We start from the raw sequence: 114,392 nt of genomic DNA on the forward strand, positions 1-114,392 counted from the left end.
GATTTGCTGGAAAAAATTCCGGAAGGTTTATCAAAGTATGGCGAAAAAGATGACGTTTGTTCCAATATTGAAGAATTATTGAGCATGCTTAAGAAAAATACGGATTTGTATGATTTGCCCCAAACTTACAAAGATTCAGCAGAAATTGCAACTAAATTGGCGGATGCTATTAGAAAAACAAATCAGGACAGTCATTCTGAATGGATAAAATGGCTTATCGATTTGGCGGAAACTTTGAATACGGCTGTTTCTGCGATTCAACAGTTTATCAACCGATACATGACGTTGATTGAACGTATCGATGCACTTTCAAAGGCAATGGATTTTTTACCCTTGTATGACAAGAAGAAAGAATTATTCAGCATCGGTTTTAATCTGGAAGAAAAAAAGCTGACCAATTCATTCTATGATCTCCTGGCATCTGAGTCACGTCAGACCAGTTATGTTTGCATCGCAAAAGGAAAAATACCAGCTTCCCACTGGTTTAAATTGGGTCGGGCCTTAACTAATGTTGATCATTACAAAGGTCTGATTTCCTGGACAGGAACCATGTTTGAATATCTGATGCCGCTTTTGATTATGAAAAGTTATAAAAATACGTTGCTGGATGAAACCTATTCATTTGTGATTAAGAGTCAGAAAAAATATGGAAATGAGAGAGCAATGCCCTGGGGAACCTCGGAATCCGGCTACAATGTTATGGATAAGGATCATGACTATCGATACAAGGCCATTGGTGTCCCATGGTTAGGCTTAAAAAGAGGATTGATTGAGGATGCGGTTACCGCTCCGTATGCCACTTTTCTGGCCCTGATGGTTGAGCCTGAGGATGCCATCAAAAATATCAAACGGCTGAAGGCGGAAGGTCTTGAAGGACCTTACGGTTTTTATGAAGCAGCAGACTATACCCCGGAACGGTTGGGTTTTGAAACAAAACGTGCCGTTATAAAAAGTTTCATGGCACATCATCAGGGGATGAGTTTAATGGCGCTGAATAACTGTATGAATAAAAACATTATGCAGACCCGTTTTCATGAGGACCCGGAAATCAATGCGGCCCGGTTATTGCTTCAGGAAAAGGTCTCATCAGACCTTATCTTTACAAAAGGAACTAAAGAAAAAGTGGTGCCTTACAAAGGCAAGATTTACAAAAAAGAAAGCTCAGTACGACGGTTCACGCGACCAGATCCAATTTTGCCAAAAACACATATCTTATCAAATGGAAATTATTCCATTATGATTACAGATAGAGGCACCGGATACAGCAAAAGTAAAATGGCAGCAGTAACACGCTGGAGAGAAGACAGCACGCTGGATCAATATGGGATGTTTTTCTATCTGCGCAATATCGATACGAATGCGGTTTGGTCGGCGGCTTATTCGCCAATAAATGTTATGCCGGATAAATATGAAGTTGTCTTCACAGCAGACAAAGCAACTTTTAAGCGAACGGATGGGGAAATTGAAACAAAAACCGAGGTTATTGTTGCATCCAGCGATAATGTCGAAATCCGCAGAGTCACCCTAAAGAATACCGGTGAAAAAGCATATGCTCTGGAATTGACCAGTTATTTTGAAGTGGTCATGGCACCTCAGGCAGGGGACATTGCCCATATGGCGTTTAGCAATCTTTTTGTAGAAACTGAATTTAACCCGAATAAAAAATGTATCATTGCCAACAGACGGCCACGATCAGACAGCGATAAAAGTATGTGGTTGGGCAATGCGGTTGTACTTAAAGGTACTATTCTGGGTGACATTCAGTATGAAACCGATCGGATGCAAATGATCGGCAGAGGAAATAATGTTAAGAATCCGGTTGTTATGAATCAGGAAAAACCGCTTTCCAATACAACTGGACCGGTGCTTGATCCGGTCATGAGTTTCCGGCTTAAAGTAAAAATCGAACCAGGGAAAACCGCTCAATTCTCATTTATAACTGCTTTTAGTGAAAGTGAAGAATCCCTGCTTAATCTCATCGACCAGTATGGAAATTTCGGTGCGGTAGAAGGTGCTTTCAAGCTGGCATTGACGCGTAGTCAGGTCGAAACAAAATATCTCAATCTGGATGCAGAAGAAATAGAACTCTATCAGGATATGATTTCTCATATTGTCTTTATCAGTCCTGCAAAAAGAATGAGTCAGGAGTTGATCCTTAAAAATACCCAGGGACAATCGGCCTTATGGAAATATGGAATTTCCGGAGATAATCCAATTGTTGTTGTGGATTTAAGCAAAATCGATCAGGTTAAAATACTTTATGAGGTTTTAAAAGCCCATGAATATTGGCGCTTAATGGATTTAAAAGTGGATTTGGTCATATTGAGCGACGAGGAATACAGTTATTCTTTACCATTATATGCCCTCATATCCGACATTGTATTGTCAACCCAGACCCATGACATATTAAAAACCAGTGAAGATGTTTTTATCCTGGAAAAAAATAAATTGGATGAAGAAGATGTCTTTCTGATTTATGCTGTCGCCAGAGTGATATTAAAAGGCGGGGCTGGTATTATGAGAGATCAGATAACCGATCATTCAGTCAATCAGTCAAAGATGCTGGAGCGTCAGACGTTTCCGCAAAAGAAGAAATTTTTGAGTAAACCCATCAATTTCCCAATGCCTCAGACTGAAGAGCAAAATCTGTTATACAACAATGGTATTGGCGGGTTTGGTTCAGATGGAAGTGACTATGTTGTTCAATTGGGAAAGGGTCAGAATACACCGGCGCCCTGGGTGAATGTGATCACAAATCCTGAATTTGGATTTATGGTTTCAGAGTCGGGTTCAGGCTATACCTGGTATAAAAACAGCCATGAAAACAAGCTCACACCCTGGTCAAACGATGTCGTATCGGACAGTCCGGGAGAAGTGATCTATATCGGAGATGATGATACCGGAGAACTATGGACAGTAACGCCTTTACCGATCCGGGAAGATGAGCCGTATATTATCCGGCACGGCTTTGGATATTCCTTATTTGAACATAACAGTCACGGAATCAAGCAACGAATGACCCAGCATGTGCCAGTGAGTGAATCCGTGAAAATAAGTCTGGTCAATTTAAAAAATGACTCAGATCTGGAGAGACATTTAACCCTGACTTATTACATCCGACCGGTTTTGGGTGTAAGTGATCAATTTACGGCCATGCATATCAAAACCAGATTGGATGAATCTGGTGCTTTATTAATTGAAAATCCCTATAATGAGGATTATCCAGAGCAAATCTGCTTTATGGATGTCTCAATAAGAGCGCGTTCGGTTACCAGTGATCGAAAAGAATTTTTCGGAAGCGGTGACATGAGCAGTCCGGAGAGCTTATCATATGAGCGTTTGACTGGTGCCTTAGGCACTGGTTTTGACCCTTGTGGGGTCATTCAGGTGAAGGTCACGCTTGAACCGAATGAAAGAAAAGACATTGTTTTCTTATTGGGAGTTGGGAATAATAGCGAAGCGGTTAATACGATAGCTAAAAAGTATTTAGATGTCAAGAATACAAAGGATTCACTGAATGAGGTTATCGGATTTTGGAAAAGTAAGCTGGAAATTATACAGGTGGATACACCAACGGTTTCCATGAATCTTATGCTGGACGGATGGCTTGAGTATCAGGTCATTTCCTGCAGATTATGGGGGCGATCAGGATTTTATCAATCCGGAGGTGCCTTTGGTTTTAGAGATCAGCTTCAGGATGCTTTAGCTGTTGCCAATTTTTGGCCGGAAATATCCCGGTCTCAAATACTCCTCCATGCAAGTCATCAGTATGTTCAGGGAGACGTTCAGCATTGGTGGCATGATCCGAAAGGATTGGGGACCCGAACGCATTTTTCAGACGATCGTTTGTGGCTGCCCTATGTGACCGCTGAATATATCCGGATTACTGGGGATGGTGATATATTAAATGAAGAAATTCCATTTATAGAAGAATCGGAGTTAATAGAATTTGAAGATGAAAGATGTGGAATTCCAAAGCAGGTCAACGTTCAGTCATCCTTGTATGACCACTGTTTAAGAGCCATTGAGATTTCCCTGAAATTCGGGGAACACGGGCTTCCCCTGATGGGAACCGGAGATTGGAATGATGGGATGAACACAGTGGGAAACAAAGGCCGTGGAGAAAGCGTCTGGCTGGGCTGGTTTTTAGTTGCTGTCATTGACGGATTTATACCGCTATGTAAAAAAATAGGGGATCAGGAAATCGCTGAAAAGTACGCCGAAGTAAGAATAAAAACAATCGAAGCAATTGAAAAGAGCGCATGGGATGGAAACTGGTACAGACGGGCCTATTTTGATAACGGACAACCATTGGGTTCGGTGCAGAACAGTGAGTGCAAGATTGATTCCATTGCGCAGAGCTGGTCGGTTATCTCAGGAGCGGGAAATACTGAGCGGTCACTTCAGGCGATGAGGTCTTTGGAAGACTATCTTGTCAGCAGAGAAGATGGGTTGATCAAACTGCTGACCCCGCCATTTGACAAATCAGATCTTGAACCCGGGTATATCAAGGGATATATCCCAGGGGTCAGAGAAAACGGGGGACAATATACCCATGCAGCAGCCTGGGCTATTATTGCCTTTGCAAAACTGGGTGACGGTGACAAAGCCTGGGAACTGTTTGAACTGATTAATCCGATTAACCATACCTCAAACTTGAGAGACTATTCTAGATACAAGGTAGAACCTTATGTATTAGCCGCTGATGTTTATTCGACTTATCCTCATACCGGAAGGGGTGGCTGGACATGGTATACCGGAGCTGCCGGCTGGTTGTACAGAGCCGGGTTGGAGTACATTCTGGGATTCCAGAAAAACGGAGAAACCATTATCATGGATCCTTGTATTCCCGGGAAGTGGAAAGAATATAATCTGAAATACAACTATCTGGGCACAACTTATGATATTAAAGTGAAAAACCCGGAGGGGGTTAACAAAGGCGTTAAAAAAATATCAGTTGACGGAATAATATCCACCAGAAATGTGATTAATCTGGTGGATGATAAAGAAAATCATGAGATTGAAGTTCACATGGGATGATAGAAAAAGGGGCCAATATTGCAGATGCTCATGCAATATCGGCCCCTTTTGTCTACTATTTGTGTTTATCGATGGTGTCATTTATATTTCCTGCGACGTTTTCTTTTAGTTTATCTGCATTATCGCCGATTTCCGCTGTTCTTTTCTCTAGTTCGCCTTTTTTAGACTGAATTTTACCTTTTAATTCCAACTCGTCATTGTTGGTAACTTTTCCAACTGTCTCCTTCACTCCGCCCACGAGCTTATCTTTGGTTGATTCGATTTTAACTTTTGTATTTGACATAATTAAAGCCTACTTTCAATAATTTATTTTGTTTAGAACTCATTCTATCTACTACGTCGAACAAGATTGACTACAATTAGAATAACAGCGATCACGAGAAGAATATGAATTAATCCGCCAAACGTATAAGAAGTAATCAACCCTAAAATCCATAATACACAGAGAACAATTGCTATAGTCCATAGCATTTTTATCACCCTTTCTTAGTTATTGCGTCTATTTTAATATTATACCCAATATAATGCTACTTAAACATATGCTATAGTCCATAGCATTTTTATCACCCTTTCTTAGTTATTGCGTTTACTTTAATATTATACCCAATATAATGCTACTTAAACATAAATCAATATATTGAGATAGTTTAAACTGGATTTCCCTGGCGGCGATTTTGTTTATGTTTTCAAAATGCCTGGCACAAATCGTTTTGCTATTGGGACTTTTCATTTATGGTTATAGGAGGCCCACTTTCAAAATAAAGTCATATAAAAAAAGGTGATAAAAGGTGATACTAGTGTTTTTTATAAGTTGTTTAGGATAGAATGGAACAGTTAGAAAAATATTACGTTGAAATCGGGAATTTGCTTGTGAAGATAGTTATTCATTATAAATTCAGCAAGAATGGAAGGTGTTCTAAATGGGAAAAAATGGAGTCATGATTCAATATTTCGAATGGAATTTACCGGATGATGGTAAGCATTGGCAAAAATTAAAAGATGATGCCCAGCATTTAAAAGAAATAGGAATTAGTTTAGTTTGGATGCCCCCAGCAACAAAAGCAACGGGTACCAATGATGTTGGTTATGGGGTTTATGACTTATATGATTTAGGTGAATTTGATCAAAAGGGTGCGGTTCGTACAAAATATGGTACAAAAGAAGAATATTTAGCAGCGATCAAAGCTTTGCATGATAATGGCATTTTAGCAATTGCCGATATTGTATTAAACCATAAAGCAGGAGCAGATGAATCTGAACATTTTCCGGTCTATGAAGTTGATCCGAATAATCGTCAAAAAAAAGTTTCAGATGCCTATGAAATTGAAGGTTGGACAAAATTTATATTTCCCGGGAGAAAAGGAAAATATTCGGTATTTCAATGGAATTGGACACATTTTTCAGGAACTGATTTTAATCAGGAAAATGGAAAAAAAGCCATCTATATGATTAAGGGAATTAATAAAGGTTGGGCGGACAATGATGAAGTCGATAATGAAAATGGTAACTATGATTATTTGATGTATGCCGACGTTGATTATGACAATCCGGATGTAAAAGAAGAGGTAAAACGTTGGAGTGAATGGTATATCAATGAAACCGGTGTCGATGGTTTTCGCCTGGATGCGGTTAAACATATTGATGATGAATTTATCGATGAGTTTATTAAAAACATACATAAAAAAAAGGGTGATGATTTTTATACCGTCGGAGAATATTGGAAGAAAAATTATGAAACATTAGAAGATTATATCGAGGATACCGATTGGAATGTGGATTTATTCGATGTTTCTTTGCATATGAATTTTTCAAAGGCAAGTAAATCCGGAAATAGTTTCGACATGAGTACAATGTTCCATAATACATTAATGGAAAAAAACCCAGCCCAAACAGTAACATTTGTTGACAATCATGATTCTCAACCTTCACAAGCTCTGGAATCGTGGGTAGATGACTGGTTCAAACCCTTAGCTTATGGGATGATTTTATTACGAGAAAATGGATTGCCCTGTGTTTTTTGGGGGGACTACTATGGTATTGCTGGAGAAAATCCGATTCAAGGTAAACAGGAATTAATCGATAAATTGTTATCTTTACGGATAAACTATGCATATGGAAAACAAAACGATTATTTGGACCATCCCAATTGCATTGGTTGGACCCGAGAGGGTGATGAAAAACATTCTGCGGGCATGGCAGTTTTGATAACAAATGGCGATGAAGGTTTAAAAGATATGTATATTGGTAAGCAACATGCTGGAAAAGTTTATGCGGATTATTTAGAAAATCGCGAAGAAACAGTAGTAATTAATAATAAAGGGTTGGGCACTTTCCTATGTGCGCCAGGTTCTATTTCGGTCTGGGCAGAACGGGTGACTAAACCATAATTATCGAAAAAAGCGACGGAATTTCCAGCCCCCTAATATGTCCGAGATCATCAAGGGACTAATAGTAGGATGGTTTTATGCAAATGAAAAAATGAAATAAAATAGTGCATAAACCGGATAAAAGCTAAAAATAGGGTATATATTTATAATGATGAAGAATAATTTATTAATAGGAGGATTTAATTATGACAGATACAAAAGGTAAAATTGAGTCAACCAAAGATAAGCTCGTGGGCGGAGTCAAGGAGGCAGTTGGGAAAGTTACGAACAATGAAGAGTTGGAATTAAAAGGTAAAATACAGTCCTTAAAAGGGGAGCTAGAGGGAAAAGCAGTGGATGTCGGTGATAAGCTAGGCGAAATAAAAGAAGATGTCGCAGAAAAGATCAATGATTTCATCGATAAAAAGAAAGAAGAAAAGTAAAAGTACTATATAGTAAGATGCTTTTACTGAAAGAACTAGGTTGAAATTAGAGGTGTAAAAAATGAATTCAGGTGCGAGAAGGATTATTGGATTAGTTGTCGGATTAGTTCAAGCGGTATTGTTGATTCGTTTGATTTTAAAACTGCTGGGCGCAAACCCGGAAAATGTTTTTGTTAATGGTGTTTATATGATCACTCAGCCGGTAGTGGTTATTTTCGAAGGGATTTTTGCCCAAATTTCTGTTACAAATATTAGCGCCACCGGAGTCTTTGAGCCGGCAACTCTAATTGCGATGCTGGTTGTGGCCTTGATTGGTTGGGTTTTACAGAAGATTTTTTCGGCGCATTAAACCATTATTCGAAAGTGAATATTGAAATCAAGAAAACAAATTTCGTTTTAGGTGATAGTCACAAGAACAAGTTCATTGATTTGGTCTAACAATTCAATATCTATAAGTTCACCAATTTGTTTGCTGTCTACGGTAATGCTGATGTCTTTACTGGCAGGATCGGGATCTAAGGGATGCGTGCGAAAGACGATGATAAGACCGTTTCAAAATTTGTGTACACCGTCAAGCTGATGTAGAATAAAATCAGCTTGACGGTGTTTTTATTTTTCCTTTGAATTTTTTGTTTGGCTCGTGTGCCTTCCAAAGATCTTGAGTTGCTCACATCAGATTCTTGTAAAAAAAGATGGCCAGCTGGGTTCGATCTCGCAGCGCTAGTTTTTCCAGGATGACGCTGATGCGATTTCTTACCGTTCCTTCACTTAAATACAGGCTGTTTGCAATCTCACGGTTACTGAGTCCCTGGGCGACCAGGTCAATGATTTCCCTTTCCTTATCGCTTAAATCAAAGGTCTGATGATCCTGATGATCCCCACTATTTATCAACCCCGGTATTTTTGTTACAATATCCTGGCCAAAGACACTTTGTCCAATCTGTACGGCTCGCAGCGATGGAACAATGCTTTCAAAATTCTGTTTGATAATGTAGCCCTTTGCGCCCAGCTTAAGGGCTTTGATAATATAGTCGTCATCCAGAAAAGTGGTTAAAAATAATATCTTTGCATCTTTATCGTCGTTCAGAATGGTCCCGGCTGCTTCCAGTCCGGTCATTACATCCATGCGGATATCCATCAGCAGGACATCCGGTTTTAACTGACTATACAATAAAATGGCTTCCTGGCCATTATAGCCCAGCCCCACCACTTCAATATTATCTTCGGATTCAATAATGGTTTTCAATGACGTGCATACCAGCCTGTCATCATCAACAACAACGATTTTCATGGTTCCCCTTTCGTTTCTATTCATTTTTCGGCACCGAAATAAAAATTCTAAAACCCCGGTCAGCGGTGATATTCACATTGCCGTTGAGGGCGGAGACCCGATCAATAATATTCTTGAGCCCAATGCCTTCGCCGTCAGGCGTCTTTGTCCCAGCCCCGTTATCCTCGACAACCAGCTGGATCAGCCCCGGATGTTCCCGGACAATTACCGAGACTTGGGTGGCACAGGAATGCTTAATGATATTTGAAAAGGCTTCCTTCACCACTGTAATAAAACAGTATTTGACGTCTTTATCCAGACCGGATTCCACATCATAGTCCAATTTTACGGGACAGAAATCAAAATTTTTAATCAGCGTCTGCAGCTCCACCTGTAAATCCAGCGATTCATCATGAAGATCGTGGACACTGTTTCTGATGCTGTCCATGGCTTCGGAGAGGGTTTCCTTAATCTGCACCAGGCCCTCTTTTGTCTGTTCATCGGTGCTGATGGCAAGTAGGGCTCCGGTTTGCAGAATACTCCGGGAAAGCATATGCCCGACATTGTCATGAATATCCCTGGCAATTCGGTTCCGTTCCGTTAAGGTGGCCAGGTTCAGTTCATAGTCCTGCTTTTCCATCAGTATTTTATTCTTTTTTTCAAGCTGCAGAGCGGTTTCCCTCGTTGCATCCCGAAGCGAGTTATAGTCTTTCTTTAATGTTTCCAGGGAAAGGGTATGCTTTTTCAGGAAATAGGCAACCACCATAAAAACCGGAATCAGAACAACTGAAGTGCCGTCAAGTTGATTGAAGCCAATGATGATGGGCAGAAGCGACAGGGTCCACAGCCACTTGTATTGACAAACGAGAATGTCGTAGCACATCAGCGGCACAAACATGAGATAAACCGGTTCAAAAAAGCAGATCACCACATAGCCCACAAACAGAACGGCTGTTACAACTCCTTCTTTTAAATAGCTTGAAGCGGCGCCAAAAATGATTGCCACCAGAACCGGGGCGATCAGAAGCGCATTGTCAACGGTGGTCAGATACAAGGCCAGACAGAACACAAAAATAATCAGTTTATCAATCAGCTTATTCATCATTACCAGACCTTCATGAGAATTTTATCCAGATACCATCATATCCAGCACTTTTTTATTATTCATACTTTAACATAAATGGTGACATTTGTCATACTTATTAAGGAGGCAGGTCACTTACAAAGTGCCACAATCTTTATTAAAATAGACACATCAACAAATATAATTCATGCAATACTGATAGTCAACGAACAATAATTGCTTTACGATCGGTTTCCCCAAACAATTGTGTAACGTGTAGGCGAACAGGCGATAGCCTGTCCGACGTACCGTGTAACAATTGTTTCGTGCGAAACGGATCGTAAAGCTCACAGCAGTATCGCGATTAAACTCATAAAGGAGAAATTAATATGGTAATCAATGTGAAAAATCTGGTCAAACGATACGGGAATCTGATCGCCCTGGATCATTTCAATCTGGAGGTACAGGAAGGCGAAATCCTCGGACTCCTGGGTCCCAACGGTTCGGGAAAAACAACCGCCATCAACTGCATTTTATCGCTGCTTAAATATGATAAGGGCACGATTGAAATTTACGATCAGCCGATGTCCCCGGAGGCCTACGCCATCAAACGCAACATCGGTGTTGTGATGCAAAACGTGGCCGTATTCAATGAGCTGACCGTATATGAAAATATCGACTACTTCTGCGGTCTCTATGTTTCCGATAAACAAACCCGAAAAAAACTGGTGGCAGAGGCCATCGATTTTGTGGGGCTCAATGATTTTAAAAAATTCTACCCGAAGAAACTCAGCGGTGGTTTGCTTCGTCGTCTGAACATCGCCTGCGGCATTGCCCATAAGCCAAAGCTCATCATTCTGGATGAACCGACCGTGGCTGTCGATCCGCAGAGTCGAAACAATATTCTGGAAGGGATCATGGAGTTGAACCGACAGGGTGCCACCATCATCTATACTTCTCATTATATGGAAGAGATTGAGCAGATCTGCAGCCGTATTGCCATCATGGATAAGGGTAAGATCATTGCCATGGGAACCAATGAAGATCTAAAGAAGATGATCAAATCCGGCGAGCATATCAACCTTGAACTGCTGAATCCCGAGGAGCTGGAGCTATCCGAAATCAAATCACTGCCACATGTTATTTCTGCTGAACTAACGGACCATCAGCTGGTGGTGAAATCAAGCCGGGGGAAAAACAATCTGATTATGATTCTCGATCACTTGAAGGATCAGAATATTGGCATCGGTAAAATTTATTCGGAACCGCCAACCCTTAACGATGTGTTTCTGGAAATAACCGGCAAAGAACTCAGAGATTAGGAGGAAAACCATGTTTTTATTTAATTATCGCTATCGTCTCAAGTGCATCTTTAAAGACCGGCAATTAATATTCTGGACTTTTATGTTTCCGATTCTTCTGGCAACCCTGTTCAATTTGGCCTTTGCCAACCTTTCAAGCTCAGATAATTTCAAGAAGGTGAATGTCGCGGTGGTTCAAAACGGGGAGCTGGATCAAAACCCGGCTTTCATCCAGGCTCTGGATGGGGCTGATAATCTATTTGTTGTCAAGTACACAACTCAGGATGAAGCGGCCGTGCTCCTTTCTGATCATGACATTGATGGCTATATCACTTTCGATCCTGATCTTAACCTGGTGGTGAACCAGTCCGGTCTCAATCAGACCATCATCCGGGGATTTTTGGATGATTTCAAGCAATCTTCAGCTACCATCATAACCATTATCACCCAGAATCCCTCGGCTCTGGATAACGGCATCCTTGAAGGAATTTCCAGTCGGACCGAATATCTGAAAGCGGTATCTGCCAACCAGTCCAACCCGGATCCGGTTGTTAATTATTTCTACACGCTGATTGCGATGACTTGTTTATATGGCGGGTTTCTCGGGGTAAAAGAGGTGGTGGCCATTCAGGCGGATCTCTCTGATGTGGGTGCCCGCATCAATCTGGCGCCCACCAATAAACTGACAGTCTTTCTTGCCTCGATCATGGCCGCCACGACGGTTCAGCTGTTGGAACTACTAATTCTGCTGGCCTTTATCATCGGGGTTTTGGGCATCAGTTTCGGCGACCAGCTTGGTTATATCGCCCTGACCTGTGCGGTGGGAAGCTTGACCGGCGTGACCTTCGGAACTTGCATTGCGGCCATTATAAAAAAGGGCGAGGGCCTCAAAATTGGGATCCTGATTGGTTCTACTATGATTATGTGCTTTCTGGCCGGGATGATGTCTGCCGACATTAAGTATACGGTGATGACCAAAGCTCCCATCTTGGGCTACCTCAATCCGGCCAACTTGATCACTGACAGTTTTTATGCCCTGTACTACTACAATACCCATACCCAGTTTTTTACTGATATCCTACTGCTGTGCGGCTTTACGCTTCTCTTCAGTTCAGTTACCTATTTTGTTTTAAGGAGACAGAAATATGCAAGTTTATAAAGCTTTTTTCAAAGTAATTCTGAAAAATCGAACTCAGATTTTGATTTACCTGGTGGTTTTCATGGCCCTGGCGCTGATCCTCAGTGGTGCCTATAACCCGCCACAAGATACCGATTTTACCAAAGTCAAGGTCAATATTGCCTTCATTAATGACGATGGTGATTCTCAGCTAGTGGCTGGACTCAAAACCTATCTGGGTGAAAATGCCAACCTGGTGGCTATTCCCGACGATACCAAAAAACTCCAGGATGCATTGTTTTTCAGACAGGTGGAATACATCCTCAGAGTTCCGGCCGGATTTACCGAGGATATGCTAAACGGTAAAGAAGTTCAGCTGGAAAAAACAACCGTCCCTGATTCCACCAGCAATATCTATATGGATCTGCTGATCAATAAATATTTGAACACGGTTAAAACCTACACAACCTATCTACCCGGTCTCAGTCAGGATGAGCTGTCCCAGAATCTGGAAAAGGATCTGGCAGAACAAAGCGAAGTGACCATGATCAGCAATGGAACGCACTCAATCTATGCCGAAAAATCGGGATACTATTTCAATTATCTGTCCTATTCCCTGTTTGCCATTCTGATTCTGGGGGTTTGCTCAGTGATGCTGGTTTTCAATGATACGGATTTGAAACGGCGGAATCTCTGTTCCCCGATTCGATCAGCCAACATGAATATGCAGATGGTTCTCGGAAATATCAGTTTTGCCATTCTGACCTGGCTGGTTCTGATCTCGGCAAGTTTTATCATGTATGGCAGCTTCATGTTTACCGCCACCGGCCTACTGCTGCTGTTAAACTCATTTGTGTTCACCCTGGCGGTCTTAAGCATCAGCTATTTAATCGGCAATCTCGTCAAAAGCCGGGGCGCTATGTCAGCCATAGCCAATGTTTTTGCACTGGGTACCAGCTTTATTAGCGGGGTATTTGTCCCTCAGGAACTGCTGGGAGCCAATGTGCTGACCATTGCCAGCTTTACTCCCACCTATTGGTATGTCAAAGCCAATAACGAAATCACCGCCGCCGTCAGCTTTAATACAGACAATCTGAGTTCCATTTTCACCAGTATGGTTCTGGTGCTTGCTTTCGGGGTTGCTGTCCTCGGGGTAACACTGGTGCTGATCAAACAAAGACGGGTGGAATCTTAATCGAGAGTCTCCCACTGCTACTGAACAAACACGATGGGCAGTCAAATACTGCCCGTACTTTGAAATCATGCAAATTAAAAAGTGATGATCGATGAAGCGGATCATCAGCCAAGTGAAAAGGGCAATCCAGAGAAGTTGTAAAATTAAAATAGCGGGAGCTGCTTCTTTAAAACGGATAGTAATGGCAGAATCGATATAAACTCGACGGAGCGTTGATTGAATAGTCAAAGGTAGTTGGTTAAGATAAAGATCATGGAGGTAAGAAAATGGATTGCAATAAGGTAGGCGCATTACTGAAAGCGTTACGAAAAGAAAAAGAAATGACCCAAAAACAGGTTGCCGATCAGATGAACATCAGTGATAAAACAATTTCCAAATGGGAGCGTGGTCTGGGTTGCCCAGATGTATCCCTTCTTGGAGAGCTTTCGGAACTATTTGAAGTGAATATTGAAAAAATACTTTTGGGAGATTTGAAATCGAATGATATGGAAACGGGAAATCTGAAACGAATGAAATTTTATGTGTGTCCAAACTGTGGAAATGTAATCAGCAATATCGGAGCCGCAGATATTTCCTGCTGTGGACGAAAATTGGCTCCACTGGTTGCCAAACCGGCAGATAAAAAACATGCGGCCAAAGTGGAAGATGCTGATGGGCAATATTATATTACCTTTGATCATGAAATGAGCAAGACACATTTTCTTTCTTTTGTGGCCTATGTTACAAGTGACAGAAGCTTGTTCATAAAACTGTATCCCGAACAGACCGCTTCGGTACATCTGTCAAAAATAGTTGGTGGAAACCTAATGAAAAAGAGCAGTGGAAAGCTGTATTATTATTGCAGTCAGCATGGGCTGTGGGTATTATAATAGGTGATGAAATGAAAATGGAGAAAAAACTTGATGTTAAACAATTTCTTGATGAGTCAGGAAAAATAGTGCAATTATCGGAAAATAAGAAGAAGCGTCGGGCGTTACTGGAATATCTGGCCGAAAAATTTGAGCCGGATTGCGATTATAGTGAGCGAGCAGTCAATGAAATCTGTAGCAAATGGCATACATTTGGGGATTATTTTCTATTGAGACGTGAACTCGTCGATTACGGTTTGTTGTGCCGTGAGCAAGACGGATCCCGTTACTGGAAACCGGAAACTAATCGAAATGGCAAATAGAAAAAATCGACATCTTAATGAATGAGAAAAAGGAGTTAACAATGAATATGAAATTTCATCCCATCGACTTTGAAACTTGGGATCGAAGACAATACTTTTATTATTTTACAGAAATGCTGCCCACTGGGTTTAACCTGAGTGTGGAGATTGATATTACAGAGACGTATAATAAGATGAAAGAGTTAGGCAAGAAGTTTTTTCCTGCTTATCTGTATCTTTCAGCAAAACTGATATCTGAACAACAGGAATTCCGAATTGTAAAAACAGATGACCAATTCGGGTATTATGAGGTTTTACATCCTTCCTATGCATGCTTTCACGATGACGACAAAACGTTGTCGAACATGTGGACGGATTATAGCCCTGATTTTGAAACTTTTTATCAACACTATATGGATGATAAAGCCCAATATTCTGGAAATCATGGAATTTTGGCAAAACCCGAAATGCCGCCCCCAAATAGCTTTATGGTTGGCATGTTGCCATGGACACAGTTTACCAGTTATTCACCAGTACCCTACGGCAAGGGTGATTATTATTTTCCTATTTTGCAGGCTGGCAGGTTTTTTGGAAAAGAAGGCAGAAAAAAGATGCCTTTTTCCATCACTGTTCATCACGCAGTAGTTGATGGATACCATGTGAACTTATTTTTGGAAAAGTTTCAAAATAGCATGAACCAACCAGAATTATGGATGAAGAGAGGCAGTTCTTAATTTGTGCTTCGGTTCCCTGCCTCAATGGCAAATGGTAATAATCAGAGAGATCTGAAAAGATTGCGAAATTCATAATGAGAAAAATGAGAAGTAAAGATTTCAAGAATTTCTTTTCACATAATTTTCTTTTCATTCACATTGATAGATATCGTTCATTGATGTTCCTTGCTCATTCACGGCAGAAGAATTTTATTGATAGCAGTATTCCTAAAAACTGAGAGCTAAACAAAAAAGATATAAAATCAAACAGGTTAAAACAGTTATTATAGAGTATAATTAATGCAAAGATGTAACTTGGATTTGAGCTCGGGTAGAAAATGCGATAATCTGCGACGTAGGTCATCAACTAATTGAAAAGTAGTAAAATTTGCAGATAGAAATATTATTAGTCTAGGTGAAGGGAAAGTATGATAAAAAATTTATTGTTTGTGAATGCGTGTGTGCGCGGAAGTGAATCCAGAACAAAAAAGTTGTGTGATGAATTTATTAAGTGGTTAAATAACAAGGAAGAATATCAGATTGATGAGTGTAACTTGGAATGTGAAGAAATAAAACCAATGAAGTCGGAATCATTGATCAGACGAAATCAATTGTTGGAAGACGAAAAATATACTGATGAAATGTTTATTTATGCAAAAAAGTTTGCGGAGGCAGATAGTATTGTTATTGGGGCACCCTATTGGGATTTGTCTTTTCCAGCATTAATAAAAGTATATTTTGAGGCAGTGAGTGTATGTGGTATCACATTTCAATATGGCGCAGATGGCATTCCGATGGGAATGTGCCATGCAGAGAAACTGTATTATGTGACTTCTTGCGGCGGATTCATTGGAAATTTTAATTTTGGTTATGATTATATCAAAGGGTTATCGATGCTTTATGGCATCAAAAATACAGAAATGATCGCTGCGGAAGGATTGGATATTATTGGTATGGATGTGGATGCGCAAATGAGAAAAGCATTGAAGAGAACAAAGAAGTTGTAAAATTAGTTGGGCGTTTTCCGTATTGAGGCAAAGGCCATAGAGCCTGAACAAAGTGAGGGCCAGCGTCTTGAGACACCGTTCAGCAATACCCAATATTTTTTACCTTGAAGATATGATTAGATCAACTGTCTGGTTGAATGATTTCGATATTTGTGTTTTGTGGTCTTTGTACCATATTTATTTGTTCATGAATAATATCTTTTTCCGGCCAATTGAACCATGTTTTTTATAATTTTACCAAATGCTTTTTTTACTGGATTAAGCTTTATAACATAGAAATAATCACTTTCTATCGATCTCATTCATCTGACTTTTAATTTGTTTACAAACTGTATAACTGTCCTGTTTTCTTGGACTTCCAAGTAGCACTGCTATTTTCATAATAATCTCCTTGCATATCCAATGCTGGATAGTAATTTTATTTTTTTCCGCATCATATAAAAGATGCGGATATTATTATTAGACTTTAGTCTGTTTCATTCGCATAGCGATGAAACAATAAACCACCTGCTATGCGCAACATCATAAACTTAAGGAGATCCAGAAATATTAACTGGATTTCCTTATTTTTGTTTATGTATTAGAATATAAGTAGAGGTGGTTATATGAATGGTAATCATGCCAGAAGATTCAGAAAAATGTATGAATCGATTAATTCAGAACAAAACAAGCCACCTGTTCATCTTGAAAATCCAAATAGTTTTTCAAGGAAACGCAAGATGCTACTTGAAGACATTATTCTGTGTACGCTTTCAAATAAAGGAATGACAACAGAAATGGAACTTCATCAATATTTTTCTCAAAAGGGAGTTGCCGTATGCGTATTTCTAAGCAGGGATATTTATAACAGCGAAAAAAATTGAATGATGAGGTATTTACTTTTTTAAACAACGAATATCTGGAGGATTTCTATCAGTCTAGGGAGCCTGTTTTATGGAAAAATCATCTGATATTTGCAGTAGATGGAACAAAAGCTGAAGTTCCAAATTCAGATGAAAACCGTGCCGCTTTTGGTGAAAGCGGTAATGGTCAGCGACAAAGTGAGGTAAGAGCACTGGTAAGTTGTTTCTTTGATGTGTTCATTCAATTCATCCTGGATTTGCAGATAGGCTCGATCAGAACAAGTGAAAGTGAATTGGCAAAAAAGAATATCGCAGCTGCAAAAGATATCATTTCAGAAACTCCAATCATTATTATATTTGACCGAGGATATCCATCAATAGAATTTGTTCGTTTTCTGGAAAATAACAAAGTTAAATATCTGTTCAGATTATCATCCAATGATTATAAAAAAGAAGAAATAGAAAAACGATACTTTAAAAGATGGGAAATTGAGAAGAAATATCATACACTGAAAAACAAAATGAAATTTGAAAGTATCACTGGGAAAGCTACTCTTTATGTGTACCAGGATTTTTGGGCGCAAATCATTATTTTTAATATGATACAGGATGTTTTACATTCATCAAATCAGAACGTGAAAAAAGAGTCGATAGAAAAGGGTCACAAATATCCGGCTCAAATCAACGAAAATATGGCGATCGGATTATTTAAAGAGTAGTTTATAAAGCTACTGATTGAGAAAGATGATAAACTTCGAAATAAAAAATTGGTTCAGCTGCAACGAGACATTGAGAATTACGTTGTTCCAATAAGAAATCTTAAAAGTCAGGATAGAAAACATACGTTTTCAAATGAATATAAAAATAATCAGAAGAATAGTTTTTGAAAAGCGCATAAAGGTCAATTTTATAAGCTGTGATTTTTATGCGCTTTTTAATGTGTTAATTAAGAATAAATGTGGATATTCTTGATAAATCTAAACATATATAAAACGAAAACTCTTAAGTTTATGATGTTGCGTTAGATGGGTGGTGCTGATTCGCGCGACATGTTGCCAAGCTAATGATGGAAAGAAGATCCGACACGTCGTAAGCTACTTATTATTGCTATAAGTAAACTTATCTGATTTTTTATTTGTATCATAATGGTTAGTACTATACTAAATATCCGCATCCAACTTTTTTCCTAAATAAGCCGTATAAGTGGATCGTTTGATTAACCAGTTCACAATGACTGTTTATGTGTGAATAGTTGATAAAAAATTGATAAATAACTGTTATAATAAAAAGTAGAAATGGAAATGAGAGGTTGATCATATGCAAAGCAAAATTTTAATCGTTGATGATGAACCCGATATTGTGGGATTGCTTCAGGACTATTTTGAAATAAATGACTATCAGGTTATGACAGCAGGAAATGGAGAAGAAGCCATGAATAAAGCTGAAAAACAACCGGATTTGATCATATTGGATATTAATATGCCGGATATGGATGGACTGGAAGTTTGTAAAAAAATCAGGGATTTTGTTCCCTGCCCTATTTTGTTTTTAACGGCAAAGGTGGAAGAATCGGATAAGATCAATGGCTTTCAGGTGGGAGGAGATGACTACATCGAAAAGCCATTCAGTATCGATGAATTGGGGGCTCGGGTAGAAGCACATTTGCGGCGAGAAAACAGGAACCAGGTTAAAACGAAAACGAAATTTGACGGAAATTTGGTTATTGATTATATGGAACGCGGAGTTTATTATTGTGACGAGTTTATTTTTTTTGCAAAAAAAGAGTTTGATATCATTGAGCTTTTATCAATGAATCGAGGTCAGGTTTTTGACAAAGAACGCATTTACGAGGGGCTTTGGGGATGGGAGAGTGAAGGTGACAGCTCTGTTGTGGTGGAACATATTCGACGAATCCGAGGAAAATTCATTGCCGCCGGAAGTCGGCAATATATTGAAACGGTATGGGGTGTGGGATACAAATGGGTGAAATAAGATCCGGCATATGGCGAAAATTCAGGTTCAAAAACATGACTATTTCCCAGGCATTCATGTTTTTAACCGTGCTGACGCTGCTGGCAGCGACCATTGCATTGATGCTTGAATTGGCAGTTTTCGAACACATTCGAAATAACATTATGGCACCCTATCTTGAAGAGTATGAAATCGCTCCAGGCTACAATACCCAAGTTTTAAAAACAGAGCTTGTTGGAATGGATGCCGTTTGGATCGATTGGATGTCAAATGTTCAAATGGTCACTGTTATAATAACAATCGGCGGGCTTATCGGGGGAGAAGCTCTGATTTTCTATCGATTGAAATTAAAAAAGCCACTCCGTATTTTAGATGAGGCTTCCCAAAAAATTGCCAAAAATGATCTCGATTTTCAAGTAATCTATAACAGTGAAGATGAAATGGGCAAACTTTGCCGGTCCTTTGAAATAATGCGGGCATCACTGGAGGAAAACAATCGTCAAATGTGGCGAACGATGGATGAACGGAAACGTCTCAATGCCGCTTTTGCCCATGATTTGAGAACACCATTGACGGTGCTGCGGGGCTATACCGATTTCCTGGTGAAATATCTGCCCCAGAATAAAATTAGCAGGGACAAACAGATGCTTACGGTTCAGACAATGAGTGAACATATCGATCGACTTGAAAACTATGTCACAAGTATGAATACACTGCAGAAACTGGAGGATGTTATGGTATATCCCCAGAAAGTGACAATGGAAGTCTTCATTGTCCAGTTACAGGAATCGGCACAGATATTGGGTCGGGCGAAGGGGTTGAAGGTTTCTTTCCTAAATAATGCCAAAGAAGCATATACTGATATCGATCCTGAAATTGTGATGCAGGTCTATGAAAACCTCGTTTCGAATGGTGTTCGTTTTGCTGAAAATAAATTGACAATTGGCTTTGAAGCAAAACAGAATTTTTTTACGATCAGGGTAATGGATGATGGATCGGGGTTTGAAAAGCATGAATTAAAAAAGGTATCCGATCCATTCTATATTGGAAAAACCGAAAAATTAGCAAAAGCAGAAAACCATTTTGGACTAGGTTTGCATATCTGCAAAATACTGTGTGAAAAACATGGTGGTTTACTGATCATCAAGAATGACATCAGCGGTGGCGGATCGGTCACGGCAAAATTCTCCGGAAATATTAATCATTCCGTTTGTTTATAAAAAGTAGATAAATGTAACATATACTCGACTTAAAGAAATCGGAAAATATTCCGATCTGAAAGGAGAACTTTTATTGGCGTTAGATATAAAACCTAAAGAAAAACAAATCAAGGATCGTTCAGATCGACAGAAAAAGGTCATCAGCTTCGGGGCGATTTTAGTTTTTATTGTGCTTTCAATTGTAATTCTCGCCTTGGTTGGCAAACCGATGATCGCTTTTGTGTCCGAGCTGCCGCAATACAGGGAATGGGTGGATGACAATGGACTCATAAGCCGGTTAGTCTTTGTTGGGATGATGACGCTTCAGATTGTTGTTGCCTTTATTCCGGGGGAACCTCTTGAGATTGCTGCCGGATATGCATTTGGATTCTGGGAAGGGAGTCTATTATGCTTAATTGGGGCTGTGATTGGAAGTGCCATCGTTTTTTTGTTTGTTCGCCATATCGGTATGAAAGCGGTAGAAGTCTTTGTTTCCAGGGAAAAGATACAATCCCTCAAATTTCTGAAGAATACAAGAAAACTAAACAGCATCGTTTTTCTTCTTTTTCTTATTCCTGGAACACCAAAAGATATTATGACCTATTTCATTGGGATGACGAAGATGAAATTCTCCACATGGTTACTCATTACCGGAATAGCCCGGATTCCCTCGGTCATCACCTCAACGATGTGTGGCGATGCATTGGGTATAGAAAACTATACCATGGCCATTTGGGTCTTTGGACTAACCGCCATAATCAGCTTGATGGGGTTGCTTTTCTACAGAAAAATAAGCCGTATTGATGGTGAGAAAAATGAGGAGTAAAGATTCCAAGAATTCTTTCCCATATTATTTGAAGAACGGAGTCCATTGACAGTTCTTGATTTTCGCAATATACTTAAAAAAATAAGTAATACAAATCAGGAGGAAGCAATGGCAATACGACAACTTCGACAGGATGAGGATGCAATACTCAGAAAAAAATGCAAAGAAGTAACAAAAATTGATGAAAAAATAGAAATGATTTTAAATGATATGCTCGAAACGTTGCATAGTATTCCCAACAGTGCTGCAATTGCCGCCAATCAGGTAGGCATACTAAAAAGACTGGTGGTCATTGATATGGAAGAAGTTGTGATGAAGCTGGTTAATCCGGAAATAATCGACTCCAGTGGAGAACAGGAATGTACCGAGGGATGTTTGAGCTTTCCCGGAAAGTTTGGGACAACCCTCCGGCCTCAAAAAGTGACGGTCAAAGCACTCAATGAAAAAGGGGAAGAAATTATCATTGTCGGAGAAGATGATCTGGCCAAGTGCTTTTGCCATGAACTGGATCATCTGGATGGGGAAGTGTTTATTGATAAAGTGATTGCATTTCTGGAATAGAATGGATGAAAAATGAGGAGGAAAAGAAATGAAGTTTGAAGCACCCATGCTGGTGGTGGATGATATCAATCGTTCACGGGCTTTTTATTGTGATGTTTTTGGTTTGGAGGTGGTGATGGATTTTGGAGAGAATATTACCTTTAATGCAGGATTTTCCCTGCAGGATAAGGCACTTTGGGCGAAATTTATCGATGCGAAAGAAAAGGATATCATCTATCGTGGAAACGATATGGAATTGTATTTTGAAGAAGAGAATCTTGATGATTTTCTAGAGCATTTAAAAAAATTTGAAGAGATTGAGTATTTACACGGGGTAAAGGAAGCCACTTGGGGACAGCGGGCCATCCGGTTTTATGACCTGGATTATCATATCATCGAAGTTGGCGAAAGCTTGGCGATGGTCTGTCGGCGTTTTCATGACCAGGGGATGACCATGGAAGAGATAGTCGAGCAAACCATGCTGCCTGTTGAAGCTGTTAAAAGCTTTCTATAAAATAAGCTGGAGTTAATTGCCAGAAAGCAGCCCTTTAACCAGAAATTTGAAGGGCTGCTTTCTCTCAAATAGGCACCGGGCTCAGCTTAACTTAACAGGATTTATGGAAACAACTCATTCCGTATAATACAATACGGTAACGATTTAAAATTATCCTTAGAGATTAATTTTCCAAATTGCTGATTTTGAGTCTTTGAACGATCAACTACATTTGCCAGATTATTTGGAATCATTTTCATTTTTTCGATATTTGTGTTTTGTGATCTTTTTACCATTACAAGATAGCAGACAAAATGTGTTAATCCAATTTTAGATACCTTCTTCCTGCCAAGGAAACCATATTTTTTATAATTTGACCAAATGCTTTTTTTAATGGATTAAGCTTTATAGCATAGAAATAATCACTTTCTATCCATCCTTTTTTGATCCAATAATCTCTATCGACCTTTGAAGTGTATGTTTTGCTTCGTAGACAGTTGAACATAAAAATATCGTAAAAAGTTGGAACTCTTTTATCCGTGGCATTTAGTCTTTTAAAAAGATTTAAAGAAACCGTTTTTATTTTTTTGCTGCATTGTTGAAAATAATATAGATCATAACCAAAAACACTTTTAGGGGTACGATTTTCAAAATACATGGGAGCAGTAACTTGAATATTTCCGACAATATCCATACTCCAGCCTGAAAGAGTCATTTTTAAATATTTGTACACCTGCTTACTTCCACCGCCATCTGTTGTGATAACAATAATTGCAGGTTTTCCCACCATCTCCTGCCGATGAAACAGATAGGACATCCTATCAATAAACCGCTTCAATTGCCCTGTTACTTGATATGCATATACGGGACTGGCAACAATCAATCCATCTGCTGAAAACAGACGGGCCTTAATTTCAGTCAAATCATCATCACGACAAGGACAGCAATTTTCACTTTTTTGAAAGCATAGGCAACAGCCTTTACAGTCCTGAATATTATATTTGCTTAAATAAATGTAGTCAAATTCAATGTCGTTATCCATCTCTTTTATCTGATTTTCAATTTGTTTGCAAACGGTATAACTGTCCTGTTTTCTTGGACTTCCAAGTAGCACGGCTATTTTCATAATAATCTCCTTCATATATCCAATGTTGGATAGTGACTTTATTTTTTTCCGCATCTTTTAAAAGATGCGGATATTATTCCATTATATTCTCTTAGTTTTGGGAATAATCTGTGGTTTTAATCATTTGATGTATTGTATCGACCACTGAAATTGTTTCATCTATATTATCAAGTAGAGCCATATGCCATTTTATTTGCAAATTTACCGTTTCTTTCATCATACTAAGGGTTGCTTTTTCAACACTTTTTGATGTATCCTGTTTTTCCTGTTCCCATTTTATAATCTTTGCCTTTTCAGTTTCTAACTGGCGTAAATGCTCTGTAACAGATTCTATAATTTCATTCTTATTAAGATTAGCAACTATCGGATAAATCAAGAATTTTTCTGCAGTTATACTACCCAACGGCTTTTTCATTTCTTGCAAGGCTATTTTATGCAATTCTAATCTACCTTTTTCCGTAATTGCATATATACATTTTGCTTTTTCACCGGCGTTGGATTTATCAACGATCGAAATAAAACCTGAACGTTCAAGTTTATTAATTGCATAGTATATAGAACCTGATTTAATATTATTCCATTCGTTCATTTGATTCATTTGTATAAATTTTTGTATTTCATATCCATGGGTTTGCTTTATGCTTAGATAGTATAAAATAAATAATTGAACCATAATGATTAACCATTCTTAAAAAGTATTTAAATACAAAATCAATTATATATCCAACGTTGGATAGTGTCAAGGCGCTTTTACAAATTTACGTAATAATAGATTGTTTCTACAGAACAAGGTGAGTGAAGAAATAAATGAGATAAAAGCCCCTGGAATCAGAGCGTTGTGGTAAAATAAATAAAAATGGAAAGTGAGAAATGATTTTTGGCAAACTATAAAACAGGCATTGAGACAAAAGAAAAGATATATAAAACCGCAAAAAGATTATTTTATGAAAATGGTTATGTCAAAACAACTCTTTCAGAAATTGCAAAAGAGTCTGAAACCAATAAGGCCATGGTGGCTTACTATTTTGATAATAAAAATAAACTGGCATTAGAGGTTTATAATGAATATATGGTAGTCAATAAAGTGAGAATTCAAAATGCAATTAAGGAACAGTTTCCTGGTTGTAATCATGTGCTGAAAACGGCCATAGAATACCGAATTCAAAACCGAAATTGTCGATTGAATCGGCAGTTGAACCGATTTTATCATGAACTTTGTGAGTCAAATATTTTTATGAAAACCGAAAGTGCTTCCATTGGATTTGTGGAAAATATTAATCGGGCCTATAAGCTGGGGCTTGATCGTTTAACCGTTAAAGCGTTGGCATTGGCCAATCTTGCTACGGTTCATGGACTTCATGTGGCTCGAAATGAAGGATATTTGGACTGCTCCAGCCAATATTTAGCAGAAATGGAAATCCGATTATTGTTTCAGAGTTTGCGTTTTGATAATGATTTTATCGATGAATGCATTGAGGAATCTCTTCAGATGGTTGAAAAAATAGATCTTCAGGTTGGAAAAGACTTTACTGTTAAATAGAAAAGTAAAGCCCAGGGACAAGTGTAACAGCAGATATGATTTACTATTGTCCCCAGAAAGATTTTGTTAATAAACTCAAACGGCTCAGTTCTCTGAGTCTTTTTTTAGTTGGAGATTAGCACAGCATCATCAGCATACCGAAAAGCAATTCTTCGTATTGCTGCATTTTTTCACCGACAACCCCATCAAGATCGGGTCTTGGTGCAGGATTTGTTTTTTTGAATTCAGCATAGGGGGTATAATATTTGCTTTTAAATTCAGGTATGTTTTTAAGAACAGGGTCAATGGAATCTTCCCGAGGATTAGTCCATACCTTTTCACCGGAATTATCATATTTTCCATTGTCACGAACATATTCAAGAACGGCAAGATAATTTTCAGGATCAATGGTACTGAGAGAGCAGGGACTTTTATCAAAATTAAACCAATAATTGCCTCCAGGGGCAAGAATATCAATAAGCTCCTTGGCTTTGTCAACACATTGTTCTTTGGTGGCAGTTTTAAGATAGGAAATAGGATAGAAGCCAGAAATAATATGCTTTTTACCCAGTTTTTCCTTAACAAGTTTCGGGTCTCCATATTCAAAATAGAACCGGGTACCCTGGGGCAATTCGTATAAATAATCCAAGTAACGCATCCAATTATCCTCACAGAAAATAACACAGGTCTGACCCTTTTCTGCTAAGGCATGCACCAGTTTATAGAAAGTTGGCCAATAGAATTTTTCAAAATCCTTGGTTCTTAAATAGGTTGCCATATGAAGAGCAATAAAGTTTGCACCTAAAGGTGATGGATTCATGGGTGTTCCTTTTTTAATGGATAATGGCAAAATGGCTTCGCAAGCCTCAATGATTTTTTCAGGACATCGTTTGATATCCATAGAAATACCTTTAAACCCACGTGGAAAATCGGATAGGAAGTCAAAAGGTGTGGTAACACCGGTACTTGAGCCTGGGGGAGCCACAAAGAAACCATGTTTGTCAATGAGCTCACGATCCATGGCACCATAGAATTCAATATAGTCGTAATAGGCTTTCATGGCCTTTGCAAGAACCATGGAACGGTGAATAGGATCCGTATTAAGGGCGGGATACAGTCGGGGGAAGATTCTTTCCATCAGACAGTCGTAGGGATTATTAATAAAATCATCGTAATCCTCAGGAAACATTCCTGAAACCTCGGGATGCTGAATAATCCCACTGGATCCCATCACAAAAGATTTGGATTCAAGCAAGTGGAAATGAGCAGGATATCGTGAAAAACTTGCTGGATAAGCATCGGAACAGGTGATTTCGAATGATTTTTCATAGATTTCTTTCATTCCTTCACGATTCCATTGCGTTTTACCTAAATCTTTTCCAGAATAAGCAATCATTAATTCAATGGGAAGGGATGCACTAATGGGTATACGTTTTGGAATGGTTCCAGTATATAAATCAGTAAACAGCTGGGTACGTTCTTCTTTTAAATTTTTAATGTTATCTGTCATATTTCTCCTTAACTTTTAAATCAGTTTTCTATAGCATTGCTTCTGTTCATGAAAAAGTTAACCACGATTAATTTAAATCCAGTATAAAACTTTAAAAATAAAATGTCAACGTTTTCTATTATAATATTTAAAATTTACGAATAAAAGAAATAGTAAACATCTATATGCTTTTAAAAAGGCGCTTTATAATAGATACTTGTTTAAAAACCATGTTTATTAATATAAAACTAAAAATAAATAGTGACAGATCAAAGTATGGATGCTATGATTAATTAAAGTTAACCGCGGATATAATTAAACAAGACTAAATTAAATGAAAAAAATGAGAAACTTTTCGGGAAGATAACCTAAAAATATTATATTAAAGGAGTAAAATTTATGAGTGAAAAAAAGAACGGTAATTTATGGGTTCAAGTAGCGTCTTTGTCGGTGGCGCTACTCATGTATACAACCAGTATGACAACCCCGGCATTGGCAGAAATTGCAAAAGCTTTTCCAACTGCGGCACCGGAAACAATTAAACTATTATCCACCATTCCTTCTCTTATGATGGTATTCTTTTCTTTAATTGCTGGTAAAATGACTCAATATATGAGCATTAAAAAAGTCATTTCCATTTCTATGATTCTTATCTTTGTTGGTGGTATTCCATCCGCATTTGTAGGTGATTTGAATTTTATGATCTTCACCCGAGTAATCTTTGGTGCCGGTTACGGCATGATCTTCCCAATGGCATCGGCCATTATTGCTACTTTATTTACAGGGCCGGAATGCAATAAAATGATGGGAATAAAAGGTGCCGTTGGCGCTGCTGCGGGTATGGTATTCCAAATGATGGGTGGGTTATTGGCTGGCTATAATTGGAGATTCTCATTCTTGGGATTTTTACTGGTGATTCCAATTGCCATTATTATTTGGATTAAACTACCAGATGCCGGTGTTGTAAAACATGAAAAAGATGAAACTTCAGGAATCAAAGAAAAGAAATTAACAATAATGACCTTTGTTTTAGCCATTGCCTGTGCCCTACTCAATGTTGTTCAATTTAGCTTTATGACCAACATCGCCATGGTAATGAATGCTGACAAAATCGGAAACGCAGCCCAATCAGCAACGGTACTCACTATTTTCACCGCCGGCGCATTTGCTTTTGGCCTTCTATATGGAAATACCGCAAAGCTTCTTAAACAATACAGTGCTTCATTCGGAGCATTATTTGTGGGGTTATCTTTTATCCTATTTATATTTGCAAACAGCATGACAATGCTCATTGTAGGGGCGGTTATTTTTGGTATTGGTTATGGAACCTTCAATCCCGCCATTACAATTGCGGTGGCAGCCAGTGCGGCTCAGCCCAAATACACGGCACTTGCCATTTCAGTCTATGTTTGTGGAACCGGGCTTGGGCAATTCTTTTCCCCCTATATTCTGAAATTTCTTAGAGGAGCATTGAACTTAACCTCAACCCGTGCAGATTGGCAAATTGCCGCAGTGTTCCTTATCGCCGGAAGTGTTATCTCAATGATTTTCATAGCACTTAACGGCAGAAAAAATACGTTAATCGAAGAGATATAAAAAACCCGATTTATTACAGAAAGTCCGTTTATAATTGAGAAATAGAGTGTTCATCCGTTTGCCCATAATGAGGATCAACAAAAACCAAACTGTTGCATGGATTCTGCAACTTAACCAAAAGTACTATAAAAATATTTTAATATGGAGGTAAACTATGTCATACAGATATCAGAAACTTTTTGAGCCAATGCAAATTGGTAACGTCACAATCAAGAATCGGTTCGCGATGGCGCCAATGGGACCCATTGGCCTGGGGGATACCGTTGGTGGATTCAACCAGAGGGGGATTGATTATTATGTTGAACGTGCAAAGGGCGGCACCGGACTGATAATAACGGGAGTCTGCTTTGTCGACAATGAAGTGGAACCTCACGAAATGCCCAGCACACCTAGCCCTACTGTTAACCCCGTGCATTTCACACGTACGGCCAGAGAGATGACGGAACGCATCCATGCCTATGATGCCAAGGTGTTCCTTCAGTTAAGTGCTGGCTTTGGTCGCGTCGCGCCACCAGTTAACCCCGACGTACAGCCGGTTTCGGCCTCCGCAATAATGAACCGCTGGGCCGATATTCCGTGCCGGGCATTGACTAAAGAAGAAATTCGTCACATTGTTAAAAAATTTGGAGAAGGCGCCGCAACCGCGAAGAACGCCGGCTTTGACGGTATCCAAATTCATGCCGTGCATGAAGGATATCTTCTTGATCAGTTTGCTATCTCTTTTTTCAACAACAGAACCGATGAGTACGGCGGCAGCCTTGAAAACCGTCTGCGTTTCGCACGAGAGGTGCTAGATGAAATTAAAAAGACCTGTGGCAAAGATTTTGTCGTCACCCTTCGTTACAGCCCAAAATCGTTTATTAAGGACTGGCGTGTCGGTGGGCTTCCGGATGAAGAATTTGAAGAAAAAGGTCGGGATCTGCCAGAAGGTATTGAAACGGCAAAGCTTCTCGTGCAGTATGGCTATGATTCCCTCGATGTCGATGTAGGTTGTTACGACGCGTGGTTTTGGAATCATCCGCCAATGTATCAGAAAAAGGGACTGTATATTCCCTACGCCAAAGCGATCAAAGAAGCGGTAAATGTTCCAGTGATCTGCGCCGGACGGATGGATAATCCGGATCTTGCCCTTTCCGCTCTGGATGACGGCGCCTGCGATATGATCGGACTTGGTCGTCCTCTACTTGCCGATGCGGATTATGTCAACAAGCTGCGTTCAGGACAAATAGAACTAATTCGTCCCTGTCTTTCCTGCCACGAAGGTTGCCTCGGACGGATGGTGCATTATGGTTGGCTGAACTGCGCGGTCAACCCAACCTGCGCGCGAGAACGCATTACTGAATTGAAACCGGCTTTAAAAGCGAAAAAGATTATGATCATCGGCGGCGGTGTTGCTGGTTGTGAAGCAGCCCGGGTACTCAGTCTACGCGGTCATTTTCCGGAAGTTTACGAGAAAGGCGACCGTCTGGGTGGCAATCTGATTCCTGGCGGAATGCCGGATTTCAAAGAAGATGATCACGCTCTTGCCACATGGTATGAAAACACGTTGAAAGATTTACAAGTACCGGTTTACTTCAATGTGCAGATTACTCCCGAAATGGTAAAAGCGGCTAAACCGGACACGGTGATTGTAGCTACCGGTTCCACACCGAATATTTGTAGCCTCGGGAACAATGACAAAGTCTTTACTGCAGAAGATGTGCTTCTCGGCAGGAAAAATCCGGGGGAACAGGTTGTTGTTCTGGGCGGCGGACTTGTCGGCTGCGAGCTTGCGCTGTGGCTTAGAAATAACGGTAAGGATGTTTCTATCGTCGAGGCCGAGGACAGTCTGCTCAAGCTAAATGCACCGCTTTGCTTTGCAAATTCCGATATGCTTTTGTCTCTGATTAATTACAAAAAAATCAAAGTATATACCGATTCCAAAGCATCCCGTACAACGGATCAAGGTGTTGTCATTACAACCAACGACGGCGAGAAAGAACTAAAAGCCGATTCTGTTATCCTGGCAGTGGGGTATAGTCCGGAAAACGATCTTTACAACGCTCTAAAGTTCGAAATTGAGGACATCCATTTGCTTGGCGATGCGCGTAAGGTTTCCAATATTATGTATGCTATTTGGGATGCTTTCGAAGTAGCGTCAAATATTTAACGGGAGTACTACCCTGTCAGATTAGTCATTGTAACAACTTAAAAACATCGCAACATAGTTCAAAAATGCAGATGGATGCTATAATTAATAAGGTATCCGGTTATCAATTACACATAAAAAAGAACGGCAATTTGCCGTTCTTTTTTATGTGTGTTCAGCATATACACAATGGTATTACATTAAAAAAGATGAATGTTCTAATTACATATGGTATTATAAAAAAGTGCTAAACTATACTAAAGAGCTAAGTGACCGAAATAAGGACTTAACCGTGGGAAAAATAGCTTGATTATTTAGATAAAAAATCAAAATTAGAGGAGAAATCTGAAAATTGGAATGGAATATGATTCAAACGATGTTATTTACTGTATTATTTATGTGCTTTGTTTTCTATCTTTCAATGGGTATTTTCAGTTTCAAAAAAGATCATCACTTAAAAACCAACATTGTCTTTTTTTGTTTTTGTATTTGTACGAGTATCTGGGCCATTGGCTATGCATTCATGCTGATGTCGCCCACCATAGAAATTGCGAATAATTGGAGAATCTTTGCTGCATTTGGATGGTGTTTTTTTTATGGATTGTGGTTTTCTTTTGTCCAGTCGTTTGATAATAAAGATAAAAAAAACATTGTTTCAAAAATTGAATACCTATTTTTTCTTGTTTCTGCCATCTGTTTTAGTAGTAATTTCTTTTTTGCCCCCTCCCAAATTGTTAGCAGCGAACCCTATGGATTTGTGGATAACTTATATACGATTACTCCCATTGGCACGGCTTTTACCATTTACAATGCCGTGATCCTATTAACAAGTATGGTCATCATCTTTTATAAAATTAGAAACACTCAAAAGTATCGCATAAAAAAACAGTTAAGGATTATTTTAATTACCTGTCTTATCAGTGTAAGTTTGGCTCTGTTGGCAGAGTTGGTTTTACCTCATATGGGAATTATGCTTTTCCCCTCAGCAATTATAACCATCTCGATTGGAATGGCGGGAATATGGTACGCCATTGGTCACTACAAAATGATGTCAATTTCACAGGAATTAGTATCTAAATATATTTTTGACGCTGTTAATGAACCCACCTTTATCATAGGGGAAGATTTTCTTGTGAAAAATTGTAATAAATCGTCAATCAGTGCAACGGGGTATGAACATCAGGAGCTGATTCAAAAACCACTCGAGACTATCATCGATTTTAGGGAATATGATTTTGACTCCATCATACATACGGAAAATGCGAATAAGGTAGAAGTTGAATTACTCAGGAAAAACAAAGAAACTCTTGTGTGCGAACTTACTGCAACAGTTATATTGGACAAATACAAAGACATATTAGGCATTCTCATTTTATTGTATGATGTTTCTGAAAAAAATAAGATTGCTGAACTACAAAAGCAATATACTAACGAATTACAAGAGAAAAATGTAAAACTTAGAAATGAGATCCGAGAAAGACAGCAAGCTGAAGATCAAATTCGTCATTTTATCTATTATGACACACTTACTGAGCTATATAACCGAAAAAAAATGTTGGAGATGCTTAATGAATTATTGAATGATGGGCATGAAAAGTTTGCGATCCTATTTATCGATTTAGACCATTTTAAGCAAGCTAACGATAATTACGGGCATGAAGCCGGAGACTTTATTCTTAAAATGGTGGCAGATCGATTAAAAAATATATTCCGATCGTCGGATATCATTTGTCGAATTGGCGGGGATGAATTCATTATCATACTCAGAAACATGAAAGAAAAAAGCGAAGCCGAGAAAAAAGCGGAATCTGTATTGATGGCATTGAGTGAAGCGTTTCTGTATAAGAAAAACAAACTGATGATTAGTGCAAGTATGGGAATCAGTCTATTTCCTGAACATGGGACTGATGCAGATCTATTAATAAAAAAAGCAGACTTTGCTATGTATGAAGCCAAGAGAGAAGGTAAGAATAATTATAAGATAAGCTCATCATAGATAATGACGCCATGGCTTGTATTAAAACAATTGCATGCCATACTTGTTTGGGCGGTTGGTTTTGAAATTTCAACTCATCATTTCAGTTGTGTGAACGTTGGACATCATCCGTATTTAAAGAAAATATCGCTTAGGTAAGATCCATTATAAATTGGTTTACAATTTGAAAGATTTGTAGTATCATCAAAAAAAGAAGCTCTTGAAGAAATCAGAAAAAATGCGGGAATTCAATTTGATCCGAATTTAGTCACCGCGTTTGTTGAAACAATTATTTTCGTGGGATCGGTAAAATAAACTGTTAACAATCGCTAATCACCTGTTTAATCCATTTATTGCAGGGTGAATTATAAAAAAATTAAGTGAAATGAGGTGAAAGAGATGCAGTTGTTTTCCATGTTCGTGATTATTCTGTTAATATTAATCGGCATTGTTCTTTTCTTATGGCTGATCGGATTGCGGATCGTTTCAAACAATAAAATTGCCGTCATCGAAAAATGGTGGTCACGGAAAGGTTCTCTGGAAATGCAGATCATTGCGCTGAATGGCGAAGCGGGTTATCAGCCCCAGGTCATTCGAGGGGGAATTCATTTTTTGACACCGTTGATGTATAAGGTACATATTTCTCCCCTGGTTACCGTTCCCCAGGGACAGATTGCATATGTATTTGCCCGAGACGGGCAGCCGCTGGAGCCGATCCAGACATTGGCTAAAATCATTCCTGAATGCAACAATTTTCAGGATGCCCGAGGTTTTTTGCTTAACGGCGGGCAAAGGGGCCCCCAGCGAGGAATCATCAGAGAAGGAACATATGCCTTTAATCTGGCCCAGTTTATTATCATTACAGAGGACAAGATTTATTATCAACCCATGGGTACAAAGGCTGAAGAAGCGACTATTATGAATATGGCAACTTTGTTAAAAGACCGAAATGGTTTTACCCCCGTTGTTATAAAAGGTACGGATGACAAGGTAGGGATTGTGACGATCCATGATGGACTTTCATTAACAATGGATGACATCATCGCTCCGGCGGTTGGCAATGATCCTTCCTATCCGGAAAACTATCATAACAATTTTCAGGATCCGGAAAAATTCCTTAAAGCTGGAGGCTTTAGAGGACGGCAGTATCAGGTTTTGGTGGAAGGCACCTACTTTATCAATCGATTTTTCGCAACCGTAGAATTAATCGATAAAACGATTATCGATGTTGGTTATGTCGGCGTGGTGGTATCCTATATTGGACCAAAAGGTGTGGACTCAACCGGTGAAGACTATAAACATGGCGAGTTGGTTGAAAAAGGGTTCAGAGGTGTTTGGAGAGAACCGTTGATGCCTGGTAAATATGCGTTCAATACCTATGCTGGAAAAATCAAGTGGATTCCCACAACGAATATTATTCTGAAATGGATCAGCAACCAGACGGGCTTTCATAAATTTGATGAAAATTTGAAAGAAGTCAGTCTGATTACCAAGGATGCTTTTGAACCTTCGTTACCTTTATCCGTGGTCATGCACATTGATTATCGGAAAGCACCGCTTGTGATTCAGCGCTTTGGTGATGTAAAAATGCTGGTGGATCAGACATTGGACCCGATGGTATCCGCTTATTTCAAAAATATCGGTCAGACTAAAACTTTAATTCAGCTCATTCAGGATAGAAATGAAATTCAGCGAATTTCATCCAGTGAGATGAAGGCAAAATTTGAACATTATAATCTGGAACTGGAGGAGGTTCTCATTGGGACGCCGGCGGCATCTGCCACTGACGATAAGATCGAGATCATTTTAACGCAGCTCCGGTCAAGACAGATTGCCATCGAAGAAATTGAGACTTATACCCAGCAGGAAAAAGCCGCTGGCAAAGAAAAGGAATTAAGAGAAGCTGAATCCAAGGCCATGCAGCAGAAACTGCTCACCGAGTCGGATATCAACATTCAGATTCAGAGCAATGTGGGTAAAGCGGATTATCAGCGTTCGCTCCAGGAAGCAGCTAAGATAAAAGCGCTGGCTGAGGCGGAAGCCGAGAAAGAAGCAAGGGTTGGAATTGGTAAAGCTATTGCCGTTGAAGAACAGGTCAAAGCTTATGGCGGTCCAGAATATCAGGTTGTCCAGGATGTGATGACTAAGTTCACATCGGCAATCGAAAAGGCGAAAATCGATATTGTTCCCAAAACCGTTATGAGTATGGGCGGGAAAGAAGGCCAGAACAGCTCATTTAACGCTTTTGAAATGCTGATCGATCTTCTGATCAGCGAAAAGCTGGGTGTTAAACTGAATCCGGAAGGTAAAGTGGATGACCCCCGGGCTAAAAAGATAAAAGAATCGATCATAAGGGGAATGGAACGGGAATTAGAAAAGGAAAAGGAACCTGTTGTTCCGATGGCAAGTACTGAACCGCCAAAAGATGCGCCCTAATTAGAAATGAAATAAACAGCTGTTGTGACATTAAACGACAACAGCTGTTTTTTATGCAGGTTAATGATTTTAAAAAATAATTGATATGATTTGATTTATCCTAATACCAGATCGCCAATCAGTACCCCTGCTATTTGATTTGATGCATTTTTGATCGGAACGGCAACGGCGATGCAATAACTGTTTGTATCGGCAGAAACATACGGCTCTGATTGATATTCATTCCCAATAATGGCTTCTTTAAAATATGGTCGGTGGGCAAAATTGATATAAACTTCTTCCTCTTTGTAATCAAGGGTGATGGCTTTTCGCAGACCGTCTTTTTGCACCAATCCGAAAAGTTCAAAAGAAGGATATTTTTTGACCGCTTCAAGTAGTATCGGAGTACAATCCCGATAAGACATTGACGGCAATACTTTATTTTTGGCTAATTCGCGAAGGGTAATAAATGCTTCATCAATATATTTCTGTATTTCCGGTGTGATCTCGTAGTTTTTGGCAAATTGAGCGATCTGTTTTTTTAGGTTTTTATTCATTATGATAAGTCCTTTTATAGATTTCATCATCAGGTTCTGCGCGATTAATTGATCGTCTGAAGAGGCCGCCAGTTCTTGAGTTGTAGCGGTTGTTTTTTGTGAAGAAACTGAGATTTCTGCGATTATATTTTGGATATTAAGTATTTCCCGGTTTTGATTATCGATTGTTTTATTAATATCTTTAACATAATTCAAAGTATCGGTATTCTGGTTATGTATTCTATGCAGGTTCTCTCCCGTGAGATGAGCAGATTCAATGTTCTTGTTAATTATTTCAACTTCTAAGTTCATTTGCGAAGAAATTCCTGATATTTTATCAATAATATTATTGATAATCGTCTGTATTTTTTCGGACTGCTTTGAGGTTTCGGCCGCCAGTCTGCGCATTTCATTGGCTATGACCGAAAAGCCCAACCCGTTAGAATTTGCTCTTTCAGCCTCAATTGAGGCGTTAAATGAAAGCAGATGCGTCGTTCTGCTGATAGAATAAACGCCGTCGGCGATACTCTGGATTTTCTTGATATTTTCCTTCAATTCGCTGATTTCCAATGCTAAATTTTTATTTGAATCAGCGGATTCATTTAATTTATTGATCAATTCTTCATACATTTCAAGACTTTGCTCAACGGTATTCATCATTGAATCAGCGGAGCTTTCGATTTGATTACCGCTATTGACCACTTCTTTGAATTCAGCCACGATCTCATGAATGATGTTTTGTGTTCCAACCGTACCTTTCATTTGCTCAGACATATCGAAAGATATCTCATTGATTGCCGAATTTGCGGCGGTGATGGTATTTTTTACGCGTTCGGAATTTAACAGCAGTTCTTCATAACTGATGATCACTTTATCCGATGTTGTTGTAGATTCATTAATAAATCCTCTGATTTTTAATATAAACTGATTGATACTGATGCAGAGATCTTTAAAACTATCGGTTTCATCAATATCAAATTTTTTTGTCAAATCCCCCTGAGTCATCCGATTGACATTTCGGGTGATCTCATATAATCGTTGCCTGTTATCAACATTTTTTTGTAAAATTTCTGTCTCACGTATATTATTGGTCATTGGGTATCGTCCCTTCTCAAATTATCTTGTTGGCAGAGTGATAATAATTCATATATATTATATATGCTTAGTATACTATCAACATAATACATTTGATTCCATCATTTTTCAAGCTATTTTTATAATATTTAGAAAAAAGATAAAGTAAAAATTTCCGGAAATAGAAAGATGTAAATTTTAGAAAATGAGATAAGTTTTAGATATGAGACACATGAGCGGAAAATGGCTGGACTTGGATTGCAAAAGCAATCAGAAGAAATATCGATGGCTTTTGCTTGCCGGAGGTTTAATTGTCTATTGTTTATTTTTTTTGTATTTATATTTAATCCCTTTATTTATTTACCACGGTCATTCTATCGGCGGTTTATCTGATTTTTGAAGGAGTGGCTCTTTTGCTTGAATCCATTTCAACCGATAGTTAGTTGTTGAAATGAAAGAATACAAGGACTAAAATTTAAAATTTTCATTGGAAAAGAGTCTGGTACAGGTATCAACAACCACATTGTCATAATAGTTGCCGCTGTTTTTATTTATCTCAGCCAAGGCACAGTTTAAGCCGAGCGCAGGTCGATACGGTCGATATGAAACCATCGCTTCCACGACATCGGCTACGGAAAGTATTCTAGTATCTATTGATATGGCATCACCCTTTAATCCATTTGGATATCCACTTCCATCCAGTCTTTCATGGTGTCCCAGAACGATATCGGCAATAGGTCTATTAAAGTCAATTTCTTTTAACACTTCGTAACTTACTTTTGGATGAATTTTAATCAAACGAAACTCATCTTCACTGAGTTGTCCGGGTTTACATAAAATTTCTATTGGTATGGCAATCTTCCCAATATCATGCAATAAGCCTGCTATTCGAATACCTTCCACAAATGAGGTGTCATATCCCATTTTCACTGCAATTGCACAGGCGAGTTTACTCACTCTTTCTTGGTGCCCAGCCGTATAAGGATCTCTTTTTTCAACAATTAATGAGATTGCATTAATTACTGCTTCAGTTAATTGTTGAAAACTTGCCAAACTATTTTTAAGATAGACATTTGTATTAATTAGCTCCATTGTCATTTTTTCATTCTGCTCATTTTCTTTTGATTCTTTTAAAGCTCTTTCTATCGAATGCGCTAATCTACCCAGTTTATCTTTCGAGACATAATCTGTGGCACCTTGCTTTAGTAGTTCTACAGCTGTTTCCTCGCCAATAAATCCGGAGATACATATAAATGGTGTATTCGGACATATCCTTTTCACATGGGTTAATGCAGCGAATCCATTAATATCAGGCAACATAAAGTCAGATAAAATCACATCATATTTGCTTGAAGATAGTGCCAAAACAAAAGCTTCTTCTTTCGCAACAATATCCATTTTAACTTTTGTTTTAAAATTTTCATTTAAACACGCAACGATCAGTTCAGCGTCCATTGGCGAATCTTCTAATGTAAGTATTTTCAAACAGTCTTTCTTATTCATACTATCTCCTTATTCTGGCGGCAACTCATTAATAAGTGTCCAAAATATTATAATCTGTTTTATGATGTTAATTAATGCAAGAAAATTAAGTGGTTTTACAACATAAGCGTTTATTCCAAGATTATAGCTTTTAATTAAATCATTTTTTTCTTGAGAGGAAGTAAGCATAATGATCGGGATGCGTTTAAAATTTTCATCCTTTTTAACAATAGCTAAAAATTCCAGTCCATCCATTCTTGGCATTTTCAAATCAAGCAAAACCATACTGGGATTTCCAGGCTTTCTGTTTTTATATACCCCATTTGACGCTAAATACTCTAATGCTTCTAACCCATCATTAGCTACAATTATTGGATTTAAAATGTGGTTCTCTTTTATCGCTTCCAGGGTCAGTTCAATATCTAAGGGGTTATCGTCAACATAAAGGATCGTTTTCAGTTCCATGTCTTTTCGCTTTCCTTTCTATTAATCAGTGAGAAATAGAAGGTCGCACCTTCTCCGACTTTACTTTCAGCCCAGATTTTTCCACCATGTCTTGTGATAACTCTTTGAACGGTTGCTAATCCTATTCCGGTACCTTCATAGTCCTTACGTAAATGCAATCTTTGAAAAACAGTAAATAATTTCGATGCATAATTCATATCAAAACCAACCCCGTTGTCTTTGATATAGTAAATAATCTCATTTTCATTTTCAGTTGCTCCAATAACTATTTTTGTCAAATCTTTTTTTCTTGTGAATTTAACTGCGTTTTCGATAAGATTAGCCCACACGGACCTCATCATCTCAAGATCTCCAAAAGCTAAAGGCATCGGTTCTATCTTAAATTCTATTTTACGGTCAATTTCCTGTTCTTTTACAGGTTGAATCAAAGTGTCTACTATTTCATTCATATTGAGAAATCTTTTATTCATATCGATTCTGCTACTTCTTGATAAATGGAGTAGTCCCTCAATTAATTCTCCCATGTTTTCGACAGAAAAAGAAATCATATCCAGATAATGTTCGCCTTCTTTAGGAAATAAGTTGCCATATTTTTTTAACAAAAGCGAAACATATCCTGCTATATGTCTTAGCGGTGCTTTTAAGTCATGCGATATGGAATATGAAAATGCTTCTAACTCTTTATTCAGAGATTCAAGTTCTGCCGTTCTTTCCATTACCCGAAATTCTAATTGATTATTGAATTCTTCTATTTTATCTTTTTGAAAGGCAAGCTTTTTATTAGCATTCACTAATTCAGCTGCTCGTTTATCTTTTTCTTTATTTTGAAAGGCAAGCTCCTTATTGGCAATGATTAACTCAGCAGCTCGGTCCGCTTTTTCTTCACTTTGAAAGGCAAGCTCTTTATTGGCAATGATTAACTCGGCAGCCCGATCAGCTTTTTCTTCACTTTGAAAGGCAAGCTCTCTATCAGCAATAATTAGCTCGGCGGCCCGATCGGCTTTCTCTTCACTTTGAAAGGCAAGTTCCTTATCAGCAATAATCAACTCGGCTGCTCGTTTATCTTTTTCTTCATTTTGAAAAGCAAGCTCTTCGTTTACAATGATTAGCTCTTCTGCTCGTTGTTTAACTAATTGTGTAAAATTATTTTTCAGGTGGATTAGATCATCTTCAGCTTTTCGTGTAGTGGTGATATCGCTTCCGGCAGCAAATACACCGATTATTTTTCCTTCATTGTCTTTGTATAAGGATGCATTAAACAAAAAGGGAGTAGTGGTTCCATTGATATGTTTGAGATTAAGTTCATGATCAACAATTGCACCTTCTCTTATTATTTGTTGATGTCCAGCTTGGGCTTTATGAGACTCGATAACATAAGTTGAAAATTCCTTTCCGATTAGCTTTTTTCTCGGCAAACCCAAGGCATTTTCTGTAGCTGTATTAACATCAGCAATGATTCCATCCAGTCCTATGGTTACAAAAAGATCCAGACTAATTTCGAAAAAATTACGATAGTAGTTTAATTCTTTAATTATTTCGGTGTTTTTTTCTTCTGCAAGTTCTTTAGCGATGATTAACGCTGCTGTCCATTTTTCTTTTTCTTCATTCCCTTTTATTTCCGGGTCAATTGATTTTTGAGTTATTTCATTATTTGTTGGATTGCAGAATTTGTTATTCATATGAAGTCTCCTCGTCGAATCGTTTTAGTTAGTTGAAAATTTATTCGCAGCCTGTTTTTACCCATTAATCTTATGATCCATATAAATTCTTAAAAATACTTTATTTTAATACAGTATTTATGCGTTTCTTGTTTTAATAATGGAATTATTTTTTGCACAATGATGTTTTCGGAAAATGATGATTATAAAAATAAAAAAGAGCTCCGCTTTCATAAAAAGATGAATCGTAAATCAACAAAAAACAAAAGATAAACCCTATCTTTATAGTCTAATTGATCAGAATGAAATATACAATAGCAAGTTAAATAAAGATCACAAAATAGGACTCAATATCGTTTTTAGAATAGGTTTTAAGATTATTTTTATTTATAATATACACGCTTGTCTAGACACGCAATCAGAATTTTCTAGATGAATTTCTGTTAGTTCCTTTATATTTAGGGGCGAACTTTTGGATTGCTGCATTTATCTTTGAATATAAAAATATGGTTAGGGTGTAAAAGTATTTTTCACTCCATATAATAATTCTCTCCAACTGAGGTCCGACTAGACACAGAATTAAATGCAGTGGAGGAGACAGAATGATGTCATTTAAAATCAACAAAGAACAACAACTAACATTTGGATGATCGTTTTTTACAGGTGGACGAACGGACAAAGAAATTTGTTTTGAGTTCCTGGGCAAAAGGTTTTTTAGAAATCATTTTCCCGGCGATTAGCGAGGAACGGTTTTCGGTATTGTACAGTGAAACCAAAGGTTCCCGGCCCAATAATCCGGTCAATGCAGTGGTTGGTTCACTGATTTTAAAAGAACTGTTGCGTCTGACCGATGATGAGCTGTTGGCCAGTATTCTGTGTGATATGCGGTTCCAGTATGCGCTCCATACCACGAGTTTCAAAGAGCAGCCCTTTAGCGACCGAACCTTCAGCCGCTTCCGGGAGCGACTCTATCTGTATACACTGGAAACCGGAATCGATCTGCTTCAGGAAGAAATGGAATCCATGGCGGAAGCATTTCTGGATTACCTGAATATTGAACCATCCATGAAACGCATGGATAGTGTGATGGCGGCTTCAAACTGTAAAACGATGACCCGTCTGGAAATTCTATACATCTGTACCACAAATATGATAAAAGTCATTTGCCAAGCCGATAAAAAGCATAAAGGTTATGCGGGTAATATCGTTGAAACCTTTGATGATCAGAGTGCCATCATTACTGGCTATGATTATGACATCAACGGCCACAGCGACAGTCAATTCTGCAAAGAAACAATCAACAAGTTGGGACATCAGGATGAAGCGACCACCTTGTTGGTCGATGGCGCCTATGCAAGCACTGACAATCACGAACAGGCCACCCAAAACAATATCGAATTAGTCGCCACTGCATTAATCGGAAAAACACCCAATCCCGTACAGGGTGATTTTATGCAGCCATACATTACATTATTTTCTTCCGAGACATCATTGGGGTGGAAATAATTTGAGTCTGGCTGCATAAAATGGGTGCTTTTGACACGCTAACCAAATATTAATTAAAATGAATTTAACCTAATTAAACATAGTTAGATATAACCAATTGAAATTAATCATAGTGAAACGTAATTAATGGATATTAAAATGATTAAAATGAAACAATAATTGAAAAAAAATACGGATAATCAGAACGGTTATTGAATTTTAAACAATAGAAGAAATCAATTAAATAGCTTTAAAAAGCCATTTAATTGATAATAGAGATAGATATTAAAAGAAAAAAGAAGAAAAACTTAAGAGATTGTTAAGTTTAATATGTTTCAATATAAACAATAAAAGATAATCTAAAAGATTGTCTTAATAAATTTAAATCAGGAGGCTATTATGAAACTAAGTGCAAGAAATCAGCTAAAAGGAAAAATTATCAGTATTGAAGAAGGCGCTGTGAATGGTATTGTAAAAATCGACATTGGAAATGGAAACATTATTTCATCAACTATTTCATTGGCATCAATTAAAGAATTAGATTTAACCGTAGGTTCTAGTGCAACAGCAGTAATCAAAGCAACCTCTGTAATGTTGATGGTTGATTAATTTTTAAATTTAGGATTTTTGAAAAGAAAAAAGGGCTAAGATAACCGGATAAAAAAGCGCACCCCGAATGTTGGATTTTCATCTAACATTCGGGGTGCGCTTTTTTTTGTTGTTGAATTATACGATTATAAAGTATGGTTTGAATTCAAGGCCAATTTTATCAATAACAAGTAACAATCTCTCGATTGCTTTATTTGCAGTTCTGATAGAAATGGAAATGGTTTTATTCGAGGGATAGTATTGAAAACAATTTGCTTTTATGTTAAAGTGATCATGTTATACTTGATGTAATGTGGTAAATGTTTTTAACAATTTAGTTTCATAAAAATATTGGCGTGAATAGTGAGGGTATCGCACTTTTTCCGATACCAAGAATTACGCATCAAATATGATGTAAGATCGACCTGTTACGAGAGTAGCAGGTTCTTTTGATTTTACAATAAAATTTACTGATGAGGTTAACGAATAGATGATTACAAAAGAAGAAATTGAAAAGAAAATTACGGAATATCCGATCTTTGAGTATGCATTTTTTGATCCCGCTGAACTCAATTTTCATCAGGCGGTGAGAACTATCTGTAAAAATGAATGTCCGCAATATGGCAAATCATGGTCTTGTCCTCCGGCGGTTGGAACACTAGATGAATGTAAAGGTCGGTGTACAAGTTACGATCACGCCTTTATTTTCAGCACCATATCTGAAGTCAGCGACATTCTCAATATGGACGAAATGCTTTCAACCAGAGAAGAACATATTCAGATTGTAAACCAAATAAAGAAAAATGTTTTTAGTGAAAATGACGATATCCTTATCCTCACGGCAGAATCGTGTGCCATATGTGACAAATGTGCATATCCGGATGAAGCCTGTCGGCATTTAGATAAAATGTATCCCTGTATTGAAAGCCAGACAATCAGTGTGACAGACATATGTGAAAAGCATAACCTGTCATTTTTCAATGGTTATAACGTCGTTACCTGGTTTGGCATGATCCTATTTTAGGCCATTAGATAGTGTGGCATTATTAGATTTTCATTATGCAGGAAGATACTCATACTTGTTTGTCAACAGTAATAATAGATCATTGAGATATGTTTTATCGTAAGGTATAATTTAAACATAAAATACAATTAAGAGGTGACCTGTAGTGGCGGGAAATGTTGTAGAGCTGGCGGACAATCTGATGCGGATTTTGGCAATCATTACTTTTCTTGGTATTGCTTTAACGCAAGTGAGCAAGCGGATACATATACCCGATGTCGTGCTGTACATTGCGGCGGGTATCATTGTGGGACCAACGGTTTTGAACATCATCGATTTTAGTGAATACGCGGTAATCAATCAGCTGATTTTATCATTTGGTGCGGCATACATACTGTTTGACGGCGGAAGAGAAATTGAGCTCAAAGTATTAAATGAAGTAAAGGTAACCATCGGGCTGTTGGCGACTGTCGGTGTGCTTATTTCTGCAGTTGTTACCGGCTTCTTTGCCTGGAAGATACTCAATATTGATTTTATCTATGCATTGCTGCTGGGTGCGGTCATTGCATCAACAGATCCTTCGGTGCTGGTGCCTTTGTTTAAAAACATGAACATCAGCCCTAAATTGAAGCAGACCATCATATCGGAATCTGCATTCAATGATGCCGCGGGAGCAATCATTACTTTTGCCATCGTTGGAATAGCGGCGGGTGGCGGCTTTTCCGTTGGAGGAAGCCTTCTGGATCTGCTGAAGACGGCCGGCGGCGGCGTATTAGTTGGGGCAATCATCGGTTATGTTGGAAACATGCTTGTCTGTGAAGGCAAATTCGGACGGTTCCGGGGATTTACGGCTGAGATGGCGATAGCTTCTGTTTTGGCGGCTTATGTCTTGTCAGAGTCGATTGGAGTCAGCGGCTTTATGGCAGCCTTCACCGTCGGTATGATCTGCGGAAACAAGCACATGTTCAACCTTAAGGCGCATGAAGAGGGTCATGAGAAGCATGAAAAATTCAAGGATGTGACGATATCCCTATTAAGGATGCTGATCTTCATGCTGCTGGGAATTCAAATGAATTTCGTGATCATTTCACAGTATTGGGGGCAAGCTTTACTAGTAATTCTGGCATTTGTATTCCTGGCAAGACCAATCTCAGTTCTCCTCACAGTGCCGTTAGACCGAAAAGCAAAGTGGAATATCAGGGAAATCGCCTATTTGTGTTGGACAAGAGAAACGGGCGTTATTCCCGCCGCATTGGCAGGCATGCTGATCACTATGAATATTCCAAATGCCCAGCTGATATCCGCGGTTACTTCGATCGCTATTATTATCACTTTAACATTTCAGGCGAGCACGGCAAAATATTTTGCCAGGGTGCTGAAACTTGAGGTTGAATCGAAAAAATAAAATAAAGTCATATTATCAATATCAGTTCATCATAAGCAATCAATAGCCAAAACTGTGGCATGAAAAAAGCGCAGTTCTGGCTATCTTTTTTTGTTGAGATATACATGAAAAATTAACAAATAAACAATAGACAAAGTTACCAAAATAGAATAAAATGAAAAAAATAAATTAATTATGTCTTTAAAGGGAGCACTAAAAACAAAGAATACAATTGGGAGGCAAATATTGAAAACGATTAATCTGAAGCTGATGCTTATTCATAGAGGAACGCGAACCCATTCAATCACTCAAATTGAGCCCATTGGCCATATGTCATTAGCTGAAATGATGGCCAGCAAAGGTATTGAAGTTGCCGTGTTTTCTGGAGAACTGTTAAGAGGACTGGAATTTCTCAAAACTGCTGGTTGTGATGTAAATACAGTAGTGGCTTTGTATTGCGATTATGAAAACCAGTCAGCAGTTGAGAGCTTTTCACAGGAAATAAAAAAGAAATATGGTGCCTATGTTTTTGTTGGCGGTCCCCAGACAGTTGGCTTAGGTGAAGGCTTTTTAAGAACCAGCCAGGCAGACGGCATTGCCAGAGGGGAAGGCGAGTATTCCCTCTACGAGATTATCAGAAATATTGAAAACGAAGACGAAGAAAATTGGGAAAAGATTCCAGGAATGTGTTCATTCAGAAAAGACGGAACCTATTATGATAATGGTATTTATCCGGCTATCGAGAATTTAGACGAACTACCGATTATTACAGGCAAAATTAAATCCTCCCAGCATCAGGGAATTAATCATATGGCAGTCATGTCAGGACGAGGGTGTCCTTTCCACTGCTCTTTTTGTTATGAGGGTGCAAACAGTAAAAATGTCAGGCGTCGCAGTGTGGAAAGCGTGATGAAGGAAATACGCTGTCGGCTTTCACAGAATCCCAACGTGAAATACATCTTTTTCGGAGATGATACGTTTACTTTGGATAAAAAAAGGGTAAAGGATTTCTGTGAGCAACTCAGAGACTTAAGAAAAGAACATGATTTTGTTTGGTTTGCCGATGCCCATGTGAATATCGTCTATAAATATCCGGAAATTGTAAAAATGATGGTTGACGCTGGCCTGGTCCGGATGCAAATAGGCATTGAGAGCTGTAATCAACATATCATCGATATTTATAATAAAAAAATAAAACGAGAGGATCTTTTCAAGGTCATTGAAATCTGCAAAGAGGCTGGGTTGCCCCAGCTGGTGGGCAATATCATCATTGGAGGGGCTCTGGAGACAAGGGAAACCCTGGATTATACTTTCAATACAGTCAATGAAATGATCAGAGCCGGCCGGGGAATGGTGGAGGTGGTCAGCACCTTTTATATGCCTTTTCCAGAAACCGCTATGTCAAAGAATCCAGAGGCTTTTGGAATTTTCGTGAAAGATGAAAAAGCCTTGACGTCAGTAGGTGATTTTCCTGTGATTGAAACTGAAACGCTTAGTATCGAGGAAATCTGTGCTGCCAGAAATGAATTTTTCGAAGAAAATATCAAGCTCATGCGAAAAATGCTCAGTGATGGAGAAATTCCCGACGAGGTGATTCTTGAGAGCTATGCACTCAGTGAAAAATATAGCCTTAGCGGTATGTGGCAGGGACTGGCATATTCCCGTTATCCTTATTTCGATGCCCAATATAAGGCCCGAATCCGGGGCGATAAACTCATCAAAGACTATGACTCAGAATCAGTTTTTGAGACCCATCCCCAGCGCATTGCGCTGCTGTCCCTGACACCAGAGCTGGCAGCTGAAATTCCGGTTCTAAACGGATTTGTTTACTCACCCTTTGAATTCGAGGTGCTAACATATACTTCAGGCAAGCTGACCATGAACGAAATGGCAAAACTACTCTTTAAAAAACATGAACAGAACTTTGAAAATTTACAGGAATTTAAACTCTATCTCCTGGAGACCATCAAAAAACTGGAATCCGTGGGAATGTGTGTATTGTCAGGATCCCTAAAAGCGAAAGACGAAGATAAAGAATGGGTGAAACAGGAGAAAATAGTGGAAAGTACAGTGAAAAACAAGGTCATCCTTTTTAAATTATCAACCATTGGTATGGAAATTGCCGGCTTCAGCAGAAATGGCGCTTTCCTGGGGATCTATGGACTGGCGAGCTATCTTGATTCAAAAGGGTATGATGCCACGGTATGCGAATGCCGTCCGGACCAGACCATCGATTTTCTGAAAAAATTTAATCGGGAGGAAGTCTGCGGGATTGGTTTTTCGGTTGACTTTGAAAACAAACATGTGGCCAAAAAAGTAAGTGCCACCGTTACCGAAACGTTTAACATTCCCGTGCTCATTGGCGGGCCTGAAGCTATTTCTCTGGATGAAGATTATCTCAGACAGTCAAAGGCATGTGCCATTGTTCGTGGCGAGGGCGAACTGGCGATGGTGGCGGTTCTGGATGCTTTAAAAGAAAACAAGAATCTGGATGAGATTCCTGGAATTTTCTATATCAATGAGAAAAATGAATGCATCGACCGGGGGGAAGGTCCGGTTATTGAGAACCTCGACGATCTGCCCTTCCCAGCCTATGATAAAAGCATGACTCCCATCGATTACTCCAGTCTTTATCTGATGAGCAGCCGGGGATGCCCATACCACTGCGTTTTTTGCCATGAAGGTGCCTTGAAACGGCCCATGCGTCAGCGCAGTGTGGCAAACGTCATAGCAGAAATGCGTCATTTTCTGCTTAAATATCCGGAACTCAATTATTTTAACTTCTGTGATGACACGCTGGTCACCAATCCCAAGTGGCTGGATGATTTCTGCCGAGAGGCAAAGGCCCTTCAAGCAATTAAACCCTTTCAGTTCTATTGTGAAGCCGATGTAGCATCTTTAAGCAGACGGCCGGAAGTGTTAAAAGTTATGGTAGACGCTGGCCTCAACCGTCTTCAAATTGGTATTGAGTCGGCGGATAAGGACATGCTGAAGATATACCGGAAAAATATATCCCCAGAAATGGTGGAAACGGTTGTTAAAGCAGCCTATGATGCCGGAGTTCAGCAGGTTTTTGGAGCCCTGTTGGTTGGGGGACCCTTTGAAAACCGTGAACACATTGAAAAAAACAAGGCTTTTGGTGCTAAACTGCTGCGTCTGGGTCCGGGAATGATGGAAATTGCTCCCAGTATTGTGATGCCCTATCCCATGACCGATATCGGTCTGCATCCTGAAAAATATGGGTTAACTATCTACGATGAACAGGGTCTTGGCTCCATTTCTGATTATCCGATTATGGATAGTGAAACAATGGACCGCCGGGAAATTATGGGAGCCTATCAGGAATACCTCCAAAGCTTTGTAGATGAGGTTAAAATCATGCTCAATAACGGGGAGTTAAGTCATGAGGTTATTTTAAGATGTTATAAAAAATCAATGGGATCCAGAGGTCCCAAATACTGGATTAATATAATTTCCCATCACAAACCAACTTTAACCGCCTATTACACGATGCTGGCAAGAGAATCAGCCAGCCGAATTATCGATGTGGATCCGGCGGAGCTGTCCAACTGGCGACCACAGCGGATGATAGAAATGTGGCGGGATGTTGATTTTTCCGAGGGCTACCCGGTTTTGTGGGGAGAAGCACTATCTCCGTTTGAATATGAAGTGATGAAATACTGTACCGGCAAAAGTACCATTAAAACCGTTGCTGAAATACTCTTTGACCGATTTGGAAAACCCTTTGGAGAAAATTTTGATGAATTTATGGAACGACTGATTGAAACGTTGAAAGTTTTTGATAAAAAATATTGGCTTCTTGTTGTTCCGTTTTAGAAAATGGGTAAGAAAATGAAGATACTCCTTTGTAATGTATCAAAAAAATACGAAACAAATGCTCATGATTATGTTGGGTTGTTTTATTTGGCTGGGGTTCTTGAAAGAGAAGGATTTGAACCACTGGTTTTTCATGGAGACCCTGAAAAACTCATCGGTGAGATTGAAAAAAATGAGCCCGATGCAGTGGGCTTCTCCTGTGACTTTGACAATGTTCAACTGATTGCCGACCTGGCAAAAAAGATAAAAGATAAGTGGAACATCCCCATCATTGTTGGCGGTCCCCAAAGTATTGGGCTAAAAAAAGATTTTTTGGAAAAAAGTAACGTGGACTATATTTTAAGAGGTGAAGGTGAAGTATCATTGCCTAAACTTTTGGATGCTATTTTAAAGCCCCAGGGTGATTTAAGCGGTATCAAAGGATTGGCCACGATCAAAGATGACATTTTTGTTGAAACAGAGTCGCCTGAAATTATTGAAGATCTGGATAGTCTGCCGTTACCGGCCTATCATTGTTCCCTCCATAAAAATCATCCCTACGGCAAGTTGATTTTTACCGGCAGAGGCTGTCCCTATCAATGCGCCTACTGTGCTCCCAGTCCCGGAAAACAGAAAGTTCGGCTCAGAAGCATGCCATTGGTGCTGGAAGAAATCCGACTTAATTTAAATAACAATCCCGGTTTAAACTATATTATTATCATGGATGATACCTTTACGATTAACCGACAGCGGATTGAAGAATTCTGCGAAGGTATGAAGGAAATCAGAAAAAAACGTGATGTTGTCTGGTATTGTGAATGCCATGTGGGTCGAATAAAAGATTGGATGGATATCCTCCCAACCATGATCGAGGCTGGACTCATCCGTCTTCAAATTGGGATTGAGTCCGGGGATCAAAAAGTCATCGACCAATATAACAAGCATGTGAACATAGCGGACATCATTGAATTTGTTACTTATGCTGCAGATACTGGTCTCACCCAGATTGCCACCAACTTTATTGTGGGAGGACCTGAAGAGAAAGCCGGATCCACGGCAAAACTTATCGAAACGCTGATGAATCAGGCCCCGGGTGTGATTGACATCATCACCGGATTTTTAAGAGCTTATCCGGGAACACAGATACTTGAAAATCCGGAAAAATTCAATTTACAACTGCATGATGAAGAGGGCTGCCTTTGTGGTGATGACTACCCCTTTGTAACACCAAAGGGAAAAAATCAGGATCAGGTTATGAAAGACCGACAGGAATTAAATAAGGTCATTAGACAAAGTATGCAAAAGAAAATAAAAAACCATGACCTAAAAGAAGCGGTAGTGATGAAACAGTTTAAAGCCGCGTTGAACTATGGAATCAGAAGCCGATGGTTTGAGGAAATTTCCGCCAATCCAAGAGCCTATGAATACTACTATGTGTTTTACTTAAATGAAGGACAAGCCTTTGAAGAATCACTGGATTTCTTCAGAGATTATCCCCAAAGAACTTTTGAATTATGGCGCACGATGACATTCACCCAGGGGTTTCCTATATTAGATGGCATGGCTCTTTCGCCTTTGGAATATGAGTTGATTTTACGTTGTGCCGGAAAAAGAAGCCTGGGAGATATTAAAACCGAACTTTATTCAAAATTTGGAACCGCTTATAAAAATCAGGCAGAATTTCATGGAAAATTTGTTGATATTTTATATCAATTTAATTTTAAATATTGGCTGACTCATTTCACGATTTAGCCAAAATACTTTGGAAAGGAGGAATAATATGAGTATTGATGGTGCAAGAGCATTGGCTGCAAAAGTATTAACAGATGAAGCATTGGCAAAACAAATTAATAATGCTAAAACAGAAGCAGAATTTGACGCGATTGTTACAAAATTGGGTTACACCGTTAAAGCAGACGAATTTAAGGCTGCTTTTAAAGAAGCAAAAGAGAAACAACCAATTAGTGATGATCAATTGGATCAGGCTGCCGGCGGTTTAAGTATTGTAGGTGTGGATTACGCATTTACAGCAACCCAAACAGCAAGAATGTCATAAAAAAAGAAGGGGATTTTCCCCTTCGAAGTACTGACTGAGAAAGTTGCAGTCAGCAGTTCAAGGGGGATAGGTGGAAGATGGAACTATTATTGATCAAATCACATCGCTATGTCAGCGGCTATATTCCGGGGAGCAACCTGGGAATGAATATATTGACTCAATTATTAACGAATAAAGGCTATGAGGTCCAGATGTTTCAGGGCTATGCAAAAGAAGCCATGAATTACGTCAAAGAATTGATGGAAAAAGAAGACAAACCCAAAATCATTGGCTTTTACTGCGACTTCAACAACATTCATTGGGTGACAATTTTTGCTAAAGAAGTGAAGAAGCTTTTTCCGGAAGTTTCTTTATTGGCGGGAGGGCCTCAGACTGCGGGGATGGATGCCGGATTTTTAAAAGAAGCATCCATAGAAGCCGCTTGTATTGGAGAGGGTGAAGAAACCATTCTGGAATTAATGGATTTTTTCATCGAGCAAAAAGGAGCGCTGAAAGACATCCGGGGGATTATTTTTCGGGATGAAGAAGGAAAATTGGTGGAAACCGAGCCTAGAAAGCCGCCAGAAGACCTAGACGATATTCCCTGGCCGGATATAACCCTGACCAACGACTATAAATATTACGGACTGCTACCCATCTTAACCGGACGGGGCTGTCCCTTTGGGTGTACCTTCTGTTATGAAGGGGCCAATGCCAAGCGGGTGCGCCGTCACTCGGTTCCTTCACTGATGAAGGAGATTCGGGAGAATTTTGAGCGAAATCCGGCCATTAACTATATTAATTTTTTAGATGATACCTTTACCTTAGATAATAAACGGGTTAATCAGATTTGCGATGAAATAAAAAAAATCAGAGCAGACTATGACTTTGTATGGTTTGCCAGCGCTCATATTTCAACCATCGACAAGCATCGGGATATGGCTAAGAATCTGGCGGATGCCGGTTTAAAGAAGATCTTTTTTGGCCTGGAATCGGGAAGTGATCAGGTCTTAAAAAGCTACAACAAAAAAATCACCCGAAAAATGGCAGTGAATGTGATTAATCATTGCGTTGAATCGGGCATTCATGGCATTTCCGGCAACATTATTATCGGAGGTCCCCATGAAACCCGGGAAACCATTCAAGAATCCGAAGACTTAATTATGGAACTTCTCTACGATGCCCCGGGACAATTCGAAACCGCCTATTTTTCATTTCTACCCTATCCCAAAACGCCGATCACCCTTAACCCGGAGAAATTTGGGATGGAAATTTATGAGGAGCTGATTGACTGCTGCAATGAAGATATTCCGCTTTCCAGAACAGCACAGCTGGATTTTACTGATCTGACAAATATTCGGTTGCAGGCTAATAAGCGGCTCCAGAATGAAATGCGCAGAATTTATTTTGACGGAAAAATTCCCGAAGCAGTGATTCTGGATTCCTACCGATTAGGTCGGGAATACGGCGTTTTTACGCGATGGAATGATTATGTCTATAAAAATATTCCCATTGATGATGCCTACTGGAAAATGCGCGCTTCGGATGAGTATGTTTTAAATGATCAATTGGGAAAAGCTGAAGAAGCGGCTATTGTTCATCGAACTTTTGAATTATGGTTGTATACGGATGTGAGCGGAGAAAAACCAAAGATTTTTGACAAGACTCTGGATGAAACTGACTATACGCTATTGAAGCTGTGCAATGGAAGGCTTTCAAAAAAAGAAGTGCTGCGTCAGGGCAGAAAGAATCTCGATCCGCAGGGGCAGAATCTTAATTTCTATACGGAAGCAGAGCGATCCCTGGATAAAATGGAGGGAAATAAGTGGATTTTATATCGAAAACCATAAAAGAAAAACCCAAAGTTTTACTCATCTATACCCAGCGAATGATCAGAGGCCGGACCTTTGAAATGATTGAAAATCTGGGAATTTTAACCCTGGCGGCCCAACTCAATGCCCATGGTTTTGATGCGAACGCCTATACCGGGATTACCACCGACACGGTGAAAACCATCGAGAAAATGAAAGACAATCTCTTTGCAATCTGTTTTTATTGTGATTTTGACAATCAATCGGCGGTGGCGTCGATGATTAAATACCTGAAGAGCCACTATGACTTTTATGTTGTGCTGGGAGGTCCCCATACCCGTCATATGACAGCAACAGATTTAGATGTTTACCAAGCGGATGCCATTATAAAAGGGGAAGGAGAAGAAACCCTTCTCAAGTGGCTAAACGGAAAAGTTACAGGCGGCGAAGCGGCTGTTCCGGGAGAAATAAGATCGGGTGAAAAAGCAGATTATGTTCAGATAAATGATTTTTCAAAATACGAATTGCCGTGTAATGAGGATGTCTTGGATTATCGGGAAATGCCGCTTCTATCAGTGATTACAGCCAGAGGCTGTCCCTACCGCTGCGCTTTCTGTTTTGAAGGGGGCAATTCGAAAAAATTGAGGATGCGTCCGGTTGAGGATGTGTTAGAAGAAATCGAACAGCGCTTGTCAAACAGTCACCGACCACGGTATCTATTTTTCACCGATGATACCCTGACGACGGATACTGATAGGTTGAAGTTGCTCCTGGCTGGATTAAGAGAGCTTCGAAAAAAGCATGATTTTGTATGGTTTTGCGAAGGGCATCCCGGATTTCTGGTGAAGCATCCGGAATTGATCCGGGAGATGATCGACTCAGGCATGGTTCGCATGCAGATCGGCATGGAATCGGGAGTGGCAGAAGTACTGAAGGCCTATGGCAAACAAGCAAAACCGGAGGATATCAAAAAAGTGGTGGAAATCTGTTATGAGGAAGGACTGCCCCAGTTAACCGGAAATTATATCATTGGCGGTGCCTTTGAAACAGAAGAAACCCTTAAAGAGACAACAAAAGCAGTTCTGGAACTTTTGAATTTAGCACCGGGACTCCTGGATTTATCAACAACCTTTATCATGCCGTTGCCGGGAACAAAAATTTATAATCATCCCGAAGATTTTCGGATTGTGCTGGAGGACCGTGACTATATCACATCCTTTGAGGATTTTCCGGTAAATCATACATGGGGACTTTCGTTGCCAGAAGTCTGCATGGGTCGTTCCCGTTTTATTACAAAAATTTCCCAAAGAATGAAGGAACAGTTTGAAAAAGGGCTTATCCCAAAAGAACGGATCAAGCAGGATTTTCAACTGGCTCTAAAATATGGCATTGCAGGAGGATACTTTAAATATATCTATGCTAAAAATATAGTGATGTTTCATTACTATTCAAAACTCATTGAATATGATGGCCTTTTAAAAGAATGGTATGAATTAAGTAAAGCAGAAAAAGACAACTGGATCATTCAAAAAATCCCTGCTTTTTCAATGCTGGATATAAAGGCCGTGAATCAGATCGAGCTGGACATACTTAAGTATTCAGGAAGATTTTCTGTAAAAGAGATGTCGCACAAACTGAAGCTGTCTTCCGAGAACATGAATAAGTTGTTGACGAAAATGAGTGACCATTATCTGATTCTATTTTCTGAGTTTATTTAGGAGAGCGTTATGAAAAAATATCTAATGATACTATCAGTTATGCTAATATGTGGGATGATCTGCTGCGGATGTACCGGTAAAACGTCGGACACCGGGACCCTGTCAGTGGATGCCATTTATCCATTTTCTGAAGATTACGGGGCGACATTTGCCAACGGCCTGAAGCTGGCAGCCAGTGAAATCAATGAACAGGGAGGTATCCTGAATAGAAATATTGAAGTAAATTATGTTAATGACGGAGATAACACTAATACGGCTGTTGAAGTGGCCACAATGGTGGCGGGAAATGATGACTTTCCCATTGTGATCGGTCATCGAAGCACTGATGATGTGCTGAAAGTGGCCAGTATTTATCAGCGGAATAATAAAATCCTTTTTTCACCCATAATCGCCACTTCGAAAATAAATCTTTCAGGAAACGAGGGGGCCTATCTTTGTGCTCCTTCAGAAAATTCCATGGCTAATGAAATGGTTCAGAGTATAGTTGCCCAAGGTATCAGCAAGGTAGTGTTTGTTCATAGTCCTGGCAATACCTATGGAAAAGATTATATGCAGAGTTTCGAAGAATATGCCACGGCGGCAGGAATTGAAATTGTGGATGCCGTTTCCTATCTGCCAAATCTTGATTATTTCAGGTATTACGTGAAAAAATGGGATAGCCTCGGGGCACAGGCCATTGTATCCGCTTGTACTGAGAATGATATTACCACCCTGTTTAATGATTTGGATAAAACCGGAAATACCCGACCAATTTATATCAGTTATGATATTGAAATCCAATCTTATACGATTCCCCAAAGTACGAAAAATCTTATCCAGGTGACCAGTTATTTCGACAATAACGCTCAAGCAGGTCCTCAGGCTGATTTCATAAAGGCTTACAAAAGTGCTTTTGGGACAGACCCTGATTTACCGGCTGCACAGGCCTATTTTGCTTTGCATCTAGCGGCAGATGCTGCAAACAAGGCCCAGAGTCTTGATGTGGAAGAGATAAAAAAAGTTTTGGCAGATAACAGTTTTGATACTCTTTATGGTACCGTAAGCTTCGATAAACGGCTTGTCAGTGGTATTCCGGTATTCCAAAAGACCTATGTCGGAAATCAATTGGTGAAAAACAACAAGCCGACTGTGGGAGGACAAAGCAGTGAGTAAATCCATCTTTCAAAAAAAAGAAGATAAAAGCACAAAGAAAAATGAGCAGGCGGCATTAATGACGGTTATCGGTCCTAAAAATTTGCTCATTTTATTGGGAATTCTGATTTTTTTAATCGGCGTGGTTATTTTTTCAGTCACCGTACCCATAAAAATCACAACAACCATGGCTGCAACAATAGCCTATGGAGAAGGTGCAGTTGGAGTAGTGGGTCAAAATGAAGGCGTTTTGACAGAAATTACTGTTTCCGAAGGCGATTATGTCAATAAAGGGGATTTGCTGGGTGTGGTTACAATGGAGAGCCTGGGATCTGAATTTTCCACAGGGATTGGGTTGACGGACGAAGAAAAAAGCAAAGTCAAACGTCAAACCATGATTTATGCAACGGAAAGTGGCGTTGTTGAAGAACTTAACTATCAGGAAGGCGAAACGCTGCAAAAAAACGCGGTTTTCTGCCAGATTGAAAAAACAGAAGGTGAAAACACCCCATCGGTTATTATTGCCTATTCCACTTATGAAGCGGCTCAGACCATTCAGTCGGGAGATGCGGTTTATATCGCACTTGAAACAGCGCCTACTGCCGAATATGGATATTTAAAAGGGGTTGTTCGAAATGTTCAAATTAACAAGGCGACTGAAAATGTTCAGAATCCTCTTCAAATGAAAATTATTATCGATCCGAAGGTTGATGATAAAGGAACTTATATATGGACAAAAGACAACAATGGTTTTAATGGACAAATAAAAATAGGAACATCCTGTCAAACAACCATTTTCACAGATAAATATTATCTGATTAATTTGATTATCTCCTAGAAAGGCGGAAAGGACTCATGACGAATCAAGAACACAAGAAAAGTCGGGATGAGAAACAAAAACTGCCTAAAGTAGCGAAAGTGCCGGTAGTACTGCAAATGGAGGCTGTCGAATGCGGGGTGGCATCTCTTTCCATGATTTTAGCCTATTATGGTAGATATGAAACGTTGGAAACGCTGCGTATTGATTGTGGTGTTTCCAGAGACGGTGTAAAAGCCGGAAACATTGCCAGAACGGCCCGGCTTTATGGCTTAGAGGCCCAGGGATTTGTATGTACGGTGGATAAATTAAAGGATATGGAAATGCCATTGATTATTCACTGGGACTACAGCCACTTTGTTGTTTTGGAAGGATTTAAAAACGATAAGGTCTATTTATGCGACCCGGCTTCAGGAAAGCGAGTGATTTCCCAGGAAGAACTGGGAAAAATGTTTACTGGGGTGGTCATCGAATCACGTCCGGGCGAAGAATTCACTAAGTCGGGAGAAAAACCGGTTGTATGGAAAGCACTGTTTAAAAGGCTTTCTCAAAGCGGTATTTCGCCATTGATCTATGTTTTAATTATCGGGGTTTTATTGGTTATTCCAGGTTTAGTGATTGCAAATTATGCGAAAATATTTGTGGACTATTATTTAAGTAACTCGGAGCTGTTTGATATTTCGATTTTTATCGGTATTTTATTGTATACGGTGATCCTCCAGGCGATTCTCAACTGGTTAAAAGAAAATGCTTTGGTGCGAATGGAAAACTATATCGCCATCAACAGTGCCGGAGACTATCTGCGTCATGTGCTGAGACTTCCGGTGGAGTTTTTCAACCAGCGGCAATCCGGTGACATCAACAGCCGAATGCAGAGCATCAATACGATTGCAACAGCTTTATCCAGCAATTTGGCGCGTATACTGGTTAATCTAGTCACCGCGGTGCTATATTTAATCCTTTTATTTCAATATAATGTTCCGTTAACTTTAATCGGTATCATCATTACTGCCGTTAATATTGTGCTGCTCCAGTATACGGCTAAAAAAAATGCCGACAACAACCGGGTACTGCTCCAGTATCAGGGAAAATCCATTGGCTGGATCATGGTGAATCTGAAATCAATTGAAACGATTAAGTCGATTGGAGAGGAAGACAATTTCTTCACGCGGATTGCGGGACTCAGTGCCGAAACACTGGCGGTGGAACAGCGTATGGGGGGAATGGAAGCCATTATATCGGTACTGCCAACCCTGCTGACAAGCATCCTGACAGCTTTGATATTTATGTTTGGGGGTGAATTTGTTTTAATGGGAACGATGACCATTGGTACATTTGTCGCATTTAACACCCTGATGGCAGGATTTACCCAGCCGATGAGTGAATTGGTCAGCACCAGTGCCGCGTTACAGGGGATGATCGCCGACATTCAACGGCTGGATGATGTTGAAAAATATCCGGAAGATATTGCTCTGGAAACGGAAAAAATTTCTCTGGACGGTTTTGACTGCGATCAGCTGGATGGGGAAATCGAGTTAATAAATATGACTTTTGGTTATAACCGTTTATCAAAACCGATCATAAAAGACCTGAATTTAAAACTAAAAGCAGGGGGCTCCATTGCTTTAGTGGGGTCATCCGGCAGCGGAAAATCAACGATTGCAAAAACCATTACCACGCTCTATCAACCGTGGAGCGGGGAAATACTCATTGACGGCATTAACATTAAAGATATTCCCGCGGAGCTGAGATACAACACCATGAGTTCCGTAGATCAGGAAATCGTGATGTATTCGGCGACGGTTTTGGATAATATCACCATGTGGGATGAAACCATTCCAGTGGCGGATGTAATACAGGCCACAAAAGATGCCTGTATTTATGAAGATATTCTGGCACTGCCCAATGCCTTTGAATATGTTTTAAGTGAAGGGGGGAAAAACTTGAGTGGTGGGCAGCGGCAGCGGCTTGAGATTGCTCGGGCATTGTGCAAAAATCCGCGGATATTGATTATGGATGAAGCCACCAGCGCCCTGGATACAGCAACGGAAGCCCAGGTTAGTGAGAATATTAAAAAAAGAGGAATCAGCACCATTCTGGTGGCACATCGATTGTCAACGATTCGCGATTGTGATGAAATCATTGTTTTAAGCGGCGGAGAAGTGGCGGAAAGAGGAACCCATGACGAACTGCTGGCACTGGGCGGTGAGTATGCAAATCTCATTAGAACCGAGGGATAGACCATGGCAAAGAAATTAGAAGAAATGAGACAGTTAAAGGAAAAATACGAAAAGAGTGCAAAAAAAGCATTTGACAAAGTATTATCCCCGAAAAAAACGTCATCTGTCACACTGGAAGACAATCCCCTGATTTCCGCTGTTGTTAAAGTTGCCGAAGCCATGGGAATCGCGGTGAAGATCCCGCCGCTCAGAAAGCTGTACAGCGGCGAGAACCAGTTCAAACTGATTGCCGAGGAATCCGGTTTTCGCTATCGATCAGTGGAACTGAAAGATGACTGGTACAAAAATGACAACGGCCCCATTTTGGCATTCACCAAAGAAGGGGCGGCAGTAGCGCTGATACCGTCTTCGTCAACCCGTTATAAATGCAAGACTTACGAGGGCGAGGAGAAAGAGGTTGATGGAAGTTTTGAGCTTTCGGATGCTTATGTTTTTTATCCGCCGCTGCCTAAAGAGCCCGTATCCTTCAGGAAAATGGTGAAACTGGGAGCGAAGCTGATTCAAAGAAGAGATTTTATCGGGATGATTGTTTTAGCGGTGGCGGCTTCGCTTTTATCCCTACTGCCTTCAATCGCCATGCAGCAGGCCTTTAACGTCTGGATCCCCCAAAACCAGTCCATCGCCATTTTGGTCGTGGGTTTAATACTGGTGGCTGTTGCAGTCAGTCGGGGCTTGTTTACAATGGTTCAAAGTTTGTGTATTCTGAGAATTCAGGGTAAACTGTCGATTTTACAGAATTCTCTGCTTGATAAACTGCTGTCCCTGTCTGCTTCTTTTTTCAAGCAGTATTCATCAGGGGCTCTGGCACTTCGGGCAACCGGATTTGCAACCATTCAAAAAATACTATCTGTTAATGTGATCACGATGATTATTACGACTGCATTTTCGATTGTCAATGGATTTTATATTTTTTCGATTAATGCGACGATTGGATTTATCGCCATGGGTTTAACTGCGCTCAGTGTTTTTTTAACGCTGATTATTGGGAAAATGCAGATGAAATGTCAGCGAAAGTCGATTAAAATGACTAACAACATTTCAGGAATGGTTTTGGAGTTGATTACCTCAGTTTCTCGGTTGCGAGTGGCCGGTGCCGAAAGTCGGGCCTATTTAAAATGGGTCAATGAGTATGCGGCGCAGCGGGAAGTTGAGTATAAAAGAGGCAAACTTACGGCACTGCTGCGTTTGTCAACCATTGCGCTGCCAACCTTGTGCATGTGTGTCATTTATTATTATGTGAGTATTAACAGCATTTCATCCGGGGATTTTGTCGCCATCAATTCGGCATTTGTAATTTTTATTTCATCTCTATTAGGCCTTGTTCAGGCGCTGATTGCGGTAAATAGTGTAATTCCCCAATATGAGAATACAAAGCCTATTATCGATGGTGTCCCGGAAGTAGATTCGTTTAAAACCACCCCGGGGAAAATTCTGGGAGATATCGAAATCACGCACTTGAGATTTAGCTATTATGAAGGAGGACCGACGATACTGGACAATATTTCCATCAGTATCAAGCATGGTGAATATGTGGCCATTATAGGGGCGTCAGGGAGTGGCAAATCAACACTTTTACGGTTGCTTCTCGGCTTTGAAAAACCAACAAACGGCAATATTTACTGTGGGGGTTATGATTTAGAAAGTGTGGATATCCGGGAAATCAGAAAACAGATGGGGGTCGTGCTACAGGACAGCCAGTTGATTCCGGGGGATATCCTGTCCAATATTGCTGGTTCAAAGAAGGAATTAACCGAAGACGATGTCTGGGAATTGCTTAAAAAGGTGGGGATGGATGAGGAAATCCGGGAAATGCCCATGGGTCTTAAAACCATGGTGGCCGAAGGTGCAGGTACCCTGTCAGGGGGGCAGCGGCAAAAACTTTTAATCGCCAGAGCCATTGCGGCCACCCCAGCCATCATCTTTTTTGATGAAGCTACCAGCGCCCTGGATAACCGATCCCAGAAGATTGTTTCGGAAAGCATGAAAAATCTGGATGCGACCCGCCTTGTCATTGCTCACCGCCTCAGCACGATTCTGGATTGCGACCGGATTTTGGTTCTTGAAAAAGGAAATATTGTTGAAGAAGGCTCCTACGAGGAACTGATGAAAAACAAGTCCTATTTTTATAAATACGCAAAAAGGCAACTGCTTTGATAAAAGAAGCTGCTGCAATTTTTTAATTGCAACAGCTTCTTTATTTTTCAGTGCTGTATGTGATAAAATTGATGTCCATTGGGATCGCCCGCTATGTTTTTTAGGATTGGCTTACGACACCAAAATTATCTTATCATCGAAGGCTCTTTTACAACATAAGCCACACTATCCACTATCCTATTCTTATTTAAGTGTTTTAGCGTAAATGCCAATTTTTTTATCCATATTTGAAATATGTTTGGTCAGCCAGTCAATAATCATTTGGTTGGCGTTAATAATCAAGGTAATATTACCCCCAGAGGTCTGATACTCCTTCTTCAGTTTGGCAAGATCCGCAATGAATTTCTTGTGAGCCGTTTTTTGCGACTCGATCTCCGGATAGCGAATACTTTGCATATACATTTCTTCATCATGAAAATGCTGCTTGGTATAATCATCAAGAAAATCAAACATTTGAACCACAACTTCACTTGATTTCCCTTTTTTACCAGCTTGAAACAGCTGATCAGCTTTTTCAAACCATACTTTATGCTGAGAATCAATATTTTCCACGCCCACGGACAGGTTAGGAGTCCATACAATAGCCATTTTAAAATCCTCCTAGTGATTGAAATTAATATATTAAGTATACTATGAATAAAAAATAAATCAAGAGTGATTCTAATATAAAATTCATTTTAATATAAAAACAGATGATGAAACAGTATACCTGTTTCATCATCTGTTTCAAGAAATGAAAACCAGACGATGTATAGACGGTGGTGAATTTCGCGAAGGGGAGCGATGTTGCTGTTTGTTCAGTAGCTATTAAACTCCCAACACCATTTTGACAAAGAGGCGAAGTTCAGATAAAATAATGATTAGAGTGTTTTTGACACTCTAATCATTATTTGTTCGAAATTTCATTGTTCGATAGCCTAAAATCATAATTTAGACTTTACAAGGTTTGTAAATTATGATACTATGTTTTCACTTAAAAAAATAAACTTTTGATTGAAAATAGTAGCTGTTTGAAAGATGCTTCAGTGAGTTGCAGAGAGTGTGAATGCAACAGTAATCGCAATAGTGAATGGATTCATGAGGGTGAAAAGAAAAGCTGCAGCAGCTGAGTAATATTCAACGGGATTTCCGTCCGTTATCATAGGAAAGCGTATGTTAGTGCGTTTAAAGTGGATGGATACCAACTTTTATAAGCTGGTTATTTACATCAATTTAGGTGGTACCGCAGGAATTTTAACTCCTGTCCTTTTTAGGACAGGAGTTTTTTTTGTTGAATAAATTTAGGAAGGAGAAAAGGAATGATAACCAGTGTGTATTTATCAAATTATTCAGTTGGAGAATCAAGCTATGATGAAATTGATCAAATCTGCTCACCTTATGGCAAGCAGGTGGTATTGATTGTTGGTGATCATGGTTACGGAAAGGCGAAACCATATTTGGATGAAGCTCTGAAGAAAAGCAATCTTTGGGCTGAAAAACCAGTGTATTTTGGAGGCGAGTGCACCTTTGAAAATGTCGAAAAGCTCAAAAAAGAACCGGCCGTGAAGAATGCGGATATGATTTTCGCAATTGGCGGAGGCCGGGTATTGGATACGGGAAAATGTCTCGGTGAACAGATCCAGAAACCGGTTTTCGCCTTTCCCACAATTGCTTCCAACTGTGCCGCCTGCACCAGTGTTTCGATTATGTATCAACCGGACGGCAGTTTTTTAAAACCGGAATTTTTGAAAGAACCCCCTAAACATGCGTTTATTAACACTAAAATTCTGGTGGAGGCGCCGGTCAAATATCTTTGGGCCGGTCTGGGAGACACCTATGCGAAGTATTATGAAGTATCCATTTCCGCCAGGGGAGAAGCGCTTAACCAATCCCTGACCCTGGGGGTTCATATCAGCCATCAATGTGCCGATGGAGTCATCAAACATGGTTTGGGTGCACTGGCAGCGAATGAAGCAAAGATTGCAAATGAGGATTTTGAACAGACGATTCTGACAATTATTGTGACCACCGCATTGGTATCGATTCTGGTCACCCTGGATCATTCCCCTGATTATAACAGCGGCCTGGCGCATGCAATCTATTATACCCTGACATCGATGCCGGACTTCGAGGAAGAAAAACATCTGCATGGTGAAATTGTTGCCTTCGGCGTACTGATTCTGTTGCTGGTGGATCAGCAAAAAGAGGAATTTAAGCGCGTCTATCAATTTAATTGTGCGTCGAAACTGCCCCATTCATTGGCAGATTTGGATTTGAATCCGGCCATCATGGCACCCTATTTAGAAACAATCACTGAAATGGCGGATATTCGCCACAATCCCTATGTCATTACGTTGGATATGCTCAAGACAGCATTTCAGGAGCTGGAAACCATCAATAAAACAAAGAAGAAAGAGGAGAGAAAGAAATGAAAAAGAGTTTATTAAAGAAAATTACAGCGGTCATTCTGACTGCATTTATGGTAACTTCATTAGCAGCCTGCAGTGCATCGACGACTGATAAGGGAACAACTGGAAAAAAACTAAAAGTGGGCATCATCCAGATGATTGAAAATGGTGCTTTCGACGATATGAGAGATGGCTTTATTCAGGAACTCCGGGATAAGGGCTATTCAGAAGATCAGTTGGAAATTGTGGTTAAAAATGCCCAGGGAGATACATCCAATTTGAACACCATTGCTCAGGAAATGTCGGATGGAAGCTATGATTTAGTGGCAACCATTGCGACACCGGCATCCCAGACATTTGTGAATATGAAGTCTCAAACACCCCAGGTATTCATCGCCGTATCGGATCCAGTCAAAGCCGGAATTGTATCAACAATGGAAAAACCAGACCATAATGCAACTGGTACATCCAATCCAATTCCGGTGCAGAAGATCATCGATCTTTCCAAAACGTTGACACCCGGCATTAAAACATTCGGCATCATTTACAACACCAGCGAAGTCAATTCGGTCAGTACCGTTAATAAGGCCAAAGAATATATGGCAGCCCAGGGATATACCGTTCAAGAAGCGGTCGTCACCAATTCTTCCGAAGTGCAGCAGGCCATTGAGGGCTTGTTAAGTGGTGTTGATGCGATCTTTATACCGAACGACAGTGTCATTCAGAATGCCATGCCAACCGTGGCCGAAGCAGCTAAAACAGCGAAAAAACCGGTATACGGAAGTTCAGCAGTTATGGTTAACAGTGGGGCATTGGCAACCGTCGCAATTGGAGATAAAGCGATCGGTGCAGCGACCGCAGATATGGCTATTGAAATCCTTAAGGGAAAATCACCGGCTGATATTCCGGCCGTCAATGTCGAAGCAACCAGTACAGTTATCAATCAGACAACCGCAGATGCCATCGGCGTGACGATCCCGGCCGAAAGCAGTCAATCAACAACCATCGTAAAATAAGAAAAGAGTCAGGGGCGGCGGACGTTCAAAGGAGAAAAAAATTATGTCATTAGTTATCGGTTCCCTACAATTGGGATTGATTTACAGTCTCATTGCGATGGGCATCTATATCAGTTTTAAAGTACTGAATATTCCTGATTTAACAGCTGAGGGAAGTTTCACATTTGGCATGGCTGTGATGGCAGTATGTGTAACCGGAGGACATCCGATCTTGGGAATTTTCCTCTCTTTACTGGCCGGGGCGGCGGCCGGTCTGGTAACTGCGCTGCTGCATACAAAACTGCGTATTCCAGCTATTTTATCCGGGATTCTCACAATGACGGGGTTGTATACCATCAACCTGATGGTGATGGGGGGCTCATCCAACCTGACATTGTTGGGAGTAACCACGATCTATGATATGGTTGGCGGCGGACTGCCACTGAGTTTCACGATTGCCAAAATTCTGATATCGTTGATCGTTGCAGTCGTGATGATCGCGATTCTGGTGATTTTTTTTAAAACCAACTGCGGACTCTGCATTCGCGCCATTGGAGACAATGAAGAGATGGCCCGGTCGTCATCCATGAGTGTTGATTTATATAAAACCATGGGATTGATGGTGAGCAACGCACTGATTGGATTGTGCGGCGGCCTGATTGCCTGCGACCAGGGCTATGCGGACATGACTTCGGGGGCGGGTATGCTGGTTATCGGTTTGGCGGCGGTTATTATTGGCGAGGCGTTCATCCGCAGGCGAACGATCTTTGCCGGCCTGATGAGCTGCGTACTGGGGTCGATCATCTACCGACTGATTCTGGCAGTAGCCGTCAGTACCAGAATCTTCCCTGCTTATGCGATGAAACTTCTTTCAGCGATTATCGTTGCCATTGCCCTGGCTATTCCAGCCTATCAATACTACAAGGAAAACTACCAGTTGAAGAAGAGGAACAAACATGCTTAAAATCAAAGATTTACATAAAAATTTCAAAATCGACAATGGGGCCGATAATCACATTTTAAATGGGTTGAATTTAACCATCGAAAACGGAGAATTTGTTACGGTTTTAGGGAATAATGGCGCCGGAAAATCCACTCTCTTCAATTTGATTGGCGGAACGATACTGCCGAATGAAGGCTACATCTATCTTGATGAAGAAGATATTACCTTTATGCCGGAACATAAGCGGTCTAAATTTATTGGGAGAGTGTTCCAAAGTCCGATGAAGGGAACCGCTCCGCATTTAACTGTTGCGGAAAATTTAGCGCTGGCCTATGGCCGACAAAACCGAAAGAATTTCAACTGGGCGCTGACGCGACAGCTCAAAGCTATTTTTCGCGAGAAATTATCGGAAGCGGGAATGGGGCTTGAAGATAAATTAAACAGCAAGATTATGGATTTGTCAGGGGGGCAGTGTCAGGTGGTGGCCTTGATTATGTGCACCATCAAACCGCCGGAATTAATCCTTTTGGATGAGCATACAGCCGCCCTGGACCCAAAGACAGCTGAAGACGTCATGGCGTTTACCGAGCGAATTATCGAAAAGGACCAGCTGACCGCTTTGATGATTACCCATCATCTGGAAGATGCGATTCGTTATGGAAATCGACTCATTATGATGGATCGCGGCGTGGTCGCTCATGATTTTATCGGGGCGGCGAAGAATGATCTGACGCCGGAAAAACTGCGCACCTTATATCATTTAAAAGAAAGCTAGGGAAGGCCGTTATGAAAGAGCCATTTATTAAACTGCCGCCAACTGTGAAAAGGGAAGTGCTGGTGGCTGAAAAAGCATGTACCCTGGTTAAAATGTTTGTTAAAGCGGGAACGAATCCGCCCTTGCATACACATCCCCATGAGCAGATCGATTATATGATTAGCGGTGCTGCAGATGTCAGCATAGAGGGGGTCGTCACCCATGTGAAACAGGGAGAGGCAATTCATATTCCCGGAGGCGCCGAACACGTTTTTTTGCCGAGTGAAGAAGATCAGGAATTCCTGGAGTTTTTTACTCCGGGTAGAGAAGATATTTAATATAGAAGGTGCAAAAATGATGCATCGAGATGGCAGGACAAAACGCATTAGACGAAGCTGATGCGTTTTTTTACGTTCATTAAAGTTATCTTAAGTGATTGATAGCGAAAACAAATGAAATTGTTTACAATTGAGGATTCATCGTTTTGTTGATGTTGAGTTGATGTTTGTCAATTATAATTTATCCAAATCCAAATATAAGAGTAAGAAAAATATAAAAGGTTGGTGCAAAAATGTCAAAATTAATTGGTATCGATTTAGGAACAACAAATTCCTGTGTTGCCGTCATGGAGGGAAGCTCCCCGGTTATCATTCCTAATGAAAACGGAGGAAGAACAACGCCATCAATTGTCGCATTTACAAAACAGGGGGAACGATTGGTGGGGGAACCGGCTAAAAGACAGATGGCTATTAATCCGGAAAGAACAATCAGTTCAATTAAGCGTGAAATGGGAAGTGACTATCACATTAAAATTGACGGAAAACAATATAAACCACAGGAAATTTCGGCAATGATTCTGCAAAAATTAAAAATGGACGCAGAAATATTTTTGGGAGAACCCGTTACCGATGCCGTCATTACGGTGCCGGCATATTTTACCGATTCACAGCGTCAGGCAACCAAGGATGCGGGAAAAATTGCCGGATTGAATGTTCAAAGAATCATTAATGAGCCAACCGCAGCCGCTTTAGCCTATGGTGTCAATAAGGAAAACGCCCAGAAGATCATGGTTTACGATTTGGGCGGGGGAACTTTTGATGTTTCGATCTTGGAGATTAACGACGGCGTCATCGAGGTGCTGGCAACATCAGGAAATAATCGCCTTGGGGGCGATGATTTTGATGCCGTGCTGACCGATTATATTCTTAAAGAATTAAAACGGGAGACAGCCTGTAATATTAGTCATGATGCCAGCGCTCTGGCCCGGGTAAGAGAAGCCGGAGAACAGGCTAAAATGGAGTTGAGCGGTATCGTCGAAACCCGTATCAGTTTACCATTTATAAGCCAGAACAAATCCGGCCCGGTGAACTTTGAAATGAAGATCAGCCGCAGTAAATTTAATGAATTAACCGCTCATCTCGTCAAGCAGACAATGGAACCGGTACGTCAGGCCATGAGTGATGCCGACCTTGATATAGCGAACATCAATCATGTCATTTTAGTTGGGGGTTCAACGCGAATCCCCGCGGTTCAGGAGGCCGTCAGGCAATATACCCAAAAAGAACCGCTGCGGGGAATTAATCCGGATGAGGGGGTGGCAATCGGGGCGTCTTTACAGGCGGGAGTACTGACCGGTGCGGTCAATGGATTGCTGCTTTTGGATATCACCCCGCTGTCACTGGGGATTGAAACAGTGGGTGGTGTCTATTCGAAAATTATCAATCGCAATACCACCCTGCCGATTAGAAAAAGCGAAGTTTATTCCACGGCAAGAAACTTTCAGACCTCGGTTGAGATCCATGTTCTCCAGGGCGAGCGGGAGCGGGCAAAATTCAATAAAACCCTTGGAAAATTTAAGCTCAGTGGTATTCGTCGGGCGGCGAGAGGGGTTCCTCAAATAGAAGTAAGCTTTGAGCTTGATGCAAATGGAATCGTGAATGTTTCAGCAAAAGATTTGGGCACCGGGAAGATGCAACAGATAACCATTACCGCCTCATCCAATTTGAGTCAGTCGGAAATAGATCAGGCGATTCGTGATGCTAAACAATATGAAGCGGAAGATCGACAGCATAAGGAAGAGGAAAATGCTAAAAATGAAGTGGAAAGCTTAATCTATCAGGCGGCTGAACTTAGTAAGAAACTTAATAAAGAAGATCGCAGGATATTGAAAGAAGAAGTCAAAAAAGCTAAAAAAACATTGAGATCCAAGGACAAAGCAGAAACTAGTGAGGCCGGGCATCAACTTTCGGATTTAATGGAATCGCTCAAAAAAAATGTTGTGGATAATGGGGCTAACTCGGATGATCTGGATGATGATGACGACGATACCTTTAATACTGATTTTAAAGAAAAATAAATTGCAGTTATCATGGTTGTTTAAACAAAATATAATATTAAACAGGTATACTTGATACTATAATAATTTAGAAGAGGTAGAATCGTAATGAATTTGGACCCATATAATGTATTAGGCGTTGCTCATGATGCCAGTGATGAGGACGTTACAAAAGCTTATAAAAAACTGGCAAAAAAATATCACCCTGATTTGAATCCTGGCAATCAAGAAGCGGCAAAGAAAATGAGTGAGGTCAATGCTGCCTATGATGATATAAAGAGTGGCAAGGCAAACGGATATGGCACTGCTTATGGGATGAACGGAAATCAGAGCGGATCAGCCAGTCAGGGCCGGACAACTTACGATCCATTTGGCGGTTTTGGCGGGAATCAAAATACCGGCAGACAATCGGATCCTTTTGAAGGATTTGACCCTTTTGAATGGATTTTCGGTTCTTATTCCGATCAGAATCAGAACAACAGAAGCAGCGGTTTTGATCAGGCCAGAAACTATATCAATATGGGATATTATCAAGACGCATTAAATGTGCTGAATAATATTTCGGAAAGAAACGCAAAGTGGTATTATTATAGTGCGGTTGCAACTAACGAAATAGGTGATCAGGCCACTGCCCTCAATTACGCCAGAACGGCGGTTCAAATGGAACCGAGTAATACTGAATATCAAAGTGTCATGAATAAAATTGAAAAGGGCGGCCATTTCTATGAACGCCAAAAATCAACTTTTTCGCCACTTGGCACCATTATAAAAGTCTTTGTTGGATTTTATGTGATTCAGTTTTTGTTTTCGTTTTTGCATTTGATGTTTTAGAGCAATGTGTTTTAATAGATTAGGAGATTATAAGTGAATCGTTTAAAAGAGAAATTAGTAAAATTCATGTCTGGCCGCTATGGCGTCGATCAACTTTATTATGTCATGTTTGCATTATGGGCAGTGTTAATGGTTGTCAACATAAAAGTTGATTCACTGATTCTGGTGGTGATATCAGACGTGTTTATTGTTTTGGCCATTTTCAGAAGCTTTTCCAGAAATATCAGCAGGCGTTCCGGAGAAAACCAGAAATTGTTGAAAGTCTGGAATCTGGTAAGAAGAAAAGTGAAGTTGTTTTTTCGGCGATTCAAAGAAATCAGAGTTCATCGTTTTCGCACCTGTCCCCATTGTAAAAAGACCCTTCAGCTGCCGATTAAACGGGGAAAAAATATGGTGAAATGTCCCCGATGTCAGGAAAAATTTGAGGTTCATATTTTCCTGTAAACAGGGATTGAAATAAAAATACACAATATGCACTCAATTCCAGCGCTGGGGGTTGGGTGCATATTGGGTTATCGGGGTGAAATTTTGATTAAGCTATTAGTGGTTGAAGATGATATAAATACAAGGAAATTGATGAAAGTCGTACTCAGCAGTGACGGATATGAGCCGATATTGGCAAATAATGCGGAGGAAGCACTGGAAAAATTGGCGAGTTTTAAAATTGATCTGGTTGTGATGGATATTATGATGCCGGGGATGGACGGTTTTGAGCTGACAAAAAAATTGCGTTTGGATGGTTGCATGATTCCCATTTTGATGGTGACGGCAAAAGAGAATCCGATGGACGTAAAACACGGGTTTATAACCGGAACCGATGATTATATGGTTAAGCCGGTGGATGAAGATGAAATGCTGCTTCGGATTGCCGCTCTGCTCAGACGGTCCCAAATTAAAAATGAAAGAAAAATCGAAATTAAATCCGTTGTTCTCGATTACGATACCCTGTCAGTGACCCGGGGAGAAGAAGTGGTGACACTGCCACAAAAAGAATTCCAAATTCTATTTAAACTCCTGTCTTATCCAAACCAGATATTTACCAGGGTTCAGATCATGGATGATTTTTGGGGATTAGAGAGCGAATCCGATCCGCACACTGTGGATGTTCATATCAACCGGATCCGAAATCGCTTCCATAAATATAATGAATTTGAAATTGTGACGATTCGGGGGCTGGGCTATAAGGCGGTGAGAAAAGTTTGAAACCATTCTATAAATTTAATGTTATCCTGACAGTGTTTGCCTTCATCGTTCTGGCTTTATCCGGATTTCTATCAGCATCCTTCCTGTTTCTTTTATTAACTTTCTTTGGCAGAATGGATTCCGGATTTTTGCTGGTCATTTTTCCAATGACCAGTGTTTTTATTGGCATGTTTTTATCAACGGCGTTCAGCAGACGGATCGTAAAACCCATTAACGATTTAATCTCAGCGACAAATGAAGTAACCAAAGGCAATTTCGACGTTCAGGTTGAAAGCACCGATAGATCCAATGAGCTGAATGATTTGATCCACAGTTTTAACAACATGGCAAAAGAGCTTGAAAGCATCGAAATATTCCGCAATGATTTTATCAATAATTTCTCCCATGAGTTTAAAACGCCCATTGTTTCCATTAAGGGTTTTGCAAAGCAATTGCAAAAGGATGATCTGTCAAAAGAGGACCGAAAAGAATTTACCGACATCATCATTTCCGAATCCGATCGATTAACTCATATGGCAACCAATATTCTGCTTTTAAATAAGTATGAAAATCAGGAAATTCTGTCCAGTCAGACAAGCTTTTTATTGGATGAGGAAATTCGAAAGGTATTGGTGATTTTGGAAAAGGAGTGGAGCCAGAAAGAACTGACTCTGGATTTGCTCATGGATGAAGTCCATTATACTGGAAATGAAGAAATGCTTTCCCAGGTATGGATGAATCTGATCAGCAATGCCATTAAATTCAGTGACGATTATGGGATCCTCACTGTTCGCTGTTTTGAGGAAGAAAAATCCGTCATCGTTCAGATTACTGATTATGGGATCGGCATGTCGGAAGAGACCGTCGCTCATATTTTCGAAAAATTCTATCAGGGGGATCTGGGGCATAAAGCTCAAGGAAATGGTTTAGGACTGTCCATTGTCAAACGTATTTTGAATATTTGCGGAGGCGATATTGAGGTACAGAGCGCAATCGGAAAGGGGTCCACATTTATCGTCCGACTACCTAAAAATGCTGCGGACAAATAAAGTTCAAGCTGATTATTTATCGCCGGTCCAATAAAAATAATCAGCTTTGAAAATTTTGCTATTTAATCGGTTGCGAAATTATTTAAAACCGAAAGTGATATCTTTGATCACTTCGCCTGCCAGGATGAAACCAGCGACGGCAGGGACAAAGGAAACACTTCCGGGAATCGTCCGTCGGTCTGAGCATTTTCTTTGTGTTCCCGGGGGACAGACACAGTTTGTTCGGCAATTGTTGGTTTGATTTTCAATTTGTTTTCTGGGCTCCTCAGTTGAATAGACGACCTTCAAATTTTTGACGCTTCTTTTTTTTAGCTCTTTGCGCATAATTTTTGCCAGGGGACACATGGAGGTTTCATAGATATCCGCAACTTTAAACTGTGTGGGATCCAATTTATTACCGGCGCCCATGCAGCTGATGATTGGAGTTCCTGCTTTTTGGGCCTGAAGAACCAGCTCGATTTTGGCGGTTAGCGTATCAAGCGAATCGACAACGTAAGAGTATGCCGAAAAGTCAAACTCATGAGCGTTTTCTGGGAGAAAGAAACATTTATAGACGTTAACTTCAGCATTCGGATTGATTTCCAGAATGCGTTCTTTCATGACATCCACTTTGTATTGGCCAATTGTTTTTCTGGTGGCGATCAGCTGGCGGTTTAAATTCGTCAGACAGACCTTATCATCGTCGATTAAGTCAAAGCTGCCGATGCCGCTTCGAACAAGGGCTTCTACGGTATAACTGCCCACGCCGCCGATTCCAAATATGGCCACTCTTGATTTCCCCAGCTTTTCGGTGGCTTCACTGCCTAATAATAATTCGGTTCTTGAAAATTGATTTAACATTAAATTTCTCCATTATTGTATTCATCCAGAAAATGATGCTTGATGCCATCTTTTTTATAGGCAATGATGGTATTGAGATTGACATTTTCCACACTTTTAAAAATATTGCTTTCGATGTAGGGGCTGGTCTTTTTAAATTGTTTGATCAGATTTTTCATTTCCAGACGTTTTGAATTGCCGCCCTGATTGTCGCTCAGCATACAATTTTCGGTAAATCGGCAGGCACATTGGAGGAACTGAAGGTCGTTGTGAAGTTTCCAGTTGATGATCGCTTCTTCCCGAATCAGGTACATGGGTCGAATCAATTCCATAGTTTCGAAATTAGTGCTTTTTAGTTTTGGCATCATTGTTTGAATCTGCCCGCCATAAAGCATGCCCATCAAAATCGTTTCGATGACATCATCGTAGTGATGACCCAGAGCGATTTTATTGCAGCCCAGATCCTGTGCCTTGTGATATAAATGTCCCCGTCGCATTCGGGCACAAAGGTAACAGGGGGATTTGTCGACATCCGCTACGGAATCAAAAATTTGAGTCTCGAAAATAGTGGCGTCAATATTTAAAATTGCCAGATTGTTTAAAATCATCTGTCGATTGATATCGTTATAACCGGGGTCCATGATCAGAAAAACTAATTCAAATTCAAATTTGTTGTGTCGCTTGAGCTCCTGAAAAAGCTTAGCCATCAACATGGAATCTTTTCCGCCGGAGATACACACGGCGATTTTATCGCCTTCGGATACGAGTTGGTATTTATTAATTCCTTCGGTAAAACGACACCAGATACTGCCGCGAAATTTCTTTTTTATACTTTGTTCAATTGCTTGGTATTTTTCCATTGACTGCTCCTATTTTTGAGTGAGATTATTGTAACAGGTATTGAATATTTTCAAAAAATCCTGAATTTCCGTTTCTGCTGTTAAATGGCAGATGCTGATTCGCCATGAACATTTAGCCAGGTTTCGGTTGCCGGTCACAGTATATACTGCTCTTGATGGGGTGATATCAGTTGAACAGGCTGATTTTGTCGAAACGCAGACGTCAAAATCATTAAGGGCTGATTGAAAGGCCATTGCTTTCACATTTTTCACGCTGACATTGAGAAAATGCGGAAGCGATCTAGCGGTGCTGTTAATCGTGACCAGCGGATAGTTTGCAAGTGCGTTTCTCAGCATCAGGTTTTTCGCTTTTACCAGTTGATAGCGCTCCGCACTCGTCTCGTAACAGATTTTCAAAGCGGCGGCCGTTGCGGCGGCACCGGCGGTATCCGGGGTTCCGCTTCGATAGACGCTGGTGCTGCTCCCACCATGAATCAGCGGTTCCAGCAGCACCGTTTCGTTTCTTAGCAGGACTCCGGTGCCCTTGAGTCCGAAGAATTTGTGCGGGGAAAAAGTGACCAAATCGATATTAATAAAACTTACGGGTATTTTTCCAACGGCCTGAGTGGCATCCACATGAAAATAACAGTTGGGATAGTTCATCAGGATTTCGCCTATTGCGGCAATGGGCTGGCAGATGCCCAGTTCACTGTCCACATAGCCAACCGAGACCAAGATGGTATCACTTCGAAGCAACGTTTTTAAATGATCGAGGTCCACCGACCCGTCTTTCTGAATCATGACTAAATCAATTTCATAACCCTGAGACTGCAGCCAGGTTAAGGTGCCACTGACTGAAGCGTGCTCCAGGCAGGTCGAGATGATGTGTTGGCCTTTGCCCCGGTAGGCCCTGGCGATGCCTTTGATCGCCAGATTGTTTGCCTCACTGGCGCCGGACGTATAGACCACTTCCATACCGGAACAACCCAGAATTTCTTTAATTGCTTCAGTCGATTCGGCAATTATTTTTTTAGCCTGCGCTCCGATGTGGTGTTTCGCATTTGGATTGCCGTAATACTTTTTACTGATATTACAAAAGGAATCCAGAACTTCATGATTAACCGGCGTATCCGCGGCGTAATCCAAATAAATCATTAATTTATATCTCCTAGTCATTAATCCATTCAATTGAAAGATGGGTTTAATAAAACGGTTTTTGAGAAGACAATAATAACTTGTGCAAAGACCGATTTGATAATTATACTATAGAAATAGTGGGAATTACAATTAAAGCCTTGGTATTTTTAAGAAATTGGAAAGTCAATCACCGGTTAAATTGGATGAAGTGATTTCAAAACGTTAATATTGACGAGTGAATTCTGATAAGCGTTATTATGGTTGCAAAGGCGGCGGCATGGCTGGTGAAAAATCGATCCCGGCTTTTACTGCCTGTGAATGTTGCAGTTTTCTGTCGATACGGTATAAACGTCCGTCTTTGACAAATTTTGCTCCGGTTTGTTTGAAATGAAAGGGAATATTTTTTTCAATGCACTGGGCCCGGATGTCGAGAATCCAGTCATAATTGCAGCTGCGTGCATTGCTCCCGGATTCGCCGCCCACAATCACTTCCTCAATTGAAGCAGTCAGCCAGGGAGTAAGATCAATTTTCTCCAATAATGGCTCACAGGTAATGCCCTTGTGTTTGATCGGCAGGCTTAACAGGATTGGCAGCCGGTAATTGGCTCGATCCTGATTTTCACAGGTTGAGTAGATGGTCACATTGTCATAGCCGTCGCACCAATCCAAAGGGAGACTTACTTCAAATCGGTCAATGCGCTTGGTAATAATGAAAAAATGCAGATCTCTTCTTAGTCGAATCATCTTCCATGCGTCAATGCGCCAATCATCAGCTAGATCAAGAAAAAAATCGGAACTGAAACAGGTAAAGACAGTTTCTCCGGGCTTCAGTTTGGATTCACCACTGCGTGTTTTCTTCAACGGCAAATTATAATTGCCTGTTTTGGATACAACCGATGCATCTCGATCAAATTTTGCATCCATCCGGTAGACGTAACAATTTTGACAGCCTGGGCTTATTTTATGACAGCCATGCCATGGGTTCCATTGGGCCATAGTATCAGTCCTTTCGTTATTATTTTAGGTATTTGTGAAGCTGAGCGCAAAGCTCATCTTCCTTTCGCAACTGCTATTATTATTTGTCGGAGAAAAGGGCGTATATCTCAACGTCGCAAAGATATGCCATATCCTATTTGGCCTAGTGGTATGTTAGATTGTTTTGGCAATGACGCTGATTGGAGATCATTTCTTCGGCTTGATTGCCATGTTACAGATAACTGATGTTACAATTATCGGCAGGATTAATTCTTATATGATCCCATTATAGCATGAACTTTTATTATTTGAAATTTCTGATATAATGGATAATATTATCAGAAATTAATTAATTATATATGGGAGATAGATGATGAAAATAGGTGCAATTCAAATGAAGGTGGCGCTGAAAAAAACAGAACATAATTATAATAATGCCGAGGTATTGCTTAGAAAAGCGGCTGAGGCTGGAGTGGATGTGGCAGTGCTTCCTGAAATGTGGAGTGGTGGGTTCCTTACAGAAGAATTGGAAGATCAGCTAGCTGATGTCGATGGACAGAGAACGAAAGCGTTTCTCAGTAGACTCGCAGAGGAACTTTGCATCAATATCGTCGGTGGTTCTGTGGCAACGAAAAAAGGAGAAAAATATTTTAACACCAGCTATATTGCAAACAGAGCGGGAGACATTATTGCTGAATATGATAAAACGCATCTCTTTAGTTTTGGTGGAGAAGAAAAGAAATATTCTCCCGGAGATCAGCTCGTAACTTTTCAAATTGATGGAGTGGATTGTGGAATTATTATCTGCTATGAGGTTCGATTTCCTGAATGGTGCAGAAAACAAGCACTGGCCGGATCAAAAATACTCTTTGTACCGGCCGAGTGGCCATTGGAAAGAGTCTCCCATTGGCGTATTTTGAACCAGGCAAGAGCCATTGAAAATCAGATGTTTGTTATATGTGTCAATGGTTGCGGAGAAATTGTGCCAAATAAATTCAATGCCGGAAATTCGATGATTATCAATCCTCGGGGAGAGATACTTGCAGATGCAGGAGAACTTCCACAGGAAATGATCATCCTGAGTGACGTCGATATTTCAGAAGTGGCAAATACGAGAAATAAAATGACCATCTTCCATGATAGAAGAGCGGATCTCTATTAGAGAAAAAGACCAAAATAACTTTTTTAAATTACTGCTTTACAAATGATGCATTTAACTGTAAAATATAACAGTTAGATGACCCATTGGTCAAGTGGTCAAGACACCACCCTCTCACGGTGGAATCAGGGGTTCGAGTCCCCTATGGGTCACCATTGGATATTACAGACGATTTCAGAGACAAACTGGAGATCGTCTTTTTTTTCGCAAAGACATGCTTTTGGGTCTTTGCCAGAAACGAAAGAGAGACCCGCAAAGCGCGTTTCAAATGATGATAAGGAGATTAATATGGATTACAATAAATTGGCGAATTTGCTTTTCCCGGACATAACAAAATCTGTGGCGGATTACGAGGAGCATTATCCAAAACGAAAGCTACCGCCTGAGGCAAAGGTGACACGTCTCGGCCCGAGTCCCACCGGTTTTATTCATTTGGGAAATCTGTATGGTGCATTTGCCGATGAACGGTTGGCCCATCAATCGGGTGGTGTATTTATCCTGCGGATCGAGGATACCGATCAAAAAAGAAAAGTTGAAGGATCAGAAGAGGTTGTCATCAAAGCGCTTGATTATTTCGGTATTCATTTTGATGAAGGGGCGACTTTAGATGGCGAAAAGGGTGAATATGGTCCCTACTATCAGAGTAACCGGGTGGCGATCTATCAGACGGTGGCAAAACATCTTGTTGAAATAGGCTGTGCCTATCCGTCTTTTGCAACAGCAGAAGAGTTGGATGAAATCCGACAGAAGCAGGAAGTCCAGAAATTGGTGCCAGGTTATTATGGGGAATGGGCATTGGATCGCAACCTTAACTATGAAGATATTGAAACTAAAATAAAAGCTGGAGAGCCATGGGTATTGCGGCTCTTGTCAACGGGCGATCCGTCAGAGACAATGCAAGTCGAGGATGCCATCAGAAAGAGTGTTCAGGTGCATCCAAACAATATGGATGCAGTGCTGCTGAAAACAAATGGTGTGCCGACCTATCATTTTGCCCATGTAGTGGATGATCATTTTATGCGCATCACCCATGTTGTTCGGGGAGAAGAATGGCTGTCTACGCTGCCGATTCATCTGGAACTGTTTGAAATACTGGGATGGGATCATCCGGTGTATTGTCATACTGCTCATCTGATGAAAATGGATGGCGACACAAAACGTAAGCTGTCTAAACGCAAGGATCCGGAAATGTCTCTTTCCTATTATGCCGAGGTGGGCCATTTCCCGGCGGCGGTTCGGGAGTATATTATCACATTGGCCAATTCCAATTATGAGGAATGGCACCAGGCGAATCCGGAACAGCCATTGGAAGAATTTCAGTTTTCACTGGAGCATATGTCCACCTCCGGGGCATTGTTTGATATGAACAAGCTCAATGATGTTGCCAAAGACGTCTTGCTCAAAACGAGTGAAGAAGACATTGCCGATTTCCTCATTAACTGGGCGACACGTTATAAAGAGGAAGCGGCTCCGATCTTCAACCGTGATCGGGATAAGCTCATCAAAATTCTGGCGATCGGCCGTGATGAGAAGAAACCGCGAAAAGACCTGGAATACTGCCAGCAGATTTTTGAATTTATCAGTTATTTCTTTGATGAGTGGTTCACCATCGTGGATGAGCTGCCTGAGAATGTCAATGCTCAGGCAGCCAGGGCGATCCTGACGGATTATCTGGCGACTTATGACCAAAATGATGACAATGGAAACTGGTTCAATAAAATCCGTGATATTACCGAAAAACTCGGTTATGCCGTCAAGATGAAGGACTACAAAAAACATCCCGAAGATTATAATGGCCACGTAGGGGATGTCAGCACAGTGGTGCGGCTGGCGGTTACCGGGCGTCGGAATTCGCCGGACATCTGGACCATTCAGCAGATTCTGGGTGAAAAATCGGTTCTTTCACGTCTGCAGACCTATATGGGAAGTCTTAGTTAATCTGGTTGTAGAAGCAGAGAATCGAAAAATATTTAAATGCATGTAATAAAGACACTGCTATTTCAAAATAACAGTGTCTTTATTGGGGTAATTATGCTAAAATAGCTTATAATTTAGTGGGAAGAAATGAATCTGAAAAGGGTTAAAATTTCCACAGTAAGGTAGGAAAAATAGGATGGCTGAAATACGGGATATCTTGGATTTGGCAAACGAAAATGGGTTTACAAAAGCGATTGAGATGGAGGTCTCATCAGTTTTATTAAATCCGGAAGTACGTAAAATGTGTGCGACTAACAAATGTCAGATGTACGACACTAACTGGGCATGTCCTCCTGGCTGCGGAACGTTGGAAGAATGTGAAGCAAAAGTAGCGAAATATAAACATGGTGTGCTTGTTCAAACAACTGGGGAACTAGAGGATAGCTTTGATTTTGAGGGGATGGAAGCGCTAAAAGAAAAACATGATGAAAGTTTTTCTAATTTTGTTGATCAGTTATACAATCTCAAGGTTAAAATGTTGCCGCTTGGGGATGGCTGTTGTCAAATATGCAAAAAATGCACCTATCCAGATGAAAAATGCCGATTCCCGGAGAAAGCATTTTCTTCCATGGAAGCCTTTGGTATTTTGGTAAGCGATTTGTGTAAATTAAATAATGTCGATTACTATTATGGCAAAAATACGCTGACTTATGTTGGCTGTGTGTTATTTGATTAATTTGTTTTAATTGGCATAGTCAGATAAAATTGGATCATCAGAAAAACCACCGGATGAACGGTGGTTTTTCTTTCGGGGTTTAAAAGTCCAGCCCGTTCGAGATTAAACCTCTAATTGGCGAGGATAAGTAAAATCATTTTCCATGGCTAGGAAAGTATATCCTTCAGCCTGGAGGGTTTCAATCACCGTTGACAGCGCCGCCCGGGTATCCGGTTTGCTTTCAGCATGGCACAATACAACGGAAACATCATGCTCGTGACAGCCGCAAATAATGGTCTGTGCGACGACGTCAGAGGCAGGTGGATCAGAGCCGCCATCACCAGAGGACACATTCCAATCGGCGTAATTCCAGCCTTGTTTAACCAGGCCCAGGACACAAGTTTCATTAGCATTTATTGAACCGCCGGGAAACCGGAAAATATGGCTGGTTTCAGTTAACCCTGTTATTTGTCGCTGGTATTGATCCAGAGCGTTAACGTCAGCATAAAAGGCTTCAGGGTTGCTGTAAAGATCATAGTCGTGGCTGCTGGTGTGATTGGCCAGCGTATGACCTTCATTGACGATGCGACGATAGGAAGCTTCAGCTTCAGCACCTTCATGACGAATGGTAAAGAAGGTGGCTTTCACATTGTAAGTGTTAAGAATATCCAGCACTTCCCCGGTATGATCACTGGGGCCGTCATCAAAGGTGAGAAAGACTACTTTTAGCCCCTCGGTGTCATTATTTCTCAGGCGGATCTTGATACTTTCCAAGGGATCATCAGTTCCCGTTTGTTGTGCTTCATCTGTATTTGCATCAGATGTTACTTCAGCATCTGCTTTCGTTTGGATATCCTGATCGCTGGTGGTTTCATCCGTGGATGCATCAACAAGAAGAGCAGACGCCTGGTATTTTTCTTTTTGGTTATTGATTGCCGAGGCAACATGGGTTACCAATGTGACCGAGGCTATTCCAATTATAATAAGAATTGCCAGGCTCATGAGACTGAAAGATATAAATCGAGGCATGGATTTTATTCGTAACTTAGATTTCTTTTTCATTTACTCCTCAGCTTCCTTATTTTATTTAGTAACCTTTGACGCATGTAAATGCCGTTGACCTACTTATATTTAACTATAGCAGAAAATGAATAAAAAGTGTAGACTGTTTTATAATTTTAATTACATATTTCCTGATGATTTTAATGAGAACCTGCTTGCCAGAAGTTTTGCTTTAACATGCTCACTTTCAGTCAGCTTAGTAAAAAGGAGAAACAAACATTGGATATCACTGTTGTTATTAGTCAAATGATTCAGCTTTTCTTGATCCTCACCCTGGGCTACATTTCTGCAAAAACAAAGGTTACCAATCAGAAATTTGGCATCCAGCTTTCTAATTTTATTTTGAGTATTACGATACCTTGTATGATGATTGCTTCGGTTGCTACCATGCCCAGCAATTCAGATAAAAATGATATCGTGTTGATGTTTATCATCTCAGTTCTTTTTTATATTATCATGCCCGTTGTTGCCTATTTGATCATTCGTATACTGGGGGTAAAAAAAGAAGAACGCAACCTGTATATGTACATGACTATCTGGTCCAATGTTGGCTTTATGGGATTTCCTGTTATTGCATCTATCTTTGGAGAAGGCGCTATCTTTTACGCAACGATCTTCAATCTTATCTTTAACGTCAGCAACTTTACTCTGGGGATTATGCTGATGTCCAAAGAAGGCAAAAATGCTCTCAATCTAAAAAACTTTTTAACCCCGGGAATGGTCGCTTCATTAATCGCCGTCGCGATGGTTGCCGCAAATATCCACCTGCCGGACATTTTGAATAATACGGTAAAAACCGTAGGTGACACCACGACGCCTTTGGCGATGATCGTCATTGGTATTTCACTTGCGGGTATTTCGATAAAAAGCGTATTTACGGAGCTGCGGCTTTATCCTTATGTGATCATCAAACAGATCCTGCTGCCTGGGGCAGCCTGGCTGATCCTTAAAAATTTCATTGCAAGTCCTTACATACTGGGGATCGTTATCATCATCATCGCCATGCCGGTCGCCACATCCGCGGTACTGTTTGCCAATAAATACGATAACAATGTTGCACTTGCCACCAAAGGCGTTTTTATTACAACCCTAGCATCCATTGTGACGATCCCAATTATCAGTTATCTGTTATTTTAAGTAACTGTTTTTGATTGTCTCCCATGACGTGGTTATCAATAAATTCAAACTGTTATGAAAATAGCAGTTTTTTTTATTTTTTGCTTGTATGTGACGTAACGTCATGAAGTATACTATGCTTGTGGAGGACAATATGAAAAAAGATAAATTATTTACGGTGGGCGAAATAGCAAAACAGATGGGTGTGACAGTACGGACATTGCAGTATTATGATAAATTGAATCTTTTAAAACCAAGTGAAATGAGTGAAGGCGGTCGCAGATTATACACGCAGAAGGATATCATTAGACTACATCAAGTGCTATCTTTTAAATATCTGGGATTTTCTCTGGATGAAATAAAAAACAACCTGTTTCCATTGGATACACCCCAGGAAGTATGCTCAGCGCTTGAACAGCAAAGAGAAATCATCAAGGAAGAAATCATTAATCTGCAGACATCCCTGGATGCAATTAATGCATTGCATGATGAAGTCATTGCAATTGATTCGGTTGATTTTGGAAAATATGCAGATATCATTGCTCTGTTAAGGAAAGAAAATAAAAATTACTGGGTATTCAAAAATTTCAGTCCCCGTCTTGAAGATCATGTGCGAGAAAGATATATGGATATGCCTGAGAAAGGAAACGAATTGTATGAACAGTATCTTCAAATTCTTGATGAATCAGTCATTCTGTCTCAGAAGGGGGAACCTTTTGATTCAGAAAAAAGTATCGGTCTCGGTAAAAAATGGTGGAATATAGTTTTAGATTTTACCGGAGGAGACATGTCTTTTTTACCGGAGTTGCAAAAATTTAATTTAAATTCAAAAGAAGGCTGGAATGAAGAGATTGCCAAAAAACAGGATACTGTTAATGATTTTCTCGGAGGAATTCTTAGAGCCTATTTCATTCAGATGGGATATGAATTTCCATCAATTGAGGAGGAACAAAAATGAAAGAAGTGATTCAAGTATCGTCACTAGTGAAAAGTTATTCGAACAAAAAAGTACTCGATCAAATCTCGTTTCCAGTCTATAAAGGAGAGATTTTAGCATTGTTGGGAACAAATGGGGCTGGGAAAACAACAATTCTTGAATGTATTGAGGGACTTAAAAAATATGAAAAGGGCGAAATAAAATTAAGTGGACAATTAGGCGTACAGCTGCAATCATCTTCCCTTCCAAATGAAATTAAGGCAAAGGAAGCACTGACACTTTTTTCAAAATGGAATCATAGCAAAATGGATCAATCTGTTTTTGATGCACTGGGAATTTCTGAGTTTTCCAATAAGCAATACAAACAGTTATCAACCGGACAAAAGCGAAGATTGCATCTGGCCATTGCTTTGATTGGAAATCCGGATATCGTCATTTTAGACGAACCAACTGCCGGGCTGGATGTCGAAGGACGGGTTGCGTTGCATCATTTAATAAAGAAGTTGTCTAAAGATGGAAAAACATTCTTGATTGCCAGTCATGATATGGCTGAAGTTGAGGAATTATGTGAGCGGGTGGTGATTTTAAAAGATGGAAAAATAGAATATCAGGGAACCGTGGATGAATTAACCCAGAACACGCAGGAAAGTTATCATATCGAATTGAAGACGGAAAACAAAATCACGTTTGCAAGTTTGAAATTCAGCAATTGGATCGGCGAATCAAAAGGTTATCAAAGTTATGAAGTTTTAGACATAAATCAAGGCCTGGCAGAATTGATTAATATCCATAAGATTAATAATACTGAAATTATTGATCTGAAAGTCAAAAAGGTATCTCTTGAAAACCGTTTTATGGAAATAACGAAGGAGGAAATTGCATGAATGCATTTATTTATCAACTGGGTTTACAGTGGCGACTGGATATTCGTAATCGAGGGATTCTGTTAACTTATTATTTGATTCCATTGGGGTTCTTTCTGTTTATGGGGGGCATCTTTACATCCATTAATCCGGAGGCTTATCAGACAATTATTCCGTCAATGACGGTGTTTGGAGTAACCATGGGAGCGGTTCTGGGAATGCCGACTCAGCTGGTAACGGTATTTGGGACGGACATAAAAAAATCATATATCGTTGGAAAAATACCACTGTGGACCGCAGTAGCAGTTAATATTTTATCCTGTTTTTTTCATCTGATGATCATGAGCTTGATTATCCTGCTGATTGCTCCGATTTTATTTGGTGCCGTTATTCCTGCACAAATCGGAGTTTATCTGGTAAATACAGCTATTTTCATTATGGCAACTTTATCGATTGGCTCAATTCTGGGCGTTTTTGTAAAAAACGGCTCAAAATTAAGCATTGTTGCACAAGTGATTTTTTTACCTTCTATTATGTTATCCGGAATTATGTTTTCCACCGATTTGCTGCCTGAATTTCTCGAAAAAGCCGGTCTTGTGTTGCCGGCAACCTGGGGATTTAAGAATCTTTGCGATAGCGGAATAGATCTTAATAATATTTTCCCATTGCTTTTGATGATTGTTATTTCATTTCTCATTGTTACTTTGAAATTGATGAGGAGTAAAACAGAATAAAAGAAATTAATTGGCAATAGCTTTTATGTTTATTATTGATTATGATACAATATAAATCAGTTGTTATGAAATTAGCAAAATGAAAAATGACTTTTTTAAAGGAGACTTATGATCAAAAAAATAGTCGAACAACCAGAGATTTATAGTGTGTACATTCCTCTGCCTAATAATCCATTGAAAAATTTAAACTGTTATGTGATGAAAACCGATGCCGGAAATTTAGTCGTGGACACCGGCTTTAATCAGCCAGAATGCTTTGAGGCGTTAACAGAAGGGTTACGGGAACTCAATGTTGATATGAACAATACCACACTCTTTTTAACCCATATTCATTCGGATCATACTGGTCTGATTGAACGTATTCGAACGGAGAAGACACGTGTTATTATAGGTGCAAAAGATTATGATTACTTTAGCCGAAGTTTAAGTGGGAATGTTTGGAAATTATTTAATCAACGTTTCATAGCAGAGGGATTTCCAGAAAGCGATGTTTATGCTCAGGAAAAAGTAAACCCGGCGGTTGTCTATGCCTTGAAAAATTTATTTAAAGCAACCCCGATTAATGATGGTGAAAGTTTTTTTATTGGAAACTATGAATTTGAATGTGTACTGACACCTGGGCATACACCCGGACATACCTGTTTATATTTGAAAAACGAAAAGATTATGTTCTTGGGAGATCATGTTCTATTTGATATCAGTCCCAATATTACCTGCTGGCCTTATGTTAAAGATTCTCTAAATGATTATTTGACAAGTCTGGATAAAATAGCAACTTATGATATCCGGGTGGCGTTGCCGGCACATCGAAATAATAAAATGGATGTCTATGAGCGAATTGTCCAGTTAAAAAAACATCATGCAGAACGAATCGAAAGTACTTTGGATATTGTAAAAAAGAAAGAGTACCAAAATGCGTATGAAATAGCAGGTCAGCTCAAATGGTCGCTGCGAGGAAAAACTTGGGATGAATGTCCAATTCAGCAAAAATGGTTTGCTGTAGGTGAAACGATGTCGCATCTGGATTATCTGGTTGAGCGAAATCGGATTGTAAAAATAAAAGATGGAAAAATGTTCGTTTATCGGGCGAAGTAAAGATTGCGAATGGAAAATTCATACGGGTAATATTAAATCGTTGTTGCCAAAACTCGCTATTAGATGCAGCTTACTGATTGGAAGCTGTATGAAAAAATAGCGGGTCTTTTTGATTGGAAAAATAAACTGGATTAATATTAAGAATGAATGGGTAATATAAAAGTGGGTAATAATATTAAAAATCATATCGAAAAGAGGCCAAAAGCCATTAAAAAAAAATACCTGATCTTGAGTTTGATTGTTTTTATAATTTCTTTCATGCTTGTTTTTCTATTGTTTTCAGCTAGTACAGCCGGATTAAGAAGTGATTTGGCGCTTCAAGTTCAGGGATTGAGTTTTAAACAGGAAAGTGTCTTCAATCAAGTGGGGTTGAAATTGGATATTCCCACAGGTAAGGATTACAGCGGGAGCGGATGGTGCCAAAACATGAAGCTTTATCATCCTGGTGAAGTCTTTCCCCATGATGGGGTTAATGGAGAAATGAGTATTCTCTATAATTTTGGCCGTTTCGAAAATGGCCGTTCCACTTTTTACGATCCTGATTCGGATTATTTCAATGCTCATTACGGGGTTTATGCAATTAAATTGGGACAAGGCGCTTTTGGTTGGAAAAACGGAACATTGGATGTGGCTGCAATTGTTAAGGTTGTTTCCTTCGATCAGCTGGATCTCGTGATGGAATCGTTAGGCTGTCCGAGTTCACAGAGGCATTTTGACTATCAGATAACGGATATAAAAGAAGGACCTGAAATGGCTGGATTTTCTGACTGGATCCAAATCGATGCGATGATTGAAACGAATTCACCGCTGCATCATCAGACTGAAAATCTCATTGGTTATCTCCAGTATGGGACCCCTCCCAAAGACTATAACGGTGAGGATTTCCCAGTGGCAGCCACGATGGGAAGGCTATATCTGCGTTATGATGAAACACGCAATGTAACAGTAATATACTTTGTTATTGAAAAGACACAAGAATTAATCGATCAAACGAGTAAAGATTATTTGATGCCAATTCAGTGGAATTAAGAAATAAGAAAGTGGGTAAAAAGAATGAATTTATTACTGGTAAGACATGGAAAAGCGCAGAAAAGAGGAAGCGTTATACTTGATTATGATCGGAAGCTATTGCCGAAGGGAATAAAAAGATTAAAGCAAGATATGCCTTATCTTGCTGAATATCTTAAAGGAAGAGCAAATGTAGTCCTTTGGTCCAGCGCTGTTGTGCGGGCCATGGAAACGGCAGAGATGATTAAACAATTTTGTGAAATCGACAGGATAGATGGATATGATTTTATTGAAAATGGTGATTTTGATGAGCTGGCGTACAGCCTAAAACAAGTGGATGAAAACAGCACCATCATAATCGTAGGGCATGAACCTTATCTGTCACAATGGTGCAAAAAAATTTGCAAGGAAGACGTTCGTTTTAAAAAAGGTACCGCAGTTTTAATAAAAATTCTCTCAAAAAAGAAAACAACTGGCAAATTACTATGGGTTGCTGAGCCGGGAGGATATAAAAAAATTTGCAAGCATGTTTAAAGAGGGGCATCTGAGTGATGTTGAAATTTTGGGGGCCAATTATTTATCTGTTTTTGCTGTGCAACAATAAATAATTGGCCTTAACCCATAATCAATAATCCACTGGCTCTTCAACACAGTCAATAATGGCGTTTTTAAAAGCTTCACAGGCCGTTTTACAATTGGCCTGAGTGCCGGTTAAAATAACACCGCTCAGGTTTGAGTTCGTCGGCGGTCCGAAAAATTTGACGACTTCAACATCGGCTACTGTTAAGGCTTCATCAATTCCGACGATCCCTTCGAGAGCCGGCGCAAATAAAAAGGCGATGGAGGAGCCAAGTGGCAGACCGTAGGTTTTAGAAAAATATCTTCCGATTTTTGGAACCAGCTGAGCATAAATGAGATTGCTATCGTCCTCATTAACGCTATAGATACTTGCTTTATTTTTGGCAAAGTCATGAATGTAGCGCAATCCGCTTTCTACATCAGAAATACTCGGTCCGGTAATGACGCCAAAAACCTGACCATCATTAAGGCCGGCTCCGGCTCCATAAAGGGTTTTGATATAAACAACATCAACATTAGCAGATTTAGTGGCTTCATCTGCAGCGCAATAGCCAACGCCATCATATTGGGTGGTAAAGATGCCGATATCGATACATCCTTCGGGTAATTCAAATTCCTCCAACATGATATCCTCAACATCGGTTAACAGTTTGCTATAGACAATATTACATTCTACTCGATCTCCAGTCATGGCAATCATCTCCTTTTCTGAATTTTTTTAGAAATTAGCTTTATTCTTGGGCTAATGATAACATCTTATTGAGCTTTCGTAAATAAAAAAGAACCATCATAAGGGGTAATTATTCCGGTTCACAAGGAGGTGTTAATATTAATGTCCTGTTAAACAACTCTTTCTTAATTTTTCTGTTTTCCTCTCATGTTCTGTGTTTATATACTAGCACGATAAACGTTATATTTACCTTCGAATTTTAGCCGATCACTAATTAAATGATAAAAACTCAAGATCTTTGGTGAATTGTCAAAGTAATAATTACGCTAAAACTTAGGCAAATATAAGAAAACGGTTTCACGCGTTTAAAGAATCCTGACACCAAAAAAGTCTCATCAGAATCGCTAAGATACGTAATTTTATGCAATTTGGAGGCATGAAAATTAGTTTTTTTCGCTTATTCTATTGACATATCTTGGTGGTAATTATAGAATTAAAGGCGCGAGTCTAATAAACTAAGAAGGAGAAAAAAAATGACAATTTTCATTGTAACAGTGGCAATAATCGCTTTATTATTTGCACTGTATCTTTCAACGTCAGTTCTCAAAGAGAGTATGGGAAATGACAAAATGAAAGAAATATCTGTAGCTATTCAAGAAGGGGCCATGGCATTTTTAAATCGTGAGTATAAGACGATGTTGCCAATAGCAATTGTAATTATTGTACTTCTTATACTATTTACTGAGTTTGGAATTGCTTCGGCAATCGCATTTGCCATCGGAGCAGTATTTTCAGCTCTAGCAGGTTATATGGGGATGTATATTGCGACAAGAGCAAATGCCAGAACTACGAATGCGGCACAATCAAGCCTGAAAAAAGCATTAGTAATCGCTTTTAAAGGTGGTTCTGTTATGGGAATGGGCGTTGTAGGCCTTGGATTACTGGGTGTTTCCTTATTGTATATCTTCGTTGCAAAGGGAAATCCGGATATGATACCAGCTATTGACAGTTTTGCATTCGGGGCTTCATTGATTGCTCTTTTTGCCCGTATTGGGGGCGGAATTTTTACCAAGGCAGCTGATGTTGGAGCTGACTTAGTTGGTAAAGTTGAAGCCGGAATTCCAGAAGACGATCCGAGAAATCCAGCCGTTATTGCAGATAATGTTGGTGATAATGTTGGGGATGTAGCTGGAATGGGCGCCGATTTATTTGAATCTTTTGCGGCAACATCAATTGCCGCAATGCTGTTAGGTTCAACATTGTTAGGCTCAACTGGTGTCATGCTTCCCATGATGTTGGGTGCTTGCGGTATTGTTGCTTCAATCATCGGAACCCTATTTATTTATACAGGTAATGATAGCAATCCCCAAGCCTGTCTTAACAGAAGTCTGTATTCATCATTTTTATTATCATCGATTGCAGCATTTTTATTAACGAAATACATGTTACCGGATCATAACCTTGCTTTCTATATTGCTATTCAGGTAGGTTTGATTGCCAATATTGTAATTGGAAAAATAACCGAGTATTTCACATCATCAGACTTTAGTCCAGTTAAAAAAATTGCCGAGTCTTCAAATACTGGTGCCGCCACTAATGTAATTTATGGTTTCTCAGTAGGACTTGAAAGTACGGCTATGCCGATCCTTGTTATTATAGCAGTTGTAGCAGTTGCTTATTTTGTACCAGGTGGCGGAGAGTATGGTTTCTATGGCATCGCATTAGCCGCCATGGGTATGTTATCGATGGCAGGAACCATTGTTGCTATTGATGCTTACGGCCCAATTGCTGATAATGCCGGCGGGATTGCCGAAATGGCAGGTCTCGATCCTAAAGTACGTAAAGTTACCGATCAACTTGATTCTGTTGGAAACACAACCGCAGCGATTGCAAAAGGATTCGCTATCGGGTCTGCTGCAATTACAGCCATTGCTCTTTTTTCCGCATTTGCACAAAGAGCAGAACTCAAAACACTGGATGTACTCAATCCAGTCGTCATGGTCGGACTTTTGTTTGGCGCAATGATTCCATTCCTTTTCTGTGCTTATTCAATGAGAGCTGTCAGTACAGCGGCATTTGATATGATCAAAGAAGTAAGAAGACAATTCCGCGAAATCCCGGGACTTCTTGAAGGCAAAGCAAAGGCTGACTCAAAAAAATGTATCGATATTTCGACAAAAGCAGCGATTAAACAAATGATTTTACCGGGGTTACTTGCTCCCGTGAGTATCTTTGTTGTTGGTTTTGGAATCGCCATTTTCAGTCCTGAAAATGCCCTTCTTGCTATTGGCGGAATGCTTGTCGGCGGAACTGCAAGTGGTGTCCTGCTTGCCTTGACAATGGCTAATGCTGGCGGAGCCTGGGATAATGCCAAGAAATATATTGAAGGTGGCGCACAAGGCGGAAAAGGCTCAGAAGCTCATGTAGCAGCCGTTGTTGGAGACACAATCGGAGATCCTTTCAAAGATACATCCGGTCCTTCACTAAATGCAGTAATTAAAGTTATGGGCACCTTATCATTAATCATTGCTCCTATTATTGCAGGTATGATCCACTAAATTTCCAAATACTCACGCAAAAAAAACGAAAGAATTAAATAATATAAAAAAGTTAAGTATCGACTTGTGAAAAATTTTTAAAGCCGGCACATCAAGTAGAATTTTCAACACTTGATGTGCTGGTTTTGTTTTTTGAATAATATAAAATATTTAAAAGTAAATTCCCAAGAACAGCGTATATAAATAAAAATAGTAAGATTGGTTATGGTATTATTGCTGGTTGGAAATTTGCAATTACTTAGTTCGAAAATTTTAGGAGGGATTATTATGGCGGAAATACATGTGGAATGGAAGCCCTTGAAAAACTGATGACAGAAGAAACCATCCTTGTTTCCATTCAGCTTGGAAATCAGGAAATTGGGACCGTCCAGGATCTCGAAAAAATAGGGGCATTATGCCGGGGAAAGGGCGTTCTTTTCCACACCGATGCCACCCATTCCTTTACTAGGATGCCTTTGGATGTAAGAAAAGTTCCGGTGGATCTGGTTACGGTGTCTGCACATACGATTCACGGTCCGAAAGGAATCGGAGGCGATCATGAAAGAGCTCATGGGTCCATCAGACTAACGTTAGGGCGGTTCAATACAATGGATGAGGCAGTCTTTGTGGTGGAGACGCTAAATAAAGTTGTAGGAAATTTGCGGAAAATCAGCCCTTTGGGTAAAGAAAAAGAATAGGAGGAATATAAAAATGCCTAGTCCTTACAATGATATTGTGCTGGAACATTTTAAAAATCCAAGAAATACCGGAAGCATAGAAAATCCTGACGGCAAAGCCACGGAAGGAAGCCCTGCCTGCGGTGATATGGTTTCCTTGTACCTCAATGTAGACCCTGAGACAAAAATTATTACGGATATCAAAATTGAATCCCTTTGGGACGTTGACAAAGCGATCGTTGAGTTTACTGATTGATAAAAATTCGGATAAATAAAGAGAATGAAATCTATCGAAGTGGTCATTTGTAGCTGTCATTACTCTAAAGTGAGGAAGAAGTATATAAATCGTTAAAAATGGCAGCTTAAAGCTAACTTAAGAAGAATAAAAAAATATACAAACGTTTTCAAAAAAACTATTTACTTTTTGGAAAAAGGTGCTATAATTGGAATCAATCAAAGATCAACTCAATCCTTTTCTAATTGAATGATCTCGATCATTGAAAAGTAAACAAGACTTAGCGAAGGATAAAATTTTATTGCGGCTGATGGTCAGGAATAAGAAAGCTGATCATTACCTGAAAAAAATCGGGGAGCCAATTAAATTTTATTAATCATTTACTCTTTATATGTTGCATACTGGCAAAAGTTTAGTATGCTGAATAGCATATTAAGTACTGGAAGAAAATTTAAGATCGGTATTAGTAGTATGGAAATCAGCCATCTCAGTTTTATCAAAGGAGATGACCCCATAATAAAAAATAATGGATCAAGGATGAATAATCTCCAGGAAAGAGAGATCATCAACAAAAGGAGGGAAAGATGATTTAAATAAATGAATCCATCTGAAATTGAAAAGCTAGATAAAGTCCAATGGTTTGATAAAAGAGATTAATTTGAAGAATGAAGAATATGATCAAAAGAACTTGATTTTCAGTAAGAAAAAAGCTGAAAAAACCCATATCGAGACGATAGGTTCTAAGATTAAAAAAAGTTCTTTCAAATGATTTCAGAATAAATTCTGAATGGGTAGGAAAAATTCTAATTTTGAAGAGTAGGGTAATCTCCAGAAGTTAAGTGAAAAGTTTACATTAGAAAAGTGAAAAAGAAGATATTTGAAAAAATTGAAAGGGGTGAGTCCAAAAGGATGACAATCGACTTTTTGAGCTAAAGCCGGTTCTACAGATGAAAATGTGGAATCGGCTTTAGCATTTTTTGCATTTTGCGCCAATATATTGACACTTAAGAGTGAGCATGGTAATTGTGTACTTTGGTTAATCTTCATTGTCGACGTCATTCTTATCCTCGACAATGGTTTTAAGTGAATAATGATAAGGGACGAGGATCGTTGTCACATTTTTGAAATGGCTAAGATTCTGTTCCAGGAAGGCCGTTGTCTGATTGTGCAAAACGGCATCGTACCAGTGGTTGGCGACATATTTAATCATAATAACCGTCAGATTCTCACCATGACCAAGATCCTTTGCTTTTTTATAAACATAGGATTTAAGCGTATGGGTGATATCTCGGTATGGATTTTCTATTATTTCGAGTTTCAGCGGGATCTGCAGTTCGGCCCATTGTGCTCGTAATTGTATAGCATGCTCTGGGTAGCGGCAGATATGGAGCACCGTAATGTCATCAGAAATAGTGTTGGCATAATTGAGGGCTTTTAAAGTTGCTTTATTGATGGACTGAAGCAATACAATACAGGGTGTTCCCTTTCCACCGGATGGTCGCGGGTAATAGGGAGCAAATTCTTTTAGTTCCACCTGCTTTTGGACTTCGGCATAGTGATTGTGGATATAAATCATGACCAGAATGATAATCGGCATGGCAATGGCCAACATCCAGGCACCTTCGAGAAATTTCGAATAAAATATGACGATCGATCCAACTCCGGTTACAATCGCTCCAAATATGTTGATGAGGGACTTGTATTTCCACCCTTTTTCTTTTTCCCGAAGCCATTTTCGAAACATGCCGTATTGCGACAATGTGAATGAAATAAAAACACCGACAGAATAGAGCGGGATTAAGTTGTGTGGATTGCTGTCAAAGACGATAACCAGGAAAATGGCGATGATCATAATAAACAGAATCCCGTTGGAAAAGCTCAGTTTAGCACCGCGTTGGGAGAATTGCTTTGGTACATAGCGATCATGTGCTAATAGATAAAGTAAAAGCGGCAGGCCATTGTAGGCAGTATTGGCGGCCAGAAGCAGGATTAATGATGTTGTTATTTGGATTATATAGTAAAAAAAGTTCCGTCCGAAAATCGCCTGGGCTATCTGAGCAACTACCGTTGTCCCGGATATGTGAACAACTTGCAGGCTCACGGCAAGAACGGTCGTGCCGCCGAAGATCAACACGATAATACCGGCCAGCAGATACAGGACATGGCGGGCATTATACTGTGACGGATCTCGGAAGGATGGCACTGCATTGCTGACCGCCTCGACACCGGTTAATGCCGAGCACCCGGATGAAAATGCCCGCAAAACGACGATAACCAGAAGGCCCTGGAATGCTTCAGTCGGTAAAACACTGGCCAACTGGTCGGCTGAGTAGGTGATCGGTGCAAGCGTTCCGGAAAAAAAACGGAAAAGACCGATGGCAATCATAATGCCCATCGAGAAAATAAAAGCATAGGTTGGAATGCCGAAGATTTTGGATGATTCCCGCATCCCTCTGAGATTGACAATCGTGACCAGGACAATACAGGCAACTGAAATGAGGACCGCGTGAGGTGCAAGACTTGGTACCGCTGCCACAATCGCCATGGTTGATGCTGAAATACTGACAGCAACCGTCAGAATATAGTCCACAATTAAGGCGGCTGCTGAAATCAAAGCCGGCATTTCCCCGAGATTTTCCTTTGAAACAATATAGGCGCCACCGCCACTGGGGTAATGGGCAATAATTTGAGAATAAGAAAAACACAGAATCAGCAGTAAAAGAATGATGGCGGCAACAACCCCGGGAACGTAGCCAAAAGCGGCAAAACCAAGTAATGGAACCAGAACGAGTAATATTTCTTCAACGGCATAGGCGACGGATGAAACGGCATCGCTGGCCAGAATTGGCAAACCCCAGAGTTGAGACAATCGTTCGTGTTTGATTGCATCTGTGCGTAATGATTTTCCGAGTAAAACATTTTTGACTTTAGACAAAACAAATCACCTGATTTCCATAAAATTTTGAGAAGTGAATAACAAGCGTTAAAATAGATTTTATTGTTTGATCGTTTTTTTAAATATACCCAAATAATCACTGCAGTATCGATGCTTTTCAAAAAATAATAACAGAAACTAAAAGAAGATCTCGTTATTGTTTGCAAACAATAACGAGATCCTCTTTTAGTTTCTGAAGTATAAATAATTTCTTGCTTCTTTATATGGGGATATTCATCGAGTAATCGACTGACTAAACCCAGATTAATGTCAGCTTCTTTTGCGATGAGTGTATTTGGCGTATTTTCAAAGCCATTTTCTAAATAGAGCCTTTTAGCGGTATTAAAATTCTATTTTTATTTTTATAGTAAGATTATCTTAATTAACAATATACCATAAAAATATAAAAAGAGTTTATGCTAAAAATCTAAATTGGAAGACTTAGAACCATCCGTTGTCCTATTTTTTCAGATGAAAGCATCAAGATGTAGCTGCGTTTTACTTAAAGGTTTCTTTTGCTTCCTCGTTGACAGTTGTGCTTTCTTCAGCAACAGTATCTGAAACAATCACTTCTTTTATTTCTTCTACTTCTGCTATTTCGGTAACATTTAATTCAGGAACAATGATATTGATTTCATCATTTGTGCTCTGCAATTTGCAACTTGCTAATTTTTGGTTGATTAAACCCATACAGAATAAAATCATTGCAACTCCGCCGTAAAGTGCAATTGCTTCAAATACAGCAGGTAATAATTGTGAAGGCATTAATGAAGCCGTAACCGTGCTTGCATCATAACCCTGAGCGACATACTGACTAACAGTATCGTTATAAAGCTTAACATTGTTGATTAACAATGCAATACCCAATAGGGCGACAATTGCACCACCAATAAAAAGGACAATTGATAAAGTGGATTTTTTGTTTTTGATAAGAGCTGTTTTTTCCTCGGTTTTCATGATAGATATTCTCCATTCCTGCCTCTTGGGCAAATGATTGATAAAAATTGATTAGGAATAAACGTTGGCGCCGTCAACTTCTATAGTTTAGCATTTTAAACCTGAAAATCACCTTAACATTAAGGCTTTTTAAGAAATTTTGACGGATAAAGGTTTTATTTAGTCTCAAAGTGCTTAAAAAATGAATGCTTTTTGCTTCTGTGAGGACAGAAGTGTTATAAATGATTTGAAGATTAATGGATAGAGTGGGCCAACTTGTTTGATTTGTGTTAAAATGGGTAATTAACAACAGATTAATTGATTATAAAAAATGGGAGGATTAGTTTATGAAAAATTTCAAATCGCTTTCATTGGTAGCTGTTATTCTATTGTTTGGTGTGGTCTTCTTAGGGTATAGCAGTGTCAGCAGTTTAAGTAATCAGGGAACTATTTCAAAAGAAACTGTTTTTGATTTTTATAATAAAGTACAATTTGATCAGACAAAAGACCAAGTGGATACTGAATTAGGGATTCTCCCAACAGAAAGCGCGCAATTAAAAAATGCATTCAACTATAATGAAGAAGATACCGGTTATGGTGTAAGTATTATATTAAATGAAAATGGATTGGTAACAAGTAAAACATTAATATATCCAACAAGTAAAGATATCGCGTTTTTAACCACTAAGGCCGTTACTCAGGAACAGGCGGATAAAATAACCGACGGTATGAGTTATAATGAAGTGAAAAATTTGCTGGGATCAGAAGGAACAGAAATTAATGGAACGCAGATTCCTTTTGAAGACAACAAAGTAAGTTATATCCGGGTATGGATTAATGATGATGAATCAATGATTCGGGTTGTTTTTGGTACTGATGGAACAGAGAATAATGTTATGTTTTACGAGTAGTAATTTTATTATTGAAAAGTGTCTAGGATTATGGTAGAAATAGCATTCTTAATTTTTGACATTTTTTATTTTCGGGGAGTTGAAAAATGGTGCTTGTCAGTGGAATAATCATTTTGATTTTAGTCATTTTAGTAGGTCTTATTTTTGCTATGACAAACGGGTTGCATGATGCCAGTTCAGTGGTGGCAACTTTTATCAATTGTGGAGCAGCAAGTCCAAAGCAAGCAGTTGCAGTGGCATCTTTTTTTGGTCTGCTTGGCGCGGTCTTTGGGGGAAATCTGGTTGCCAATACCATTTCTGAATTGACGGATTTACCAACAAATACTTCATTACTAATCATATTATTTGCAGCTGTTTTAGGGGCAACTTTATGGAATTTAATCACATGGAAATTAGGTTTGCCTTCAAGTTCTACACATGCTTTAATTGGTGGAATTGTCGGAGCGGTTGTTGTTTCTTCGGGGTATCAGCATATAACATGGGGTTGGTCAGAATTAATTGGCAGTGATCATCAAATTACGGGAATCGTTAAAATAGTGATCGCCTTGTTTTTATCGCCTTTTATCGGATTTTTCATTGCCTTTTGTCTTGAAAAGATCGCGAGATTACTCTTAAGAAACTCTAAATTTCATATCAACAAGGGCATGAATCACCTGCAATGGGTGATCGTGGCAGGACTTTCGTTTAGCCATGGTTCAAATGATACCCAAAAGATAATGGGAATATTAACTTTGGCTTTGGCAGCATGGGGAGGCACCGCAATACAAGCAGCACCGTTATGGGTACGGGTATGTGGTGGAATCGTTATGTTTATGGGTACAATGTTGGGTGGCTGGAGCATTATGAGAACCTTAGGCAGAGGAATATTTGATATTAAACCCATCCATAGTCTTAATTCACAGTTAGCTTCATTAGGCTCTATTTTTGGTGCAAGTTTAATGGGGGCTCCGGTTTCAACGACGCATGTTGTGGTTGGGAGCATTATGGGAGTGGGTGCTGCGGATGAATACAGAATGGTTCATTGGGAGATTGTAAAAGAGATTGTTATTGCCTGGTGTATTACAATTCCATTATCGGCGTTAGTTTCCGGCTTGATTTACACAATTACAACAAGTATAGTTACCGTAATTTAGGAAAGAAGAGAAATGAAGAAATCATGAATAAAAATAATATTATTGATCGGATATTTCCAGTTAAGTATAAATTTTATGAAATGCTGTATAAGCAAGCCAATACCAACGGATTAGGTGTGAATGCTCTTTATAATTGGGTGAAAAGTGGAACAGTCGCTGATAGTGAAGCGTTAATCCATTGCGTGAAAGAAGCAGATGAAGTTAGAATGAACATGGAGAAGGACTTGATTGAAGCGTTTTCTACACCTTTTGATCGGGGTGATATCTATTCAATATCGGTAGGAATGAATGAGGTTTTAAAATATGCCCAGTCAAGTTTGCTGTCCATGGAGGCTTTTGAGGTTAAACCAGATTTCATTATCATTGGTATGGTGGAACAACTGAAAATTGGGGTGGATGTCTTTTCGCAAGCCGTCAAAGATTTAGAAAAAGATCCTGATAAATCAGCACAAGTAGTTGTAAAGATGAGAGTAACACATATAGAGATCGAAAGGCTTTATCGAGATGGGATGATTTCAGTTTTTGCCAGCGGCGATCCCATGTTTGCTTTGAAGCAGCGGGAAGTTTATCATCATATTAAAGATGCTTCAACAAATTTGGATGAAACAGTGGATGTGCTTCATAGAATTATCGTGCGATTGATTTAGAATCGTGGGAGGGCTGATTTTACTGAAATAGAAAAAACACGAAAGGCCAGCATTATCGGGTCGTAAGCATTATTTCGGACCGCGGTAACCAGTACGAAATTGCAGACGGAAGATAATGCTGGCCTTTAACTCAGTTGATATCTTTAAGCAAGAGCGGCAATGATTTTGACGCTTTTTTTGTCTTTAAAACATAGGTAAGACACGTTAAGGCGATACAGACAATCATGATGCCAAGTAATACAATTGTATATTCACCAATGCCGGTGCCTTGTGCCCCAATAGAAAGCGTCTGTTTGAATGCCTCGATCGAGTAAGTCATGGGCAGGTATGGATGTATCGCCTGGAAAAAGCTGGTTGTCAGTTCAACCGGATAAACACCACTTGAACCGCTTAACTGCAGGATAAGAACGAGTAATGCGATGAAGCTGCCGCCTTCATCCAGGACAACTCTCAACAAACTGGTGAAAGACATAAAACACAGGGAAGTGATCCAGGCAATCAAGAAGGTGGCGGCCACATTGACGGGAGATAGATGATTAAGCAGCATCAATGCGGTGATGGCTAATATGGCTTGCATCGTACTCACGATAAGCAGGATAAATGATTTGCTTAGCCAATACGCGATGCCGTTTTTCGGTTTGTCGTTTTTATCGTACAATGGATAAAAAAGGCAGAAAGCCATCGCCCCCAGATAAAGTGCCAATGAGATGATGTAAGGCGCCATACTGGTACCGTTGTTATCAACAGTGGAAAAACTTTCTTCATCGGATATTGTGGGAGACACAAACATTTCGATGTTCTTGTCATTGGTATTAACCGCTGCAAGGGCTAGCGCACCATCGGACATTTTTCCGGCGAGCAACTGACTGCCGTCTTTGAGGGAAACAATTCCGTTGCCCAGTGTTTGTGATCCGGCCGCCAGCTGTGACGAACCGCTGCTGATTTGGCCGGCACCATTTGCCAGCTGGCTGGCTCCGGAGATTAACTGACTGGAATTTGCACTTAGTAACGAAGAACCATCCGCAAGTTGCACAACACCGCTGGTCAAAAGCGGCGTCTGATTATTGAGCTCAGTCATGGCCAATGCCAATCCGTTTGAACCGGTCGCCAATGTTTCGGACTGATTATTCAACGCTTGTAAACCAGCGGCAACACTGTTTACTCCGGCGGTATATTGTGCGACACCGGAAATCAGGCCGGCATTTTCATCATTCATTCCCTGCTGAAGCTGTTCCAATCCTTGATCCATCCCGCTCAAAGCCTGAATCAACGGTTCCGTGTTTCCGGCAGAAGCTGTTTCAGTGGTTGAATTGCCAAGATTCTGAATCCTGCTCGCCGAATCACCGATGATATCGCTGTTGACAGCGAGACTGCTGTGAAGACTTTCTAAAGCATCGGCCTGGGCTTGGACTTGAGGATCCGCAGAAGTTTTCAGGCTTTCGATGACTGCATCCAATGAACCCAGATCGTTTTGAATACTCTTTGTGTTTGTCAGAATATCAGTAGTACTGTCGCTGAGACCGGAAAGATCCGTTGCTGTTGCCTGCGGTTGATTCTGGATGAGTGATGCAAGAATTTGACCATTGACTGCTTTAACCTGATTGATGCCATCAGCTACCGAGGAAACACCGGCGTTAAGGCTGTCACTGGAAGAGGATAGCTTCTGACTGCCGTCAGCGAGCCGGCCAACCCCAGTCGTATATTGGTCAATGCCTGTATTCAACTGGTTTGTACCGGACTGAATCTGGCTGATCCCGCTAGTCAGGGTTGGAAGTTGCCCATTAAGCTGCTGCAGTCCCTGGCTGAGTTCGCCGACACCATTGGTATACTCCGTAAGACCAACCGAAAGCGTTTTGGCACCATCACTGAAGGTAAGGCAGCTTTCAGATAATTTTGAAAGATTGGCCGTGATCTGCTGATTGCCATTTTCCAGCTGTTCTGATCCGTCATTGATAGCCGTTGCCCCATCAGCTGCCTGGTTCATTCCGGTTTTCAAAGTCGAAATTTGTTTAAACATGACTTCTGTATAGGTTTGAGTCACCTTGTCAGAAACACTGTTTTTAATCGAAGTTGCCGCTGCGCTTGCTATTTTGGAAGCAAATAAATTCTCGCCAGGATTGATTTCATAGGAAAGCACCATGGGTTGAGGATCGGAATTCATCAAGGTTGCGGCATTTTTCGAAAAATCTTCAGGGATGGTGATGACCATATAATAGTCGCCATTTTTTAAACCAGCCTGTGCTGTTTGCGAATCAACAGACTCAAAGGCAAGCGGCTTTTCATCTGCGAGGGTCCTGGTCAATTCTGCCCCGATATTAAGGGTGTTGCCATTATCATCGCAGGCTTTGTCTTCATTGACAAGAGCAACCGGCAACTGGCTGATTTTTGAATAGGGATCCCAAATTGAGGATAAAAAAATCGTGGTATACAAGGTTGGAACGAGTGATAGGACGATGATCAGCACAATTAGAAATTTGTTATTTCTGAGATTCTGAAATTCACTTTTTAACATGATTGTTCCTCCTTCAAAGTAGACCTTTTTCGACAATTACGTTCCAGTCAACCGTTCCTGGAGTATTATTGTTAACAAAATATCTTAGTTGTCTGAGCGTACATTGCTTCAACCGATTTTTATAGAGCGTTTCGGCTTCGGAAATAATCGTGATGACGGTATTTTTGTTTTTTTCAATGGTTTCTGGCATCAGAAAAACTTTCTCCACCAAATTAGAGGGGACAAAAAAGGGATCGGAACCTTCGATAGCTTCGAAAACCTCTAATAAAGTAATCGACTCATCGGATTTTGCAAGGCTGAAACCGCCGGTTTTCGATGCACTGGAATTAATCAGCCCACCGACCACCAGCTTTCGCAAAACTTTTTTGAGATAAGACTCTGACACCTGAAGCCGGTTGCTCAGGGTAACGCTTTTCAAGGGCAATCCGTCATGCTGTGAAGCCAGCATCAATAAAATACAGATTGCCTGTTCTACACCACTAGTCATTTTCATTTTTTCACATCCTTCACTTGGAATCTATCGATATTATACATCTATGGATAAAATGTGTCAACAGATAATTTGAAAAAATATTTTTGTATGAAGAGGCAACAAAACGGGAAGCTTCTTCGTTAAATAAGTAGAGCGCGCGTTTAGTTTGAATAATTATTATCTTATAGACTTAATTAAGCTAAATCGTTATAATTAGAATATGCAATTTTGATAATGCCATATTGAAAAAACAATTAAATGAAAGATCTTTCTTTGGCAATAACGGCTATAATAAGTTGAAAAATAAAAATCGGAGAAAATATTTTAATGAAAAGAAAATTGAAAAACTGGATAAAACTAATAATAATGATTGTCGCTTTTTCATTGGTTCTGCCAGCTGGAATTATGGCTGAAGCGCCTGCAAATAGTGATGAGCAGTCAGTTAATATAGAAAGTCAGAACAGTTACAATCAAGAAGAGAGTGCGGCTGTTTCTGATAATAAGGCGAGTACACCAGTTATCGAAACGATGGAGCAAGTGCCGAATCTTGATGAAAATAATAATCTGGATCAACAGGTTGTTGTTATTTATGCACAAAATAGTGATACAAATATTAAAGACCTTTCACTGACGACAAGTGAGATTGTATCGGGTGAACATTTGTCCAATCGGGTTGATGTTATTGAAGTAAGTGAGGGTACTAATGTTGATGAATTGATGATCGCATTAAAAGACAATCCGAATGTCCTTGCCGTTGGTAAAAATGGCAAAATTCAGACGTCATCACTTCCAAATGATCCATATATTACGAATGGATCGGCATGGCAATTTGAGAAAATTGGAGCAGACAAAACTTGGAATCAGGTATCAAATACTAAACCAGTTGTAGTTGCTGTTATTGATACCGGATTAAATATGAGTCACCCGGACATTGCGGGCAACACAGTCAGTGGATATGATTATGTTGCAAATAGCACTGAGGTTGTAGATCTTGCCGGGCATGGAACTGAAGTGTGTGGCTGCATCGCAGCAATTGCAAATAATGGTATTGGTACCGCCGGGATTGCCGGAGCTTCAAATATAAAAATTGCCCCCTATCGAACCGGTGGCGAGTATGATGGCGATACGTCACTGGATGTTGGCTATATCTGTGCCGCCATTATGGATGCGGCGGATCGACCAGAAGTTAGAGTCATCAATATGAGTTTTGGCGGGTATGATCAATATACGGGTCTTGAGTCCGCAATACAATATGCTGTCAAAGCAGGCAAAATACTTGTTGCAGCGGCAGGAAATGAAGGGAATTTGTCCGCTTATGCCGGAAAATACGCTTATCCGGCATCATATAATGGCGTTATTTCAGTTGCAGCAACTACATCTGGAGATGGACATGCTTATTTTTCTCAATATAATGATAAAGTTGATTTATGCGCACCGGGGCAATCCGTTTTAACAACAACGCACGACGGTTCTTATGGGCCAGTGAGTGGAACGTCTTTTTCAAGCCCAATTGCTGCCGGTTCCTGTGCGGTGTTATTGGCAAAAGATCCAAGTTTAACAGCAACGCAAGTTGAAACAGCTTTGGAAGATACCGCTGTGGATTTAGGAACGGCAGGAAAAGATAACTATTATGGAAGCGGAAGGATTCAGCTAGATGCTGCGGTTGAATCAATTGTTGCAAGTACACCTTTAATAATAGACAGTTTTGTGACAGACAAATTGTCAGGTCAGGCAGTTAATTCAAGTGTTCAATTAAGTGTTGAGGCCAGTGGCGGAGTAAGTCCGTATCAGTATAAATTCTATTATCAATTGGGCAGTTCGACTGTTGTGATCAATGATTTTTCAACAAAGAATTCAGCTATATTTACGCCGTCAGAGGCTGGAACTTATTCATTGTTGGTTGATGTTAAAGATGCAAATGGTGCTATAGTGACTCAAATAATCAGTGATTATGTTATTAAGACTTCCTCAATTGAAGGAATATCCAGTACTTATCAAACGCATATCCAAAATGTCGGCTGGCAAGGCTGGAAAAGTGATGGACAATTAAGTGGGACGACGGGACAATCCCTTCGTTTAGAAGGAATTGAAATTAAAATTGATAATCTTGGTTATGCTGTCGGTGTTACATATCAAACACATGTCCAAAATATTGGCTGGCAAGGCTGGAAAAGTGATGGGGAATTGAGTGGAACCACGGGACAATCCCTTCGTTTGGAAGGGATTCGAATTCGCCTGACGGGAACCGATGCGGATAAGTATGATATTTATTATCAAGTCCATGCACAAAATTATGGCTGGCTGGATTGGGCGAAAAATGGAGAAAGTGCCGGGACAGCTGGTTTATCTTTAAGACTGGAAGCCATAAGAATTGTAGTTGTGCCAAAAGGTTCGGCCGCACCGGGAGCAACGGATCAACCGTTTATATCATGATTGATATAATAACGAATTTAAAGAAAAGCGAAAAATTATGGTGTATGCCATGATTTTTCGCTTTTTTGGCGAAAATAAAATGAATAAACATATCCTTACTGGAACGAACGGAATGACCTTACAAAAGTGAAAGGTCAAACCATCAATTATGTAAGGTTAATCGATGGCACCTGAAAAACATTGATGATAGACTTATTATAAAGTAAATGATTGGAGGCGTTTTATGCCAGTATTAAAAGTCAGTGATGTAAAAAAAGTATATGGTTCGACACAGGGTGGAAGTGTATCAACAGCACTTAATGGGGTGAGTTTTGAAATCGAACAGGGTGAGTTTGTAGGGATTATGGGTCCGTCTGGAGCAGGAAAGTCAACGCTGCTAAATGTCATTGCGACAATCGATACCGTTACGGCCGGTGAAATTTCGATTGGGGGACAGGATATATGCCGGATTAAAGAACCGGAGCTTTCCGATTTCCGAAGAAGTAAGCTTGGTTTCATTTTTCAGGATTACAATCTGTTGGATACATTGACATTAAAAGAGAATATCGCCCTTCCGCTGATTTTATCAAAAAAAAGTCTGAAAGAAATTGAGGCGGCGGTTAAGAATGTGTCGGCTGAATTGGGAATAGGAGATATTTTGGGAAAATACCCCTACGAGGTTTCAGGCGGCCAGCGTCAGAGAGCGTCTGCGGCCAGGGCGATTGTTAACTCCCCCGAGTTGATTCTTGCCGATGAGCCAACGGGTGCCCTTGATTCTAAATCATCGAAGGATTTGCTGCAATGCATGCAGAGGCTCAACGAAAAAAATCAGGCAACAATTATGCTTGTAACCCATGACGCCTTTGCGGCAAGCTTTTGCAAACGGATTATTTTTATCAAGGATGGGGTTTTGTTTATGGAAATATTCAATACCGGAACCAGAAAGGAATTTTTTGACAAGATCCTAAAAGTCCTGTCTTCGTTAGGGGGGGATAACAGTGAACTTTTTTAGTCTTGCATTGAACAATATAAAAAAGAAATTTGGAACGTATTTGATCTATCTGATCAGCACCACATTTGCGGTAACCATCTTCAGCATTTTCTGTTCAATCTATTTTAATCCGCAATTTTCAAGTTACCGATTTGGAGCCGGTAAGATAACGGTTTTATTTAGTGCTGCGGCGATTGCCATCATCGGTTTTTCTTCAATCTTTGTGATGTATTCAAATAATATTTTTGTGAAGACAAGAAAAAAGGAAATTGCAATTTATTCGCTGATGGGGATGAAAAAAAGTCAGATTGGCCGGATGATGTTCTATGAAAATATCATGATGGGACTAATCGCAACGGCATGCGGCGCGATTTTGGGAGTGGTTTTTTCACGATTCTTTGCCATGATCTTATTGAAGCTCATGGCCGACGGCACTGCGGTGACTTTTTCAATTCAGTGGGAGGCAGTTATAACAACGGTAATGGTATTTCTGATTCTGTTTACGATCAGTTCGCTTAATGCCTATCGAACCATCTACCGGTACAAACTTATTGAGCTGTTGTCAGCAGAGAAGGAAGGGGAGAAAACTCCGAAATATTCCGTAGTCGGTGGGATGCTGTCGATTGTACTGATTATCATGGGATATATTACCGCCATGGTCATGAATGTCAATGAAGGGGGAATCAAACTCATGATTCCGGCACTGATGATTTTAGTCTGCATCATACTGGGAACGTTTCTGCTTTTTAAAAACTTTATTCCAATGGTAATGGTGGCGTTGAAAAAGAAACAAGGATTTTATTACAAAACAGAAAATATTATCAGTATCTCTCAGATTGTGTATCGCATCAAGGCAAATTCCAGAATGCTGTGTATGATTGCCATTACATGTGCCGTAGCAGTTACTATGATGAGCGCCACTTTCTCCATGTACAAAGCGCTGGAAAGCACCGTGCCTTACTATTCTCCGTTTTCCTACATGTGTAAAAATATCGATGATGAAAAATTGAATGAAATGCTTGAAGTCGTCAAACAAACTGGCGAAGTCAATGTAACATCAACGAATCAGTTTAAAATTATTAAAGTTCAGCTACAGAATAGTACATATTCAACCGAAACTGACAACAACCCAGGAATGATCGTCGATGGATATATTATCTCTCAAAGCACATATCAGTCAATTATCAGAGATACGAATGTGGAAACAGGAACATTCAACAATCTTAAAACGGATTTTAATATGGATTTAAAAGACGGAGAAGGCTACTTTCTCGATGGTAATGTAAAGAAAGACTACTGTAAAAATCTGACGGGAAGCGTCATGAATCTACAATTTGATAATGCGTGCGCCGGTTTTGATATTGTTGGAGTATCCCTGCATAAATATATCGGATTTATGGATTCATATCTAAGGCCGACGATCGTCATCAATGATGCAACATACAGTCAGTATCTCGAACAGGCGGCACCTGATGATGTTGTGAGCTTCACGGGAATGATGTTTGACAATCCAGCGGGATCGGAAAACACGGTTGCGGCATTGAATCGCATTGTGCCGGAGAACCCGGTATCAAACAGTGTGATGGGAATCGCTAATCTTAGTTATATAAGTGTCTATAAGTCTATTTTTTCAATGTACGGGGCCTATGTATTCATTGGATTATTTATTGGCATTCTGTTTTTACTTGCTTCAGGTAGCATCATCTATTATAAACAAATTATTGAGGCTCACGAGGAAGTGAATCGGTACGAACTATTAAAAAAACTGGGCATGAACAAGGCTGAGATTAAAAGATCCATATCAAAACAGCTTGGCATTGTTTTTGGACTGTCGCTGACAGTTGGTTTGCTGCATTCTACTTTTGCGTTATTGACGTACAACCGTATGATGGACCTTGGCGCGAAAGAACAGCACACAATGCTGAACGCCGGTATCATTGTGGGAATTTATATCCTCATTTATTGCTGCTTCTATCTTTTGTCGGTCAATAGCTACATGCGGATTGCCTGGGGCCGGGAAAAATAATTTTTGAATATGGCCTGGGATAAAGTATAATGTAACGAGAAAAAGGACGATTTTATCATCATAGGTTGTCGACAAACCCGTACCGACCAATTGTTAATCAGTTGTTTGCTTGCAATTCGTACAGGCTGACCGCCTGTTCGCCTTGATGCAAACAACACGATATAACAATTGTCGGTACTGCGTTAGTACTTTGTCTACAGTCTGGGACGATTTTACCGTCAACCTTTAGGTTCTTGTCTTTAAAAGGAAGGGTGATTTTTATTGTTTAAATTATTGGTGATTGAGGATGAGGCGAAAATCGCCGGCATCATGGTGGAGAATCTGTCGAAAGCCGGATATGATGCCGCAGCGGTGACGGAGTTTTCCGATATCCTGCCTGAATTTATCGCGTTCAAGCCGGATCTGGTGCTGCTGGATATCATTCTGCCCTTTTATGACGGGTATTACTGGTGTGGTAAAATCCGGCTGTTTTCAAAGGTACCGATTATTTTTGTTTCATCCAAAAGCACAGATATGGATATCATCATTGCAACCAATATGGGCGGTGACGATTTTATTGTCAAGCCGTTTTCAATTGACATTCTGCTTGCCAAGGTCGCTGGGCTTTTGAGACGAACCTATTCCTATGATAATACCGAAATGGATATTATTGCCCATGAAGGACTGATTTTCAACAGGGGCAGCGGGGTGGTGTCCGTTAATGAAAACAGTATGAAACTCACAAAAAATGAAGCCCAGATACTGGCACTGCTGCTTAAAAACCGGGGAAAACCAGTCAGTCGGGAAAGAATCATGCGAAGTCTATGGAAAGATGCCAGTTTTATTGATGACAATACCCTAACCGTGAACATCACGCGTTTAAGAAAAAAGCTCAGGGATCTTGGCCTTGAAAACGTCATTGAAACAAAAAAGAATCTGGGTTATATGATATGACGCTTAAAGATTATTTAGTGGATAAAAAGTTTCTGATTATGCTATACATGACGATGTTTGTTTTCGCCGGGGTCGTGATATCCGTTGGTGAAGCGGTTCCGTTTAGCCGGTCCAACGGGTTGTATGTGATTGAAGTATCTTTTTTCCTATTTCTCATTTATCTGATCATCGGCTTTCTGTACCAGAAGAGCTATTATGAAAAACTCAAAAGAATATCGGAGACCGAGGGCCTCGACTGGGTGAATTCGCTTCCAGCACCGGCAAGTTCGGAACAACGGATATACCATGAACTCCTGCAGAAACAATATCGGGGGATCAATAGAAAGCTAAGCGAACACCAGTCAAAAAGCATCGAGGATACAGAGTTTATTACCATGTGGGTACATGAAATAAAAACGCCGATTGCAGCGTCCAAGCTGATTATCGAAAACAGTTTAAATGCTCCAACAGAGAAAGTTCTGTATAGTATTGAGGATGAGATCGATAAAATTGAAGACTTTGTGCAGATGACATTGTTTTATTCCAGAGCGGATGATTTTGCGAAAGATTATCTGATCAACAGCACCAGACTGGATAAGGTTGTTAGGGAATGCATCAAACGGGAATATGCGAGCATTATGAATAAAAATCTGAATTTACAGTTAGATAACCTTGATTTTGTAATTGACACCGATGAAAAATGGCTGGGCTTTATCATCAAGCAAATTGTCGACAATGCCGTTAAATATTCATACCCAAATGGGAAAATAAGAATTTATGCAGAACAGCAGGATAGTGAAACGGTTCTGATCATTGCGGATCAGGGACCAGGTATCAAAGAAGAGGATATCCGGCGTGTTTTTGATAAAAATTTCACTGGTAATAATGGCCGGAAATTTGAGGCTGCAACGGGTTTTGGACTTTACCTGAGCCAGAAGATTGCGCGCAAGCTGGGCCATCATATTGCCATCTTTTCTGATTATGAAAACGGAACAAAGGTATCCGTCCATTTTTCCGTCTGGAACGATTATTATGATGTTTGACGTTGGTGAAACTATCGATGCTTTCACAAATAAGAGAAAATAAATTAGGTGATTGCGAAGTTCACGGTAGTTTTTGAAAACGCTTATGAAAACAAATAAAAGGAGAGAAATCAATGAAACCTATCGTAGCGATACCCATGGGGGATGCTGCCGGAATCGGGCCTGAAATTATCGTGAAGGCGTTAACTGATCCGATGGTTCAGGAAAAAGCCAGATGCATCATTGTCGGTGATAAAAATGTATTGCAGCAGGCACTTGAATTTTGCAATCTTAAATTGAAGATCAATGTTGTAAAGGATCCTGCTGACGGAAAATACGAACCGGGGATTCTGAATCTGATTGATCTTAAGAATATTTCAATGGATCGGTTAAAAACAGGTGAAGTGCAGGGGATGACCGGTCAGGCGGCCTATGCATATATCGTAAAGGCAACTCAGTTGTGCCTGGAAAAAAGGGCGGATGTACTGGCGACCACACCGATTAACAAGGAATCATTGAAAGCGGCAAAAGTGCCATATATCGGGCATACTGAAATAATTGGCGCATTGACAAAAACCGAGAATCCGTTAACCATGTTTCAGGTGCATAATCTGAGAGTCTTCTTTTTTAGCCGGCATGTGTCATTAAAAGATGCCTGTGATCTGGTAACACAAGATAATTTGGCGGTTTTTATTGATCAGTGCGTTGATGCACTGAAAATCTTAGGCATCAAAAATCCCCATATTGCAATAGCCGGGCTTAATCCCCATAGCGGAGAGCATGGCTTGTTTGGACGGGAAGAAGTCGATGCGGTGATGCCGGCAGTTGAAGCGGCAAGAGCAAAGGGAATTGATATTGACGGACCCATCGGTGCGGACAGCGTCTTTTATTTTGCTTTGCAAGGTGCTTACGATGCAGTGCTGTCTTTATATCATGATCAGGGACATATTGCGACTAAAATGGTTGATTTTGAAAAAACGATATCACTCACCATCGGCATGCCGATATTACGGACATCGGTAGATCATGGAACGGCTTTGGATATTGCTGGAAAGGGACTTGCCAGCCCGGTGAGTATGATTGAAGCCATCCGTCTGGCGGTTGAGTACGCCCCGAATTTTAGACAGAAAAAATAGTGGATAATACGGATGCGAAAGTATGGATCGTATTCGAAATAATAGAAAAAGACAAACCATTTGACACCAATTGATTATCTGGTTATGCATATCAAGGCAACAGGGGGAGCCTGTTTTATCTCGAAACATCATCATTGGGGCAATATCGGTTTGTCATTTTTGTCAGTTTTCCATAGCGGCATTTATCAATTTGATTGAGTCTGAATGGGGTATCATCCATGAATACGCATTGAGGATGATAAAGAACTCAGACTCAGGAAGGTAAGTGTATGTTTAGGTATTTCTGCCGCCGGTAATCATCAGCGAATCACCGGTGATAAAGCTTGAAAGGTCGGAAGCAAAAAACAGTGCAGCCGTGGCGACTTCATCCGGATCGCCCATCCTTCCCATGGGAATGGCGGACAGGCGCTGCTCTCGTGCTTCATCCGTGAGATTTTCAAAATTGCGTTTGATCATGTCGGTATAGATGGTTCCAGGGGCAAGGGCATTGACCCGGATACCGTAGGGTGCCAAAAATTTGGCGGCATATTTTGTCAGAGCGATGATCCCGGCTTTGGAAGCACCGTAATCTGGACTCGTATTTCCACCGGTTATGCCGGCAATTGACCCCATATTGACGATCGTACCGCCACCATGATCTTTCATATAGGCCGCCGCATATTTTGTTCCCAAAAATGCCGATCGCATATTGATATTGATAACGAGATCCCAGTCGCTTGCAGATGTTCCGAACAGGTCATTTGATTTGGATATGCCGGCGTTATTCACCATCACATCCAATCGTCCCCATTCATCCACAGCGGCATTGATCATTTTTTTGACATCTTCTTCATTGCTCATGTCTCCTGCAATTAAAAGGACTTCCGTGCCATAAGCTTCAGCTTCTTTTTTCAGTGACTTTGCATGGTCGTCAATTCTCAAGTCATTAACAACCAGTCCCTTACACTCTGCCTCAGCCATTTTTAAGGCAATAGCGCGTCCGATTCCTCTGGCAGCGCCAGTGACAATGACAACTTTATCTTTTAGACTTATATTAACCATTATAACAGCCTTCCTTCTTGATATTTCATTTTAGATGTTGGATTTAGCCCCAGTATTTCGTTGATACAGCTGCCAATTTATTGTAAATGTCGGCAGCTTTCAAGGCCAGGAAGGTATCTTTGAAAATATTGTACATATCCGTGTATATTTTATGATTTTCCATATTTGGTTCAATAATACCAAAAGTATGAACCATTTTATCTACAGCATCCTCAATGTTTTTGAAGACACCGGCGCCGGCAGCTCCCAATATGGCAGCGCCTAATGTTGTACAATCTGACACGTTAAGCTTTTCAACAGGACGTCCATAAACATCTGCCTGCATTTGGCACCATAATTTTGATTTTGCGCCACCTCCTGACAATCGAATGGCTTCAAAAGGTCGACCTAAGACATTTTCCATCGCTTCCACGCTCATTCGTAGTTCGTAAATAACACCTTCCATAACACCGCGAGCCATCGTTCCACGGTCATGGGCAAGAGTCAATCCCAACGAACCGCCGGTGGCATTATCATGATAGTAGGGTGAAACCTGACTGTTGAAAAAGGGCATGAACAGATATCCTTTACACCCGACCGGTGCGTTTTCTGCTTCAAGCGTAATGAGATCATAGGGATCCAGGCCCAAAGCTTTTGCAGCTTCTTTTTCGGGTTGACCATAGGTATCACGCCACCAACGTAAAGTAACACCGGCAGCAAAGGTCAATGCCTCCATATCCCATTTGTTGGGCATCGCATGACCTCCAAACAAAACAGTGTGATTGACATCCGGTTTGGGGCTGTCTACATGAGCGACCATAACAGCGGCCGTCCCGATTGTGATTTCGGCTAAACCTTCTCGAATAACGCCTGAGCCAATTGCTGCGCACTGTTGGTCGCCACCGCCACAGCAGATGGGCATGCCTTCAGCAAATCCGGTTAATTCGGAAGCTTTCTTGGAAATAACGCCAACCTGTGTCATCGATGTTTTTACCGGAGGAAGTTTATCTTTGTCAATTCCGATCGCGTCCAGAAGTTCGTCGGACCAGTCCAGCGTTTTTACATCCAGCATACCGTTGAGTGCTAATGATGATGGATCCGTAAACAATTCCTCTGAACCCAAATTGTGCAGCAGCCATTCCTGACCGTTCACAAATTTCCATGCTTTTTTATAAAGATCAGGCCGTTTGTCTTTAACCCATTTATATTTAGCATAAGCCCACATGCCTGACAGCGGATCGCCGCTGACTTCATGATAATGATCACGTCCAACATGTTCTTCAATCCATTTAACTTCTTCATTGGCACGTCCGTCTGACCAAACAATTGAATCACACAGGGGGACCCAGTCTTTGTCAATCGGTACAAAAGTTCCACGCTGACTGGATATTCCTAAAGAACCGATTTCTTTAGGATCTACTTCTGTTTTAATTAATACTTCCTTAGCAGCTTCGCAAATACCTGCCCACAGATCATTAATATCTTGTTCAACCCAACCAGGATGAGGATATTTACATGAATATTCTCTGTAACCAGTGCCGATAAGATTACCTTCAAGGTCAAAAATCATTACGGTAGAACCGGTCGTTCCGGCATCAATACCTACAACATACTTTACCATCTTTATTCCTCCTAATAATTTAATTAATTTAAAGAGAATACCTGTCATTTGGCAGCTGGTTGAAATAATTCAATATTGTAATGATCAGGATCAAGTAAATAGAAAGCATAAGCGCCTGTGCTTGGTCCATTATCAATATAGGCTGGTTCATTTCTGGTGGGAATATTATTATCTTTACATCGTTGATAAGCTTTAACAATGTCTGTTGTAGCAAAGCAAATATGACTGCTGCAGATATTATGCGGACTGACATCCAGCACGACACCTTTCGGTTCAACATACTGGATGAGCTCCAGTCGTAAACCGGGACAGGATACAAAAGCTACATTAAGAATACCGTCAGGATAACCGGTAACTTTTCTAATGTAGGCCAAGTCTACATTATAACGAATGTTTTCAAAAGTCATTTCCATGACTTCGGTGTAGAATTTAACCGAACGGTCAATATCTCCAACCGTAATGCTGAAGTGGTTGCAGCCACAAATAATTTTATCACTCATGATTAGTCCTCCTGTTAATAGGCAAATAAAACCGTTTACATTCTAATTTTATGCTTGATTTTAATAAATTCAATATAGAAAATATTTTCAGTAGCTGGTAATTGCTGATTTAGATGGAATAATTTTTTAAAATCAGGAATGGTTATTGTTATTGAAAAATTCCGAGATGATTTGACATCTTTAGAGAATTAACTTAGTATTGTAACTAACAAATCATTTAAGAAAGAAGGGGTTGAAAATGGTTATTACATGGAATGAGATCATTGAATTAAATAATAGGGTTAAAGAAAATAAGCTTGATTACAAAGTTCATTTAAGTGATGCCTGCGGTGGGCAAAGTATGTGGATTGAATCACTGAAACCGGATAACAGTTTTGAGGATCTGGATGACTTGAACAAACTGATTGATGACTATTTTACCGAGATCAAAGCTGAAATTGTATATAGCTGGGACAAAAAATCATTCTGGATGAAAGACCGTTCGTTTTAAAATATTGCAAAGAATAGCATCGTAAATTACACAAAAAAATATTAATGCCAGCATCAAGGTTCCACGCTGCAACCTTGATGCTGGCATTGAAATTTATCTTTTCAAATTAAAAGATTATTATTTTATAATTTTGCCAATAGCTCTTGTTTTTTTTGATTAAATTCTTCTTCAGTAATAATCCCTTTTTCTTTTAGCACAGATAACTTCTCAATCATTGCAATGGGATCCTCATCAGGGGCAGAAGGCTGTTGCGTATAAAATGATTCCTCCTGTTGTTTGCTTGACGTTTCCTCGTCCTTTTTTACACTATCTTTAATTTTATGCTCTTGATATATTTGGACCAAATATTCAGCTTCCCGTGAAAAGAGAAAACTGATTGTTTCAATAATATCGGCTGTTTTTATTTCCGTTTCATTGGGATTCATACCCAATGTCAGGGACAAATCTAAGAAGGAAACAGTGCTCGGCTTGGTTGTCAGAGAAAGGATTTCATCATAATCAAAACATTTTTTATCGCTTAAATCCCGGTCATAGAGAATAATTTTTTTGTCGGTGCAGGTTAGAAATTTTTTAGAACCGGGATTATCCAGTCCCCAGGCAAAATAGATGATCTTTTCATCGGGGGTGAGAAAAGTTTTAACAATCTCTGATGTGGTTTGGTCTAATTTAGATTGAATAAATACATTGGCTTGGTCATCGCTAATGGCTAAATCATTGTTTTTAATGCGATAGAGATATTCGGTTAAGGTGAGGGTATCGAATTTTTCAACCTCATCCACTGGTGTAGTGATTAAAGTAATGTTATTAATAAGAATCTTGAATTGCTCATCAGCGGAATTAATGGTGATGTCATAGATTTTTTCTTTCGGAACAGAGCCCACAGCAAAAAAAGAATGATTTTCAGGGAAAATTACTTTAAAATAAAGATTGTTGGTTGTTAGCAGAACAATCTGGCCTTTAGAATCTTTGAATTGAAATAAAAACTTTTCCTGAAGACTATAAGTTGGAAAATTTTTTAAAACAGTTTTTATAACCTTGTCTTCATAGGGATGCATGTCGATTTTCGTAGCTGATGAACTATTGGCGGGCAATAGAAGCTTTTCGAAAAAATTCTTAGTAAAAGAAACAATCACATCATCACTTGAATTGATGAAAGGATTGGGAGCTGGTTCAATTGGTTTTAGAAGCTGTTCCATCAGGGTATCGGTAAAGCTTTTAACCCGTTGTTCCATATCTGCTCTTAAACGTTCCTGTTCTTCTTTTTTTAGTGCTAAATCTGCCTGTATTGAATCAATACTATCTTTTGCCAGATCGGTAACGTCTTTAAATAGATCTTTTAATCCCATCTTTATATTCTCCTTTTTTGTTGAATAATATAGTTCCATTTTACATAAGGATGACAAAAATAGCAACCACAAGAAATGTTCAGCATGTGAATAAAACAGCCTTACGGATTAATCCGTAAGGCTGTTAAAAGAGGTGTTATCTTATATAAAAGATTAGATATTTAGTGGCTTTCAACAAATGTTAATTAAACGTAGAATAAAATATCTTCGTAATTTGGGTATGGCCAGTATTTCTTGCCAACAAGACTTTCAAGTTCATCCGCAAATTTGCGAAGTTCTTCCATTGCGGGGATGACCTGATCACAGTAATAGGTGGCTTCAGCCTGAGCTGATGCGGTGTCCTGAGCAGCGGCCAGAATTTTTTCCAGATCGTCAATGGAACGGATGAATTCCCCGGATAGTTTGGAGAGTCGTTCGGCCAGGGTTGCTTCGGCAGAGACATCAATGAAATCGCCACAGGCTTTTTTCGCCAGCAGGGTGTCGCAAACCTCTTTGGTGTAAGTGACAACAGCCGGTGAAATTTCACGTTTGGCGATGTTGAGCATGGTCAGGGCTTCGATGTTGATGGTTTTGCTGTATTCGTCCAGATGAATTTCATAACGGGAGTGTACTTCCGTTGGGGTGTAAATATTGTGTCGGGCAAATAATTTGACATTCTTTTCGGAAGCATATTCAGCTAAAGCTGCCGGTGTTGTTTTCAGGTTGGGAAGGCCGCGTCGGGCGGCTTCTTCAACCCATTCCTCAGAATAGTTGTTGCCGTTGAAAACAATCCGTTTGTTTTCCTTGATGGATTTTTGCAGCAAGGCACTCAGAGCGGTATCAAAATCATCGGCTTTTTCCAGAACATCGGCATAGTCGCAGAGAACGTCGGCGACGATGGTGTTGAGGGTAATGTTCGGTCCAGCGATGGACTGGTTGGAACCCAGCATCCGGAATTCGAACTTATTTCCGGTGAAGGCAAATGGTGACGTTCGGTTACGGTCAGTCGCATCCATGATCAGTTTGGGCAGGGTGCTGACACCCATTTCCAGCACGAGGTCTTTCGCTTCGGTAACCGGTTTGCCTGTTTCGATGGACTTTAGTGCGGCGGTCAGCTGTTCGCCGAGGAAAATGGAAACAATCGCCGGAGGAGCTTCATTCGCGCCCAAACGGTGATCATTGCCGGCGCTGGCAACGGTAATCCGCAGCATTTCACTGTATTTGTTCACAGCCTCAATGGTGGCACAGAGAAAAAGCAGGAACTGTTTGTTGTTGACCGGATCATCCCCGGGAGTCAGCAGGTTTTCGCCGGTATTGGTGGACATCGAAAAGTTGTTGTGCTTTCCGGAACCGTTGACAAAATCAAAGGGTTTTTCATGAAGCAGACAGGCCAGATCATGACGATAGGCTACCCGTTGCATGAATTCCATAACCAGCTGGTTATTATCCGTGGCAACGTTTGTATTGGTGAAAATAGGCGCCATTTCATGCTGGGAAGGAGCCACTTCGTTGTGACGGGTTTTGGAAGCAATCCCCAGTCGCCATAATTCCTTGTCGAGATCGGCCATGTAAGCGGCTACGCGGCCACGAATACGCCCGAAGTAATGGGTTTCCATTTCCTGGCCTTTGGGCGGTTTTGCGCCAAACAGAGTCCGGCCGG

General features: G+C 40.1%; 97 protein-coding genes, 1 tRNA gene and 1 other annotated feature (1 of these 99 only partly in view). Of the genes, 70 read left to right on the forward strand and 28 right to left on the reverse strand.

From position 1 onward, the window contains the following. On the forward strand, positions 1-5,040 hold the 3' portion of the coding sequence (locus FZC40_RS06715; RefSeq protein ID WP_148603142.1) for a GH36-type glycosyl hydrolase domain-containing protein. It extends 3,750 nt beyond the left edge of the window; only the last 5,040 of its 8,790 coding nucleotides appear in the window; its start codon lies beyond the left edge, outside the window; it ends in the stop codon at positions 5,038-5,040. A gap of 55 nt (positions 5,041-5,095) precedes the next feature. On the opposite strand, the gene FZC40_RS06720 is transcribed toward FZC40_RS06715, so the two are convergent. Further along, positions 5,096-5,323, reverse strand: coding sequence for a CsbD family protein (locus FZC40_RS06720; protein WP_148603143.1), 228 nt, complete (start codon positions 5,321-5,323; stop codon positions 5,096-5,098). 44 nt (positions 5,324-5,367) lie between these two features. Continuing rightward, a complete protein-coding gene (locus FZC40_RS06725) occupies positions 5,368-5,511 on the reverse strand; it encodes a lmo0937 family membrane protein (RefSeq protein ID WP_148603144.1) in 144 nt (47 codons plus the stop codon). Between the two features lie 449 nt (positions 5,512-5,960). On the opposite strand from FZC40_RS06725, the gene FZC40_RS06730 reads away from it, so the two are divergent. The 3 genes from FZC40_RS06730 to FZC40_RS06740 all read left to right on the forward strand — a co-directional run bounded on the left by FZC40_RS06730 (position 5,961) and on the right by FZC40_RS06740 (position 8,198). Beyond that, positions 5,961-7,427 carry an alpha-amylase gene (locus FZC40_RS06730; RefSeq protein WP_148603145.1) on the forward strand — a complete coding sequence of 489 codons (1,467 nt, stop codon included), beginning with the start codon at positions 5,961-5,963 and terminating at the stop codon, positions 7,425-7,427. A gap of 185 nt (positions 7,428-7,612) precedes the next feature. After that, complete coding sequence (locus FZC40_RS06735) at positions 7,613-7,849, forward strand: CsbD family protein (protein ID WP_148603146.1); 237 nt, start codon at positions 7,613-7,615, stop codon at positions 7,847-7,849. Between the two features lie 61 nt (positions 7,850-7,910). After that, positions 7,911-8,198: a YggT family protein gene (locus FZC40_RS06740; protein WP_148603147.1), complete on the forward strand. Its 288-nt coding sequence runs from the start codon at positions 7,911-7,913 to the stop codon at positions 8,196-8,198. Positions 8,199-8,245: 47 nt separating this feature from the next. Here FZC40_RS06740 and FZC40_RS17755 read toward each other — a convergent pair whose 3' ends face one another. The 3 genes from FZC40_RS17755 to FZC40_RS06755 all read right to left on the reverse strand — a co-directional run bounded on the left by FZC40_RS17755 (position 8,246) and on the right by FZC40_RS06755 (position 10,224). Further along, complete coding sequence (locus FZC40_RS17755; RefSeq protein ID WP_148603229.1) at positions 8,246-8,392, reverse strand: JAB domain-containing protein; 147 nt, start codon at positions 8,390-8,392, stop codon at positions 8,246-8,248. Positions 8,393-8,516: 124 nt separating this feature from the next. Further along, entirely contained in the window at positions 8,517-9,140 is a 624-nt protein-coding gene (locus FZC40_RS06750; RefSeq protein WP_148603230.1) for a response regulator transcription factor, read from the reverse strand. A gap of 16 nt (positions 9,141-9,156) precedes the next feature. Beyond that, complete coding sequence (locus tag FZC40_RS06755; protein ID WP_243135770.1) at positions 9,157-10,224, reverse strand: sensor histidine kinase; 1,068 nt, start codon at positions 10,222-10,224, stop codon at positions 9,157-9,159. Positions 10,225-10,571: 347 nt separating this feature from the next. On the opposite strand from FZC40_RS06755, the gene FZC40_RS06760 reads away from it, so the two are divergent. From FZC40_RS06760 to FZC40_RS06820, 14 genes are all read left to right on the forward strand, one after another. Continuing rightward, a complete protein-coding gene (locus FZC40_RS06760; protein ID WP_148603148.1) occupies positions 10,572-11,504 on the forward strand; it encodes an ABC transporter ATP-binding protein in 933 nt (310 codons plus the stop codon). 10 nt (positions 11,505-11,514) lie between these two features. After that, positions 11,515-12,642 carry an ABC transporter permease gene (locus tag FZC40_RS06765; RefSeq protein WP_148603149.1) on the forward strand — a complete coding sequence of 376 codons (1,128 nt, stop codon included), beginning with the start codon at positions 11,515-11,517 and terminating at the stop codon, positions 12,640-12,642. Next, positions 12,629-13,795 (forward strand): ABC transporter permease, encoded by a 1,167-nt coding sequence (locus FZC40_RS06770; RefSeq protein ID WP_148603150.1) that lies wholly within the window; start codon positions 12,629-12,631, stop codon positions 13,793-13,795. Before FZC40_RS06765 ends, FZC40_RS06770 begins: the two co-directional genes overlap by 14 nt. Before the next feature lie 266 nt (positions 13,796-14,061). Further along, complete coding sequence (locus tag FZC40_RS06775) at positions 14,062-14,664, forward strand: helix-turn-helix domain-containing protein (protein ID WP_148603151.1); 603 nt, start codon at positions 14,062-14,064, stop codon at positions 14,662-14,664. Positions 14,665-14,675: 11 nt separating this feature from the next. Further along, a complete protein-coding gene (locus FZC40_RS06780; protein ID WP_311135686.1) occupies positions 14,676-14,966 on the forward strand; it encodes a DUF2087 domain-containing protein in 291 nt (96 codons plus the stop codon). Between the two features lie 41 nt (positions 14,967-15,007). Further along, positions 15,008-15,679, forward strand: a complete 672-nt coding sequence (locus FZC40_RS06785; protein WP_148603153.1) for a chloramphenicol acetyltransferase — start codon at positions 15,008-15,010, stop codon at positions 15,677-15,679. Between the two features lie 407 nt (positions 15,680-16,086). Further along, on the forward strand, positions 16,087-16,665 hold the full coding sequence (locus tag FZC40_RS06790; RefSeq protein WP_148603154.1) for an NAD(P)H-dependent oxidoreductase: 579 nt from the start codon (positions 16,087-16,089) through the stop codon (positions 16,663-16,665). 605 nt (positions 16,666-17,270) lie between these two features. After that, positions 17,271-17,528, forward strand: a complete 258-nt coding sequence (locus FZC40_RS17400) for a hypothetical protein (RefSeq protein WP_243135771.1) — start codon at positions 17,271-17,273, stop codon at positions 17,526-17,528. Beyond that, positions 17,525-18,226, forward strand: a complete 702-nt coding sequence (locus FZC40_RS17405) for a transposase (protein WP_243135772.1) — start codon at positions 17,525-17,527, stop codon at positions 18,224-18,226. Before FZC40_RS17400 ends, FZC40_RS17405 begins: the two co-directional genes overlap by 4 nt. 598 nt (positions 18,227-18,824) lie before the next feature. Beyond that, positions 18,825-19,499 (forward strand): response regulator transcription factor, encoded by a 675-nt coding sequence (locus tag FZC40_RS06800; protein WP_148603155.1) that lies wholly within the window; start codon positions 18,825-18,827, stop codon positions 19,497-19,499. Next, positions 19,487-20,698 (forward strand): HAMP domain-containing sensor histidine kinase, encoded by a 1,212-nt coding sequence (locus FZC40_RS06805; protein ID WP_186843715.1) that lies wholly within the window; start codon positions 19,487-19,489, stop codon positions 20,696-20,698. Before FZC40_RS06800 ends, FZC40_RS06805 begins: the two co-directional genes overlap by 13 nt. 73 nt (positions 20,699-20,771) lie before the next feature. Continuing rightward, positions 20,772-21,503: a TVP38/TMEM64 family protein gene (locus FZC40_RS06810; RefSeq protein ID WP_148603157.1), complete on the forward strand. Its 732-nt coding sequence runs from the start codon at positions 20,772-20,774 to the stop codon at positions 21,501-21,503. Positions 21,504-21,611: 108 nt separating this feature from the next. After that, positions 21,612-22,064, forward strand: a complete 453-nt coding sequence (gene def / locus FZC40_RS06815; protein ID WP_148603158.1) for a peptide deformylase — start codon at positions 21,612-21,614, stop codon at positions 22,062-22,064. A 28-nt stretch (positions 22,065-22,092) separates the two neighbouring features. Beyond that, positions 22,093-22,557: a VOC family protein gene (locus FZC40_RS06820; RefSeq protein ID WP_148603159.1), complete on the forward strand. Its 465-nt coding sequence runs from the start codon at positions 22,093-22,095 to the stop codon at positions 22,555-22,557. Positions 22,558-22,855: 298 nt separating this feature from the next. Here the strand turns inward: FZC40_RS06820 and FZC40_RS06825 are convergent, their stop codons facing one another. Both FZC40_RS06825 and FZC40_RS06830 read right to left on the reverse strand, forming a co-directional pair. Then, entirely contained in the window at positions 22,856-23,662 is an 807-nt protein-coding gene (locus FZC40_RS06825) for a flavodoxin family protein (RefSeq protein WP_148603160.1), read from the reverse strand. Between the two features lie 91 nt (positions 23,663-23,753). Next, positions 23,754-24,335 carry a PadR family transcriptional regulator gene (locus tag FZC40_RS06830; protein WP_148603161.1) on the reverse strand — a complete coding sequence of 194 codons (582 nt, stop codon included), beginning with the start codon at positions 24,333-24,335 and terminating at the stop codon, positions 23,754-23,756. 204 nt (positions 24,336-24,539) lie between these two features. Between FZC40_RS06830 and FZC40_RS06835 the strand changes: the two genes are divergently transcribed. Beyond that, positions 24,540-25,202: a TetR/AcrR family transcriptional regulator gene (locus FZC40_RS06835; protein ID WP_148603162.1), complete on the forward strand. Its 663-nt coding sequence runs from the start codon at positions 24,540-24,542 to the stop codon at positions 25,200-25,202. A gap of 115 nt (positions 25,203-25,317) precedes the next feature. Here the strand turns inward: FZC40_RS06835 and FZC40_RS06840 are convergent, their stop codons facing one another. Further along, positions 25,318-26,691, reverse strand: coding sequence for a uroporphyrinogen decarboxylase/cobalamine-independent methonine synthase family protein (locus FZC40_RS06840; protein WP_148603163.1), 1,374 nt, complete (start codon positions 26,689-26,691; stop codon positions 25,318-25,320). Positions 26,692-27,069: 378 nt separating this feature from the next. On the opposite strand from FZC40_RS06840, the gene FZC40_RS06845 reads away from it, so the two are divergent. The 4 genes from FZC40_RS06845 to FZC40_RS06860 all read left to right on the forward strand — a co-directional run bounded on the left by FZC40_RS06845 (position 27,070) and on the right by FZC40_RS06860 (position 34,805). After that, positions 27,070-28,266, forward strand: a complete 1,197-nt coding sequence (locus FZC40_RS06845; protein ID WP_148603164.1) for an MFS transporter — start codon at positions 27,070-27,072, stop codon at positions 28,264-28,266. A gap of 154 nt (positions 28,267-28,420) precedes the next feature. Then, entirely contained in the window at positions 28,421-30,415 is a 1,995-nt protein-coding gene (locus FZC40_RS06850; RefSeq protein WP_148603165.1) for an oxidoreductase, read from the forward strand. Between the two features lie 331 nt (positions 30,416-30,746). Further along, complete coding sequence (locus FZC40_RS06855; RefSeq protein WP_148603166.1) at positions 30,747-32,390, forward strand: diguanylate cyclase domain-containing protein; 1,644 nt, start codon at positions 30,747-30,749, stop codon at positions 32,388-32,390. Between the two features lie 378 nt (positions 32,391-32,768). Next, a complete protein-coding gene (locus FZC40_RS06860; RefSeq protein ID WP_207706704.1) occupies positions 32,769-34,805 on the forward strand; it encodes an SPFH domain-containing protein in 2,037 nt (678 codons plus the stop codon). A 95-nt stretch (positions 34,806-34,900) separates the two neighbouring features. On the opposite strand, the gene FZC40_RS06865 is transcribed toward FZC40_RS06860, so the two are convergent. The 4 genes from FZC40_RS06865 to FZC40_RS06880 all read right to left on the reverse strand — a co-directional run bounded on the left by FZC40_RS06865 (position 34,901) and on the right by FZC40_RS06880 (position 40,020). Further along, positions 34,901-36,415 (reverse strand): methyl-accepting chemotaxis protein, encoded by a 1,515-nt coding sequence (locus tag FZC40_RS06865; RefSeq protein WP_148603167.1) that lies wholly within the window; start codon positions 36,413-36,415, stop codon positions 34,901-34,903. A gap of 447 nt (positions 36,416-36,862) precedes the next feature. Then, the gene (locus FZC40_RS06870) at positions 36,863-37,897 is read right to left on the reverse strand and encodes an HD-GYP domain-containing protein (RefSeq protein WP_148603168.1); all 1,035 of its coding nucleotides are present in this window, start codon (positions 37,895-37,897) and stop codon (positions 36,863-36,865) included. 9 nt (positions 37,898-37,906) lie between these two features. After that, the gene (locus FZC40_RS06875; protein WP_148603169.1) at positions 37,907-38,341 is read right to left on the reverse strand and encodes a response regulator; all 435 of its coding nucleotides are present in this window, start codon (positions 38,339-38,341) and stop codon (positions 37,907-37,909) included. Next, a complete protein-coding gene (locus tag FZC40_RS06880; protein ID WP_148603170.1) occupies positions 38,332-40,020 on the reverse strand; it encodes a PAS domain-containing sensor histidine kinase in 1,689 nt (562 codons plus the stop codon). Before FZC40_RS06880 ends, FZC40_RS06875 begins: the two co-directional genes overlap by 10 nt. Positions 40,021-40,662: 642 nt before the next feature. On the opposite strand from FZC40_RS06880, the gene FZC40_RS17410 reads away from it, so the two are divergent. The 13 genes from FZC40_RS17410 (at position 40,663) to FZC40_RS06945 (ending at position 60,181) form a co-directional block, all read left to right on the forward strand. Continuing rightward, positions 40,663-41,505: a transposase gene (locus tag FZC40_RS17410; RefSeq protein WP_243135773.1), complete on the forward strand. Its 843-nt coding sequence runs from the start codon at positions 40,663-40,665 to the stop codon at positions 41,503-41,505. A 378-nt stretch (positions 41,506-41,883) separates the two neighbouring features. Then, complete coding sequence (locus FZC40_RS06890; protein WP_148603171.1) at positions 41,884-42,093, forward strand: TOBE domain-containing protein; 210 nt, start codon at positions 41,884-41,886, stop codon at positions 42,091-42,093. 469 nt (positions 42,094-42,562) lie between these two features. After that, positions 42,563-43,096: a DUF2284 domain-containing protein gene (locus FZC40_RS06895; protein WP_207724245.1), complete on the forward strand. Its 534-nt coding sequence runs from the start codon at positions 42,563-42,565 to the stop codon at positions 43,094-43,096. 145 nt (positions 43,097-43,241) lie between these two features. Next, positions 43,242-44,480 (forward strand): cation:proton antiporter, encoded by a 1,239-nt coding sequence (locus FZC40_RS06900; protein ID WP_186843716.1) that lies wholly within the window; start codon positions 43,242-43,244, stop codon positions 44,478-44,480. Positions 44,481-44,705: 225 nt separating this feature from the next. Beyond that, positions 44,706-48,296, forward strand: a complete 3,591-nt coding sequence (locus FZC40_RS06905; protein ID WP_186843717.1) for a B12-binding domain-containing radical SAM protein — start codon at positions 44,706-44,708, stop codon at positions 48,294-48,296. 15 nt (positions 48,297-48,311) lie between these two features. After that, entirely contained in the window at positions 48,312-50,027 is a 1,716-nt protein-coding gene (locus FZC40_RS06910) for a B12-binding domain-containing radical SAM protein (RefSeq protein WP_186843718.1), read from the forward strand. Positions 50,028-50,055: 28 nt separating this feature from the next. After that, positions 50,056-50,331, forward strand: a complete 276-nt coding sequence (locus FZC40_RS06915) for a Nif11-like leader peptide family natural product precursor (RefSeq protein WP_148603174.1) — start codon at positions 50,056-50,058, stop codon at positions 50,329-50,331. A 77-nt stretch (positions 50,332-50,408) separates the two neighbouring features. Beyond that, entirely contained in the window at positions 50,409-52,160 is a 1,752-nt protein-coding gene (locus FZC40_RS06920; RefSeq protein WP_148603175.1) for a B12-binding domain-containing radical SAM protein, read from the forward strand. Next, a complete protein-coding gene (locus FZC40_RS06925) occupies positions 52,136-53,839 on the forward strand; it encodes a B12-binding domain-containing radical SAM protein (protein ID WP_148603176.1) in 1,704 nt (567 codons plus the stop codon). Before FZC40_RS06920 ends, FZC40_RS06925 begins: the two co-directional genes overlap by 25 nt. Before the next feature lie 9 nt (positions 53,840-53,848). Then, positions 53,849-54,991, forward strand: a complete 1,143-nt coding sequence (locus tag FZC40_RS06930; protein ID WP_148603177.1) for an ABC transporter substrate-binding protein — start codon at positions 53,849-53,851, stop codon at positions 54,989-54,991. Further along, the gene (locus tag FZC40_RS06935) at positions 54,984-55,808 is read left to right on the forward strand and encodes an HlyD family efflux transporter periplasmic adaptor subunit (RefSeq protein WP_148603178.1); all 825 of its coding nucleotides are present in this window, start codon (positions 54,984-54,986) and stop codon (positions 55,806-55,808) included. Before FZC40_RS06930 ends, FZC40_RS06935 begins: the two co-directional genes overlap by 8 nt. 17 nt (positions 55,809-55,825) lie before the next feature. Continuing rightward, positions 55,826-58,027, forward strand: a complete 2,202-nt coding sequence (locus FZC40_RS06940) for an NHLP family bacteriocin export ABC transporter peptidase/permease/ATPase subunit (RefSeq protein ID WP_148603179.1) — start codon at positions 55,826-55,828, stop codon at positions 58,025-58,027. A gap of 3 nt (positions 58,028-58,030) precedes the next feature. Continuing rightward, positions 58,031-60,181 (forward strand): NHLP bacteriocin export ABC transporter permease/ATPase subunit, encoded by a 2,151-nt coding sequence (locus tag FZC40_RS06945; protein ID WP_148603180.1) that lies wholly within the window; start codon positions 58,031-58,033, stop codon positions 60,179-60,181. A 183-nt stretch (positions 60,182-60,364) separates the two neighbouring features. Here FZC40_RS06945 and FZC40_RS06950 read toward each other — a convergent pair whose 3' ends face one another. Further along, positions 60,365-60,769: a bacteriohemerythrin gene (locus FZC40_RS06950; RefSeq protein WP_148566108.1), complete on the reverse strand. Its 405-nt coding sequence runs from the start codon at positions 60,767-60,769 to the stop codon at positions 60,365-60,367. Positions 60,770-61,161: 392 nt separating this feature from the next. Next, positions 61,162-61,432, forward strand: a binding site (T-box leader). A 47-nt stretch (positions 61,433-61,479) separates the two neighbouring features. Here FZC40_RS06950 and FZC40_RS06955 point away from each other — a divergent pair. From FZC40_RS06955 to FZC40_RS07000, 10 genes are all read left to right on the forward strand, one after another. Beyond that, entirely contained in the window at positions 61,480-62,592 is a 1,113-nt protein-coding gene (locus FZC40_RS06955) for an iron-containing alcohol dehydrogenase family protein (protein WP_148603181.1), read from the forward strand. Continuing rightward, positions 62,589-63,584 carry an ABC transporter substrate-binding protein gene (locus tag FZC40_RS06960; protein ID WP_148603182.1) on the forward strand — a complete coding sequence of 332 codons (996 nt, stop codon included), beginning with the start codon at positions 62,589-62,591 and terminating at the stop codon, positions 63,582-63,584. The genes FZC40_RS06955 and FZC40_RS06960 overlap by 4 nt, the downstream gene beginning before the upstream one ends. A gap of 43 nt (positions 63,585-63,627) precedes the next feature. Further along, positions 63,628-64,527 carry an ABC transporter permease gene (locus tag FZC40_RS06965; RefSeq protein ID WP_148603183.1) on the forward strand — a complete coding sequence of 300 codons (900 nt, stop codon included), beginning with the start codon at positions 63,628-63,630 and terminating at the stop codon, positions 64,525-64,527. Further along, the gene (locus FZC40_RS06970) at positions 64,520-65,281 is read left to right on the forward strand and encodes an ABC transporter ATP-binding protein (RefSeq protein WP_148603184.1); all 762 of its coding nucleotides are present in this window, start codon (positions 64,520-64,522) and stop codon (positions 65,279-65,281) included. The genes FZC40_RS06965 and FZC40_RS06970 overlap by 8 nt, the downstream gene beginning before the upstream one ends. Positions 65,282-65,292: 11 nt before the next feature. After that, the gene (locus FZC40_RS06975) at positions 65,293-65,598 is read left to right on the forward strand and encodes a cupin domain-containing protein (RefSeq protein WP_148603185.1); all 306 of its coding nucleotides are present in this window, start codon (positions 65,293-65,295) and stop codon (positions 65,596-65,598) included. Between the two features lie 233 nt (positions 65,599-65,831). Then, complete coding sequence (dnaK, locus tag FZC40_RS06980) at positions 65,832-67,616, forward strand: molecular chaperone DnaK (RefSeq protein WP_148603186.1); 1,785 nt, start codon at positions 65,832-65,834, stop codon at positions 67,614-67,616. Between the two features lie 87 nt (positions 67,617-67,703). Beyond that, positions 67,704-68,426, forward strand: coding sequence for a DnaJ domain-containing protein (locus tag FZC40_RS06985; RefSeq protein WP_148603187.1), 723 nt, complete (start codon positions 67,704-67,706; stop codon positions 68,424-68,426). Positions 68,427-68,459: 33 nt separating this feature from the next. Beyond that, on the forward strand, positions 68,460-68,870 hold the full coding sequence (locus FZC40_RS06990) for a zinc ribbon domain-containing protein (protein WP_148603188.1): 411 nt from the start codon (positions 68,460-68,462) through the stop codon (positions 68,868-68,870). A gap of 84 nt (positions 68,871-68,954) precedes the next feature. Further along, entirely contained in the window at positions 68,955-69,629 is a 675-nt protein-coding gene (locus tag FZC40_RS06995) for a response regulator transcription factor (RefSeq protein ID WP_148603189.1), read from the forward strand. Next, positions 69,626-70,657 (forward strand): HAMP domain-containing sensor histidine kinase, encoded by a 1,032-nt coding sequence (locus FZC40_RS07000; protein ID WP_148603190.1) that lies wholly within the window; start codon positions 69,626-69,628, stop codon positions 70,655-70,657. Before FZC40_RS06995 ends, FZC40_RS07000 begins: the two co-directional genes overlap by 4 nt. Positions 70,658-70,735: 78 nt before the next feature. Here FZC40_RS07000 and FZC40_RS07005 read toward each other — a convergent pair whose 3' ends face one another. The 4 genes from FZC40_RS07005 to FZC40_RS07015 all read right to left on the reverse strand — a co-directional run bounded on the left by FZC40_RS07005 (position 70,736) and on the right by FZC40_RS07015 (position 74,448). Continuing rightward, entirely contained in the window at positions 70,736-71,497 is a 762-nt protein-coding gene (locus tag FZC40_RS07005; protein ID WP_148603191.1) for a tRNA threonylcarbamoyladenosine dehydratase, read from the reverse strand. After that, on the reverse strand, positions 71,497-72,336 hold the full coding sequence (locus FZC40_RS17080; RefSeq protein ID WP_186843719.1) for a PP-loop family protein: 840 nt from the start codon (positions 72,334-72,336) through the stop codon (positions 71,497-71,499). The genes FZC40_RS07005 and FZC40_RS17080 overlap by 1 nt, the downstream gene beginning before the upstream one ends. 9 nt (positions 72,337-72,345) lie before the next feature. Then, positions 72,346-73,470: a cysteine desulfurase family protein gene (locus FZC40_RS17085; RefSeq protein WP_186843720.1), complete on the reverse strand. Its 1,125-nt coding sequence runs from the start codon at positions 73,468-73,470 to the stop codon at positions 72,346-72,348. Between the two features lie 237 nt (positions 73,471-73,707). Beyond that, a complete protein-coding gene (locus FZC40_RS07015) occupies positions 73,708-74,448 on the reverse strand; it encodes a DUF5131 family protein (protein ID WP_148603192.1) in 741 nt (246 codons plus the stop codon). 352 nt (positions 74,449-74,800) lie between these two features. Between FZC40_RS07015 and FZC40_RS07020 the strand changes: the two genes are divergently transcribed. The 4 genes from FZC40_RS07020 (at position 74,801) to FZC40_RS07035 (ending at position 78,239) form a co-directional block, all read left to right on the forward strand. Next, complete coding sequence (locus tag FZC40_RS07020) at positions 74,801-75,589, forward strand: carbon-nitrogen family hydrolase (protein ID WP_187389061.1); 789 nt, start codon at positions 74,801-74,803, stop codon at positions 75,587-75,589. 77 nt (positions 75,590-75,666) lie between these two features. Further along, positions 75,667-75,741 (forward strand) — tRNA-Glu (locus FZC40_RS07025). Between the two features lie 133 nt (positions 75,742-75,874). Beyond that, the gene (gene gltX, locus FZC40_RS07030; RefSeq protein ID WP_148603194.1) at positions 75,875-77,524 is read left to right on the forward strand and encodes a glutamate--tRNA ligase; all 1,650 of its coding nucleotides are present in this window, start codon (positions 75,875-75,877) and stop codon (positions 77,522-77,524) included. 175 nt (positions 77,525-77,699) lie between these two features. Continuing rightward, positions 77,700-78,239, forward strand: coding sequence for a DUF2284 domain-containing protein (locus FZC40_RS07035; RefSeq protein ID WP_148603195.1), 540 nt, complete (start codon positions 77,700-77,702; stop codon positions 78,237-78,239). A 102-nt stretch (positions 78,240-78,341) separates the two neighbouring features. Here FZC40_RS07035 and FZC40_RS07040 read toward each other — a convergent pair whose 3' ends face one another. After that, the gene (locus FZC40_RS07040) at positions 78,342-79,280 is read right to left on the reverse strand and encodes a polysaccharide deacetylase family protein (protein WP_148603196.1); all 939 of its coding nucleotides are present in this window, start codon (positions 79,278-79,280) and stop codon (positions 78,342-78,344) included. A 219-nt stretch (positions 79,281-79,499) separates the two neighbouring features. On the opposite strand from FZC40_RS07040, the gene FZC40_RS07045 reads away from it, so the two are divergent. The 7 genes from FZC40_RS07045 (at position 79,500) to FZC40_RS07075 (ending at position 85,567) form a co-directional block, all read left to right on the forward strand. Continuing rightward, positions 79,500-80,417 carry an AEC family transporter gene (locus FZC40_RS07045; protein ID WP_148603197.1) on the forward strand — a complete coding sequence of 306 codons (918 nt, stop codon included), beginning with the start codon at positions 79,500-79,502 and terminating at the stop codon, positions 80,415-80,417. 133 nt (positions 80,418-80,550) lie between these two features. After that, complete coding sequence (locus tag FZC40_RS07050) at positions 80,551-81,354, forward strand: MerR family transcriptional regulator (RefSeq protein ID WP_148603198.1); 804 nt, start codon at positions 80,551-80,553, stop codon at positions 81,352-81,354. After that, complete coding sequence (locus FZC40_RS07055) at positions 81,351-82,217, forward strand: ABC transporter ATP-binding protein (RefSeq protein ID WP_148603199.1); 867 nt, start codon at positions 81,351-81,353, stop codon at positions 82,215-82,217. Before FZC40_RS07050 ends, FZC40_RS07055 begins: the two co-directional genes overlap by 4 nt. After that, a complete protein-coding gene (locus tag FZC40_RS07060) occupies positions 82,214-82,930 on the forward strand; it encodes an ABC transporter permease (protein ID WP_148603200.1) in 717 nt (238 codons plus the stop codon). The genes FZC40_RS07055 and FZC40_RS07060 overlap by 4 nt, the downstream gene beginning before the upstream one ends. Positions 82,931-83,038: 108 nt before the next feature. Then, positions 83,039-84,025 carry an MBL fold metallo-hydrolase gene (locus FZC40_RS07065; protein WP_148603201.1) on the forward strand — a complete coding sequence of 329 codons (987 nt, stop codon included), beginning with the start codon at positions 83,039-83,041 and terminating at the stop codon, positions 84,023-84,025. Between the two features lie 162 nt (positions 84,026-84,187). Then, the gene (locus FZC40_RS07070; protein WP_187389062.1) at positions 84,188-85,054 is read left to right on the forward strand and encodes a hypothetical protein; all 867 of its coding nucleotides are present in this window, start codon (positions 84,188-84,190) and stop codon (positions 85,052-85,054) included. A gap of 24 nt (positions 85,055-85,078) precedes the next feature. Further along, entirely contained in the window at positions 85,079-85,567 is a 489-nt protein-coding gene (locus FZC40_RS07075) for a SixA phosphatase family protein (RefSeq protein ID WP_148603203.1), read from the forward strand. Between the two features lie 91 nt (positions 85,568-85,658). Here the strand turns inward: FZC40_RS07075 and eutL are convergent, their stop codons facing one another. Then, positions 85,659-86,303, reverse strand: a complete 645-nt coding sequence (gene eutL, locus FZC40_RS07080; protein ID WP_148603204.1) for an ethanolamine utilization microcompartment protein EutL — start codon at positions 86,301-86,303, stop codon at positions 85,659-85,661. 512 nt (positions 86,304-86,815) lie between these two features. On the opposite strand from eutL, the gene FZC40_RS07085 reads away from it, so the two are divergent. The 3 genes from FZC40_RS07085 (at position 86,816) to FZC40_RS07095 (ending at position 89,752) form a co-directional block, all read left to right on the forward strand. Continuing rightward, positions 86,816-88,840 (forward strand): sodium-translocating pyrophosphatase, encoded by a 2,025-nt coding sequence (locus FZC40_RS07085; protein ID WP_148603205.1) that lies wholly within the window; start codon positions 86,816-86,818, stop codon positions 88,838-88,840. Between the two features lie 287 nt (positions 88,841-89,127). After that, positions 89,128-89,517: an aminotransferase class V-fold PLP-dependent enzyme gene (locus FZC40_RS07090; protein WP_148603206.1), complete on the forward strand. Its 390-nt coding sequence runs from the start codon at positions 89,128-89,130 to the stop codon at positions 89,515-89,517. Between the two features lie 13 nt (positions 89,518-89,530). Beyond that, on the forward strand, positions 89,531-89,752 hold the full coding sequence (locus tag FZC40_RS07095) for an iron-sulfur cluster assembly scaffold protein (RefSeq protein WP_148603207.1): 222 nt from the start codon (positions 89,531-89,533) through the stop codon (positions 89,750-89,752). A gap of 1,015 nt (positions 89,753-90,767) precedes the next feature. Here FZC40_RS07095 and FZC40_RS07100 read toward each other — a convergent pair. Both FZC40_RS07100 and FZC40_RS07105 read right to left on the reverse strand, forming a co-directional pair. Then, positions 90,768-92,666, reverse strand: a complete 1,899-nt coding sequence (locus FZC40_RS07100) for an APC family permease (protein WP_148603208.1) — start codon at positions 92,664-92,666, stop codon at positions 90,768-90,770. Positions 92,667-93,164: 498 nt separating this feature from the next. Beyond that, positions 93,165-93,623 (reverse strand): hypothetical protein, encoded by a 459-nt coding sequence (locus FZC40_RS07105; protein ID WP_148603209.1) that lies wholly within the window; start codon positions 93,621-93,623, stop codon positions 93,165-93,167. Positions 93,624-93,949: 326 nt separating this feature from the next. Between FZC40_RS07105 and FZC40_RS07110 the strand changes: the two genes are divergently transcribed. The 3 genes from FZC40_RS07110 (at position 93,950) to FZC40_RS07120 (ending at position 96,293) form a co-directional block, all read left to right on the forward strand. Continuing rightward, positions 93,950-94,513, forward strand: coding sequence for a hypothetical protein (locus tag FZC40_RS07110; RefSeq protein WP_148603210.1), 564 nt, complete (start codon positions 93,950-93,952; stop codon positions 94,511-94,513). A gap of 86 nt (positions 94,514-94,599) precedes the next feature. After that, positions 94,600-95,646: an inorganic phosphate transporter gene (locus FZC40_RS07115; protein ID WP_148603211.1), complete on the forward strand. Its 1,047-nt coding sequence runs from the start codon at positions 94,600-94,602 to the stop codon at positions 95,644-95,646. 23 nt (positions 95,647-95,669) lie between these two features. Then, positions 95,670-96,293 carry a DUF47 domain-containing protein gene (locus FZC40_RS07120; protein WP_148603212.1) on the forward strand — a complete coding sequence of 208 codons (624 nt, stop codon included), beginning with the start codon at positions 95,670-95,672 and terminating at the stop codon, positions 96,291-96,293. A 130-nt stretch (positions 96,294-96,423) separates the two neighbouring features. On the opposite strand, the gene FZC40_RS07125 is transcribed toward FZC40_RS07120, so the two are convergent. Both FZC40_RS07125 and FZC40_RS07130 read right to left on the reverse strand, forming a co-directional pair. Further along, a complete protein-coding gene (locus tag FZC40_RS07125; RefSeq protein ID WP_148603213.1) occupies positions 96,424-98,805 on the reverse strand; it encodes a YhgE/Pip family protein in 2,382 nt (793 codons plus the stop codon). Positions 98,806-98,818: 13 nt separating this feature from the next. Next, positions 98,819-99,298, reverse strand: coding sequence for an RrF2 family transcriptional regulator (locus tag FZC40_RS07130; RefSeq protein WP_148603214.1), 480 nt, complete (start codon positions 99,296-99,298; stop codon positions 98,819-98,821). Positions 99,299-99,604: 306 nt separating this feature from the next. Here FZC40_RS07130 and FZC40_RS07135 point away from each other — a divergent pair, with 306 nt between their 5' ends. The 6 genes from FZC40_RS07135 (at position 99,605) to pdxA (ending at position 107,776) form a co-directional block, all read left to right on the forward strand. Further along, a complete protein-coding gene (locus FZC40_RS07135; RefSeq protein ID WP_148603215.1) occupies positions 99,605-101,710 on the forward strand; it encodes a S8 family serine peptidase in 2,106 nt (701 codons plus the stop codon). Between the two features lie 223 nt (positions 101,711-101,933). After that, positions 101,934-102,701, forward strand: coding sequence for an ABC transporter ATP-binding protein (locus tag FZC40_RS07140; protein WP_148603216.1), 768 nt, complete (start codon positions 101,934-101,936; stop codon positions 102,699-102,701). Continuing rightward, positions 102,688-104,706 (forward strand): ABC transporter permease, encoded by a 2,019-nt coding sequence (locus tag FZC40_RS07145; protein ID WP_148603217.1) that lies wholly within the window; start codon positions 102,688-102,690, stop codon positions 104,704-104,706. Before FZC40_RS07140 ends, FZC40_RS07145 begins: the two co-directional genes overlap by 14 nt. A 261-nt stretch (positions 104,707-104,967) precedes the next feature. Beyond that, positions 104,968-105,639 (forward strand): response regulator transcription factor, encoded by a 672-nt coding sequence (locus FZC40_RS07150; protein WP_148603218.1) that lies wholly within the window; start codon positions 104,968-104,970, stop codon positions 105,637-105,639. Next, positions 105,636-106,661, forward strand: a complete 1,026-nt coding sequence (locus tag FZC40_RS07155) for a sensor histidine kinase (RefSeq protein ID WP_148603219.1) — start codon at positions 105,636-105,638, stop codon at positions 106,659-106,661. The genes FZC40_RS07150 and FZC40_RS07155 overlap by 4 nt, the downstream gene beginning before the upstream one ends. Positions 106,662-106,774: 113 nt before the next feature. Then, positions 106,775-107,776 (forward strand): 4-hydroxythreonine-4-phosphate dehydrogenase PdxA, encoded by a 1,002-nt coding sequence (pdxA, locus tag FZC40_RS07160; protein WP_148603220.1) that lies wholly within the window; start codon positions 106,775-106,777, stop codon positions 107,774-107,776. A gap of 273 nt (positions 107,777-108,049) precedes the next feature. Here pdxA and FZC40_RS07165 read toward each other — a convergent pair whose 3' ends face one another. From FZC40_RS07165 to FZC40_RS07175, 3 genes are read right to left on the reverse strand one after another with little or no spacing between them, the layout of a single operon-like run. Beyond that, a complete protein-coding gene (locus tag FZC40_RS07165; protein WP_148603221.1) occupies positions 108,050-108,817 on the reverse strand; it encodes an SDR family NAD(P)-dependent oxidoreductase in 768 nt (255 codons plus the stop codon). A gap of 43 nt (positions 108,818-108,860) precedes the next feature. Beyond that, positions 108,861-110,417, reverse strand: coding sequence for an FGGY-family carbohydrate kinase (locus FZC40_RS07170; RefSeq protein WP_148603222.1), 1,557 nt, complete (start codon positions 110,415-110,417; stop codon positions 108,861-108,863). A 44-nt stretch (positions 110,418-110,461) separates the two neighbouring features. Next, complete coding sequence (locus FZC40_RS07175) at positions 110,462-110,917, reverse strand: VOC family protein (RefSeq protein ID WP_148603223.1); 456 nt, start codon at positions 110,915-110,917, stop codon at positions 110,462-110,464. Positions 110,918-111,155: 238 nt separating this feature from the next. On the opposite strand from FZC40_RS07175, the gene FZC40_RS07180 reads away from it, so the two are divergent. Then, positions 111,156-111,407, forward strand: coding sequence for an RDAC family protein (locus FZC40_RS07180; protein ID WP_148603224.1), 252 nt, complete (start codon positions 111,156-111,158; stop codon positions 111,405-111,407). Positions 111,408-111,529: 122 nt separating this feature from the next. Here FZC40_RS07180 and FZC40_RS07185 read toward each other — a convergent pair whose 3' ends face one another. Both FZC40_RS07185 and FZC40_RS07190 read right to left on the reverse strand, forming a co-directional pair. After that, a complete protein-coding gene (locus FZC40_RS07185; protein ID WP_186843721.1) occupies positions 111,530-112,753 on the reverse strand; it encodes an SHOCT domain-containing protein in 1,224 nt (407 codons plus the stop codon). 185 nt (positions 112,754-112,938) lie between these two features. Beyond that, positions 112,939-114,392: glutamine synthetase III family protein (locus FZC40_RS07190; RefSeq protein WP_148603226.1), on the reverse strand; the 1,454-nt coding region annotated here is incomplete at its 5' end.

Origin of the sequence: Acetobacterium tundrae (assembly GCF_008086615.1) — a bacterium.
Taxonomy (GTDB): domain Bacteria; phylum Bacillota; class Clostridia; order Eubacteriales; family Eubacteriaceae; genus Acetobacterium; species Acetobacterium tundrae.

Excerpts from the sequence above, each read along its gene's own strand:
- FZC40_RS06880 (WP_148603170.1), bottom strand. The coding sequence starts at position 40,020 with ATGAATAACAAATTCTGCAATCCAACAAATAATGAAATAACTCAAAAA.
- eutL (WP_148603204.1), bottom strand. The coding sequence starts at position 86,303 with ATGACTGGAGATCGAGTAGAATGTAATATTGTCTATAGCAAACTGTTA.
- FZC40_RS06915 (WP_148603174.1), top strand. The coding sequence starts at position 50,056 with ATGAGTATTGATGGTGCAAGAGCATTGGCTGCAAAAGTATTAACAGAT.
- FZC40_RS06920 (WP_148603175.1), top strand. The coding sequence starts at position 50,409 with ATGGAACTATTATTGATCAAATCACATCGCTATGTCAGCGGCTATATT.
- FZC40_RS06875 (WP_148603169.1), bottom strand. The coding sequence starts at position 38,341 with ATGGAACTGAAAACGATCCTTTATGTTGACGATAACCCCTTAGATATT.
- FZC40_RS06930 (WP_148603177.1), top strand. The coding sequence starts at position 53,849 with ATGAAAAAATATCTAATGATACTATCAGTTATGCTAATATGTGGGATG.
- FZC40_RS07125 (WP_148603213.1), bottom strand. The coding sequence starts at position 98,805 with ATGTTAAAAAGTGAATTTCAGAATCTCAGAAATAACAAATTTCTAATT.
- FZC40_RS06730 (WP_148603145.1), top strand. The coding sequence starts at position 5,961 with ATGGGAAAAAATGGAGTCATGATTCAATATTTCGAATGGAATTTACCG.
- FZC40_RS06870 (WP_148603168.1), bottom strand. The coding sequence starts at position 37,897 with ATGAATAAGAAAGACTGTTTGAAAATACTTACATTAGAAGATTCGCCA.
- FZC40_RS06970 (WP_148603184.1), top strand. The coding sequence starts at position 64,520 with ATGCTTAAAATCAAAGATTTACATAAAAATTTCAAAATCGACAATGGG.
- FZC40_RS07060 (WP_148603200.1), top strand. The coding sequence starts at position 82,214 with ATGAATGCATTTATTTATCAACTGGGTTTACAGTGGCGACTGGATATT.
- FZC40_RS06765 (WP_148603149.1), top strand. The coding sequence starts at position 11,515 with ATGTTTTTATTTAATTATCGCTATCGTCTCAAGTGCATCTTTAAAGAC.
- FZC40_RS07165 (WP_148603221.1), bottom strand. The coding sequence starts at position 108,817 with ATGGTTAATATAAGTCTAAAAGATAAAGTTGTCATTGTCACTGGCGCT.
- FZC40_RS17085 (WP_186843720.1), bottom strand. The coding sequence starts at position 73,470 with ATGATTTATTTGGATTACGCCGCGGATACGCCGGTTAATCATGAAGTT.
- FZC40_RS07115 (WP_148603211.1), top strand. The coding sequence starts at position 94,600 with ATGGTGCTTGTCAGTGGAATAATCATTTTGATTTTAGTCATTTTAGTA.
- FZC40_RS07110 (WP_148603210.1), top strand. The coding sequence starts at position 93,950 with ATGAAAAATTTCAAATCGCTTTCATTGGTAGCTGTTATTCTATTGTTT.
- FZC40_RS06985 (WP_148603187.1), top strand. The coding sequence starts at position 67,704 with ATGAATTTGGACCCATATAATGTATTAGGCGTTGCTCATGATGCCAGT.
- FZC40_RS06755 (WP_243135770.1), bottom strand. The coding sequence starts at position 10,224 with ATGATGAATAAGCTGATTGATAAACTGATTATTTTTGTGTTCTGTCTG.
- def (WP_148603158.1), top strand. The coding sequence starts at position 21,612 with ATGGCAATACGACAACTTCGACAGGATGAGGATGCAATACTCAGAAAA.
- FZC40_RS07175 (WP_148603223.1), bottom strand. The coding sequence starts at position 110,917 with ATGAGTGATAAAATTATTTGTGGCTGCAACCACTTCAGCATTACGGTT.
- FZC40_RS06865 (WP_148603167.1), bottom strand. The coding sequence starts at position 36,415 with ATGACCAATAATATACGTGAGACAGAAATTTTACAAAAAAATGTTGAT.
- FZC40_RS17400 (WP_243135771.1), top strand. The coding sequence starts at position 17,271 with ATGAATGGTAATCATGCCAGAAGATTCAGAAAAATGTATGAATCGATT.
- FZC40_RS06725 (WP_148603144.1), bottom strand. The coding sequence starts at position 5,511 with ATGCTATGGACTATAGCAATTGTTCTCTGTGTATTATGGATTTTAGGG.
- FZC40_RS07035 (WP_148603195.1), top strand. The coding sequence starts at position 77,700 with ATGGCTGAAATACGGGATATCTTGGATTTGGCAAACGAAAATGGGTTT.
- FZC40_RS06750 (WP_148603230.1), bottom strand. The coding sequence starts at position 9,140 with ATGAAAATCGTTGTTGTTGATGATGACAGGCTGGTATGCACGTCATTG.
- FZC40_RS06975 (WP_148603185.1), top strand. The coding sequence starts at position 65,293 with ATGAAAGAGCCATTTATTAAACTGCCGCCAACTGTGAAAAGGGAAGTG.
- FZC40_RS07050 (WP_148603198.1), top strand. The coding sequence starts at position 80,551 with ATGAAAAAAGATAAATTATTTACGGTGGGCGAAATAGCAAAACAGATG.
- FZC40_RS07005 (WP_148603191.1), bottom strand. The coding sequence starts at position 71,497 with ATGTTAAATCAATTTTCAAGAACCGAATTATTATTAGGCAGTGAAGCC.
- FZC40_RS07075 (WP_148603203.1), top strand. The coding sequence starts at position 85,079 with ATGAATTTATTACTGGTAAGACATGGAAAAGCGCAGAAAAGAGGAAGC.
- FZC40_RS07090 (WP_148603206.1), top strand. The coding sequence starts at position 89,128 with ATGGAAGCCCTTGAAAAACTGATGACAGAAGAAACCATCCTTGTTTCC.
- gltX (WP_148603194.1), top strand. The coding sequence starts at position 75,875 with ATGGATTACAATAAATTGGCGAATTTGCTTTTCCCGGACATAACAAAA.
- FZC40_RS07185 (WP_186843721.1), bottom strand. The coding sequence starts at position 112,753 with ATGGGATTAAAAGATCTATTTAAAGACGTTACCGATCTGGCAAAAGAT.
- FZC40_RS06825 (WP_148603160.1), bottom strand. The coding sequence starts at position 23,662 with ATGAAAATAGCCGTGCTACTTGGAAGTCCAAGAAAACAGGACAGTTAT.
- FZC40_RS06830 (WP_148603161.1), bottom strand. The coding sequence starts at position 24,335 with ATGGTTCAATTATTTATTTTATACTATCTAAGCATAAAGCAAACCCAT.
- FZC40_RS07040 (WP_148603196.1), bottom strand. The coding sequence starts at position 79,280 with ATGAAAAAGAAATCTAAGTTACGAATAAAATCCATGCCTCGATTTATA.
- FZC40_RS06840 (WP_148603163.1), bottom strand. The coding sequence starts at position 26,691 with ATGACAGATAACATTAAAAATTTAAAAGAAGAACGTACCCAGCTGTTT.
- FZC40_RS06940 (WP_148603179.1), top strand. The coding sequence starts at position 55,826 with ATGACGAATCAAGAACACAAGAAAAGTCGGGATGAGAAACAAAAACTG.
- FZC40_RS06890 (WP_148603171.1), top strand. The coding sequence starts at position 41,884 with ATGAAACTAAGTGCAAGAAATCAGCTAAAAGGAAAAATTATCAGTATT.
- FZC40_RS06785 (WP_148603153.1), top strand. The coding sequence starts at position 15,008 with ATGAATATGAAATTTCATCCCATCGACTTTGAAACTTGGGATCGAAGA.
- FZC40_RS06845 (WP_148603164.1), top strand. The coding sequence starts at position 27,070 with ATGAGTGAAAAAAAGAACGGTAATTTATGGGTTCAAGTAGCGTCTTTG.
- FZC40_RS06780 (WP_311135686.1), top strand. The coding sequence starts at position 14,676 with ATGAAAATGGAGAAAAAACTTGATGTTAAACAATTTCTTGATGAGTCA.
- FZC40_RS07085 (WP_148603205.1), top strand. The coding sequence starts at position 86,816 with ATGACAATTTTCATTGTAACAGTGGCAATAATCGCTTTATTATTTGCA.
- FZC40_RS07170 (WP_148603222.1), bottom strand. The coding sequence starts at position 110,417 with ATGGTAAAGTATGTTGTAGGTATTGATGCCGGAACGACCGGTTCTACC.
- FZC40_RS07055 (WP_148603199.1), top strand. The coding sequence starts at position 81,351 with ATGAAAGAAGTGATTCAAGTATCGTCACTAGTGAAAAGTTATTCGAAC.
- FZC40_RS07015 (WP_148603192.1), bottom strand. The coding sequence starts at position 74,448 with ATGGCCCAATGGAACCCATGGCATGGCTGTCATAAAATAAGCCCAGGC.
- FZC40_RS06950 (WP_148566108.1), bottom strand. The coding sequence starts at position 60,769 with ATGGCTATTGTATGGACTCCTAACCTGTCCGTGGGCGTGGAAAATATT.
- FZC40_RS06910 (WP_186843718.1), top strand. The coding sequence starts at position 48,312 with ATGAAGATACTCCTTTGTAATGTATCAAAAAAATACGAAACAAATGCT.
- FZC40_RS06860 (WP_207706704.1), top strand. The coding sequence starts at position 32,769 with ATGCAGTTGTTTTCCATGTTCGTGATTATTCTGTTAATATTAATCGGC.
- FZC40_RS07180 (WP_148603224.1), top strand. The coding sequence starts at position 111,156 with ATGGTTATTACATGGAATGAGATCATTGAATTAAATAATAGGGTTAAA.
- FZC40_RS07130 (WP_148603214.1), bottom strand. The coding sequence starts at position 99,298 with ATGAAAATGACTAGTGGTGTAGAACAGGCAATCTGTATTTTATTGATG.
- FZC40_RS06850 (WP_148603165.1), top strand. The coding sequence starts at position 28,421 with ATGTCATACAGATATCAGAAACTTTTTGAGCCAATGCAAATTGGTAAC.
- FZC40_RS07020 (WP_187389061.1), top strand. The coding sequence starts at position 74,801 with ATGAAAATAGGTGCAATTCAAATGAAGGTGGCGCTGAAAAAAACAGAA.
- FZC40_RS06740 (WP_148603147.1), top strand. The coding sequence starts at position 7,911 with ATGAATTCAGGTGCGAGAAGGATTATTGGATTAGTTGTCGGATTAGTT.
- FZC40_RS07135 (WP_148603215.1), top strand. The coding sequence starts at position 99,605 with ATGAAAAGAAAATTGAAAAACTGGATAAAACTAATAATAATGATTGTC.
- dnaK (WP_148603186.1), top strand. The coding sequence starts at position 65,832 with ATGTCAAAATTAATTGGTATCGATTTAGGAACAACAAATTCCTGTGTT.
- FZC40_RS07065 (WP_148603201.1), top strand. The coding sequence starts at position 83,039 with ATGATCAAAAAAATAGTCGAACAACCAGAGATTTATAGTGTGTACATT.
- FZC40_RS06735 (WP_148603146.1), top strand. The coding sequence starts at position 7,613 with ATGACAGATACAAAAGGTAAAATTGAGTCAACCAAAGATAAGCTCGTG.
- FZC40_RS06820 (WP_148603159.1), top strand. The coding sequence starts at position 22,093 with ATGAAGTTTGAAGCACCCATGCTGGTGGTGGATGATATCAATCGTTCA.
- FZC40_RS07155 (WP_148603219.1), top strand. The coding sequence starts at position 105,636 with ATGACGCTTAAAGATTATTTAGTGGATAAAAAGTTTCTGATTATGCTA.
- FZC40_RS07105 (WP_148603209.1), bottom strand. The coding sequence starts at position 93,623 with ATGAAAACCGAGGAAAAAACAGCTCTTATCAAAAACAAAAAATCCACT.
- FZC40_RS06805 (WP_186843715.1), top strand. The coding sequence starts at position 19,487 with ATGGGTGAAATAAGATCCGGCATATGGCGAAAATTCAGGTTCAAAAAC.
- FZC40_RS07095 (WP_148603207.1), top strand. The coding sequence starts at position 89,531 with ATGCCTAGTCCTTACAATGATATTGTGCTGGAACATTTTAAAAATCCA.
- FZC40_RS06770 (WP_148603150.1), top strand. The coding sequence starts at position 12,629 with ATGCAAGTTTATAAAGCTTTTTTCAAAGTAATTCTGAAAAATCGAACT.
- FZC40_RS06945 (WP_148603180.1), top strand. The coding sequence starts at position 58,031 with ATGGCAAAGAAATTAGAAGAAATGAGACAGTTAAAGGAAAAATACGAA.
- FZC40_RS06760 (WP_148603148.1), top strand. The coding sequence starts at position 10,572 with ATGGTAATCAATGTGAAAAATCTGGTCAAACGATACGGGAATCTGATC.
- FZC40_RS06800 (WP_148603155.1), top strand. The coding sequence starts at position 18,825 with ATGCAAAGCAAAATTTTAATCGTTGATGATGAACCCGATATTGTGGGA.
- FZC40_RS07120 (WP_148603212.1), top strand. The coding sequence starts at position 95,670 with ATGAATAAAAATAATATTATTGATCGGATATTTCCAGTTAAGTATAAA.
- pdxA (WP_148603220.1), top strand. The coding sequence starts at position 106,775 with ATGAAACCTATCGTAGCGATACCCATGGGGGATGCTGCCGGAATCGGG.
- FZC40_RS17080 (WP_186843719.1), bottom strand. The coding sequence starts at position 72,336 with ATGGAAAAATACCAAGCAATTGAACAAAGTATAAAAAAGAAATTTCGC.
- FZC40_RS06775 (WP_148603151.1), top strand. The coding sequence starts at position 14,062 with ATGGATTGCAATAAGGTAGGCGCATTACTGAAAGCGTTACGAAAAGAA.
- FZC40_RS06960 (WP_148603182.1), top strand. The coding sequence starts at position 62,589 with ATGAAAAAGAGTTTATTAAAGAAAATTACAGCGGTCATTCTGACTGCA.
- FZC40_RS06720 (WP_148603143.1), bottom strand. The coding sequence starts at position 5,323 with ATGTCAAATACAAAAGTTAAAATCGAATCAACCAAAGATAAGCTCGTG.
- FZC40_RS06965 (WP_148603183.1), top strand. The coding sequence starts at position 63,628 with ATGTCATTAGTTATCGGTTCCCTACAATTGGGATTGATTTACAGTCTC.
- FZC40_RS07140 (WP_148603216.1), top strand. The coding sequence starts at position 101,934 with ATGCCAGTATTAAAAGTCAGTGATGTAAAAAAAGTATATGGTTCGACA.
- FZC40_RS06955 (WP_148603181.1), top strand. The coding sequence starts at position 61,480 with ATGATAACCAGTGTGTATTTATCAAATTATTCAGTTGGAGAATCAAGC.
- FZC40_RS06790 (WP_148603154.1), top strand. The coding sequence starts at position 16,087 with ATGATAAAAAATTTATTGTTTGTGAATGCGTGTGTGCGCGGAAGTGAA.
- FZC40_RS06895 (WP_207724245.1), top strand. The coding sequence starts at position 42,563 with ATGATTACAAAAGAAGAAATTGAAAAGAAAATTACGGAATATCCGATC.